The sequence below is a fragment of the Pseudocitrobacter sp. RIT415 genome, assembly GCF_003057695.2.
Taxonomy (GTDB): domain Bacteria; phylum Pseudomonadota; class Gammaproteobacteria; order Enterobacterales; family Enterobacteriaceae; genus Pseudocitrobacter; species Pseudocitrobacter faecalis.
Window position 1 is genome coordinate 1 of the sequence record NZ_QBJC02000010.1, and the last position, 115,343, is coordinate 115,343.

Below are 115,343 nucleotides of genomic sequence, written 5' to 3' on the forward strand. Positions count from 1 at the left end.
AAGAATCCGTATCATTGAGTGCCCACACAGATTGTCTGATAAATTGTTAAAGAGCAGTGCAACGCGGCGTGAAGCTCACCGTTGCGAGGTGCGCATAATACGCTTTCCTCCTTCAGAGTCAAGCGCTTATTTTCGCTTTTCTCTGGCGGCGTTCCCGGAGGAAGCCTGCTAACCCGGTGGCCTGGAAGCCGTTATTCCGTGTCAGTGGAGGCGCATTATAGGGAGTTATTTCTGACAGACAAGAGGTTATTTAAAAAAAATGACAGTTCGTACTTTTTTTCACCATTACGCATGGTAATACGCCATAAAATGCACTCTTTGCCGTTTTTGCAGCCGATTTTTATCCGTGAATGGCATACTAGAAACAATAACAAGATACAGGACACCTTTTATGTCTTTAAGCGCACAGCAATTAGCAGCTCAAAAAAACATCTCGTGGGTATTAGCGGAGAAGTTAGCTCAGAAAATCCTCAAAGGTGAATATCCTCCGGAAAGTATTCTGCCGGGTGAAATGGAATTGGGTGAGATCTTTGGCGTCAGCCGTACCGCCGTACGTGAAGCGGTTAAAACCCTTTCCGCGAAAGGGATGCTTTTGCCGCGCCCGCGCATAGGCACTCGTGTCATGCCACAATCGCACTGGAACTTTCTCGATACTGAGCTGCTTGCCTGGTGGCTGACGGAAGATAATTTTCAGGAAGTGATGAAACACTTTCTGGTACTCCGTCACAGCCTTGAGCCACAGGCATGCTCACTGGCCGCCGTATTAGGCACCGCAGAGCAAAAAGCGGAGCTCAATACATTAATGAAGGAGATGGCGATTCTGAAAAAGAACTTCGATCGCCAACGCTGGGTTGATGTAGATACCGCCTGGCACGAACATATCTACGAAATGACGGCGAACCCGTTCCTGATCTCTTTCGCTAAACTCTTCCATTCGGTGTATCACACCTACTTTACGTCAATTACGCAGGATGAAGTGATTGAACTGGAAAAGCATCAGGCAATTGTTAACGCCATTCAGGAAAGTGATAGCCAAAAAGCGTTTATTGCCTGCCAGGCGCTCTTAAGCGCGCCACATATTCGACCAGGAGTATAAGAGCATCGCATGATTAAGAAAAAAGCGCGGAGTATGGCCGGGCTGCCGTGGATAGCTGCCATGGCATTTTTTATGCAGGCCCTGGATGCGACGATCCTTAATACCGCACTCCCCGCCATCGCGCACAGCCTAAACCGTTCACCGCTCGCCATGCAGTCTGCCATTATCAGTTACACTCTGACAGTCGCCATGCTGATCCCGGTAAGTGGCTGGTTGGCCGACCGCTTCGGTACTCGTCGCATCTTTATGATTGCCGTAACGCTTTTCACGCTAGGTTCGTTAGCCTGCGCCCTCTCAACATCATTACTTGAGCTGGTTATCTTCCGCGTTATTCAGGGTATCGGCGGGGCGATGATGATGCCCGTCGCACGCCTGGCACTACTGCGCGCATATCCACGTAGCGAACTCCTGCCGGTGCTTAACTTCGTCACCATGCCGGGTTTGGTGGGGCCAATTCTAGGCCCGGTACTCGGCGGCGTGCTGGTCACGTGGGCCAGCTGGCACTGGATTTTCCTGATTAATATTCCAATTGGGATTACCGGCCTTATCTATGCCCGCAAATACATGCCCAACTTCACCACGCCGAAGCGAAGCTTTGATATGTCCGGATTTCTGCTGTTTGGCCTGAGCCTCGTGCTGTTCTCCAGCGGGATGGAGCTGTTCGGCGAACGCATTGTGGCAAGCTGGATAGCTTTCGCGATTATCGGCATCAGTATTCTGCTGTTGCTGGCTTATATTCGCCACGCCCGTCGTCATCCCTCACCGCTTATCTCGCTGTCGCTCTTTAAGACGCGCACTTTTTCCGTCGGGATTGCCGGAAACCTGGCCACGCGTTTGGGCACCGGCTGCGTGCCGTTCCTGATGCCGCTGATGTTGCAGGTCGGTTTTGGCTACCCCGCGTTAATCGCGGGTTGCATGATGGCCCCGACCGCGCTCGGGTCTATTCTGGCAAAATCAACGGTGACGCAGGTGCTGCGCTGGCTGGGCTACAGGAAAACGCTGGTGGGGATTACACTGTTTATTGGCGTGATGATTGCGCAATTCTCGCTGCAATCGCCCTCAATGCCGATATGGATGTTGATCCTGCCGCTGTTTGTGCTCGGGATGGCAATGTCGACGCAGTTTACGTCGATGAACACCATTACGCTCGCTGATCTGACGGATGAGAACGCCAGTAGCGGCAACAGTATGCTGGCCGTCACGCAGCAGCTTTCGATCAGTTTAGGGGTGGCGATCAGCGCCGCCGTGCTAAGGGTGTATCAGGGAATGGAAGGCTCAAACACCATCGAGCAATTCCACTACACCTTTATTACGATGGGTGGGATAACGGTAGTGTCAGCATTAATGTTTATGCTGCTGAAACCGAAAGATGGCCGCAACCTGATCAAGGAGCGGCACAAAGCTTAAACAGAGCCGCGAACCACCAGCTCGGGCGTCAGCTGCACGCGCTGCTGTTTCTGTCCGGGCTGGGCCATACGGTGGATCAATACATCAATCGCCAGTTCGCCCAGTTCATCTTTGGGCTGATGAATGGTCGTGAGCGGTGGCGTCATGTAGCGCGCCAGTTCAATATCGTCATAACCAATCACCGCCATATCCTGTGGAATGCGCAACCCGGCCTGATAAAGCGCCTGATACGCCCCTACCGCCATCGCGTCATTTCCGACAAATACCGCCTGCGGTAACTCAGGCAATGCCAGAAGTTGCTGCATAGCGTCAAAACCACCGCCGAATTCAAAGTTACTGGTTATCACATATCCGTCAGGAACGGGAAGCCCCGCATGCTGCATAGCTGAGCGATATCCTTCCAGACGCAGACGCGCCGGCGTTTTATCCAGCGGCCCGGCGATACAGGCGATGCGAGTGTGGCCCTGTTCGATGAGATAACGTGTTGCCATGTCACCGCCCAGCAAAGAGTTATCCTGAATCAGATCGCTGTCACCATCGAACGGCGCCCAGTCCATCATCACCGTCGGAATGGACGGATAACGCTGCATAATCTCCTGCGATGGCTGATGCGTTTCGGTGCATAACAGCAATAACCCATCAACGCGTTTTTGCATTAGCGTCTCCAGGTTGCGGTTCATTCGCTGCTCGTCGCCTTCGGTATTACACAGTACCAGGCTGTAACCGCGCTCAAAACAACTGCGCTCTACGCCCCGCACCAGCTCAGAATAGAATGGATTGGTACTGGCCGTGATCAGCATGCCGATAGTGCGGGTTTGATTCAGTTTGAGGCTACGCGCTATCGCGGATGGCGCGTAGTTCAGGCTTTTGATGGCCGCATCAACTTTTTCAGTGATCGCTTCACTGACGTAGCGGTCTTTATTAATGACGTGAGAAACGGTAGAGGTTGAAACGCCCGCAACGCGAGCGACATCTTTCATGGTAGCCAAACATTACCTCTGCTGATTCAGAAATTCGTCGATCTCTTCACGCCAGGGAACGGAAGGCTGCGCGCCTTTACGAGTGACGGCAATGGCCGCCGCCGCGTGTGCAAACCGAATCGCCTCGTTCAGTGGTTTATCTTCCAGCAGTGCGGTGATCAGCGCACCGTTAAAGGTATCTCCGGCGGCGATGGTATCAATAGCCTGCACTTTAAAGCCCGGCACGCGTTGACCTTCACCCTTGACGCTTGCCCACACGCCACGGCTGCCCAGGGTGATGATAACGGTATCAATGCCTTTGCTGTGCAACGCCTGTGCCGCTTTCGCCGCATCGTCATCGTTTTCCACGCGGATGCCGGTTAACTTTTCAGCTTCCGTTTCATTCGGCGTGATAATGTCCACCAGCGCCAGCAGTTCATCAGACAGCTCACGCGCCGGGGCGGGATTTAAAATCACCTGCGTCTGGTGCTGATGGGCAATTTTAGCTGCCAGCATGACGCTTTCCAGCGGTGATTCCAGCTGCATCAGCAGTGCATCCGCCTGTGCAATACGCGCTTTCTGTGCTTCAACCAATGCAGGCGACAGTGCCGCATTTGCGCCCGCATGAATACCAATGACGTTTTCGCCTTCGCCGTTAACGAAAATCAGCGCCACGCCGGTCGATTCCCCCGCAACAACGCTTACCGGTGCCACGTCGATGCGATCGTTGGCCAGCTGTTGACGCACGCGTTCGCCAATATCATCTTCACCTGTACAGGCAATAAACGCGATGTTCGCGCCGCTGCGCCCGGCAGCCACCGCCTGGTTGGCACCTTTGCCGCCAAAAGCGACCTGATACTGGTTGCCGGTGACGGTTTCACCCGGCGTCGGGAAAGAGTCAAGATTAAGGATGTGATCGGCATTGATGCTGCCAAGAACGACGAGTTTGCCTGCGGTTTTCATTTCAGCGTGTCCGATAAGTGCGCCACCCGTTGCCGGGTGGCGCGTGCCCTGCTTTTCTTTATAGTTTGTCCCTCAAGCCTTTTGTGGCCCGATGGTGACTTATTGCTTAATGACCAGTTTCAGGTCAACCGGATATTTAGCCTGAACTTTCTCACCTTTCAGGACCTTATCCGCAGTTTCAACGCCTTTTGCGCCGATCTGCTCTGGCAACTGAGCAATAGTCGCTGCCAGTTTGCCATCATTTACTGCTTTTTCGCCATCTGGCGTGCCGTCAAACCCGACAACCATCACATCGGATTTACCTGCAGTTTGCAGCGCACGCAGTGCACCCAGCGCCATTTCGTCGTTCTGAGCAAATACGGCCTGTACATCCGGATGCGCCGTCAGCAGGTTCTGCATGACGTTCAGCCCCTTAGTGCGGTCGAAATCAGCCGGTTGGCTCGCCAGCACGTTAAACTTGTGCGCGGCCACGGCCTGCTGGAAACCTTCACCACGCTCGCGCGCGGCAGAGGTTCCGGCGATACCCTGTAATTCAATCACTTTGGCGCCTTCACCGGCTTTCTTCGCAATGTAATCACCGGCGATTTTTCCGCCCAGCACGTTATCAGACGCGATATGGCTGACCACTTCACCTTTGGATGCTACGCGGTCGAGGGTGATTACCGGAATTTTAGATTGGTTAGCCATTTTGATGGCGTTACCCACGGCGTCGGAATCCGTCGGGTTGACCAGCAGAATTTTCGCACCGCGCACGGTGAGATCCTGCACGTTCGCCAGCTCTTTCGCCGGGTTGTTCTGCGAATCCAGCACGACCAGGTTGTAGCCCAGTTTGTCGGCTTCTTTCTGCGCGCCATCCTTCAGCGATACGAAGAACGGGTTATTCAGGGTAGAGATGACCAGCGCGATGGTGTCTTTCGCCATCGCGTTTGCGCTGACGGTGGCGCTCAGCGCAACAGCAGAAACCAGGGTAGCCAGTTTTTTCATATTCATAGTTAAGATGTCCTGTAGAGTCGTGAGTTACTGCTTTTTGTTGTCTACCAGCACCGCCAGCAAAATCACCACTGCTTTAACGATCATCTGGTAATAGGAAGAAACGCCGAGCAAATTCAAACCATTATTCAGGAAACCGAGAATCAGTGCGCCGATCAGCGTCCCAACAATGCGACCTTTACCGCCCGCAAGGCTGGTGCCGCCCAATACAACCGCTGCGATAGCATCCAGCTCGTAGCCCGTGCCTGCTGTCGGCTGTGCAGAAGAGAGACGCGCCACTTCGATAACGCCCGCCAGCGACGCCAGCAAACCGCACAACGCGTAGACGATGATTTTGATTTTATTGACGCTGATCCCGGAAAGACGCGTTGCTGCTTCGTTACCGCCCAGCGCATAGATATAGCGACCAAGACGCGTATGGTGCAGCATGTACCAGGCCGCCAGGAAGACAATCGCCATGATCCACACCGGCGTCGGGATGCCCAGCGGGCGGCCAATCCCGAACCAGCCGAACAGATCGGCGTTATCCGTAAAGCCGGTATTCACCGGACTGCCGTTGGTGTACACCATGGTCACCCCGCGCAGCAGCAGCATCATCACCAGCGTGGCGATAAATGCCTGAACGCGGCCTTTCGCGACAATCACCCCGGTCACCGCGCCGATTGCGCCGCCGAGCGCCAGCGCGGCAGCTACCGCCACCAGCGCATTGACTTCAAGGCCGACAATCGAGGCTGCGACAGCGCCGGTTAACGCCAGCAGGGAGCCGACGGACAGATCGATCCCGGAGGTTAAAATCACCAGCGTCATCCCCACCGCCATAATGGCGTTGACGGATGTCTGTTGCAGGATGTTGAACAGGTTATTGACGGTAAAAAAGTTGGGGCTCATGGTCGAGACGATGGCAATCAGCACCAGCAGCGCGATCAGCGATTTTTGCTCCATCAGCCATGCTTTGGTGAAATAACGGCGACCAGCGACAGCCTGGTTTGTCATCTTCTTTACTCCTGATTCACACGGTTAAGCTTGCCCACAGCGGCAGCCATTAATACTTCCTGGGTGGCCTGCTCGCGTGTAAATTCACCGCCGAGATGCCCTTCATGCATCACAATAATGCGATCGCTCATCCCCAGAACTTCCGGCATCTCGGAGGAGACCAGAATAATGCTCAGACCATCGGCCTTGAACTGGTTGATAAGCTGATAAATCTCTTTCTTCGCGCCAACATCTACGCCACGCGTAGGTTCGTCGAGGATCAGCACTTTTGGGCGCGTCATCAGGCCACGCGCGATAGCCACTTTCTGCTGATTACCGCCCGAGAGCAGGCCGATGGCCTGTTCCATTGATGGCGTTTTGACGTTAAACAGACGGATAAAATCGCTCACCGCCTGCTGTTCATCTTTATGCTTCAGGCTGCCGCCCGCGTGGCTGAAGTAGCGCAGCGCCGTCAGCGACATATTCTCTTTTACCGACATGCCGAGTACTAAGCCATCACGCTTGCGGTCTTCAGAGATATAGACGATGCCGTTCGCCAGACCATCCTGCGGTGAACGCGCCACCACTTCGTGGCCGTCGAGCGTGACATATCCACTGCTGCGCGGCAGTGCGCCGTACAGCACTTTCATCAACTCCGTGCGTCCGGCCCCCATCAGGCCCGCAACGCCAAGAATTTCACCTTTGCGTAGCGTGAAGGAGACATTTTCAACGCCCGAGCCACACAGGTTATCGACCTTCAGGCGGATCTCACCCGGCGCTTTATCAAGGCGCGGATATTGATCTTCGAGCTTACGGCCTACCATCATTTCGATCAGCGAATCTTCTGTTAGCGAGGAAACTTCCCGCTCGGCGATAAACTGCCCATCGCGGAATACGGTAACGTCATCGCAAATCTCGAAGATCTCTTTCATGCGGTGGGAGATATAGACAATGCCGCGCCCCTGCGATTTCAGCTCGCGAATGACGCGGAACAGGGATTCGGTTTCGGTATCAGTCAGCGCATCGGTCGGTTCATCCATCACGATGACTTTCGACTCAAAGCTCAGTACCTTGGCAATTTCCACCATCTGCTGGTCGCCGATGGAGAGCTCGCCCACCAGCCGGTCACTTTTAAAGCGCAGGTTGAGTTTTGCCAGCAGCACGTCTGCTTCGGCATACATCTTCTTCCAGTCGATTTTGCCAAAGCGATTCACAAACTCGCGGCCCAGGAAAATGTTTTCCGCAATGGTGAGCTGCGGGATCAGGTTCAGCTCCTGGTGGATAATGCCAATCCCGGCCTCCTGCGACGCCTTTGGCCCGCTGAAGGTCGTTTCTTTGCCCAACCATAACAACGAACCGGCATCGCGAGAGTAGATACCGGTCAGCACTTTCATCATCGTGGATTTACCGGCGCCGTTTTCGCCCACCAGCGCCATCACGCGGCCCGCATAAACATTTAACGCCGCGCCAGAGAGGGCTTTCACGCCCGGGAAGGATTTATCGATACCTTTTAATTGCAGTAATGCGTCCATGTTGGCCTCAGAAGGTGACGCCAGCACAGAGAATAATGTTCGCATACGGGGAACACTCCCCGCTGCGAATCACCGCCTGACTGTCTGCGGTTTGTTTTTTAAACTGCTCATGGGTGGTGTAACGAATTTCTATGGTATTTCCCTGGTGTTGTTGCAGTTGCCCGATGAATTTGAGCAACGTTTCGTGGAGTTGCGGATTATGTTGTTTAATCTCCGAGGCGAGAATGGCGGCCTCAACCTGCATTTCACGGGTCACCACGTCCAGCACCTGCATAAAGGTGGGAACGCCCTGGGTTAATGCCATATCGATACGCGTTGTACTACGTGGGATGGGTAAACCTGCATCACACACCACCAGCGTATCGGTATGCCCCAGGCGGGAGATAACCGATGAGATCTCAGAATTAAGTACCGTGCCTTTCTTCATTTTCTTGCTCCACTAGCGAAACGTTTCGCTGTTGTAAGTTTAATCTTAAGAGTGAGCAGAAAACCAACATGGCGTAACAGAATTGTGATCGTCGTCGAAACGTTTCGCTCGCGATGTAAAAAGTGAAGAGTAGTAAGAGAAACGCCGGGAGGTGATAAACCTTCCCGGCGTTTTGACTGGCGTTAAATCTCGACCTGGGTCCCCAGTTCGATTACCCGGTTCGGTGGGATTTCAAACTGATCCGGCGCGCGAAGGGCGTTTCGCTGCAGCAGCAGATAAAGCTTACCGCGCAGGCGCAAATACCACGGGCGTTTACCGACAATCAGCGATTCATGCGACATAAAGAACGAGGTTTCCATCATTCGACAGCTTAACCCTTCAAGGCCGCAACGGTGGAAGACCTCTTCCACATTCGGCGTTTCGCGCCAGCCATAGCTGGCCACCACCCGCCAGAAGGTCGGCGAAAGCTGTTCAATCTGCACACGACGCACGTTGTGGACGTAAGGCGCATCTTCCGTGCGCAGCGTCAGTAAGATCACACGCTCATGCAGCACCTTGTTGTGCTTGAGGTTGTGCATCATGGCAAATGGAATCACGTTCAGCGCGCGCGACATATATACCGCGGTGCCCGGAACGCGAACCGGCGGTGATTTCTCCAGCGAGGCGATCATCGCTTCCAGAGAGTTGCCGTGCTCATGCATACGACGCAGCAGACGGAAGCGCTCGCTTTTCCAGGTCGTCATCACGATAAACATCACCGTACCGAGGCTCAGCGGCAGCCAGCCGCCGGAGACGATTTTATCGAGGTTCGCCGAGAACAGCGGAATATCGATACACAGGAAGGCGACCAGAATGAACGCCACAAGGAACTTATTCCAGTGCCAGTTTTTACGCGCCACGGTGGTCGACAGAATCGAGGTCAGCACCATAGTGCCGGTCACCGCAATACCGTATGCCGCCGCCAGATTACTGGAGTGCTCGAAGTTGATAATCACAATCACCACGGAGAAATAGAGCAGCCAGTTGATGAACGGGATGTAAATCTGCCCGGACTCCATCTCAGAGGTGTGGATAATGCGCATCGGTGAGAGATACCCCAGACGCACCGCCTGGCGAGTCAGGGAGAAGACACCGGAAATAACCGCCTGCGAGGCGATAACCGTCGCCAGCGCCGCCAGAATCAGCAGCGGGATCAACGCCCATTCTGGCGCGAGCAGGAAGAACGGGTTCTTAATCGCTTCCGGATGCTTCAAAAGCAGCGCACCCTGACCAAAGTAGTTCAGCGTCAAAGACGGCAGCACCACAGAGAACCAGGCTAAACGAATCGGGAATTTACCGAAGTGGCCCATATCCGCATACAGCGCTTCTACCCCGGTAATGGAGAGGACAACCGCCCCCAGCGCCACAAACGACACCATCTTATATTCAAGGAAGAAGTGTACCGCCCAAACTGGATTGAGCGCCTGAAGGACTTCCGGGTTTCCGATAATGCTACGCACGCCCAGCACCGCCAGAATCAGGAACCACGCCAGCATAATCGGGGCGAAGAGTTTGCCCACCATGCCGGTACCGTGCTTCTGAATCATAAACAGCAGCGTCAGCACCAGGATTGAGAGCGGCACTATCCAGCTATCAAGCTGCGGCGCGACAATTTCCAGGCCTTCAATGGCCGACATCACCGAAATCGCAGGCGTAATGACCACTTCCCCATAGAAGAAGCTGCCGCCAATCAATCCTATTATCACCAGGAACGAGGTGGTTTTAGCCGACGTGTTGCGTCCCGCCAGAGACATTAGCGTCAGGATCCCCCCCTCACCGGCGTTATCCGCGCGCATGACGAAGGTCAGGTACTTAATGGATACAACAAAGATCAGCAGCCAGAAGATTAATGACAGAAAGCCAAAAACCGCGTCACGTTCAACGCCAAAACCAAACTGCCCGGACAAACATTCTCGAAGAGTATAAAGAGGGCTGGTGCCGATATCGCCGTATACCACCCCAATGGCAGCGAGGGTTATCGCCGACAAAGATTGCTTCTTATCAGTGCTCATAGACTAGTCTTTCGTTTGTAAAACAAATGAGTGCCTGGTCCCTTGGCCCACGAAAAGCGCACAGTATGCACGATTAATCGCAAAATCGTACCCTTATGTGAATTCATATTAACCTGGCGCAAAGAAAATGAAGCGCTTCTTCAGCCTATTATCCTCGTCCATGAAACGTCTATACTCGCTCAGTTAGCCGTATGTTCGGCGAAAGGATGCAACTCAATTATGGCCCAATCACATTTATTAGCAGAAAGAATTTCGCGCCTGAGTAGCGCGCTTGAGAAAGGGCTGTATGAACGCAGTCACGCTATCCGCCTGTGCCTGCTGGCAGCGCTCAGCGGCGAGAGCGTGTTTTTGCTTGGCCCGCCAGGTATCGCCAAGAGCCTGATTGCGCGACGCATTAAGTTCGCGTTTCAACACGCGCGCGCCTTTGAATATCTGATGACCCGCTTCTCCACGCCGGAAGAAGTATTTGGCCCCCTTTCCATCCAGGCGTTAAAAGATGAAGGGCGCTATGAGCGTCTGACCGCAGGCTATTTACCGGAAGCGGAAATTGTCTTTCTTGATGAGATCTGGAAAGCTGGCCCGGCGATACTGAACACCCTGCTGACCGCAATCAACGAACGCCATTTCCGCAACGGCGCGACGGTCGAGAAAATCCCGATGCGCCTGCTGGTGGCCGCATCGAACGAACTCCCTGAAGCAGAAAGCAGCCTTGAAGCGCTGTATGACCGCATGCTCATTCGCCTGTGGCTCGACAAAGTGCAGGAAAAAGGCAACTTCCGTTTCATGCTCGTAAACCAGCAGGATGAGAATGAAAACCCGGTAGCACCAGGCCTTCAGGTTACCGATGAAGAGTTCTTCCAGTGGCAAAAAGACATAGGCCAGGTCAAACTAACGGATGCCGTTTTTGAACTGATCTTCACCCTGCGCCAGCAGCTTGATACGCTGCCAAATGCGCCCTATGTCTCCGACCGTCGCTGGAAGAAAGCGATTCGCCTGTTGCAGGCCTGCGCATTCTTCAGTGGGCGCGACGCCATTGCGCCTATCGATCTTATTTTGCTTAAAGAGTGCCTGTGGCATGACGCGCAAAGCCGCAATTTAATGCAACAGCAGCTTGAAATATTGATGACCGGACACGCCTGGCAACAGCAATCCATGCTGAATCGCCTGAGCGCCATTACTCAGCATCGTTTGCAGCTTCAGCAGCAGGAAAGTGACAAAACCGCGCTCAAAGTGAACCGACTGGGCGGTATGTTCAGCCGTAAACCGCACTATGAGCTTCCACCTGAAGTACAAAGCCCGACGGTCACGTTACTGCTGCAAAAACCGCTGAAATTGCACGATATCGACGTTATTCACATCACCTTCGAGCGTCAGGTGCTGGCGCACTGGCTGGAGAAAGGCGGCGAAATCCGCGGTAAACTCAATGGCATAGGTTTTGCGCAGACGCTGAATATGGAAGTGGATAACGCGCAGCATCTGGTCGTGCGTGATATCAGTTTGCAGGGCTCACGCCTGGCGTTGCCGGGAACAGAAAGCCAACAGAACATGCCTGCCGAAATCAAACAGCAGCTCGACGAACAGGCGGAAGAGTGGCATCGACAGCATCTCAGTTTTAACGATCAGCAAAAATGCCTGTTCATTCATAGCGACTGGCTGGCACAGATCGAAGCCAGCCTGCAGGATGTCGCGGCGCAGATCAAACAGGCCCAGCAATGCTGACAATCGATACGCTCAACGTGATGCTGGCGGTCAGCGAAGAGGGGTTGATCGAAGAGACGATCATCGCCCTGCTGGCGTCACCACAGCTATCGGCATTCTTTAAGAAATTCCCGCGCCTGAAAAGCGCCATTACGGAAGACCTGCCCCGATGGCGTGAAAACCTGAAAAGCACGCTTAAAGGCACGCATGTGCCGCCAGAGCTGGAAGAAGAAGTGCTCTGTTATCAGCAGTGTCAGACCTTCTCCACACAGCAAATCAATGCGCAGCTGCCGCAGATCCTGGCGTTGCTGAAAAAGGTGCGCTCACCCTACGCCGAGCAGGCGCAGCAACTGGCGACGCATAATCCCACCTTTACCCCGGCGCTGCATACGCTATTTCTGCAACGCTGGCGGCTGAGCCTGGTGGTACAGGCGACATCACTTAACCAGCAGTTACTGGAAGGCGAACGGGAACAGTTGCTGAGCGAAGTTCAGGAGCGCATGACCTTAAGCGGCCAGCTGGAGCCAGTGCTGGTGGAGAACGAAAACGCCGCCGGTCGCCTGTGGGATATGAGCGCCGGGCAGCTTAAGCGCGGTGATTATCAGTTGATCGTGAAATATGGCGATTTCCTCAGTCAGCAGCCGGAACTGATGCAACTGGCCGATCAACTGGGGCGATCGCGCGAAGCAAAATCGGTGCCCAAAAAAGATGCGCCGATGGAAACCTTCCGCACGCTGGTGCGCGAACCGTCGACGGTGCCAGAGCAGGTCGACGGCATTCAACAGAGCGATGACATTCTGCGTCTGTTGCCGCCGGAACTCGCTACGCTCGGCATTACCGAGCTGGAGTATGAGTTTTACCGGCGGCTGGTGGAGAAACAGCTTCTCACCTACCGACTGCACGGCGACGCGTGGCATGAGAAAATCACCGAACGCCCGGTGGTACATCAGGATGTAGACGAACAACCACGCGGGCCGTTTATCGTCTGCGTAGATACCTCAGGCTCAATGGGCGGCTTTAACGAGCAGTGCGCGAAAGCCTTTTGTCTTGCGATGATGCGTGTGGCGCTGGCGGATAACCGCCGCTGCTTCATTATGTTGTTTTCCAGCGAAGTGGTGCGCTACGAACTGACCGGCCCGCAGGGGATCGAACAGGCAATCCGTTTCCTGAGCCAGCGTTTTCGCGGCGGCACTGATATGGCGAGTTGTTTTCGCGCCATCGTCGAACGACTGGAAAATCCGGCCTGGCAGGATGCCGATGCGGTGGTGATTTCAGACTTTATTGCCCAGCGGCTGCCGGATGAGGTGGTGAATAAGGTAGGGGAGTTACAGCGAAAACATCAGCACCGTTTTCACGCGGTGGCGATGTCTGCGCATGGCAAACCCGGCATCATGCGCATCTTTGACCACATCTGGCGCTTTGATACCGGGTTGCGTAGCCGCCTGCTCAGACGCTGGCGGCGGTAAATCTTACAGCAGGGAAGAGACGCCTTCACGAACCTGCGCTGGCCATACGCCGCACTGAACCTGCCCAATGTGGGAGAGTTGCAGCAGCAGCATGGTCAGGCGTGACTGACCAATCCCGCCACCGATGGTCTGCGGCATTTCACCGCGCAGCAGCGCCTGGTGCCACTCCAGTTGCAGGCGCTCTTCGTCGCCGGTCAACTGTAACTGGTGTTGCAGCGCTTTTGCATCAACGCGGATCCCCATAGAAGAGAGCTCGAACGCATCTTCCAGAATGGGGTTCCACACCAGGATATCGCCGTTCAGGCCCGCCAGACCGGATTCCGCCTGCGTGCTCCAGTCATCATAATCCGGCGCACGAACGTCGTGGCGCTGCCCATCAGAGAGCTTACCACCGATCCCAATCAGGAAGACGGCACCCAGTTCTTTGGCAATCGCACGTTCACGACCTTTCGCGTCGAGATCCGGATAACGGCTTAACAGTGTCTGGCTGTGCACAAAGTGGATCTGTTCTGGCAGGAACGGCGCCAGGCCAAACTCTTTGCTTACTGCCGCTTCTGTTTCTTTAATTCCAGCCCAAATCGCCTTCACGGTACTTTCCAGGGTACCGAGATGGCGCTCGCCATCTCCCATCACACGTTCCCAGTCCCACTGGTCAACGTAAACGGAGTGGATTGGCGAAAGGCGGTCTTCATCGGGGCGAAGGGCTTTCATGTGCGTGTAGAGCCCTTCGCCCGCGCTGAAGTCGTGCTGCCCCAGGGTTTGACGTTTCCACTTAGCCAGAGAGTGCACCACTTCAAACTGGGCCTCTGGCAGCGCTTTCACTTTTACCTGTACCGCTTTTTCGCAACCAGAAAGGTTGTCCTGCGTCCCGTCCCCTACGCGGCTCAGCAGCGGTGCCTGGACTTCAATCAGGCCCAACTTTTCTTCTAGCTGACGTGAGAAAAAGGATTTTACGAAACTAATCTGGCGTTGCTTTGCGATGTAAGCGGTTTTCATTTTTTATTACTCCTGCGTCCTGTTGGTTATGATTAAGCAACAGAATGAGGGTCATATTCAATAATCAACAGATAAAAAGGCGAGTTCACTTTTGATTCGTTAAAAACAGGCGCTAAAATAGAAAGAATCATCATTCTTCATAAGAAAAAGCTATGGAAAATTATCAGATCGACAATCTGGACCGCGGCATCCTCGACGCCTTAATGGCAAATGCGCGTACCGCCTATGCGGAATTAGCCAAACAGTTCGGCGTCAGCCCTGGCACCATTCACGTTCGCGTCGAAAAAATGAAGCAAGCGGGCATAATCACCGGCGCACGGGTTGACGTCAGCCCAAAACAGCTTGGATACGACGTCGGGTGCTTTATCGGCATTATATTGAAGAGCGCGAAAGACTATCCGTCCGCACTGGCGCGGCTGGAAAGCCTGGATGAAGTCACCGAGGCGTACTACACCACCGGGCATTACAGCATCTTTATTAAAGTGATGTGCCGTTCGATCGACGCGTTGCAGCACGTACTTATCAACAAGATCCAAACAATTGATGAAATTCAGTCCACCGAAACACTGATCGTCCTGCAGAACCCGATCATGCGTACCATCAAGCCGTGATCGGCTTTTTTAATCCCGCACTTTTCCACAGGTAGATCCCAGACGGTTCACAGCGTACAATACGCCACTCTTAATAAAGGTGGCGGTTATGGCAGATATCACACTCATCAGCGGAAGCACACTTGGCAGCGCCGAGTATGTGGCGGAACATCTGGCTGAAAAGCTGGAAGACGCAGGTTTTTCGACCGAAACGCTGCATGGTCCTTTATTAGAGGATCTCTCTGCGTCGGGTATCTGGCTGATTATCAGCTCTACGCACGGTGCCGGTGACATTCCCGACAACCTGCAGCCCTTTTATAACGATCTTCGCGAACAGAAACCCGACCTTTCACAGGTACGCTTCGGTTCAATCGGCATTGGCAGCCGTGAATACGACACCTTCTGCGGTGCTATCGATAAATTAGACACCGAATTGACCGCCTGCGGTGCGAAACAGGTCGGTGAAACGCTCAAGATTAATGTCCTTGAACATGACATTCCTGAAGATCCCGCGGAAATTTGGGTCGGATCCTGGGCAGATCGGCTCAGAGATTTGTAAAGATCCAACTTTATTCTGTGGATAAACCTGGTTAAAACCTTGGATCAACCGGTAGTTATCCAAAGAACAACGGCTGGTTAGTTTTTGAGTTGTGTATAACTCCCCGTTTTGATCCCAGCTTATACGGAACAGGATCACCGATCATTCACAGATAGTGATCCTTCTTAAGTTTCTGATCTTAAATACAGGATCGCACTTATCCACAGAGGCTGGCGATCCTAATAAGAGATCACAATAGAACAGATCTCTAAATAAAAAGATCTTCTTTTAAATAGCAAAGATCCAGACGCTTTCTCGATCGACTAAAGTTGAGTAGAATCCACGCCCGGACTTCAATCCATCATCAAACCGCGTAATGCGAGGCAGACCACCATGTTTTATCAGGATCCTTTTGACGTCATCATCATTGGCGGGGGTCATGCAGGCACTGAGGCCGCGATGGCCGCAGCGCGAATGGGTCAGCAGACCCTGCTTTTGACACACAATATCGACACTCTGGGGCAAATGAGCTGCAACCCGGCGATTGGCGGCATTGGGAAAGGACACCTGGTAAAAGAAGTGGATGCACTGGGCGGCCTGATGGCCACCGCGATCGACCATGCAGGCATTCAGTTTAGGATACTAAACGCGAGCAAAGGGCCGGCGGTACGCGCTACCCGAGCTCAGGCAGACCGCGTGCTCTATCGCCAGGCCGTACGTACCGCGCTGGAGAACCAACCGAACCTGATGATCTTCCAGCAGGCGGTTGAAGATCTGATTGTGGAAAACGATCGCGTGGTCGGCGCAGTTACCCAGATGGGGCTGAAATTCCGTGCCAAAGCGGTTGTGCTGACTGTCGGGACTTTCCTCGACGGCAAAATTCATATCGGGCTGGATAACTACAGCGGTGGCCGTGCCGGCGATCCGCCATCCATTCCGCTCTCGCGTCGCCTGCGTGAACTGCCGCTGCGCGTGAGCCGTCTGAAAACGGGCACCCCGCCGCGTATCGACGCGCGCACTATCGACTTCAGCGTGCTGGCACAACAGCATGGCGACAATCCAATGCCGGTCTTCTCGTTCCTCGGCGATGCGTCCCAGCATCCACGCCAGGTGCCGTGCTATGTCACGCACACTAACGAGAAAACCCACGACGTGATCCGCAATAACCTCGACCGCAGCCCAATGTATGCGGGCGTGATTGAAGGTATTGGTCCACGTTACTGCCCGTCTATCGAAGACAAAGTCATGCGCTTCGCCGACCGAAATCAGCACCAGATCTTCCTGGAGCCGGAAGGGCTGACCTCCAACGAAATTTACCCGAACGGTATCTCCACCAGCCTGCCGTTTGATGTGCAGATGCAAATCGTCCGCTCAATGCAGGGGATGGAAAATGCGAAGATCGTTCGTCCGGGTTATGCCATTGAGTATGACTTCTTCGATCCGCGTGACCTGAAACCGACGCTGGAAAGCAAATTTATCCACGGTCTGTTCTTTGCCGGTCAGATCAACGGCACCACCGGTTACGAAGAAGCCGCCGCACAGGGTCTGCTTGCCGGTCTGAACGCTGCCCGTTTTTCTGCGGAGAAAGAGGGCTGGGCGCCGCGTCGCGATCAAGCCTACCTTGGCGTACTGGTTGACGATCTCTGCACGCTGGGTACCAAAGAACCGTACCGTATGTTCACCTCTCGCGCGGAATATCGCCTGATGCTTCGCGAAGACAATGCCGATCTGCGTCTGACCGAAGCTGGCCGTGAACTGGGTCTGGTGGATGACGTGCGTTGGGCGCGCTTCAACGAGAAGCTGGAGAACATTGAGCGTGAACGGCAGCGTCTGAAAACGACCTGGGTTGCACCATCCTCTGAGTCTGCAGGCGAAGTGAATACTCACCTGAGTGCGCCTCTGTCACGTGAAGCCAGCGGCGAAGATCTCCTCCGGCGCCCGGAAATGACCTACGAACAGTTAACTGCATTGACACCATTCGCGCCAGCGCTGGACGATGCTCAGGCCGCTGAACAGGTTGAGATTCAGGTGAAATACGAAGGTTACATCGCGCGTCAGCAGGATGAGATTGAAAAACAGCAGCGTAACGAAAATACGCTGTTGCCTGCGACGCTCGATTACCGTCAGGTTAACGGTCTTTCCAACGAAGTGATCGCCAAACTGAACGACCATAAACCGGTTTCAATTGGTCAGGCGTCACGAATTTCCGGGATTACCCCTGCCGCCATCTCAATTTTGCTGGTTTGGCTGAAAAAACAAGGTATGCTGCGCCGCAGCGCGTAATAACGGTTTTGGGCGACGGCGTTTGGCTTGCCGCCCTACAAATTCGTCAGCCGGATAAGGTTAAGCCAACATCCGGCAAATTATCCCCAACAGGTATCTTTCGTGATTAACAAACTCTCTCGTCTGCTGGATGAAGCAGGTATTTCGCTCACCGATCACCAGAAAAGTCAGCTGGTGGCCTATGTCGATATGCTGAACAAATGGAACAAAGCGTACAACCTGACGTCCGTACGCGATCCTAACGAGATGTTAATTCGACATATTCTGGACAGCATCGTGGTTGCGCCGCATTTGCATGGTCAACGTTTTATCGATGTCGGAACGGGCCCGGGGTTGCCAGGCGTCCCACTCTCTATCGTTCGCCCTGAATCGCATTTCACATTGCTCGACAGCCTGGGTAAGCGCATACGTTTCCTGCGCCAGGTGCAGCATGAGCTGAAGCTTGAGAACATCACGCCGGTGCAAAGCCGTGTGGAAGAATTCCCTGCGGAGCCCCCGTTTGATGGCGTCATCAGCCGTGCGTTTGCGTCACTGACAGACATGGTGAGCTGGTGTAAGCACTTACCAGCGGAGAATGGCCGCTTCTACGCCCTGAAAGGGCAGAGGCCAGATGATGAGATCAGTCAGTTACCGACTGAATTTTCCGTAGAAAACATTGTTGAACTGCGCGTTCCACACCTCGAAGGCGAACGCCATCTGGTGACAATTAGAGCAAACAAAAGTTAACTTTTATCAAAAAATGTCGGAAAAAACTGACCCTGATTTTGTTAAAAAGAAGCGACAAAAGCGGTGGAACATTCAGTTACATTTAACGACATTTTAACTGCGGGATATCTGAAATTTAACGTGGCTCTTTTTGTTAACCAATAAAATAGTCAACGTGGAAAATATCAGGGTCCTAGCAGTCGATTTGCTGAATGAAACGTTGATGTTAATTTATTATTATAAATGTCAATAAGCTGTTTTTAAGGTGTGTGTGTCATTTTTGAAAAGAGTTGTCTCTAATTGCCTTTAAGATCAAAACGCTGGCAAGTTATGAATTGAGGCTAATCTTATGAGTGCATCATCAAAAATGTTTATTATGTGATCTAGTGCACGCTTTATAGTCAGTGTTTTCGCGGTATTTGCACTTTTGTTCGATCGTTCACACTTTCACAAAAATCGCGAAAATAGAGGTGAGGAAAAATATTTAAACATTTATTCACCTTTTTGCTACTTATTGTTTGAAATCACGAGGCGTCACCGTATAATTTGACCGCTTTTTGATGCTTGACTCTGAGCCTTAAAGAACGTTTTATACGACACGCGGCATACCTCAAAGGGAGCAGGAGTAATAACGTGATGTCATTGTCGCTCGTGAGTCGTAACGTTGCTCGTAAGCTTCTGTTCATTCAGCTCCTGGCAGTAATAGCAAGTGGACTGCTGTTCAGCCTCAAAGACCCCTTCTGGGGCATTTCCTCCGCGTGCGGAGGTATGGCAGTATTCCTGCCTAACATGTTGTTTATGATTTTTGCCTGGCGCCACCAGGTACATACACCGGCTAAGGGCCGAGTTGCCTGGACGTTCGCGTTTGGCGAAGCGTTCAAGGTGTTGGCGATGCTGGTGTTACTGATCGTGGCGTTGGCGGTTTTGAAGGCGGTGTTCTTACCGCTAATCGTGACATGGATTTTGGTGCTGGTGGTTCAGATACTGGCACCCGCTGTAATTAACAACAAAGGGTAAAAGGCATCATGGCTTCTGAAAATATGACGCCGCAGGATTACATAGGTCACCACCTGAATAACCTTCAGCTGGACCTGCGTACATTCTCGCTGGTAGATCCGCATAACCCCCCAGCCACCTTCTGGACGCTCAATATTGACTCCATGTTCTTCTCGGTGGTGCTGGGTCTGTTGTTCCTGCTTATGTTCCGTAGCGTTGCTAAACGAGCAACCAGCGGCGTACCAGGCAAATTTCAGACCGCGATTGAGCTGGTAATCGGCTTCGTTCATGGCAGTGTCAAAGACATGTACCATGGCAAAAGCAAGCTCATCGCTCCTCTGGCTCTGACGATTTTCGTCTGGGTCTTCCTGATGAACCTGATGGACCTTCTGCCTATCGACCTGCTGCCGTATATTGCTGAGCATATACTGGGCCTGCCGGCGCTGCGCGTGGTGCCGTCTGCGGATGTGAACATTACCCTGTCTATGGCACTGGGCGTGTTCATCCTGATTCTGTTCTACAGCATCAAAATGAAAGGCATCGGCGGCTTCACGAAAGAGTTGACGCTGCAGCCGTTCAATCACTGGGCTTTCATTCCTGTCAACTTAATCCTTGAAGGGGTCAGCCTGCTGTCCAAACCGGTTTCTCTCGGTCTGCGACTGTTCGGTAACATGTATGCCGGTGAGCTGATTTTCATTCTGATTGCTGGTCTGTTGCCGTGGTGGTCACAGTGGATTCTGAATGTGCCGTGGGCCATTTTCCACATCCTGATCATTACGCTGCAAGCCTTCATCTTCATGGTTCTGACGATCGTCTATCTGTCGATGGCGTCTGAAGAGCATTAATTTACCAACACTACTACGTTTTAACTGAAACAAACTGGAGACTGTCATGGAAAACCTGAATATGGATCTGCTGTACATGGCTGCCGCTGTGATGATGGGTCTGGCGGCAATCGGTGCTGCGATCGGTATCGGCATCCTCGGGGGCAAATTCCTGGAAGGCGCAGCGCGTCAACCGGATCTGATTCCACTGCTGCGTACTCAGTTCTTTATCGTTATGGGTCTGGTGGATGCTATCCCAATGATCGCTGTAGGTCTGGGTCTGTACGTGATGTTTGCTGTCGCGTAGTAAGCGTTGCTTGAATTAGAAAGCAATATCAGAACGTTAACTAGATAAGAGGCATTGTGCTGTGAATCTTAACGCAACAATCCTCGGCCAGGCCATCGCGTTTGTCCTGTTTGTTCTGTTCTGCATGAAGTACGTATGGCCGCCGTTAATGGCTGCCATCGAAAAACGTCAAAAAGAGATTGCTGACGGTCTTGCTTCTGCTGAACGAGCTAAAAAGGATTTGGACCTTGCACAGGCCAACGCGACCGACCAGCTGAAAAAAGCGAAAGCGGAAGCCCAGGTTATCATCGAGCAGGCGAACAAACGTCGCGCCCAGATCCTGGACGAAGTGAAAGCTGAAGCAGAACAGGAACGTACTAAAATCGTGGCGCAGGCTCAGGCGGAAATCGACGCTGAGCGTAAACGTGCTCGCGAAGAACTGCGTAAGCAAGTTGCTATCCTGGCTGTTGCTGGCGCCGAGAAGATCATCGAACGTTCCGTGGATGAAGCTGCTAACAGCGACATCGTGGACAAACTTGTCGCTGAACTGTAAGGAGGGAGGGGCTGATGTCTGAATTTGTTACTGTAGCTCGCCCCTACGCCAAAGCAGCTTTTGACTTTGCCGTCGAACACAACAGTGTAGAGCGCTGGCAGGACATGCTGGCGTTTACCGCTGAAGTGACGAAAAACGAACAAATGGCAGAGCTTCTGTCTGGCGCGATGGCGCCGGAAACGCTCGCTAAGTCGTTTATCGCCGTCTGTGGTGAGCAACTGGACGAAAACGGCCAGAACCTGATTAAGGTTATGGCTGAAAATGGTCGTCTGCGTGTGCTCCCGGATGTTCTTGAGCAGTTTATTCATTTACGTGCCGCCAGCGAGGCGGTTGCCGAAGTCGAAGTGACTTCAGCGACAGCACTGAGTGAAGAACAGCTTGCGAAAATCAGCACAGCGATGGAAAAACGTCTGTCACGCAAAGTGAAGCTGAATTGCAATATCGATAAGTCTGTAATGGCAGGCATTATCATCCGCTCGGGTGATATGGTCATTGATGGTAGCGTACGCGGCCGTCTTGAACGCCTTGCAGACGTCTTGCAGTCTTAAGGGGACTGGAGCATGCAACTGAATTCCACCGAAATCAGCGAACTGATCAAGCAGCGCATTGCTCAGTTCAGTGTTGTGAGTGAAGCTCACAACGAAGGTACTATTGTTTCTGTAAGCGACGGTGTTATCCGCATCCACGGCCTGGCCGATTGTATGCAGGGTGAAATGATTTCCCTGCCGGGTAACCGTTACGCTATCGCACTGAACCTGGAGCGCGACTCCGTTGGTGCAGTGGTTATGGGTCCGTATGCTGACCTTGCCGAAGGCATGAAAGTTAAGTGTACTGGTCGTATCCTGGAAGTTCCGGTTGGCCGTGGCCTGCTGGGTCGTGTGGTTAACACCCTGGGTGCGCCAATCGACGGTAAAGGTGCGCTGGATAACGACGGCTTCTCCGCTGTTGAAGCTATCGCGCCGGGCGTTATCGAACGTCAGTCCGTTGATCAGCCAGTACAGACTGGTTATAAGTCCGTTGATGCCATGATCCCAATCGGTCGTGGTCAGCGTGAACTGATCATCGGTGACCGTCAGACCGGTAAAACTGCGCTGGCAATCGATGCCATCATTAACCAGCGTGATTCCGGTATCAAATGTGTCTACGTGGCTATCGGCCAGAAAGCGTCCACCATTTCTAACGTGGTACGTAAACTGGAAGAACACGGCGCGCTGGCTAACACCATCGTTGTTGTGGCAACCGCGTCTGAATCCGCTGCACTGCAATACCTGGCGCCGTATGCCGGTTGCGCAATGGGCGAATACTTCCGTGACCGTGGTGAAGATGCGCTGATCATTTATGATGACCTGTCTAAACAGGCTGTCGCATACCGTCAGATCTCCCTGCTGCTCCGTCGTCCGCCAGGACGTGAAGCATTCCCGGGCGACGTATTCTATCTCCACTCCCGTCTGCTGGAGCGTGCTGCGCGTGTTAACGCCGAATACGTTGAAGCCTTCACCAAAGGTGAAGTGAAAGGGAAAACCGGTTCTCTGACCGCTCTGCCGATTATCGAAACCCAGGCGGGTGACGTTTCTGCGTTCGTTCCGACTAACGTAATTTCTATTACCGATGGTCAGATCTTCCTGGAAACCAACCTGTTTAACGCCGGTATTCGTCCTGCGGTTAACCCGGGTATCTCCGTATCCCGTGTAGGTGGTGCAGCGCAGACCAAGATCATGAAAAAACTGTCCGGTGGTATTCGTACCGCGCTGGCGCAGTATCGTGAACTGGCGGCGTTCTCCCAGTTTGCATCCGACCTTGACGATGCAACCCGTAAGCAGCTTGACCACGGTCAGAAAGTGACCGAACTGCTGAAACAGAAACAGTATGCGCCGATGTCCGTTGCGCAGCAGTCTCTGGTTCTGTTCGCAGCAGAACGTGGTTACCTGGCAGATGTTGAATTGTCGAAAATCGGTAGCTTCGAAGCCGCTCTGCTGGCTTACGTCGACCGTGATCACGCTCCACTGATGCAAGAGATCAACCAGTCCGGTGGCTATAACGACGAAATCGAAGGCAAGCTGAAAGGCATCCTCGATTCCTTCAAAGCAACCCAATCCTGGTAACGTCTGGTGGCCTGCCCTAAGGCAGGCCGCAAGGCATTGAGGAGAAGCTCATGGCCGGCGCAAAAGAGATACGTAGTAAGATCGCAAGCGTCCAGAACACGCAGAAGATCACTAAAGCGATGGAAATGGTCGCCGCTTCCAAAATGCGTAAATCGCAGGAACGTATGGCGGCCAGCCGTCCTTATGCAGAAACCATGCGCAAAGTGATTGGTCACCTTGCAAACGGTAATCTGGAATATAAGCACCCGTACCTGGAAGAACGCGACGTTAAACGCGTGGGCTACCTGGTGGTGTCGACAGACCGTGGTCTGTGTGGTGGCTTGAACATTAACCTGTTCAAAAAAATTCTGGCGGAAATGAAAGGTTGGTCTGATAAAGGCGTTCAGTGCGATATCGCAATGATCGGCTCTAAAGGCGTCTCTTTCTTCAATTCCGTTGGCGGCAACATCGTCGCGCAGGTCACTGGCATGGGGGATAACCCTTCCCTGTCCGAACTGATCGGCCCGGTAAAAGTGATGTTGCAGGCTTACGATGAAGGCCGTCTGGACAAGCTTTATATTGTAAACAACAAATTTATCAACACCATGTCTCAGGTTCCTACCATCACTCAGCTGCTGCCGCTGCCTGCGTCAGAAGATGAGGATCTGAAGCGTAAATCCTGGGATTACCTGTATGAACCCGATCCGAAAGCGCTGCTGGATACTCTCCTGCGCCGCTACGTAGAGTCTCAGGTTTATCAAGGTGTTGTAGAAAACCTGGCCAGCGAGCAGGCCGCACGTATGGTGGCGATGAAAGCCGCGACCGATAATGGCGGCAGCCTGATCAAAGAGCTGCAGTTGGTATACAACAAAGCTCGTCAGGCCAGCATTACTCAGGAACTCACCGAGATTGTCGGTGGTGCATCCGCGGTATAACCAGGTTAATTCGTAGAGGATTCAAGATGGCTACTGGAAAAATTGTCCAGGTAATCGGCGCCGTAGTTGACGTCGAATTCCCTCAGGATGCCGTACCGCGCGTGTACGAAGCTCTTGAGGTACAGAATGGTAATGAAGTGCTGGTGCTGGAAGTTCAGCAGCAGCTCGGCGGCGGTATCGTACGTACCATCGCAATGGGTTCTTCTGACGGCCTGCGCCGTGGTCTGGATGTAAAAGACCTCGAGCACCCGATCGAAGTCCCGGTAGGTAAAGCAACACTGGGTCGTATCATGAACGTACTGGGTCAACCGGTCGACATGAAAGGCGACATCGGTGAAGAAGAGCGTTGGGCTATCCACCGCGCAGCACCGTCCTATGAAGAGCTGTCAAACTCTCAGGAACTGCTGGAAACCGGTATCAAAGTAATCGACCTGATGTGCCCGTTCGCTAAGGGCGGTAAAGTTGGTCTGTTCGGTGGTGCGGGTGTAGGTAAAACCGTAAACATGATGGAGCTCATTCGTAACATCGCGATCGAGCACTCCGGTTACTCTGTGTTTGCGGGCGTAGGTGAACGTACTCGTGAGGGTAACGACTTCTACCACGAAATGACCGAATCCAACGTTATCGATAAAGTATCCCTGGTGTATGGCCAGATGAACGAGCCGCCGGGAAACCGTCTGCGCGTTGCACTGACCGGCCTGACCATGGCTGAGAAATTCCGTGACGAAGGCCGTGACGTACTGCTGTTCGTCGATAACATCTATCGTTATACCCTGGCCGGTACGGAAGTATCCGCACTGCTGGGTCGTATGCCTTCAGCGGTAGGTTATCAGCCGACCCTGGCGGAAGAGATGGGTGTTCTTCAGGAACGTATCACCTCTACCAAAACCGGTTCTATCACCTCCGTACAGGCGGTATACGTACCTGCGGATGACTTGACTGACCCATCCCCAGCAACCACCTTTGCGCACTTAGACGCAACCGTGGTACTGAGCCGTCAAATCGCGTCTCTGGGTATCTACCCGGCCGTTGACCCGCTGGACTCCACCAGCCGTCAGCTGGATCCGCTGGTTGTTGGTCAGGAACACTATGACACTGCGCGTGGCGTTCAGTCCATCCTGCAGCGTTATCAGGAACTGAAAGACATCATCGCCATCCTGGGTATGGATGAACTGTCTGAAGAAGATAAACTGGTGGTAGCACGCGCACGTAAAATTCAGCGCTTCCTGTCCCAGCCGTTCTTCGTAGCGGAAGTATTCACCGGTTCTCCGGGTAAATACGTTTCCCTGAAAGACACCATCCGTGGCTTTAAAGGCATCATGGACGGCGAATACGATCACCTGCCAGAGCAGGCGTTCTACATGGTCGGTTCCATCGACGAAGCCGTGGAAAAAGCCAAAAAACTTTAACGCCTTAATCGGAGGGTGATATGGCAATGACTTACCACCTGGACGTCGTCAGCGCAGAGCAACAAATGTTCTCTGGTCTGGTCGAGAAAATCCAGGTAACGGGTAGCGAAGGTGAACTGGGTATTTACCCGGGTCACGCCCCGCTGCTCACCGCCATTAAGCCTGGTATGATCCGCATCGTGAAACAGCACGGTCATGAAGAGTTTATCTACCTGTCTGGCGGCATTCTTGAAGTGCAGCCAGGTAGTACGACCGTTCTGGCTGATACCGCCATTCGTGGCCAGGATCTCGACGAAGCGCGAGCCCTGGAAGCGAAACGCAAAGCGGAAGAGCACATCAAGAGCTCTCACGGCGACGTGGATTACGCTCAGGCGTCTGCGGAACTGGCCAAAGCGATCGCGCAGCTGCGCGTTATCGAGCTGACCAAAAAAGCGATGTAACACCGGCTTGAAAAGTCAAAAAGCCAGTCTGGTTTCCAGGCTGGCTTTTTTTATGATTTGTATCTGTCACATACAAAATATTTATTAATATTCAAAAAGTTAGCCAATACCCTTCACGCAGATTGTCTCTCAGTTGACGCAGTGCTATTTTGTCTCGCATGTAACTATTACATATGTAACTATATGGGGGATCATTAGCATGTCATTTAAACCTTTATTTGAAGGCCCGCAATCTGCTCACCAAGCCGATCGCGCCACGTTTATACGCCAAACCTATATTCACCTTGCCGTTTCAGTGCTGGGCTTTATTTTGCTGAGCGCGGTATTTATGAACCAGGGCGTGGGCGAGATGATGCTGGCAAAACTGGCGGCGGGCGGTCGCTACGGTTGGCTGGTTGTACTGGGCGCTTTTATGCTGGTGGGCATGCTGGCGACACGTCTCGCCGATAATGTAGAATCCGAAAATACCCAGCAGATTGGCCTTGGAATTTACGTACTCGCCGAAGCGTTAATCTTCGCGCCGTTGCTCACTGTTGCAAGATTCGTTAACCCGGACATCATCCCTGCCGCGGCGATTACCACAGTGCTGCTGGTATGCGGCCTGACGTTTACGGCGTTCACCACGCGTAAAGACTTTTCGTTTTTGCGTTCATTTTTAAATATGGCTGGCTTTATCGCCCTCGGCGCTATTGTAGCGAGCGTGATGCTCGGTTTTTCGCTCGGGATTTGGTTCAGTGCCGGGATGGTACTGTTATGTGCAGGGTTTATTCTCTATAACACTTCTAACATTATTCATCACTATCCAACCAACCGTCCTGCAGGCGCGGCGCTACACCTGTTTGCGTCCATCGCCACAATGTTCTGGTATGTGCTGCGTCTGTTTATGTCGCGTAACTGAGTTTGTGCGGTGAATCTTGCTTATGCAGGTTTTACCGCGCTGTTTTAATTTGCCTGAAACTGAAAAGCGGTTTTGATATTTTGTGATGAGCATCACAAAAATGTTGATCGATTAAAAAATGAAGCGTAGACTTATTTTTGTGAGTTGAGTCACAAAAAATATCTTCCTACAAAGGTGCTATCATGAAACTGATCAACAAAATCATCGCTCTTTTCAGCTCTATGAATGTCTCTTTCGGTACTATCAACCACTAAGGTTGGAAGTTTGAAAAACGTGTTTGCTGTGTTTCGTTTCGCGCTGTACCGCTAACTAAAACCACAACACATGCGGTGTGAACGAGAACCAAACGAAAAAGGTCGCCCGATGGCGACCTTTTTGTTTATGCACTGCCTTAGTTTTTAGTCAGGAAATCCCCGGTCTTAAAGCTGCCGTCCGCGTTGCGCTCCAGCGGCTGCGGCAGATCCAGCGAGAGATACTCGTTGCTGTTGACGCTTTTCCCATCAGTGATAAAGATGTTACTGGCATCAATATTCCCCACCACCGCATCATCATATTTTCCGGGCGTCGTACGCAGCGAAAGGTTGTCAGTGAAGACACCCTGCGTTGACGCATCGCCGTAGGGGCTCGGGCGGAAGATGAAGTTGAAACGCTGGTTGTCGACGGCAACGTTGTTCACCACCACCAGCTTGCCCGGGTTAAAGTTATCGGTGAAACCATCAAGGTGGTTGCCAATCGCAATGCTGTTGCGGATCTCATGTGCAACCGGCTGCCCTTCACCACCCAGTTTAAAGCCGTTACTGGTGTTATTACGGGCGATGGAATTTTCAATCACCACTACCCCGTTGGCACCATCTTCGATTTTGTTGAACAGATCGTAGCCGTCATCAATGTTGTCGTGTGAATAGCATCCCTCCAGCCGGTTGCCTTCCCCCACGCGCATCTTCACCGCAAAACCATCTGCATTGATCTTGCCAGGATCTTCATTGCTGAATGATTCCGAATTCACCACCCGGTTGTAGCTGGCCCACAGTGGGCGACCCAGTTTATCCGGCGAGGAGATCTGAATCCCGGTATCGTCGTTGTGATAGGCCACTACGTTCTCAATCAGATTATGGCTACCCTGAATACGCAAACTCTTATCGGTAATATGGATACCGTTGAGATGCCAGTAGTTCGCGTCCAGCAGCATACCGTGGATCACCGCTTTACCGCTGGTTGTCAGCATTTTCGGCTTATCTTTCAGGCCGCTGGCGCTGAGCGGAATATCCGTTTTCGGATAGCTTCCTGCCGCGAGTATCATTTTTCCGCCAGGCGGCAGCAGACTAATGGCCGTATTGAGATCCAACGGCGAGGCTTGCGTACCTTTCCCCTCTGCTTTTCCGTCTGGCGCGACATACAACGTGTTGCCCGTGATTGTCGTGATGAGTTGTACGTCCATGCTCTGGGTTACCGGCTTGCCGTTTGTGGGCGTCCAGCTAATCTGAAAATTGTTGTTCTCCTGAAGGTGAACAGGCAGGGTAAACATCTCGCCGGCCTTCACCGCTTTATCAAGCCCGATCACCACTTCGTTATGGCGCACGGTAAAGTTTCCGTCACCGTTGGCGCGCGCCTGTAGGGTGTAATCTTTGCTCAGACTTTTATCAGCGGAAGCAATCTGCATCACCGGCGGCCAGTTTTTCGCCACAAAAGGTGCCGATGCTACGGTTTGCGCGGGAGAGGTGACAAGAGAAGCATCGCTGATGGTGATTTTCGCATTGCGTGAGGCAAAGAAGCCGACGTAATAATGTTGCTTATCCTGTACCGAAATAAGATCGGCGCGCGGTAGTTTTTCGCTGACCCATTCTTCGCTACCCGCAGGCGCCCAGGCGGTAATGAAACCGTCGTTGGTACGCTCAAGCTTGAGGCGGAAGGTCGGCGTCTTTTGCAGGTCAACTTCTTCTTTATAGCTCACCTTATTTATCGCTGATCCGGCATTTCCCCAGGGTTGGGTGATGCCTTCGCGTGCGATAGCTTGTAGTTTCACGCGGTGAGCATCTTTTTTGTCCTGCGTCATGATGGCATTCATCACCATGTTGGCCGCAGCCGGGAACTCCTCGTAGCCCTCTTTCAGCGGCTCCTGGCGCGGAGTACCAATCACATCGCGCACGAGTAACCCCGCGCCCTCCTGCGCCGCCGGTTTGGCACCGTTTTCCGGGCCAAACTGATCGACGGTCACCGTGGCTTTCAGCACAAAGTTTTCATCTGTGGGAAGTTGGGTGTAGAAGAAAGTCAGACCATCATGAGAGTTAGCAATCTTGCCGCCACGGCTTTCGATTGTTATCGGTTTGCTCAAATCCGCCGTGCTGTCAGGACTGAGCGTTTTCCCCGCGATGGTGACGTTGTTTACGCCAACCTTTTCCGGCAGAACGTTAGAAGAGAAATTAACATCGGTCGATTGCCCAAAGGCAATCGCTTTCCAGATTGGTGCATCTGCGGCCAGTGCCGGTAGGGTGATAACGGCGCTGCACAGGGTTAAAGCCAGAGGTAATTTGTTTTTCATATTATGTTCCTGAATGGTTTCCCGCTGCGATTATCATAAAAATGAAATGATGTTTCTTTTTTATGTGTCACAAAATCGCTCAAATAAAACACTGTTTTATTTCTAATCGATCTTTATTCAGGCGGCAAAAGAAGAGACTAAGCAGGGGCATAGCGCGTAATTCGGCGTTCTGGCTAAACTTTTACAAGACAAAACGTTTTATGATGGTCGAAAATGGGCCTGGAAAGGCGCGTAACAACAGACGGTTGACCGTTTTAACAGCAGACCATTTCATGATGAAAAATATGTAGAAATTTCAAGGTGAAATGGGGTTTACTTCCTACTTAATTTACAGACAGGATGCATATGTCTAACAGTACAATGAGCGTCGTGATCCTTGCCGCTGGCAAAGGCACCCGCATGTATTCCGAACTTCCAAAAGTGCTGCACACCCTGGCAGGAAAGCCAATGGTGCAACACGTCATTGATGCTGCCAATAAATTAGGCGCAGCGCAGGTTCATCTGGTGTATGGCCACGGCGGCGAACTGCTCAAAAAGACGCTCACCGACGGCAATCTGAACTGGGTACTTCAGGCTGAGCAACTGGGTACGGGTCATGCCATGCAGCAGGCCGCGCCGTTCTTTGCTGATGATGAAGACATCATGATGCTGTATGGCGATGTGCCGCTGATCTCCGTCGAGACGCTGCAACGCCTGCGTGATGCGAAACCGCAGGGCGGCATTGGCCTGCTGACCGTCAAGCTCGACGATCCTACCGGCTATGGCCGCATCACCCGCGAAAACGGCAAAGTGACCGGCATTGTTGAGCATAAAGATGCCAGCGATGAACAGCGTCAGATTCAGGAAATTAACACCGGCATTCTGATTGCCAGCGGTGCGGATATGAAGTGCTGGTTGTCGAAGCTGAACAACAACAATGCGCAGGGTGAGTTCTATATCACTGACATTATCGCGATGGCGTACCAGGAAGGGCGTGAAATTGCCGCTGTGCATCCTGACCGCCTGAGCGAAGTAGAAGGCGTCAACAACCGCCTGCAACTCTCGCGCCTTGAACGCGTTTACCAGTCTGAGCAGGCTGAAAAACTGCTGCTGGCGGGCGTAATGCTGCGCGATCCGGCGCGTTTTGATCTCCGTGGCTCCCTGTCTCATGGGCGCGATGTGGAAATTGACGCTAACGTTATTCTGGAAGGCGACGTTACGCTGGGCAACCGCGTGAAAATTGGCGCGGGCTGCGTAATTAAAAACGCGGTGATTGGCGATGATTGTGAAATCAGCCCGTACAGCGTGGTGGAAGATGCGCGTCTTGACGCTGCCTGCACTATCGGCCCGTTCGCCCGTCTGCGTCCTGGCGCGGAACTGCTGGAAGGCGCGCACGTCGGTAACTTCGTTGAAATGAAAAAAGCGCGTCTGGGTAAAGGCTCGAAAGCCGGTCATCTGACCTACCTGGGCGATGCGGAAATTGGCGACAACGTGAATATCGGCGCAGGTACCATCACTTGTAACTACGATGGTGCGAACAAATTCAAAACTATCATCGGGAATGATGTGTTTGTGGGTTCCGACACACAGCTGGTGGCGCCGGTTACTGTGGGTAATGGTGTCACTATCGCCGCCGGTACCACTGTCACGCGCAATGTTGCTGATAACGAACTGGTTTTAAGCCGTGTACCGCAAGTCCATAAACAGGGCTGGCAGCGTCCGGTGAAGAAGAAGTAAATTTCGTGGCGGGCTTGCCCGCCCAACAAATTTGTAGGCCTGATAAGGCGAAGCCGCCATCAGGCAGACAGGAGATGAGGGGATAAAATAATCCTCCGCTCAAATTGCTGTATCTATAAAAATAACCCCACTCTCTACAAAGGCTCGGGGCGCCCGAAAATACGGGCATACAGGTTGACCGACAACGACTGGCATATCGCCAAAATCGGAATTAAAAAACTATGTGTGGAATTGTAGGCGCAGTCGCGCAACGTGATGTAGCTGAGATCCTTCTCGAAGGTTTACGTCGTCTGGAATACCGTGGTTATGACTCCGCGGGTCTGGCGGTCGTTGATGAAAAGGGCAACATGACCCGTCTGCGTCGTCTGGGTAAAGTCCAGATGCTCTCTCAGGCGGCGGAAGAACACCCGCTTCACGGCGGCACCGGTATTGCTCACACCCGTTGGGCAACGCACGGCGAACCCTCAGAAACCAACGCGCATCCGCATGTTTCTGAACACATTGTGGTGGTGCATAACGGCATCATCGAAAACCACGAACCGCTGCGCGAAATGTTGCAGGGCCGTGGCTATACCTTCGTGTCCGAAACGGATACCGAAGTGATCGCCCACCTGGTGCACTGGGAAATGGAACAGGGCGGCACACTGCGTGAAGCTGTGCTGCGCGCGATCCCACAACTGCGTGGCGCGTATGGCACCGTCATTATGGATACCCGCAATCCGGAAACCCTGCTGGCCGCACGTTCGGGTAGCCCGCTGGTTATCGGCCTTGGCATGGGTGAAAACTTTATCGCCTCTGACCAGCTGGCGCTGCTGCCGGTTACTCGTCGCTTTATCTTCCTCGAAGAGGGCGATATCGCGGAAGTGACCCGCCGCGCGGTAACCGTGTTTGATAAATCTGGCGCAGAAGTAAAACGTCAGGATATTGAATCCAATCTCCAGTATGACGCAGGCGATAAAGGTATTTACCGCCACTACATGCAGAAAGAGATTTACGAGCAGCCGAACGCCATCAAAAACACTCTGACCGGTCGTATCAGCCATGGCCAGGTGGATTTAAGCGAACTGGGCCCGAACGCCGACGAACTGCTGTCGAAAGTCGAGCATATCCAGATCATCGCCTGCGGGACGTCCTACAACTCCGGTATGGTTTCTCGCTACTGGTTTGAATCGCTGGCGGGCGTACCGTGTGACGTGGAAATCGCCTCTGAATTCCGCTATCGCAAATCCGCGGTGCGTCGTAACAGCCTGATGATCACCCTGTCTCAGTCTGGCGAAACGGCAGATACCCTCGCGGGCCTGCGTCTGTCGAAAGAGCTGGGTTACCTCGGTTCTCTGGCAATCTGTAACGTACCGGGCTCTTCGCTGGTACGTGAATCCGATCTGTCGATGATGACCAATGCGGGGACTGAAATCGGTGTAGCGTCCACCAAAGCGTTCACGACGCAGTTGACCGTTCTGCTGATGCTGGTGGCGAAACTGGCAAACCTGAAAGGTCTGGATGCCTCTATCGAGCACGACATCGTTCATGGCCTGCAGGCGCTGCCGAGCCGTATCGAGCAGATGCTGTCGCAGGATAAACGCATTGAAGCGCTGGCAGAAGATTTCTCTGACAAGCATCACGCATTGTTCCTCGGTCGTGGCGATCAGTACCCGATCGCGCTGGAAGGCGCGCTGAAGCTGAAAGAGATCTCCTACATTCACGCAGAAGCTTACGCTGCAGGCGAGCTGAAACACGGCCCGCTGGCGCTGATTGACGCGGATATGCCGGTTATCGTGGTTGCACCGAACAACGAACTGCTGGAAAAACTGAAATCCAACATTGAAGAAGTTCGCGCGCGCGGCGGCCAGCTGTATGTCTTCGCCGACCAGGATGCCGCCTTCACCAACAGCGACAACATGCACATCATCGAGATGCCGCACGTTGAAGAGGTGATTGCGCCAATCTTCTACACCGTGCCGCTGCAGTTGCTGGCGTACCACGTCGCGCTGATCAAAGGCACCGACGTTGACCAGCCGCGTAACCTGGCAAAATCGGTCACTGTAGAGTAATCGCACCAGACTCCACCTTCGGGTGGAGTTTTTTTTTTACGCCAATCCCCGCCTGAGATTTATGACAATCTGTCATTTTCAGCTATGGTTTCTGATGTCATAAAAAGAAAATATTGCTGAAATCTGAAATTCGTAACAACTAACAAGTTATTGAAATTTATAGTTTTTATATCTATATTTTCGATAAGCACCTCCTTGTCATAAAACTGTCATATTCCATACATATAACTGTCACCTGTTTGTCCTATTTTGCTCATCGTAGCCATTAAACAATGCTTTATGAATCCTTCCAGGAGACATTATGAAAGTTATGCGTACCACCGTCGCCACTGTTGTCGCCGCGACCTTATCGATGAGTGCTTTCTCTGTATTCGCAGCAGCAAGCCTGACAGGCGCTGGTGCAACATTCCCGGCGCCGGTGTATGCCAAATGGGCTGACACCTACCAGAAAGAGACCGGTAATAAGGTGAACTACCAGGGCATCGGTTCTTCTGGCGGCGTAAAACAAATTACCGCTAACACCGTGGATTTCGGCGCATCGGATGCTCCGCTGTCTGACGAAAAACTGGCGCAGGAAGGCCTGTTCCAGTTCCCGACCGTTATCGGCGGTGTGGTTCTGGCTGTAAACATTCCGGGTCTGAAATCTGGCGAACTGGTGCTGGACGGTAAAACCCTGGGTGACATCTATCTGGGTAAAATCAAGAAGTGGGATGACGAAGCCATCACCAAACTGAACCCGGGCGTGAAACTGCCATCGCAGAATATCGCTGTGGTACGCCGTGCGGATGGTTCAGGTACCTCCTTCGTCTTTACCAGCTACCTGGCGAAAGTAAACGAAGAGTGGAAATCCAAAGTGGGTGCAGGCTCTACCGTAAACTGGCCGACTGGCCTCGGCGGTAAAGGCAACGACGGAATTGCAGCGTTTGTGCAGCGTCTGCCGGGGGCGATTGGTTATGTTGAATACGCTTACGCGAAACAGAATAACCTGGCCTACACCAAAATTGTTTCCGCTGACGGTAAACCGGTAAGCCCGACCGAAGAGAGTTTCTCTAATGCTGCCAAAGGCGTCGACTGGAGCAAATCCTTCGCGCAGGATCTGACGAACCAGAAAGGTGACGATGTGTGGCCGATTACCTCCACCACCTTCATCCTGGTGCACAAAGAGCAGAAAAAACCTGAGCAGGGCGTCGAAGTGCTGAAGTTCTTCGACTGGGCTTACAAAAACGGCGCGAAACAGGCTAACGACCTGGATTACGCTTCACTGCCGGATAGCGTGGTTGAGCAGGTTCGTGCCGCATGGAAGACCAGCGTGAAAGACAGCAGCGGTAAAGCGCTGTACTAACGGGAAATATTGACGAAAATGGCGGGTGGCGCTGCGCTTACCCGCCCTACGGTTCACACTGTAGGCCCGATAAGCGTTTACGCTATCGGGCAACTTCGTAAAACGCGTTTAACGGAAAGAGTGATTTATGGCTGCAACCAAGCCTGCTTTTAACCCACCGGGTAAAAAGGGTGACATGATCTTCAGCGCGCTGGTAAAACTGGCAGCGCTGATTGTGCTATTGATGTTGGGCGGCATTATCGTGTCCCTGATCATCTCCTCCTGGCCGAGTATCGAAAAATTCGGCTTCTCATTCCTGTGGACCAAAGAGTGGGATGCGCCGAACGATATTTACGGTGCGCTGGTTCCCATTTACGGAACCCTTGTAACCTCCATTATCGCGCTGCTGATCGCCGTTCCGGTGAGTTTCGGCATCGCCCTGTTCCTGACGGAACTGGCCCCCAACTGGCTGCGTCGCCCGTTAGGTATCGCCATTGAACTGCTGGCGGCTATCCCGAGTATCGTTTACGGCATGTGGGGCCTGTTTATCTTCGCCCCGCTGTTCGCGACGTACTTCCAGGAGCCGGTTGGCAACGTTCTCTCCAACATCCCGTTTGTGGGTGCACTGTTCTCCGGCCCGGCCTTTGGTATCGGGATTCTGGCGGCAGGCGTGATCCTCGCCATCATGATCATCCCGTACATCGCGGCGGTCATGCGCGATGTGTTCGAACAAACGCCGGTAATGATGAAAGAATCCGCTTACGGCATCGGCTGCACCACCTGGGAAGTTATCTGGCGCATTGTGCTTCCGTTCACCAAAAATGGCGTCATCGGCGGCATCATGCTGGGCCTTGGCCGCGCGCTGGGTGAAACCATGGCGGTGACCTTTATCATCGGTAACACTTACCAGCTCGACAGCGCCTCGCTGTATATGCCGGGCAACAGTATCACCTCGGCGCTGGCAAACGAATTCGCGGAAGCGGAATCCGGGCTGCATGTTGCGGCGCTGATGGAACTGGGTCTGATCCTGTTTGTGATTACCTTTATCGTGCTGGCGGCGTCTAAATTCATGGTGATGCGTCTGGCGAAAAACGAGGGGGCGCGTTAATGGCTACGCTCGATATGCAAAACACCGCGGCCCTGGCGGAATCTCGCCGCAAAATGCAGGCGCGTCGCCGCCTGAAGAACCGCATCGCACTCACGCTTTCCATGGCGACGATGGCGTTCGGTCTGTTCTGGTTGGTGTGGATCCTGATGTCCACCATTACTCGCGGTATCGACGGAATGTCGCTGGCGCTGTTCACCGAAATGACACCGCCGCCGAACACGGCGGGTGGTGGTCTGGCGAACGCCCTGGCAGGCAGTGGTTTGCTGATCCTGTGGGCGACGGTATTTGGTACGCCGCTCGGCATCATGGCGGGGATTTATCTCGCGGAATATGGCCGTAAATCGTGGCTCGCAGAAGTGATTCGTTTTATTAACGATATCCTGCTTTCCGCACCGTCGATTGTCGTGGGTCTGTTCGTCTACACCATCGTGGTGGCGCAAATGCAGCATTTCTCCGGCTGGGCCGGGGTGATTGCGCTGGCGCTGTTGCAGGTGCCAATCGTTATTCGTACCACCGAAAACATGCTCAAACTGGTGCCCGATAGCCTGCGCGAAGCGGCTTACGCGCTGGGTACGCCGAAATGGAAGATGATCTCGGCGATTACGCTGAAGGCGTCCGTTTCGGGGATCATGACCGGTATCCTGCTGGCGATTGCCCGTATCGCGGGCGAAACCGCACCGCTGCTGTTTACCGCGCTCTCGAATCAGTTCTGGAGCACCGACATGATGCAGCCGATCGCCAACCTTCCGGTCACCATATTTAAATTTGCGATGAGCCCGTTTGCCGAGTGGCAGCAACTGGCCTGGGCCGGGGTACTGATTATTACCCTGTGCGTACTGCTACTGAATATTCTGGCGCGCGTGATTTTCGCGAAGAAGAAACACGGTTAATTTTTGCGGCGTGGCGGATGCCGCGTCGGATGAGGAAAAGAGTGAGATGAGTATGGTCAATACTGCCCCGGGTAAAATTCAGGTTCGTGATTTGAACTTCTACTACGGTAAATTCCATGCCCTGAAGAACATTAACCTGGATATCGCCAAAAACCAGGTAACGGCATTTATCGGGCCGTCCGGCTGCGGGAAATCCACGCTGCTGCGTACCTTCAACAAAATGTTCGCGCTCTACCCTGAGCAGCGTGCGGAAGGGGAAATTCTGCTCGATGGTGACAACATCCTGACCAATACCCAGGATATCGCGCTGTTGCGTGCAAAAGTGGGCATGGTGTTTCAGAAACCGACGCCGTTCCCGATGTCAATTTATGACAACATCGCCTTTGGTGTGCGTCTGTTTGAAAAGCTCTCGCGCACCGACATGGACGAGCGCGTGCAGTGGGCGTTGACCAAGGCCGCATTATGGAACGAAACCAAAGATAAACTGCATCAGAGCGGGTACTCTCTCTCCGGTGGTCAGCAGCAGCGTCTGTGCATCGCGCGCGGCATCGCGATTCGCCCGGAAGTGCTGTTGCTTGATGAACCGTGCTCCGCGCTTGACCCCATCTCCACCGGGCGTATTGAAGAGCTGATCACCGAACTGAAACAGGATTACACCGTCGTTATCGTGACCCACAACATGCAGCAGGCTGCGCGTTGCTCGGATCACACGGCGTTTATGTACCTGGGCGAGCTGATTGAGTTCAGCGACACGGATGCACTGTTCACCCGCCCGGCGAAGAAACAGACTGAAGATTACATTACTGGCCGCTACGGTTGATTTGGAGTTAACCATGGACAACCTCAATCTTAATAAACACATTTCCGGCCAGTTCAACGCTGAACTGGAAAGTATCCGCACCCAGGTGATGACCATGGGCGGCATGGTCGAGCAGCAGCTCTCCGACGCGATTACCGCGATGCACAATCAGGACAGCGATCTGGCCAAACGCGTGGTGGAAGGCGACAAACAGGTCAATATGATGGAAGTCGCTATCGATGAAGCGTGCGTGCGCATTATCGCCAAACGCCAGCCGACGGCGAGCGACCTGCGCCTGGTGATGGCGATTATCAAAACCATCGCCGAGCTGGAGCGTATTGGTGACGTTGCGGATAAAATCTGCCGCACGGCGCTGGAGAAGTTCTCTTCTCAGCACCAGCCGCTGCTGGTGAGCCTGGAATCGCTGGGCCGCCACACGGTACAGATGCTGCATGATGTGCTGGATGCCTTCGCACGTATGGATCTCGACGAAGCGGTGCGTATCTACCGCGAAGATAAGAAAGTCGATCAGGAATATGAAGGCATCGTGCGTCAACTGATGACGTATATGATGGAAGATCCGCGCACTATCCCGAGCGTATTAACGGCGCTGTTCTGCGCGCGCTCTATCGAGCGTATCGGTGACCGCTGCCAGAATATCTGCGAATACATCTTCTACTTCGTGAAAGGGCAGGATTTCCGTCACGTGGGCGGCGATGAGCTGGATAAGCTGCTGGCAGGGAAGGATCCGAAAGAGTAACCAGCAAAGCGCGCGATCGGTTCCCTCTCCCTGCGGGAGAGGGTTAGGGTGAGGGGAAACATCACCTCACGATATCCCACCCGCGCGCCTTCCACAGCGCTGGCAACTGTGCCAGATCGGTAAACGTCGTCACTTTCGGATGATCAATTGGCTTGTTATGCGGGTCGGCGCAGAAGTAGAACACCTCCATTCCCGCATCAATTCCCGACTGCGCGCCAGCGGAAGAGTCATCCACCAGAATGCAGTTCTCCACGTTGACGTTCATCGCCTTCGCCGCGTGGAACATCAGCGCCGGGTCCGGCTTCCAGCGCTGGATGTCGTAGCCGCTGAACAGTTTTTCCGGGAAATGGTGCAACATCTGAAGTTTGCCCAATGAGTGCTGCATTTTGCTGACCGGCCCGTTAGAAACCACGCACATCGGCACTTTCATGGCATTCAGCAGCGTATCTGCCCCGGCGATTATCTCAAGTTCCGAGTCGAACAGGCGTGCGACCTCTGCGCGATAAACCGGTTCCAGATCTGCGCGGGCGAGATTCACCCCGTGCTCTGCGTTAATGATGTCGATGATCTCGTAGAGTTTCACGCCTTTAAAACGTTTAAAGATCTCTTCGAGATCAAGCGTAATGCCAAACACTTTGAACATATGGACATACGCGCGAGAACAAATCACTTCGCTGTCGACCAGCGTGCCGTCACAGTCGAAAAATACTGCTTCAATCCCGGACATATCATTCCCTTAATAACAAGTTTAACGTTTTCGTACTGCTGAATTGAGAGACGCAATCGTTGCCGTATAAGCAAAACAGATGAAAAAAAGTATCTCGCAACCGCGCCTATTGTCGCATTTTGGTATAGGATAGCGACGAATTTTCCTTCCTTTCTGCGGAAATAGATGATGAGCCAACAACAAACTACCCCGGCTTCCGGTCAGGGTATGCTGGAACGCGTGTTCAAACTGCGCGAACACGGCACAACGGCACGTACTGAAGTGATTGCCGGTTTCACCACTTTCCTGACGATGGTCTACATCGTTTTTGTAAACCCACAAATTCTCGGCGTGGCGGGCATGGACACCAGCGCGGTGTTTGTCACCACCTGCCTGATTGCTGCGCTGGGCAGCATCCTGATGGGCGTTTTCGCGAACCTGCCGGTGGCGCTGGCGCCCGCGATGGGCCTCAACGCCTTCTTCGCCTTTGTCGTGGTACAGGCAATGGGCCTGCCGTGGCAGGTGGGCATGGGCGCAATCTTCTGGGGCGCAATCGGCCTTCTGTTGCTGACTATCTTCCGCGTGCGTTACTGGATGATTGCCAATATCCCGGTTAGCCTGCGCGTGGGTATCACCAGCGGTATCGGTCTGTTCATCGGTATGATGGGCCTGAAAAACGCGGGCGTCATCGTAGCGAACTCCGAAACGCTGGTGGCGATTGGCAACCTGACCTCTCACAGCGTACTGCTGGGTGTGCTGGGCTTCTTCATTATCGCCATCCTGGCATCGCGCAACATTCATGCTGCCGTACTGGTCTCCATCGTCGTAACCACGCTGCTGGGCTGGATGCTGGGCGACGTGCATTACAACGGTATCGTTTCTGCGCCGCCGAGCGTCATGACGGTTGTCGGTCACGTTGACCTGGCGGGTTCGTTTAACCTGGGCCTGGCGGGCGTGATTTTCTCCTTCATGCTGGTGAACCTGTTCGACTCCTCCGGTACGCTGATTGGCGTGACCGATAAAGCAGGGCTGACCGACGAAAAAGGTAAATTCCCGCGAATGAAACAAGCGCTGTATGTGGACAGCATCTCGTCCGTCGCCGGTTCCTTTATTGGCACCTCGTCCGTCACCGCGTATATCGAATCCTCTTCCGGTGTTTCCGTCGGTGGCCGTACCGGCCTGACGGCGGTCGTTGTGGGTCTGCTGTTCCTGTTGGTTATTTTCTTGTCTCCGCTGGCCGGAATGGTACCGGGCTATGCGGCTGCAGGTGCGCTGATTTACGTTGGCGTGCTGATGACCTCAAGCCTGGCGCGCGTGAAGTGGGAAGACCTGACCGAATCTGTACCGGCGTTCATCACCGCCGTGATGATGCCGTTCAGCTTCTCCATTACCGAAGGTATTGCGCTGGGCTTTATTTCCTACTGCGTGATGAAAATCGGTACCGGCCGTTTCCGCGATCTCAGCCCGTGCGTGATTATCGTTGCGCTGCTGTTCGTGCTGAAGATTGTGTTTATTGACGGGCATTAATGCCCTCACCCTAACCCTCTCCCAGTGGGAGAGGGCCGGGGTGAGGGGAAATGTTCTACGCCTTAACCCGCAAAATATACTCGCCAAATGCGGTCAACTGACCGGTCAGATGATCCAGCGTGCCTTGCTCAATCACTTCACCCAACTGTGGGTCGACTTTGTTCTGAATCACGCCGCCCATAAACTCCGGCTTGTTCATCACCATTGCATCAAGGAAGACCAGAATCTGACGCAGGTGATACTGGCAGCGTGCGCCGCCAATCGCGCCCATAGAGCTGGTCTGAATCAGCACTGGCTTACCGGCCAGCGGCTGTTCTGGCAGGCGTGACAGCCAGTCGATAGCATTTTTCAGTCCACCCGGTACGGAGTAGTTATATTCCGGCGTCACAATCACCACGCCATCCGCCTGACGAATCTGCTCCGCCAGCGCTAATACGCTTTGCGGAAAACCCTCTTCCTGCTGAACGTCGGCGTCATACAGCGGGATATCGCCAATCGACGGCAGCGGAGCAACGTCCATACCCGCGGGCGCAATTTTCGGCAGGGTGCGCGCAACCATACCGTTAAATGAACCTTTGCGCAGGCTTCCCAGTAACGTAACAACTTTCAACGCTTCGGACATGATTACTCCTGTTTATCTACTGGCCAACGACGGCCAGGTTAATTGAGTATAAGAGCCTTATCAGCCGACAGGCTGGTGAATCGCATCAGACGAGCGTCTTCGGCATTTGCGCGCGTTTGTGCGTCAGGCAGGCTCTGCCAGCCGTGCTTACCGTCATATTGCCAGATTTTGAGCTTCTCAATGGCGGGCGTCGCGGCGAGTGACCAGACCAGCACATCTTCCGCATCGCTCAGCGCTTCCAGCTGTGCCAGACGGGCCGATCGTAAACGTCCCGAACCCGGTAACAACTGGAGCAGTTCAGGCTTATCGTGATGAATTTCACCGGTGAGTTTAAGAATGCTATGGCGGAGAGTCAGCAACTGAACCTGTGCTTCATTGGCGTCATTTTGATTTTTAATCCACAGCTTCTCATTACTGGTGAAGCCGTCACTTTCTGGATTCTGTGCCCGGGAAAGTGAGTAGGCAGAACGCTGTAGTTCAATATCGAGCCCGCATTTTCCTTCGGTGGTCAGCGCGACGCCGACAATATTTCCGGTGTAGGCCAGCGAAAAATCGGGAAGGTTGGGGTCACGAAAAACCGGCCTGCCATCAGGCTGATTGATGATTTCTGGCAATTCGCTAATGCCGTAGAGCATGAACACCAGCTCAGCGAGCAAGGCGCGTGATGCCAGAAAGCGTGTTCGTCGATGTGATGGTAACTCGCGGGCCGCATTATGGCAGGCTGTCGACAGCCTGACCGAGAGCATATGCCCGTCGTTCAGTATCCCTCTTGCAAAATGTATCGCCATTTTTCGCTCCGTGATTAATGGTCCGTTAATAAATTCCACCCTTATATTATCGGTGAAACGTATACGTTTTAATGCGGAAGCGCAGACATTGAAAGGGTCAGGAGAGGACTTTTACAATTTCTTAGTCGTAACAGTTAAATATGTCGCAAAAATGACATAAACAAGCAGGATCATTTAATATCCTGATATAGCGATGTGATGGTCTCCTTCAGCCAGATGAGTTTGGGGTTGTGGCTATTACGCTTGTGCCACAGAAGCGTAAAAGGCACCCTCATCTTCTCGCGCAGGCTCTCATCAAAGGGCAGCGGACGGGCAACCAGCGGTAGATGATGCTGCTGATTGTAGTGCTGACAGTAGAGCGGTGCGGTAGCGATCAGTGAATGATCCGGTTGGGCAGCCATAAACAGCGATTGCTCAAATCCCGGTAGGCTAAGGGCGATAGTGCGTTCGCGCCCCAGCTCTTGCAACACGTTATCCAGTGCCCAGGTGTCACTCTGTTCCCAGCAGATACTGATGTGCGGATAACGCAGGAAAGTCTCCAGATTCCACTCTTCGCGCAGCGCCGGATGATCCTCGCGTAGCCAGACCCAGGGAAGATCGGTAAACAGCACCTCGAAGTCGATCGACAGCGGCAGGGCGCTAAGTAATTCCCGTGAACGGGGATGCGTCTCGCGGCCTGTAAAACCAATATCCACCTCACCGCGCGTAATGGCATCCAGCGAGTCGTAATCCCAGTTACGCACTTTTATTGACGCCTGCGGGTAGCGCTGATAAATCTGCTGCGACAGCGAATTAAATTTCAGCATCATCAGCGGCGACTCGGCCGCCAGCTCAAATTTCAGCCCGCCCGGCGTCTCATTATGCGGCTTATCAAGAATTTGCTTCCCCATCTGCATCCAGTCCGCCAGATCCTGCTCAATGCTTACCATCAGCGGCGTCGGCGTCAGCCCTAATGGCGTATTGATAAACAGCGGGTCGTCAAACCAGGTGCGCAGCTTCGCCAAAGACTTACTGACCGCCGATGGCGTCACACTCATTCGCTTCGCTGCTTTGGTTACGCTACGCTCCTGCGCCAGCAGTTGCAGGCATAACAGCAGGTTAAGATCGAGGCTGGTGATGGATTTCTTCATGGCGATGCGCGGTCCTGTTGGGCGTGACGGCGAGAATCAGCAATAGACTCAATATGCTACAGGCAATCAGAATCCCGATCAGCATATTCAGCGCATTGAGGCCGAGCACCGCCGCCAGCCAAATCCACAGCGAAGATCCACAGACCTGAGCAATGCCCAGTACCGAACTGGCGACGCCCGCGCGCAGGGCGAACGGGCCGAGTGCCTGGCTCATTGCCACGCCAAAGCCGACCGAGAACCCTGCGCAAATCAGCGTAATGCCAAACAGCGTAACAGCATGGGTTGACGCAAGAATGAGCACCACGCCTGCCGCCAGAAACAAACACTGCGAGGTCATCATCAGCGTGCGCGGCTTAAAGAGACTCAACGCAAACGGCGTTGAGAACGAGACGGCCATGCTTACGCCCGCCGTTAACGCCATAGTGGTGGCATACTCGCCGCGCGCAAAGCCCATCATCTCCATCAACAGCACCGGTGACGTATTCACAAAGGTGAGGATCACCGAGACGCTAAGCGTAGTGATGGCAAGGCGGCTGAGGAAGAATCGGTCGAGTAGCGATTCGGGTGAGGGCGCAGAGTGTGTGGTGGCATTTTGTTGTTTATCGGGCCGCGTCTCTTTCAGTACCAGCAGTGAGAGCAGGAACACCAGTACGCCCATGGTCAACATCGTCCAGAACAGGCTCTGCCAGGGATAGCTGAGCATGATCAGATGTCCCATCACGGGTGCCAGTACGGGCACAATGCAGGTGATACCGTTCAGCAACGACAGCACTTTGGCACGCCGCTGTTCATCCAGCGTATCGCGCAGAATCGCGAAGGCGACAACATAGCAGTTCCCCGCTCCAAACCCTTGTATAAAACGGCCAATCAGAAACAACGAACTCTCCTGTGCCAGCGCGCATAGCGCAGAGGCCAGAATAAACGTCACCGCGCCAAACAGTGCTACAGGCCGGCGCCCTGAGCGATCGGCGGCGCGTCCGGCAAACAGCATCGCGGTCGCCATACCGGCCAGATAAACCGAGAAGGCAATATGCAGCTGCGCCTCGCTGGCGTTGAGATCGGCGGCAATGCGCGGTAAACCCACCAGATACATATCGATTCCGGCAGGGTAAAGCAAAACAAGGGCGAAACTACACAGAAGATAGCGGGCCATAGCGTCCTCACAATAAGCGTGGCGCTCAGGATACGGGGAGGGCGAATGGCTGGCGAGTTGCCATTTGGACAAGTGTGATTTCCTGTGAGGAAATCACACTTCAGGGGGCAGTGAAACCAAACGCCCGGTGGCGCTGCGCTTACCGGGCTTACGGGATTTCCCCGTAGGCTGGATAAGGCATTTACGCCGCCATCCGGCGATGGGCACCAAAGCCTGCCGAAAACAATACAGAAGCTGGAAAATCGAGCTAACGCGTTAATCCATCAGCGATACCTTTCTTTAAACATGGCTATAGGCACATCCAAGGAACAAAAGCCAAATAGCTGATGGAACCACGCTTAAAACCATCACATTATGAGGATTTAGAGGAATTCAGCTTTTATTGCAGATGTTCCTGCAATGGCAATAGTTTTTGCCAATGAATCGTGGCTCCTGAATTACTGTGTGGACGATTTTATGCAGTCGCCTACCCGGGCAGGGATATACCCACACGTATAATGACCTGTCCTCCGGTATCGGTTCGGTAGTGCTGGTTTCTCCTCCTGGTAAGTGAATTTCTGACATCTGTTTGAGTGTCAGCCTGTTTGTTGCAGTGGATTTGCAGGCAGTAGCTGGGTTGAAGCTGATCTGCGCGCTGGCGTCACTTTCACTCGCTTACGCTCTTAAAAGTGACGCCGCGTTTTGCACATTCAGCAGGAAGTACGGACGCAAAGCCTTCGGCAATGCCGTCCGACTTCTCTACAGCGTTATGTCTGTCGCTACGCTTGCAACAGGGTAGCGATATAGGGTGTGGTCACCTGTATCAAGACAGGAGGTCAGTTTCAGACCACGCTTCGTTCCCTGGTTGACCGGGGGGCTGACCGCCAAAGGCGCTTCTTACAGGTCGCAGTTCGTCTTAGAACAGGAAGCTTTTAGGGGTACTGCTATGAGTTGGGGATAGGGTAAATCTGGGGGAGGGGGAAAGCTGCGGGAAATTGTTTGTGGGAATTAAAGATTTAAGTCGTGAGCAATATTTGATGGCAATGATGTGGTGAATGAAATGTGGTGTTGTAATTTCCATGGTCTATGTTATTAATGGGTTACCATTAGGGGGGTATTACTATTTTCCTCTAAAGAAGGAATTTATACTAAATCTCATTTATAATCTTTTTGCTGATTTTTCTTTTTAGAAAAGGACATGTTTCATGTATAACAATCTCCCTGTGCTAATGGAAAACATTCTTTATACAGATTCTTTAATGAATAGCTATTATTCCAATCTTGAGGAAAACACTATCAATGAAGCATTAAATGAATATAGATTGAGAATAGATGATCTTATAATAAATGGTTTAAATGAAGATGAACAGTCACCTTTAAATATTTATCTGTCAGGTGGGGAGGAAATCTATTCTTATAAGCATGGTTTGCTGTCAATGGATAAGGTAATATTGGATGATGTTCTCTATGAAATTTCTTTGCGAAATAATAATTCAACGTCTGATGCTATGCTTAGTCCATTTATTCAAGAAGATAAACAAGAAAAGATAGATTTAACGAAAAAGGCTATTGCTAACTTCATCTCTTTTATTAAAAGTAATTTTGAATTAATTCGTGCTGGTTTCATTTCATTTTGCAGAAGCAATAGTATGCTTGAAGAAGTTGAACGGAAAGATAAGATTTTTGAAGATAATGCAGATCGAAACTTTATCTATAGCTTTCTTCCTCGTGAAGTTGCTACCATGTATGAAAGAAAGTTAAAAGTCCAGCCTATAAGAAGGTTAGCAAATACCAATAAAATTAAATTTGTTTCTGAAAAAACATTGCCTCCAGAGATAATGCTAGAAATAACTGATTGTGAAAGTTCCTATGTTAATGGGTATATGTATCAGAGTATAGTAGACAGTAAACTAAACGATGACAGAACATTTGATTTTAGACTGGTATTGGGAAAGCATGAGAATAAACGAAGTTATGATAGTTGGGTCCAGGGAGCTGTGAATAGAACGATATTTTTTCATTATAATACCTTGATGTTAAACTTAAAGCAATCTTATGCATATGGAGCATCATTAGGTACTAGTTGCCCTTTTTATGCTAATGTTCTTAAGAAAATAGATGCACAAAATAACGTATCAAGAAGAATGATTGACGTAAATATCCCTTTCCTTGACGGATTAACTCCAACTGAAATTTTTCGCATAAGAACAGATTATGAAGATAGTTTTCATTCCTTTCGTAAGGTTCTCAGGGAAACATCATATGAGATTGAACGCTCTCAATCCAAAAAAGATATTGATTTGATAAATAAACAATTAAATGAGCGAATAATGGATGAAGGATTATCCGATGTTAAAGAAAGGCTTAAGGAATATAAACGTAAGAGTATTAAGGATTTTGCTCTTGAAACAACGCCTTTAATTATTGGTTATTTAGCGGCACCATCGGCTACAACATTAACAGTTGGAGCCTTTGGATTATTGAAAAACATATACGATGTTTGGAATGGTTCAGGTGAGGTAAAACGACATCCATCATATTTCATTCTAAAATCTCTAAAAAAATAAGTAATAATAATACTCTATTTCTGATCAGGAATAGAGTATTAGCCATTTATCTCATAAGCCTTCCCAAACTTCCCGATAACCACCTTCCGCCCCTCCTCAATCTGCGCATCAACAAAGTCTGCCCAGGACTGAAGCATCTCCCGGCGCTGATTCAGGTACTCCGCACGGTTGTAGACACCGCGAACGTCACCGATCTTATGCGCCAGGCATTTCTCTACCAAGTCGGAGTTGTAGCTTTGCTCATGTAACAATGTGCTGGCAGTACGCCGGAAGTCATGAATAACAAAATCCCTGACGTTGAGATCCAACGTACGTACCGCGCAGTTAAGCGTTGTTTTGGAGATCGGGCGTCGGTGGTCGTTTCGGCTAGGGAAGACGTATGGAGAATCTCCGGTCAGAAATTTTAGCTCTTCGAACATCGCCAGCGCCTGCTTTGACAGCGGAACAATATGCGGGTTATCCATCTTCATTCTTTCGCCGGGGATACGCCATTCCAACGCGTTGAAGTTAACTTCACTCCATGTCGCTTCAATCATCTCCGATTTACGCACCATGCAGATGATCAGCAGGTGCAGGGCCAGCTTGTGGCGTCGGTTCATGTTAGAGGTGTAGAGCCCCCGTAGCAGGATGCCGATCTCTTCTGCTGTTAGCGCCACGTCGCGGCTTGTTGCTAGTGCGATATAACGGGCCTCGATAGCGGCTGCCGGGTTGTTGAAGATGATTCCCCTGGAAATCGCATAGGCCAGCATGCGTTTAAGCACGTTTCGCGTCAGCAGCGCGACGTGATCCGGACCTCGTTGCTTGATGCGGTCGAGCACGACATGAATGTGGGCTGTTGTGAGTTCTTCGAGTTCCAGCTTCCCGATGATGGGAATGATGTCCTTCTCGATCACGCGAGTGATGTTGCGCGGATCGCGGTTACTTTTTTCAACGATATCGGTCAGCCAGCGTTTGGCGAATGTTTTGACTGTCGTTGGGTCTTTCTGTTTAAGCTTTTCTTCCTGCTTTTTCTGCGCGGGATTGATGCCATGGGCAACCATTGAGCGGCACTTTTCACGCCAAAGCCGCGCTTCTGCAAGTGAGAAAGCCGGGTATTCGCCCAGCGTGATCTTTTGCGATTTGTTGTCAAAGCGGTAGCGGAAATGCCAGATTTTTCGTCCGGTGGGAAGAACTTCAATCACCAGTCCGTCATGATCGGCAAGTTGCCAGGGGCGGTTTCTGGGAGCAAGTGTGCGCAGTTTGTATCTGAAAGTGCCATATCTCACCTCCACAATGTGTCCATGAGAAGGCAGAGTTGAGCGTTTTTTGTGTCCATTTGATGTGATTTTTAGCTCAAAAAACAAATAATGACACACGGGGAATTTAAAGATGGGCACAATTCAGGACACAAAAATCGCGGGTGAATCCGCACGACTATGGACGAGTACGGAAAGTAAAAACCCGCATTAACAGGCGGTTAATGCGGGTTAGTGAACGTTCATGGACGAAGATGGACTAAAACTTACTTACCAATACAGAAACTCGAGAAAATCCGCCCCAGCAAATCATCGGAGGTGAATTCCCCGGTAATCTCGCTCAGGGCCTGCTGTGCGAGGCGTAGTTCTTCTGCCAGCAGTTCACCCGCCCATGCACCCAACAGTTGCGCCTTGCCCTGCTGAAGGTGCTCTGCGGCCTGTTCCAGCGCCTGCAGGTGGCGACGACGCGCCAGGAAACCGCCTTCCATATTGGTTTCAAAGCCCATACTCTCTTTGAGATGATTGCGCAGCACTTCCACGCCATCGCCGGTACGTGCGGAAAGACGAACCAGTGAGTGACCATTCACCTCGCTCAGTCCCTGCGGTTCGCCGGTAATGTCGGCTTTGTTTCGTACTACGGTAATCGGTAGATTCGCTGGCAGACGGGCGATAAAGTCTGGCCAGATTGCTGCCGGGTCAACGGCGTCGGTGGTGGTGCCATCGACCATGAACAGCACGCGGTCGGCCTGTTCGATTTCCTGCCAGGCGCGCTCAATACCGATGCGCTCCACTTCATCACTGGCTTCTCGCAGGCCCGCAGTATCAATGATATGCAATGGCATGCCATCGATATGAATATGTTCGCGCAGTACGTCACGCGTAGTGCCCGCGATATCGGTGACGATAGCGGCTTCACGCCCTGCCAGCGCGTTCAGCAGGCTCGATTTCCCGGCATTGGGACGTCCGGCAATCACCACTTTCATCCCTTCACGCAGCAGGCTGCCCTGACGCGCTTCGGCACGCACGGCGTCGAGATCGGTCATCACATTGTTCAGTTGCGCTTCGATTTTACCGTCGGAGAGAAAATCAATTTCTTCATCCGGGAAGTCGATGGCGGCTTCGACGTAGATGCGCAGGTGAGTGAGCGCTTCCACTAAGTGATTTACGCGAGCGGAAAACGCTCCCTGCAACGAGTTCAGCGCGGAACGCGCCGCCTGTTCTGAGCTGGCGTCGATCAGATCGGCAATCGCTTCTGCCTGCGCTAAATCAAGCTTGTCGTTAAGGAACGCACGCTCCGAGAATTCCCCCGGCTTCGCGATACGTACGCCCGGAAGGGTCAGAATTCGCTTGAGCAGCAGATCCAGAATCACCGGGCCGCCGTGGCCTTGCAGTTCAAGCACGTCTTCACCGGTAAAAGAGTTCGGGCCAGGGAACCACAGGGCGATGCCCTGATCGAGCGCGGTACCGTCGACATCGTTGAATGGCAGATAGTCGGCGTAGCGAGGTTTTGGCAGTTTGCCCAGCACGGCTTCAGCCACCTCACGCGCCTTCAGGCCAGAGATGCGCAGAATGCCCACCCCACCGCGTCCCGGTGGGGTAGCCTGGGCGATGATCGTGTCGTTTTGGCTCATGATATGTCTCGTCCAATACAAATAAAAAAAGGCGGTCATGAGACCGCCCTATCATTATTGTTCCGATTGCCGGGTGGCGCTACGCTTACCCGGCCTACACCGAATCAGGAGCTTTTCTTCTCGCGGCTATGCAGGCCACGTTTCTCCAGACCACGGTAAATCAGTTGCTGCTGAATAATGGTCACCAGGTTGCTGACGATATAGTACAGCACCAGACCTGACGGGAACCACAGGAAGAACACCGTGAAGATGACCGGCATAAAGGTCATGATCTTCTGCTGCATCGGGTCGGTTACGGTGGTCGGCGACATCTTCTGAATGAAGAACATCGTTACGCCCATCAGAATCGGCAGGATGTAGTACGGGTCCTGTGCGGACAAGTCGTGGATCCAGAGTGCAAACGGCGCATGACGCAGTTCAACGGAGCCCATCAGCATGTAGTACAGCGCAAGGAAGATTGGCATCTGGATCAGCAGCGGGAAGCAGCCGCCCAGCGGGTTAACCTTCTCGGCTTTGTACAGAGCCATCATCTCCTGGCTCTGACGCTGTTTGTCATCACCCAGACGCTCACGCATCGCCTGAATCTTCGGCTGCAGCATACGCATCTTCGCCATGGAGGTGTACTGCGCTTTAGTCAGCGGGTACATGATGCCACGAACGATGAAGGTGATAACGATGATGGAGAAGCCCCAGTTACCCAGGAAGCTGTGGATCCATTTCAGCAGTTTGAACAGCGGCTGAGAGATGAACCACAACCAACCATAATCAACGGTCAGATCCAGGTGCGGCGCAACGGCTGCCATTTTATCCTGAATTTCCGGGCCAACCCACAGGGTGCTGCCCAGCGTACCGGTTTGACCCGGCTGAATCAGCACTGGCTGAGATTTGTAGCCGATTGCTGCAACGCCGTTACCGAGGTTAGCGGTATAGAAGTTGTTGGAGCCATCGTTACGCGGAACCCATGCTGTTGCAAAGTACTGTTGCAGCATCGCCACCCAACCGCCTTTGGAGCTGACGTTCAGGTTTTCGTTATCTGCAATGGTATCGAATTTGTATTTTTCATACTTCGCGTCAGGCGTGGAGTACGCGGCACCGCGGAAGGTGTGCAGCGCAAAGTTGCTGCTGCCCGTATCGCGGTGAGAGGGCAGATTGATGGACTGCTTAAGCTGACCAAAGGTGGACAACTCTAACGGTTTCTCGCTGCTGTTCTGCACGCTGTAGCCCACATTCACCGCATACTCGCCCTTTTTCAGGGTGAAGGTTTTGGTGAAGGTGTTACCCGCTTTATCGGTATAGGTCATCGGGATAACCAGTTCGTTCTGACCATCGGCCATTACGAAGGTATCGCTGGTGACGTTATACAGCGGACGATCGCCATTTGCCGGGTTATCCGGGCCATCACGACCGGTCAGGCCGCTCTGTGCCTGATAGATAAACTGCGGCGTCGTTTCCAGTAACTGGAACGGCTCAGAAGATTTGAGTTCTTTCGGGTAAGCCAACAGGAGTGCCTGCTCAACATCACCACCACGGGTGTTGATGGTCAGCTCGAGCACATCGGTTTTCACCGTAATCAGTTTCCCCTGGCCACTGGCCGGTACGCCCTGGTCGGCGGCGCTACCCGCTGCGGTGGTCGTAGTCTGCGTGGTCTGCTGCTGAGGTTGAGGATTTTTATCCTGCTCCCAAGCCTGCCAGATCATGAAAGACACGAACAACAAAGCGATGATGAGAAGATTGCGTTGCGAATCCATCGTTAGTGTTCTCTGGTATTAAAAGGTCCGGGGGGGACGGGGTCGTCTCCACCTGGGTGTAAAGGGTGGCATTTTAATACGCGTTTCACTGTCAACCAACTGCCTTTTATCACTCCAAACCTGCGCAATGCCTCAATTCCGTATTGTGAACAGGTAGGAGTGAAACGGCAATGCGGCCCGAGTAGCGGACTAATCAGGCGTTGATAGACCCGAATGAGGGCTATCAGGAGCCGTGAGCCAGGCGACAATGGCGGCGCCATAATTTTTCCAACGCTTCCGAAAGAGCACGGTTATCGAGGTCTGCAACCCCCTTCTTCGCCACCACCACGAAATCCATAGACGGGAGTTCATGTTGACGTAAACGGAAGCTTTCACGCGTCAGACGTTTAATCCGATTGCGTTCATGCGCACGTTTAACATTTTTCTTGGCGACTGTAAGACCGATACGGGGATGCCCCAGCGAATTTTGGCGGCCGAGGATGGTGATTTGCGGCGTGCCAGCCCGTTGTGGCTGCTGGAAGACGAATGTGAAATGAGTGGGAGTTAACAAACGTAACTCCCTGGGAAATGCTAGCTTAACCACTCAGGGGTTAGCTTTATTACTTGGAAACGGTCAGACGAGCGCGGCCTTTAGCACGACGACGTGCCAGAACCTGACGACCATTTTTAGTAGCCATACGAGCACGGAAGCCGTGAGAACGGTTGCGCTTCAGTACAGACGGTTGAAAAGTGCGTTTCATGGCGATTTCTACCTAAACTTGAATAAATTCAATGGCTTTATTGGATATCCGCCCGAAAATCGAACGATGGACACCGAAGCCATGGGTGATTAAAGAGGCCGGATTGTAATAATTGTACACTCCGGAGTCAATTCTCTTTCCTTATTTACCGCGCAATTTACCACGTTTTTTTGTAGCGTTTAGCACGGAAAATGAGCAACATCTGACGCCTGTTGGCACGTAGCATGCGCTGGGTCGGGGATTATACGGCCTGACCATTAAAGCGCAAGGATCATCCAGGATCTTTGTTAGATCATTTAAGCAAAAAATTGTCGTTACTCATTAATTTTTCCAATATGCGGCGTAAATCCCCCCTCCTTCTCTTGCGGATCGTTTACACTTAGCCGGTCTCGATCCTTCCTGTGGATAAATCGGGAAGAATCTGTGAGAAACAGAAGATCTCTGGCTCAGTTTAGGCTATGATCCGCGGTCCTGATCGGATCCACGGATCCTGAACCGGGAAAACACACTGAACGCTTCCGGTGTTTCTGGTTGCGGTACTGCCCACGGGCAGCCCGAGGTGTTTTGTGGAAAACCGCAAAGAGCGGTTCGCACGTCACCCTTGTGCATTGGGTCTTTTCGACGTGTGCCAATAATCACGAACTTTTTAATCTTATACACAGCACTATTCAGGCTGCATCTGCGGCTACTGAGTGAGTCCCCGACAGTTTATGTCAGGCAGGTTCATCAACAGCACCCTGACAGGGTCGCCTGAACGATGATGTGTATCGACTTTTTTCGAGTGGAGTCCGCCGTGTCACTTTCGCTTTGGCAGCAGTGTCTTGCCCGATTGCAGGATGAGTTACCAGCCACAGAATTCAGCATGTGGATCCGCCCGTTGCAGGCGGAACTGAGCGATAACACGCTGGCCCTGTACGCGCCAAATCGTTTTGTGCTTGATTGGGTAAGAGATAAATACCTGAATAATATCAACGGGCTGCTTAATGATTTTTGCGGTTCAGATGCGCCACAACTGCGTTTTGAAGTGGGTACCAAACCGGTCACCCATACCCTTAGAGAAACCGCGAACGTGGCGATCCCTGCCCAGGCGGCGCAGGTTCATACGCCACGCGCGGCACCCGCTCCTCGTCAGGGATGGGATAACGTCCCGGCACCGGCAGAACACGCTTACCGTTCCAACGTCAATGTGAAGCATACCTTCGATAACTTCGTTGAAGGTAAGTCGAACCAACTGGCGCGTGCGGCGGCACGTCAGGTAGCGGACAACCCTGGCGGCGCGTATAACCCCCTGTTTCTATACGGCGGCACGGGGCTCGGTAAAACGCACTTATTGCATGCGGTTGGTAACGGCATAATCGCCCGTAAACCGAACGCCAAAGTGGTGTACATGCACTCTGAGCGTTTTGTGCAGGACATGGTAAAAGCTCTGCAAAACAACGCCATTGAAGAGTTCAAACGCTACTATCGTTCCGTCGATGCCCTTCTTATCGATGACATTCAGTTCTTTGCCAATAAAGAACGATCCCAGGAAGAGTTTTTCCACACCTTTAACGCCCTGTTGGAAGGTAATCAACAGATCATCCTGACGTCGGATCGCTATCCAAAAGAGATCAACGGTGTGGAAGATCGTCTGAAATCCCGCTTCGGCTGGGGCCTGACGGTGGCGATTGAGCCGCCGGAACTGGAAACCCGCGTGGCCATTCTGATGAAAAAGGCCGACGAGAACGACATTCGTCTGCCGGGTGAGGTGGCGTTCTTTATTGCCAAGCGTCTACGCTCTAACGTGCGTGAGCTGGAAGGGGCACTGAACCGTGTGATTGCCAACGCCAACTTTACGGGCCGGGCGATCACTATCGACTTCGTTCGCGAAGCGCTGCGCGATTTGCTCGCGTTGCAGGAAAAACTGGTCACTATCGACAATATTCAGAAGACGGTGGCCGAGTACTACAAAATTAAGGTGGCGGATCTGCTCTCCAAACGGCGTTCCCGTTCGGTGGCGCGTCCGCGTCAAATGGCGATGGCGCTGGCTAAAGAGCTGACCAACCACAGTCTGCCGGAAATTGGCGACGCATTTGGTGGTCGTGACCATACTACCGTGCTTCATGCCTGCCGCAAGATTGAGCAGTTGCGTGAAGAGAGCCACGATATCAAAGAAGATTTTTCAAATTTAATCAGAACATTATCGTCGTGACGCTATGAAATTTACCGTAGAACGTGAACATTTATTAAAACCGTTACAACAGGTGAGTGGCCCGTTAGGTGGCCGCCCGACGCTGCCTATTCTCGGAAACCTGTTGTTGCAGGTGGCTGACGGTACGCTGTCATTGACCGGTACCGATTTAGAAATGGAGATGGTCGCTCGCGTGGCGCTGGTGCAGACGCACGAGCCCGGCGCAACCACCGTCCCGGCGCGTAAATTCTTCGATATTTGCCGTGGTCTGCCGGAAGGCGCAGAGATAGCCGTACAACTGGAAGGCGACCGTATGCTGGTGCGTTCTGGCCGTAGCCGCTTCTCGCTTTCCACGCTGCCTGCTGCCGATTTCCCGAATCTGGACGACTGGCAGAGCGAGGTGGAATTCACCCTGCCGCAGGCGACCATGAAGCGTCTGATTGAAGCAACCCAGTTCTCGATGGCGCATCAGGATGTCCGCTATTACTTAAACGGCATGCTGTTCGAAACCGAAGGTGAAGAGCTGCGCACCGTAGCGACCGACGGTCACCGTCTGGCGGTGTGCTCTATGCCGGTCGGCGAATCGCTGCCAAACCATTCGGTGATCGTGCCGCGTAAAGGCGTGATTGAACTGATGCGTATGCTCGATGGTGGTGATAACCCGCTGCGCGTGCAGATTGGCAGTAATAATATCCGCGCGCATGTCGGCGATTTTATCTTCACGTCCAAGCTGGTTGATGGTCGTTTCCCGGATTATCGCCGCGTATTGCCGAAGAATCCGGACAAACATCTGGATGCCGGTTGCGACATTCTCAAGCAAGCGTTCGCGCGTGCGGCCATTCTTTCCAACGAAAAATTCCGCGGCGTGCGTCTGTTTGTCAGCGAAAATCAGCTGAAAATCACCGCCAACAACCCGGAACAGGAAGAAGCGGAAGAGATTCTGGACGTCAACTATTCCGGTACCGAGATGGAAATTGGCTTTAACGTCAGTTACGTCCTCGATGTGCTCAATGCGCTGAAATGTGAAAACGTGCGAATTTTGCTGACGGACTCCGTTTCCAGCGTTCAGATTGAAGATGCTGCCAGCCAAAGTGCGGCCTACGTTGTCATGCCAATGAGACTGTAATGTCGCTCACCCGCTTGTTGATCCGCGACTTTCGCAACATCGAAAGCGCGGATCTCGCCTTATCCCCTGGCTTTAATTTCCTGGTTGGCGCAAACGGCAGTGGCAAAACCAGCGTGCTGGAAGCCATCTATACGCTCGGCCATGGCCGGGCGTTTCGCAGTTTGCAGATTGGCCGCGTGATCCGCCATGAGCAGGACGCGTTCGTGCTGCACGGGCGTTTGCAGGGCGAAGAGCGCGAAATCGCGATTGGCCTGACGAAAGACAAACTTGGCGACAGCAAAGTGCGCATCGACGGCACCGACGGTCACAAGGTGGCGGAGCTGGCGCTGCTGATGCCCATGCAACTCATCACGCCCGAGGGGTTTACTTTACTCAACGGCGGCCCCAAATACAGAAGAGCATTCCTTGACTGGGGATGCTTCCACAACGAAGCCGGGTTCTTTTCCGCCTGGAGCAACCTCAAGCGCCTGCTGAAGCAGCGCAACGCCGCGCTACGCCAGGTCAGCCGCTATGAGCAGCTACGGCCCTGGGATAAAGAATTGATTCCCCTGGCGGAACAAATCAGCCGCTGGCGTGCCGAATACAGCACCGGTATCGCCGAGGATATGGCGGATACCTGCAAACAGTTTTTACCGGAGTTCTCCCTCACCTTCTCTTTCCAGCGCGGCTGGGAAAAAGAGACGGATTATGCCGAGGTGCTGGAGCGGAACTTCGAGCGTGACAGAATGCTGACTTACACCGCGCACGGCCCGCATAAAGCCGATTTTCGCATACGCGCCGACGGCGCGCCGGTGGAAGACACCCTGTCGCGCGGGCAGCTTAAGCTGCTGATGTGCGCACTGCGCCTGGCACAAGGCGAGTTTCTGACCCGCGAAAGCGGTCGGCGCTGCCTGTACCTGATAGATGATTTTGCCTCGGAACTTGATGACGCGCGTCGCGGGCTATTAGCCAGCCGCTTAAAAGCCACGCAATCACAGGTTTTCGTCAGCGCGATTAGCGCTGAACACGTTATGGACATGTCGGATGAAAATTCGAAGATGTTTACCGTGGAAAAGGGTAAAATAACGGATTAACCCAAGTTTAAATGAGCGAGAAACGTTGATGTCGAATTCTTATGACTCCTCCAGTATCAAAGTCCTGAAAGGGCTGGATGCGGTGCGTAAGCGCCCGGGTATGTATATCGGCGACACGGATGACGGCACCGGTCTGCACCACATGGTATTCGAGGTTGTGGATAACGCTATCGACGAAGCGCTCGCAGGGTACTGTAAAGACATCGTTGTCACCATCCATAGCGATAACTCCGTATCCGTACAGGATGATGGCCGTGGTATCCCAACCGGTATTCACCCGGAAGAGGGCGTGTCTGCCGCCGAAGTTATCATGACCGTTCTGCACGCAGGCGGTAAATTCGATGATAACTCCTATAAAGTCTCCGGCGGCCTGCACGGCGTAGGCGTTTCCGTGGTTAACGCCCTGTCGCAGAAACTGGAACTGGTTATCCAGCGCGATAACAAAGTTCACCGTCAGATTTACGCGCACGGCGTACCAGAAGCTCCCCTTGCCGTCACCGGCGAAACCGAAAAAACCGGTACCATGGTTCGCTTCTGGCCGAGCCTTGAAACCTTTACTAACGTCACCGAATTTGAGTATGACATCCTGGCGAAACGCCTGCGCGAACTGTCATTCCTCAACTCCGGCGTTTCTATTCGCCTGAAAGACAAGCGTGACGGCAAAGAAGACCACTTCCACTACGAAGGCGGCATCAAGGCGTTTGTTGAGTACCTCAACAAAAACAAAACGCCTATTCACCCGAATATCTTCTATTTCTCCACTGAAAAAGACGGTATCGGTGTTGAAGTTGCGCTGCAGTGGAACGATGGCTTCCAGGAAAACATCTACTGCTTTACCAACAACATTCCGCAGCGTGACGGCGGTACGCACCTGGCAGGTTTCCGTGCGGCGATGACTCGTACCCTGAACGCCTACATGGACAAAGAAGGCTACAGCAAAAAAGCCAAAGTCAGCGCGACCGGCGACGATGCGCGCGAAGGCCTGATTGCGGTGGTTTCCGTAAAAGTACCGGATCCGAAATTCTCCTCTCAGACCAAAGACAAACTGGTTTCTTCTGAGGTGAAATCGGCGGTTGAACAGCAGATGAACGAACTGCTGAGCGAATACCTGCTGGAAAACCCGTCTGACGCGAAAATCGTGGTTGGCAAAATTATCGATGCCGCGCGTGCGCGTGAAGCGGCGCGTCGTGCCCGTGAAATGACGCGTCGTAAAGGTGCGCTTGATTTAGCTGGTCTGCCGGGCAAACTGGCCGACTGCCAGGAGCGCGACCCGGCGCACTCCGAACTGTACCTTGTGGAAGGGGACTCCGCGGGCGGCTCTGCAAAACAGGGGCGTAACCGTAAGAATCAGGCGATCCTGCCGCTGAAAGGTAAAATCCTCAACGTTGAGAAGGCGCGCTTCGATAAAATGCTCTCTTCTCAGGAAGTTGCCACGCTTATCACCGCGCTCGGCTGCGGCATTGGTCGTGACGAATACAACCCGGATAAACTGCGCTATCACAGCATCATCATCATGACCGATGCGGATGTCGATGGTTCGCACATCCGTACGCTGCTACTGACCTTCTTCTACCGTCAGATGCCAGAAATTGTTGAACGTGGCCACGTCTATATCGCGCAGCCGCCGCTCTACAAAGTGAAGAAAGGCAAGCAGGAACAGTACATCAAAGACGATGAAGCGATGGATCAGTATCAGATCTCCATCGCCCTGGACGGCGCGACGCTGCACACCAACGCGCACGCACCGGCACTGGCTGGCGAAGCGCTGGAAAAACTGGTTTCTGAATACAACGCCACGCAGAAAATGATTGGCCGCATGGAGCGTCGTTTCCCGAAAGCGATGTTAAAAGAGCTGGTTTATCAACCGACGCTGAACGAAGGCGATCTCTCTAACGAACAGACTGTGACCCGTTGGGTGAATGCGCTGATTACCGAGCTGAACGAAAACGAACAGCACGGCAGCCTGTGGAAGTTTGATGTGCGCCATAACAGCGAACTGAACCACTTTGAGCCGATTGTCCGCGTTCGCACGCACGGCGTTGATACCGATTATCCGCTGGATCACGAGTTCGTGGTTGGGCCGGAATACCGCCGTATCTGCACGCTGGGTGAGAAACTGCGCGGTCTGGTGGAAGAAGATGCGTTTATTGAACGTGGCGAACGCCGTCAGCCGGTTGCCAGCTTCGAGCAGGCGCTGGAATGGCTGGTGAAAGAGTCTCGTCGAGGACTTGCGATTCAGCGCTATAAAGGTCTGGGCGAGATGAACCCGGAACAGCTGTGGGAAACCACCATGGATCCGGAAAGCCGTCGCATGCTGCGTGTCACCGTGAAAGATGCGATCGCCGCTGACCAGCTGTTCACCACCCTGATGGGTGATGCCGTAGAACCGCGTCGCGCGTTTATCGAAGAGAACGCCCTGAAAGCAGCAAATATTGATATCTGATAACGACGCTTTCAGAAAACGGGCGAGGGTAAATCCTCGCCCGTTTTTTTTGCCCCGCATTCACCTATACTTCACTACGTCCTCAATTAATGGCTTTAAGGAGTAACAAAATGGGACTTTTTGATGAAGTCGTCGGCTCGTTTCTTAACGGCGATGCCGGGAAGTATCAGGTTATCCTGAACTGGGTGAACGAGCAGGGCGGGATTCAGGCACTGCTGCAAAAACTGCAAAACGGCGGGTTGGGCGATATCCTCTCGACGTGGATTAGCAGTCAGCAGGGTAATCAGCCTGTGAGTGGCGACCAGCTTGAATCGGCGCTGGGCACGCCGGCGGTTTCCGATCTCGGCCAAAAACTGGGCATCGATACCGGTTCCGCGTCGACTATGCTGGCAGAATATCTGCCGAAAATCATTGATGCGCTCTCGCCGCAGGGGGAAGTTGACCCGAAGGCGCATAACGATTTACTCAGCGCAGGAATGGATCTGCTGAAAAGTGGCAAACTTTTCGGCTAATCCCGCAACAAAAGGGGAGCTCGCCGGGTGCGTTGCATCCCCGTTTTAACCCGTCACGGCTGCTGTTTTTTGAGCGGAATCGCGTTAGCATGAGGAAGGACTCATCTAACCTGGGGTATTCATGGCTATCAAACTTATTGCAATCGACATGGACGGAACCTTGCTGTTGCCGGACCATACCATCTCTCCAGCGGTCAAAAAAGCGATCGCCGACGCACGTGCGCGTGGCGTTAATGTGGTGCTGACTACGGGCCGCCCATACGCAGGCGTGCACAGCTACCTGAAAGAGCTGCACATGGAACAGCCGGGCGATTACTGCATCACCTACAACGGTGCGCTGGTGCAAAAAGCGGGCGATGGCAGTACTGTCGCGCAAACCGCGCTGGGCTATGATGACTACCGCTACCTGGAGCAACTCGCGCGTGACGTGGGCTCGCATTTCCACGCCCTCGATCGCAATACGCTTTATACTGCCAACCGCGACATCAGCTATTACACGGTGCATGAATCCTACGTTGCCACTATTCCGCTGGTCTTCTGTGAAGCCGAAAAAATGGATCCGGCAACGCAGTTCCTGAAAGTGATGATGATTGATGAGCCTGCCATCCTGGATAAAGCCATTGCCAAAATTCCGGCGGAAGTGAAAGAGAAGTACACCGTGCTGAAAAGTGCGCCGTACTTTCTCGAAATCCTCGATAAACGCGTCAATAAAGGCACTGGCGTGAAATCGCTGGCCGACGCGCTGGGTATCAAACCCGAAGAGATCATGGCGATTGGCGATCAGGAAAACGACATCGCAATGATTGAATTCGCAGGCGTTGGCGTGGCGATGGATAACGCCATTCCGTCAGTGAAGGAAGCAGCGAATTTTGTCACCAAATCCAACCTTGACGATGGCGTGGCGTACGCCATTGAGAAGTTTGCGCTGAATTAATTTCGTACGCGAATATCGCTGATACGGCTGCGCATAATGGCTTTTCGCAAGCGCGGCTGTGTCAGTATTCTGGCTTTAATGATTTTTCCCAGCAGTTTCAGGCGCAGACTGAACGTCGAGCGCGTATAGGCGCGGTTGGCGTCTTCACGTTGCCCCTGTAGAACCTGACTGAGCAACTCCGCACTATCCAGCGCATAACTGATCCCCTCCAGCGAACTGGCGCTGATAAATCCCGCCGCTTCGCCAATCAGAAATGCATTCTCTTTGCCGCACACAAAATCTCCCCAGCGCGAGGGAAACAGCACCGTACATTTCTCGCTTTTCACGGGTTCGCCGAAATGAAAGGCAAAATCTGTCATCTTCGCTTTCAGCGCCTCAAAGCGTGCCTGACCGTCTTTCATCGGATAAGCACCGCCAAAGATAAAATAGCCGTCTTTACTGATGCTCCACGAATAGCAATCCGTCACCGTGTTATCAAAAATGCAGGCGTAAAACGGCACGGCGTGCGCTTCAACGAACCACTGCTGGATGGCCACGTATTTGCGGATCTGATGTTCGGGGTAAAGATGGCGGCGCACCAGAGAATTGGCCCCATCAGCACCGACCAGATAGCGGGCGGTAATGTGCTGTTCCTTGCCGTCAGCCTGAAACGAAATGTGCCACTCGTCATCTTCGCGCCATACCTTTCGGCACAGTGTGTCGTGATGAACGGTCACCACGTCGGGAATTAACGATTTCATCCATAAATCAAACGAATGGCGATTAATATTGATATAGCTGCGCGGGTAATTGCGGGTGAGTCCGGCGGCCACATCGACGGTTTTAACGCTGAAAATCTGTGGGTTGGCGATCACCTTAACGGGAAGGGTAATACCGTCGCGAATAAACGCCCGTTGTGCATCCGGTGCCAGCAGGCCGCCGCAAGGTTTGGTGAAACCTTCGCTGCCGCACTGACGTTTTTTATCCAGCGCAATCACGCGCATTTTGCCTGCTAACTGGCGCGCCAGCGCCGAACCTGCGGGGCCTAAGCCGATAATCGCCACGTCGAAATGTGCCATTTTGCTGCTCGCCGTTGTTGAGATGGCGTTACGCTAAAGCCTGAAAGTGAAGTCCTTGTGAAGTATGATGACGCAAATTGTCTCGTATCAGGACTGCGTAATGAAACAGGTCACCTTTGCCCCGCGACATCATCAACTTACCAACATCAATACCTGGACCCCGGACAGCCAGTGGCTGGTCTTTGATGTTCGCCCTTCCGGCGCGTCGTTTACCGGCGAGACGATTGAGCGCGTAAACATCCATACCGGCGAGCTCGACGTGATTTACCGCGCCACGCAGGGCGCGCACGTTGGCGTGGTGACTGTTCATCCTCAGCGCGAGAAATATGTGTTTATCCATGGCCCGGAGAACCCGGATGCCGGCTGGCAGTACGATTTTCACCATCGCCGTGGTGTGATCGCTGAAAACGGTACGACCACCAATCTGGATGCAATGGATATCACCGCGCCTTATACGCCTGGCGCGCTGCGTGGCGGGAGTCACGTGCATGTGTTTAGCCCTAACGGTGAGAATGTCAGCTTTACCTATAACGACCACGTGATGCACGAATACAACCCGGCGCATGACCTGCGCAACGTTGGCGTTGCCGTACCATTTGGCCCGGTCAACGTTACTGCTCAGCATCCGCGTGAATACAGCGGTAGCCACTGGTGCGTGCTGGTGAGTAAAACCACGCCTGCGCCAAAGCCGGGGAGTGACGAGATCAATCGCGCCTATGAAGAGGGCTGGGTGGGGAATGAGACGCTGGCGTTTATTGGCGATACGCTGTCGGTGAAGGGCGAGAAAGTGCCTGAGCTGTTTATTGTCGCGCTGCCTAAAACCGCGCAGGGCTGGAAGCTGGCGGGTGATGCGCCGCTGGCTGGAACGGAAACCACGCTACCCGCACCGCCCGCAGGCGTGGTGCAGCGTCGTTTAACCTTCACGCATCAACGGGCGTACCCGGGGCTTGTGAATGTGCCGCGTCACTGGGTGCGCTGCAACCCACAGGGCACGGAAATCGCGGTGCTGATGCGCGATGCAAACGGTGTGGTTCAGCTGTGGCTGGTATCGCCAGAAGGCGGAGAGCCGCGCCAGCTTACCCATGTAGAAAGTGACATTCAGTCGGCGTTTAACTGGCATCCGTCGGGAAATGCGCTGGGCTTTGTGCTGGAAAATAGAATCGCGATAGCCGATGCGGCGAGCGGGAGCGTGCGCTTTTTGACAACCGATCACGGTAACCCGCCGTCTGCCGATGCCGTCGTTTTCTCACCCGATGGCCATTACATAGCCTGGATGGAAGAGACGGCGGGCTTCCGTCAGCTGTGGATAACCGAAACCGGCCTCTGAATTACGGCGAAGGCATCGGCGCTGGCGGAATAACCGAGTTCGTCGCCAGCGTCTCCTGCTCGCTCTTTTCGACACGCGAACGCACAGAGTTATCGGTGCGGAACATGTCCCACGGCAGCAGCAGGGTATCCATCACCGCTGTGAATGGCATATCGAGCGCCACCAGCGATTTGGTTCCCCAGTTGTTGTCCTCATCGCCGAGCATGGTCGCGCTTGCTCGCGTGCCCGGATACGTACCCTCTTTGCCACCCGTATGCGACATCACGCTTGAGCAGCCGCCTACTAACATCATCCCACTGAACAGAGCCAGCTTAAGCAGATTATTTTTTATCATGATTTAATCATCGTATCGGAGCCGGGAGGGCTCATCTGTACGGGTTATAGCCACCCGTCGCGAAAATGGATAGTCCTGGCTTCCCGCTCTGTGGCGGCTGTCGCACTTTAACCAATAGTGCTCTACCCCAGTCTATGCCTTCAGCACGAAAGTGCAAAAAAAGTAAGACCCGCGCCCTTGAAAATCGTTCCTCAGAACACATTTTAAGAGTGTAGCCCAATGAGGAGCACGCCTGATGGGTGCTTCGGGTATCACCGCCTGTCCATGATGGAAGGCCGTAAAATTCTCGCTGATTTCAGGAGCTATTGATTATGCGTAACTTTGATTTATCCCCGCTATACCGTTCTGCTATTGGTTTTGACCGCCTGTTCAATCTGTTAGAAAACAATCAAACCCAGAGTAACGGCGGCTACCCTCCGTACAACGTTGAGCTGGTAGACGAAAACCATTACCGCATTGCCATTGCCGTTGCCGGTTTTGCTGAAAGTGAACTGGAAATTACCGCCCAGGACAACATGCTGGTGGTGAAAGGCGCTCATGCGGCCGAGCAGAAAGAGCGTACCTACCTCTATCAGGGGATCGCCGAGCGCAACTTTGAACGCAAGTTCCAGTTAGCGGAAAACATCCACGTGCGTGGCGCAAACCTGGTGAATGGCCTGCTCTATATCGAGCTGGAGCGCGTAATTCCTGAAGCGAATAAACCGCGCCGCATCGAAATCAACTAATTCCATGAGCCGCTACGGCGGCTCTGATTACCCAGGCTTGCCGTCAGGGAGCCTTATGCGAATCTTCATGATCCGCAGGACTTCACTCGCTTCTTAGAAGGAGAATGTATTATGCGTAACTACGATTTATCCCCACTGCTGCGTCAATGGATCGGTTTTGACAAAATGGCTAACGCGTTGCAAAACGCCGGCGAAAGCCAGAGCTTCCCGCCCTATAACATCGAAAAAAGCGACGATAACCACTATCGCATTACCCTTGCGCTGGCCGGTTTCCGTCAGGAAGATCTGGATATTCAACTGGAAGGCACGCGCCTGACCGTGAAAGGTACACCGCAGCCGCAGGAAAAAGAGACCAAATGGCTACACCAGGGGCTGGTCACCCAGGCGTTCAGCCTGAGTTTCACGCTGGCTGAAAATATGGAAGTGGCTGGCGCAACCTTCACTAACGGCTTGTTGCATATCGATTTGACCCGCAACGTGCCGGAAGAAGTTGCCCCGCAGCGGATCGCCATCAGCGAGCGCCCGGCGTTGAATAGCTAGCAATGGATTGAATAGGCGTGATTTTGTAGGCCGGATCAGGCGTTCACGCCGCATCCGGCAACCACAATGCGCACGTTGCCCGCAATCTAAAGCCTCGTCTACATGACGGGGCTTTTTTACGTCTGCTAAAAATCCAAAGTAATTGTGCGCAAATCCCCATACAACCCTCTGCATTTCTGCGAGAATCCCCACTACAGGTAATGTTATTCACAGGGAAAATTGTATGAGTGATATAGCAATGACCGTCAGTGTGCTTGCTCTGGTTGCCGTCGTCGGCCTCTGGATAGGCAACGTCAAGATCCGCGGGATTGGCCTCGGTATTGGTGGCGTGCTGTTTGGCGGGATAATCGTAGGACACTTTGTCGAAATGGCAGGCGTCGAGCTTAGCGGCCCGATGCTGCATTTTATTCAGGAATTCGGCCTGATCCTCTTTGTCTACACCATCGGGATTCAGGTGGGGCCGGGCTTCTTTGCTTCATTACGCGTCTCCGGGCTTCGACTTAATCTCTTCGCCATTTTGATTGTGCTGCTGGGCGGCGTGGTCACCACGCTGTTGCATAAAATCTTCGCTATCCCGCTGCCTGTCGTATTGGGGATATTCTCCGGCGCGGTCACCAACACGCCAGCCCTGGGCGCAGGTCAGCAAATTCTTCGCGATCTTGGCGTACCCTTTGATGTGGTCGATCAAATGGGTATGAGCTACGCGATGGCTTATCCTTTCGGCATCTGCGGTATTCTCCTCACCATGTGGCTGCTGCGTCTGTTCTTCCGCATTAACGTTGAGAAAGAAGCCCGACGCTTTGATAAACAAGCGGGGAACAGTCACGAAAATCTGCAAACCATCAACATCTGCGTCGAAAACCCAAACCTGCACAGCATGGCGATTCAGGATGTCCCCATTCTCAACAGCGATAAAATTATCTGTTCGCGTCTGAAACGGGGCGACGTCCTGATGGTGCCGTCGCCCGCCACGCTCATTGAGCAGGGTGATTTGCTCCATCTGGTGGGCCGACGTGCCGATCTGCACGATGCACAACTGGTGATCGGTAAAGAGGTTGAAACCTCACTCTCCACGCGCGGCACAGACATGAAAGTCGAGCGCATCGTGGTCACCAACGAGAAGGTGCTCGGCAAGCGAATCCGCGATTTGCACTACAAACAGCGCTATGACGTGGTTATCTCGCGCCTCAATCGCGCGGGCGTGGAACTGGTCGCCAGCAGCCACGCGACGCTGCAATTTGGTGACATCCTCAATCTGGTGGGGCGTCCGGCGGCGATTGACGCCGTGGCGGCTGAGCTGGGCAACGCGCAGCAAAAACTGCAACAGGTACAGATGCTACCGGTCTTTATCGGTATCGGCCTGGGTGTGTTGTTGGGCTCCGTGCCGCTGTTCATCCCCGGTTTCCCGGTGGCGTTAAAACTGGGCCTGGCCGGCGGGCCGCTGATTATGGCGCTGATCCTCGGACGTATCGGCAGCATCGGGAAGCTCTACTGGTTTATGCCGCCGAGCGCCAACCTGGCGCTGCGAGAACTGGGGATCGTGCTGTTTTTATCGGTGGTTGGCCTGAAATCGGGGGGTGATTTTGTCGATACGCTGGTACACGGCGACGGGCTGAGCTGGATTGGCTACGGCATTTTCATTACCGCGATACCGCTTATTACCGTGGGTATTCTGGCGCGTATCTTTGCGCGCATGAACTACCTGACCCTGTGCGGCATGCTGGCTGGCTCGATGACCGATCCACCCGCGCTGGCTTTCGCCAACAACCTGCACGCCACCAGCGGCGCGGCTGCACTCTCTTACGCTACCGTGTATCCGCTGGTCATGTTCCTGCGCATCATCACCCCGCAGCTACTGGCGGTACTATTCTGGGGAATGGGTTAACGGGCTATTATCGGTGTGGACGCGCCGCAAATGGTAGTCCACCTGATATTCACTGGCATTACGGAACATCACGGAATAATTGAGAAACTCGCCGCTGTCGCTGTAGGAAAGAGAAGTAATACGCAGCAGCGGCGTCTGTTCCGGCACATTCATCGACTGCGCCAGTTGCCTGTCTGCCAGCACGGGTGACAGGCTTTCATAATTCCCACTGATGGTGATGCCGCACTCCTTCTCGATGTAATCAAACTTTGACCCCTCCAGGTGCCCCAGCGAAAGCGTACGAAACAATTTTACCGGCATATAGCTGTCTTCCAGCATTAACGGTTTTCCATCTACATACCGCACGCGGCGTGAAAAGTAGATCCGCTCATTAATCTGGATGCGCAGCTGGCTGGCGATGGCAGGTGGGGCTGGCATTACTTCAAATACCAGTACCTTGCTTATCACCTCTTTCCCCTGCTGGCGCAGCACTTCCGCCAGCCCGGTGAGGTTGGTGGTCTCATGATGAACATCTTTGCGCGCCACATAGGTTCCGCTGCCGTGGCGGCGGATAACCAATCCCCATGCAATCAACATATCCACCGCTTTGCGAATGGTCATTCGCGCAACGCCAAATTCCTGGGCGAGAATCTTCTCAGCCGGAAGCGGGCTTCCCACGTTGTAATCGGAAGAGTTAAGCCGTAAACGCAGTTTGTCAGCGATAGATTTGTAGATCACCAGTAGACCTCTGTTTTAGGGTAAGCGGTTAGAATCGAACCTCTGTTTCTAATTATTAATTCATATATATCAATAATATAAAGCGTATTCTCTCCGTGAATCTCAGCATGAAAATTCATGTTGTCTATTTTTCTACGAAAAAGTAGACAACATCGGCGCAATTAAAACCATGAAAGGGATCACGAATCGAACCGGCGCGGCATGTTGTCTGTCCGGCAAATTCCTATTCTCGAAGCAGGCTGATAGAGAAGATAAATAAAGCCACTCACCCTACAAGTTGTTAAATGAGGATTACCAAATGCTCAGTCAAATACAACGCTTTGGCGGCGCCATGTTTACCCCGGTATTGCTGTTTCCTTTTGCCGGGATCGTGGTGGGTATCGCCATTATGTTGCGTAACCCGATGTTTGTCGGCGAAGCACTCACGGCTCCCGATAATTTATTTGCTCAGATTGTTCATATTATTGAAGAAGGCGGCTGGACCGTATTTCGTAACATGCCGCTTATTTTCGCCGTTGGCTTACCGATTGGCCTGGCAAAACAGGCGCAGGGCCGAGCCTGTCTGGCGGTGCTGGTGAGTTTCCTCACCTGGAACTACTTTATTAACGCGATGGGAATGACCTGGGGCCACTTTTTTGGCGTCGATTTTTCCGTCGATCCTACCGCCGGTAGTGGCCTGACGATGATCGCCGGAATAAAAACGCTCGACACCAGTATTATTGGCGCGATCGTTATTTCCGGTATCGTTACTGCGCTGCATAACCGTTATTTTGATAAACCGCTGCCAGTATTTCTCGGTATTTTCCAGGGATCATCATTTGTTGTCATTGTCGCTTTCCTGGCGATGATCCCCTGCGCCTGGTTAACGCTACTTGGCTGGCCCAAAGTGCAATTAGGCATTGAATCACTGCAGGCATTTTTACGCTCTGCCGGGGCGCTGGGGGTATGGGTTTATATTTTCCTGGAACGTATTTTGATTCCGACCGGTTTACATCACTTCGTTTATGGCCCGTTCATCTTTGGCCCGGCGGTGGTTGAAAGCGGCATTCAGGTTTACTGGGCGCAGCATTTACAGGAGTTCAGCCAAAGCACTGAACCGCTGAAAGCGCTGTTCCCGGAAGGGGGATTCGCCCTGCACGGTAACTCGAAAGTCTTTGGCTCCGTGGGCATTGCGCTGGCCCTCTACTTCACCGCCGCGCCGGAAAACCGCGTCAAAGTCGCCGGTTTGCTGATTCCCGCCACGCTAACGGCGATGCTGGTGGGTATCACTGAACCGCTGGAGTTCACCTTCCTGTTTATCTCGCCGCTGCTGTTCGCCGTACACGCCGTGCTGGCCGCGACGATGGCAACGGTGATGTATATGTGCGGTGTCGTCGGCAACTTCGGCGGTGGCCTTTTGGATCAGTTCCTGCCGCAAAACTGGATACCCATGTTTCACAACCATGCGTCGATGATGTTTATCCAGATTGGCGTTGGTGTGTGCTTTACCGCGCTCTACTTCGTCATCTTCCGCACTCTGATCCTGCGTTTTAACCTGAAAACGCCGGGTCGTGAAGAAAGCGAAATCAAACTCTACAGCAAAGCTGATTACCAGGCCGCACGCGGCAAAACCAGCGCCGCTGGCGCACCGGATACCAAACTGGGCCAGGCTGCCGGATTCCTGCAAGCATTGGGCGGCGCGGCAAACATTGAAAGTATCAATAACTGCGCCACCCGACTGCGCATAGCCCTGAAAGACATGGCGCATACGCAGAGTGACGAGATCTTTAAAGCGCTGGGCGCTCACGGCGTCGTGCGCCGTGGCAACGGAATTCAGGTGATTGTTGGCCTGCATGTTCCTCAGGTTCGCGACCAGCTTGAAACCCTAATGAAAGAATCTTTCCCGACCGAACAATCCACCATGACGGAGGCAGTATCATGAAGAAATTCTCAGTTGTTATCGCAGGCGGCGGCAGCACATTTACTCCCGGTATCGTCCTGATGTTGCTGGCAAACCAGGATCGTTTCCCACTGCGTTCACTGAAATTTTACGACAACGACGGGGCGCGTCAGGAAGTGATCGCTGAGGCCTGCAAAATCGTCCTCAAAGAGCAGGCACCGGATATCGAGTTCAGCTACACCACCGATCCGGAAACGGCTTTTACCGATGTCGATTTTGTGATGGCGCACATCCGTGTCGGTAAATACCCAATGCGTGAAAAAGATGAAAAAATTCCGCTACGCCACGGTGTGCTCGGCCAGGAAACCTGCGGGCCCGGTGGGATTGCCTACGGCATGCGCTCCATCGGCGGTGTGCTGGAGCTGGTGGATTACATGGAGAAATACTCGCCGAACGCCTGGATGCTGAACTACTCCAACCCGGCGGCAATTGTGGCGGAAGCGACCCGCCGTTTGCGCCCAAATGCCAAAATCCTCAACATTTGCGATATGCCGATCGGTATTGAAGGGCGCATGGCGCAAATTGTGGGTCTGCAGGATCGCAAACAGATGCGCGTACGTTATTACGGCCTGAACCACTTCGGTTGGTGGACTTCTATCGAGGATCTGCAAGGTAACGATCTGATGCCGAAATTACGCGAATATGTGGCAAAACACGGCTATGTACCGCCTTCTAACGATCCGCATACGGAAGCCAGCTGGAACGACACCTTTGCCAAAGCGAAAGATGTGCAGGCCCTCGACCCGCAAACCTTGCCCAACACGTACCTGAAGTATTACCTGTTCCCGGACTACGTGGTGGCCCACTCCAACCCGGAACGCACGCGCGCCAATGAGGTGATGGATCACCGCGAGAAACACGTCTTCAGCGCCTGCCGGGCAATTATTGAGGCGGGTAACGCCTCTGCGGGCGAACTGGAAATTGATGAACATGCCTCTTACATCGTCGATCTGGCGGCGGCGATTGCCTTCAATACCCAGGAGCGCATGCTATTGATTGTGCCGAACAATGGTGCCATTCCTAACTTTGATGCCGACGCGATGGTCGAAATTCCGTGCCTGGTGGGCCACAACGGGCCAGAGCCGCTGACCGTAGGTGAAATCCCGCACTTCCAGAAAGGGATGATGGGCCAGCAGGTGATGGTCGAAAAACTGGTGGTAGACGCCTGGGAAGAGCGTTCATATCAGAAACTGTGGCAGGCGATTACGCTGTCGAAAACCGTGCCGAGCGCGTCGGTGGCGAAGGCGATTCTCGATGATTTGGTAGAAGCGAATAAAGAGTACTGGCCGGAACTGAATTAACCGTCAGGGTCGGCGTCCTGTGGGCGCTGACCCTGATGTTTTAACACCGCCGATGGCGCGTAGCCAAACTTCTGTTTAAATGCCTTGCTGAAATGAAAGGCATCAAAAAAATTCAGCATATCTGCCACATTGCCCACCGAATTTCCCTCCTGCTTTAACAATGACAGCGCGAGATCTAACCGGGCGTCCAGATAATATTCATTGGGCGTTTTACCGGTGTAACGAAGGAAAAGACGGCGTAGCCAGGCCTCGCTGCAGGGGATAAATTGTGCCATTTCGTAAACTGACCAGCGCTTTTGTGGGCTGGCATGCAAAGCCGTAATTAACTTTTCCACCTGATTTCTCTGCGGATCCTTTTTCTCATTTTGGGAAATAAGATAAATCCATTGATATATGATTTTTGTGAGATACGCAACGGCGAGATTATGTTGCATTACATTATTACTGGTAATTAAATCTGACACCTCATTTAATTCAGCGTTAAAGATTTCTCCGTTATAAATAATACCTTTTTGTAATATCGGAATTTCCATTACGCTGGTGGGGATAAACTCCATCCAGTACTGTTCCCAGAGTAAGCCGTCGCAATGGTAAGACTGGATGTCGGTTGGCTTTAAAAAGATAATGCAGTTACCATTAAGTGTGATCAGGTTATTGTTTTTGAGGACTATTTTACCGCACCCCTGCACCGTGTAGACGGCTACCCATGAGTTCGCGATGAGCGGTTTTTTCTTATCCCGAGGCCAGAATACCTGATAACGCTCATCGGCAAAGGTATGCCAAAGAGAGAGTAACGAAATTCCGCTGGAGATCACATTTTCGTTAATCAGTAGCGGGATATTAAAAGGGGTTTCGTTTTTTACATGCGCAACGCTCTTTTTTCCATTCATTTTAATCACTCGCCGGGGAATTATGCTCACAACCTGGTGTGAACGTTATCAGAAAACGTTAAGGCCAGGGAAGCGATGTATTTATTTTTAAAAATCTATGCCTGTAGACCAGCGATATTTCGTCACTAATCCGCTGGGGTTAGATTATCATTCAGGGCAAAAAAATGAATATTCAGCAAATTGTGAGTTTTATCGGATTTACACTGCTGGTGGCCGTGATCACATGGTGGAAAGTCCGCAAGACGGACACGGGCTCTCAGCAGGGTTATTTTTTGGCTGGTCGCTCGCTCAAAGCACCGGTGATTGCAGCGTCGCTGATGCTCACCAATCTGTCGACTGAGCAACTGGTTGGGCTTTCCGGCCAGGCCTACAAAAGTGGAATGTCGGTGATGGGGTGGGAAGTCACCTCGGCGGTGACATTAATCTTCCTCGCGCTTATTTTCCTGCCGCGTTATCTGCAACGCGGCATTGCGACGATCCCGGATTTTCTTGAAGAACGTTACGACAAAACGACCCGTATTATTATCGATTTTTGTTTTCTCATTGCGACAGGGATCTGCTTCTTACCCATCATTCTGTACTCGGGAGCATTAGCGTTTAATAGCATGTTCCATGTCAGCGAAACGTTCGGTATTTCACATAGCGCCGCCATCTGGATATTGGTTACGGTACTGGGATTATCCGGCATTTTGTATGCGGTTGTGGGGGGAATGCGCGCGATCGCCGTCGCAGATGTGATTAACGGCATCGGTTTGGTTATCGGCGGCCTGCTGGTTCCCTTTTTTGGTCTGATGGTGATGGGGGAGGGGAGCTTTACTGCGGGTCTTAGTAAACTGACGACCGATCATAGCGAAATGCTTAACTCTGTCGGCAGTAACACGGATCCTCTCCCTATTGGCGCGGCATTCACTGGCCTTATTCTGGTGAATACCTTCTACTGGTGCACGAATCAGGGCATCGTTCAACGCACGCTGGCGTCCAAAAGTTTGGCGGAAGGGCAAAAGGGCGCGCTCCTGACGGCGGTACTGAAAATGCTTGATCCATTGATTCTGGTGCTGCCTGGCGTGATTGCATTTCACCTCTTCCAGGATTTGCCAAAAGCCGATATGGCTTATCCGGCTCTGGTTAACAGGGTTATGCCGCTACCGCTGATTGGCTTCTTTAGTGCGGTGTTATTTGGCGCCATTATCAGCGCGTTTTGTGGCTTTCTGAATAGCGCTTCAACGCTCTTTAGTATGGGGATCTATCGTCGAATTATTAATGAGCACGCGACGCCAGACAGGCTTGTCGTGGTTGGGCGTCGTTTCGGTTTTATTGTGGCCGTGGTCTCTATTTTGGTTGCGCCGTGGATAGCGAATGCACCGCAGGGTCTATACAGCTGGATGAAGCAGCTCAACGGAATTTATAACGTTCCATTAGTCACCATCATCATCATGGGTTTTTTCTTCCCCCGCATTCCTGCGCTGGCAGCGAAGGTCGCGATGGGATTAGGCATCGTCAGCTATATCACCATCAATTACCTGGTGAAATTCGATTTCCACTTTCTCTATGTGCTGGCCTGCACCTTCTGTATCAACGTTGTCGTCATGCTGATTATTGGCGCCATTAAGCCTCGGGCAACACCGTTTAAGTTTCACGACGCTTTTGCGGTGGACATGAAACCGTGGAAAAACGCGAAGATTGCCTCCGTGGGGGTTTTGTTCGCGATGATAGGTGTCTATACCGGCCTCGCTCAATTTGGCGGATACCCTACTCGCTGGATTGCCATCATGAGCTATTGCATCACTGCACTGGTCGTTATCTACCTGATTTTTGACAGCTTACGCAGCCGTAAAACGTCCACTTACGCAAAGGACTCCCTATGAAACGCCCCAATTTTCTCTTCATCATGACGGATACCCAGGCCACCAACATGGTGGGCTGCTATAGCGGAAAGGCGCTCAACACCCAGCATATCGACCAGCTTGCCAGCGAAGGGCTACGTTTCAACTCAGCCTATACCTGCTCGCCCGTATGTACGCCGGCGCGTGCCGGGCTGTTTACCGGAATTTATGCGAATCAGTCTGGCCCGTGGACGAACAACGTCGCGCCGGGGAAAAATATCTCCACCATGGGGCGTTATTTTCAGGATGCCGGCTATCACACCTGCTATATCGGCAAGTGGCATCTTGATGGACACGACTATTTCGGTACCGGCGTATGCCCGCCAGAGTGGGATCCGCAATACTGGTATGACGGCGCTAACTACCTTGCGGAACTGACCGATGAGGAAATTGGTCTGTGGCGAAATGGCCTGAATAGCGTTGAAGATTTACAGAATCACCAGATTGACGAAACCTTCACCTGGGCCCATCGCATCAGCAACCGGGCGGTGGATTTTCTGCAACAACCGCAACGGGACGATGAACCGTTTCTGATGGTGGTCTCCTATGATGAACCGCATCACCCTTTCACCTGCCCCGTTGAGTATCTGGAGAAGTATCAGGATTTTTATTACGACCTTGGGCTGAAAGCGCATGATGATCTCGCCAATAAACCTGAACACCATCGCCTGTGGGCGCAGGCCATGCCTTCTCCGGTAGATAACAGCGGGTTGTACCATCATCCGATGTACTTTGCCTGCAATGATTTTGTCGATGATCAGATTGGGCGCGTTATTAACGCATTAACCCCTGAGCAGCGTGAAAATACGTGGATTATCTACACTTCCGATCACGGTGAAATGATGGGCGCGCATAAACTGATCAGTAAAGGGGCGGCGATGTACGATGATATCACGCGCATTCCGCTGATTATTCGTGCCCCTCAGGGCCGCGCTGCGCAAGTCGATATGCCGGTCAGCCATATTGACCTGTTGCCCACGATGATGGCGTTGGCAGGCATCGAGAAGCCCGATATTTTGCCGGGAGAAAATATACTTAAGGTCACATCGCCACGCGGCGTGATGGTCGAATTCAACCGCTACGAAATTGAACACGACAGTTTCGGCGGATTTATTCCGGTACGCTGCTGGGTGACAGAGCGCTTTAAACTGGTGCTTAATCTCTTTACCAGCGACGAATTGTACGATCGCGTGAACGATCCGGATGAGCTTAACAACTTGATCAATCGCGCGGAATTTGCCGATATAAGAGATAAACTTCACGACGACTTGCTGGATTATATGGATAAAATCCGCGATCCGTTCCGTACTTATCAGTGGAGCCTGCGCCCCTGGCGCAACGATGCGACGCCGCGCTGGATGGGGGCATTCCGCCCGCGCCCCGAAGACGGCTATTCACCGGTAGTACGAGATTACGACACCGGGTTGCCTACTCAGGGCGTTAAAGTGGAAGAGAAAAAGCAGAAGTTTTGATGACCGATTAAGCCCAACGACAAGGAGCCGCAATGAAAATTTCCCGCCTCGGAGAAGCCCCGGACTACCGTTTCTCGCTGGCGAATGAACGTACTTTTCTGGCGTGGATTCGTACATCGCTGGGCTTTCTGGCGGCAGGCGTCGGCCTTGATCAGTTGGCGCCTGATTTCGCGACGCCTATCATCCGCGAGCTGTTGGCTCTACTGTTATGTCTTTTCGCCGGTGGGTTGGCGATTTATGGCTACCTGCGTTGGCTGCGTAACGAAAAAGCGATGCGGCTGAAAGAGGATCTGCCTTATACCCACAGCCTGTTGATCATCAGCGTCATTTTACTCATTGTCGCCGTCATTGTGATGGGGCTGGTTCTGTATGCCGGCTAATCGAAAAGCACGCCGGGAACGTGACCCCGGCCTGCAGCCTGAACGTACCTCGCTCGCCTGGTTCCGCACCCTGTTAGGCTATGCCGCGCTGATGCTGCTGGCGATTAAGCATAACTGGCATCAGGCCGGGAGTATGTTCTGGATCTCACTTGGCATACTGGCAATAGCGGCGTTAGTTCTTTGGCGATATACTCGAAACCGCATTTTAATGGACGTTGCGCAAAATGATTTTGCGCAACCCCGCGTGGTGCGCGACAAATTTTTCATCGCGCTTGCGGTTCTCTCACTGGCGTTGCTGTTTGCTGCCACGCATCTGCGTCAGGTGGGGTTATTGATAAAGGATTATCTATGACAGGCTGCCAGGTCATGGTCAAACCGGCCAGTTCTCGCTGTAATCTGCGCTGCAGATACTGCTTCTATATTGAAAAACCGCAACAGAGCGTAATGGATGACGAAACGCTTGAGGCGTTTATTCGTCAACATATCGACGCGCAACCGGGTGATGAGGTGCTGTTTGCCTGGCAGGGCGGCGAACCTACGCTCTGTGGTCTTGATTACTTTGAACGCGTTGTCGCGCTGCAGCAGCGCTATGGGAATGGCAAGCGAATCGCTAACGCCTTCCAGACCAACGGGATTCTCCTTAACGATGCGTGGTGCCAGTTTTTCCGCGAACATAACTGGCTGGTAGGCATCTCTATCGATGGCCCCGCACCGTTGCATGATGCCTTCCGCGTGAGCAATAGCGGCAAGCCGACCCATCATAAAGTTGTCGATGCTATCCAGCTTTTAACCGCCCATCGCGTTGAGTTCAACCTGCTGGTGGTCGTCAACAGTCTCAACAGCCAGCATCCGCAGGCGCTTTATCGCTACTTACGTACACTCGGCACGCCGTTTATCCAGTTCATCCCTCTGGTTGAGCAGGATGAAAACGGTGATTTAAGCGCAGAATCGGTGAGCGCAGAACGCTGGGGCGAGTTTCTGACGCGCGTCTTTTCCGTCTGGGTAAGAGAAGATATTGGCCGCGTTTACGTACAACTCTTTGATTCCACGCTGGGTGTCTGGTGTGGCTATCCCGCACAGATGTGCGCGCAAAGTGAGCGGTGTGGTCACGCCTTCGCGCTGGAGTCTAATGGCGATCTATATCAGTGCGATCACTATGTTTATCCGGCGTATCGGCTGGGAAATATTCACGAGCAACCGCTTAAGGTACTTAACGCGCAGCCAGAGGTCGCCGCTTTTGGCGCGAACAAACAGCGTGCGCTTAACGATGCTTGCCGACAATGCCCGGTGCTGCGCCTGTGTCAGGGCGATTGCCCAAAACATCGTCTGCATGCAGGCAAAAGCGCGTTATGCGCAGGCTATCGCCATTTCTTCACGCATACCGCGCCACACATGAAAATTATGCGCGATCTGCTGAAGCACCACCGCTCGCCCGTTGAACTGATGGTGATGCTTCAACATAGCTAAGGTTTAACGCCCTTTCGCCAGATACTGCGCCATCTCTGCTTCCGGCACCATGCCGCCGCCCGTCGCCCATACCAGATGGGTGGCGTGCTTCAGTTGTTCGGCGCTGAAACCGTGCATTTGCTGATACGCGGTGGACGCGCAAACGCGCTGCGGCCCGGCCATGCCCGCCAGCGCCGAGGGCTCCAGGCGGATATTCTCTTCCTGCGCCAGCCAGCCCAGCATGTCGTACATCGTTTGATCGTCGAGCGTATAAAGCCCGTCGAGCAAGCGTTCCATCGCGCGGCCTACGAAACCGGATGCGCGGCCTACCGCCAGCCCGTCAGCCGCCGTCAGGTTATCAATGCCAATGTCCTGAACGGAAATTGCATCGTGCAGGCCGGTGTACACACCCAGCAGCATGCACGGCGAGTGCGTGGGCTCAGCAAAGAAGCAGTGCACGTTATCGCCAAAAGCCAGCTTCAGGCCAAAGGCCACGCCGCCAGGGCCGCCGCCCACGCCGCAAGGCAGATAGACAAACAGCGGATGATCGGCATCGACAACGCGCCCCTGCTGAGCAAACTGCGCTTTCAGGCGCTGCCCGGCGACGGCATAGCCGAGGAACAGCGTGCGTGAGTTTTCATCGTCGATAAAGAAGCAGTTTGGGTCTGACTCCGCCGCTTTGCGCCCCTGTTCAACCGCCACGCCATAATCTTCTTCGTACTCGACCACCGTTACGCCATGGCTACGCAGCTTCGCTTTTTTCCAGGCACGGGCGTCGGCGGACATATGCACGGTAACCTTAAAACCGATGCAGGCGCTCATGATACCGATCGACAAACCCAGATTGCCGGTTGAGCCCACCGCAATGCTGTACTGGCTGAAGAACTGTTTGAACTCCGGTGAGAGTAAAACGCTGTAGTCATCTTCGGTGCTCAGCAGGCCGGCTTCCAGCGCCAGTTTTTCCGCATGCGTCAGCACTTCATAGATGCCACCACGGGCTTTAATCGAACCAGAAATCGGCAAATGGCTGTCTTTTTTGAGCAGGAGTTCACCGCTCATTTTCTGGCCAGATTGCTGTTCCAGGCGCTGCTGCATCGCCGGAATTGCCACCACGTCAGATTCAATAATCCCGCCGGTTGCGGCCGTTTCCGGAAACGCTTTTGCCAGATAGGGTGCGAAACGTGTCAGACGGTCGTGAGCGGCCTTAACGTCTTGTTCCGTCAGGCCAACATAGGGTAAACCTTCCGCAAGAGACGTGGTGCCGGGGTTAAACCAGGTAGTCTCTTTGAGCGCGACCAGGTCGTCCACTAAAGGATATTGAGCGATGAGTTTTTGAATGTTTTCCATAGTACGTCTCTTTGCGCTTAGATGATAAAGGAAAGCAGGAATGTGCATGCAAGTGCAACGACGGAGGCAATAAATGTCGCCGTTGTATAGATTTGAACGTTTCGTTAAGGGTCGCGCCGCAATACTGTTTCACCAGCCAGAAGAGGGAATCGGTGACGATCGTGCAGCCAATTGCGCCAGAACCAATAGCAATGGCGATGATCTCCGGGCTCACGTTCGGGTAAAGCGGCAGCATCGGGGCGACAATCGCCGTTGCGCCCATCATCGCCACCGTGGCGGAACCGACCGCCGCATGCAGAATCAACGCCACCAGCCACGCCAGCAGAATCGGGTGCATATGCATGTTGGAGAGGATAAGCGCCAGCGTATCGGCCAGGCCGCTGCTTTTGAGGATAGCGTTGAACGCCCCGCCCGCACCGATAATCAGCAGAATGTTGGCGATAGAACCGAAACCGTTCTCCGTGTGGGTCAGCAGGGTGCTCATGCCGATATGTTGACGCAGGCCAAGGATGTAATAGGCTACAAACACGGCGATGAACATGGCGGTAATCGGGTTGCCGATAAATTCCAGCAGCGTGTAAAGCGTACTGCCTTTTTCCATGTTTAACTCAGCGACGGTTTTTACCAGCATCAGGCCAATTGGCAGCAGAACGGTAAACAGCGTTGCGCCAAGTGACGGCAGTGTTTTTTCGTCGCGGACTTCAAGGTCGGAAAACTCGGCCGGTACCGCCTTGAAGGGCAGACGATTACCGAGGAATTTCAGGTACAGCGGGCCGCCGATAAGCGAGGCCATCAGCCCAACCAGCAGGCCGTAGACGATAACTGTACCCAGATCCGCGCCCAATTTATTCGCCACAAACAGCGCAGCCGGGTGCGGCGGCACTACGCAGTGAACGGCCATCAATGCGGTACACAGCGGGATCGCCAGCTTTAACAGCGACGTATTGGTTTTTTTGGCGATGGAAAACGCCAGTGGGATCAGCAGCACGACACCCACTTCCACGAACAGCGTAATCCCGCAAATCAGCCCCACCAGTACCATAATGACGTCAGCAGAGAGCCAGCGGCAGCGCTGAAGCGTCAGCCCAATGCGTTCTGCCGCACCAGAGACTTCCATCATTTTGCCCAGAATGGTGCCCAGGCCGATAACGGCGGCCAGGAAGCCCAGCGTGCCGCCAATCCCGCTTTCCACGGCATTCACCATATCCAGCGGGCCCATGCCCATCATCGCGCCCACGAAGAAGCTGGCTAACAGCAGCGCCAGAAACGGGTGGAATTTAAACTTCACGATGGTCAAAACGATCAACACGATGCTTATCAGCAGCGTGCTCACAACCCATATTTGAGAGTGCATATCTCACCTTGCCCTGTGATTAACCTGCCCCTATTGGACAGAAAATGGACATGGCCTGACAAACGATGTATTTGGCCTTTCACATGAGCCAGATTGAATCAAGGTGGTGATTTATGTCGAATAATGAGGCTAAATTGCGAGATGGTTCACTTTGGTTCACCCTTGCGCTGATTTTTGCAGCCTGTTTTTTTACACTGATAAGCATTATTTGGGTTTAATGAGGTGGTTATGGATCCCTTGCGCGATGTGCGAAACCGGCTGCTGAACGGCTGGCAGTTATCGAAGCTTTACACTTTTGAGGTTGCGGCGAGGCATCAGTCTTTTGCGCTGGCGGCAGATGAGCTGTCGCTGAGTCCCAGTGCTGTCAGCCATCGTATTAATCAGCTGGAAGAGGAGCTGGGCATCCAGTTGTTTGTCCGTTCGCACCGTAAGGTTGAACTGACGCATGAAGGTAAACGGGTGTTCTGGGCGCTGAAATCGTCGCTGGATACGCTGAATCAGGAGATTCTGGACATCAAAAACCAGGAACTCTCCGGCACGCTTACGGTTTATTCACGCCCCTCTATCGCGCAATGCTGGCTGGTTCCTGCGTTGGGGGATTTCACTCGTCGTTATCCATCAATTTCGCTGACTATGCTCACCGGGAATGACAACGTTAATTTACAGCGGGCGGGCATCGACCTGGCGATTTACTTCGACGATGCGCCATCGACGCAGCTCACGCATCATTTTTTGATGGATGAAGAAATTTTGCCGGTGTGCAGCCCCGACTACGCGAGGCGTTTTGATCTGAACGGACGGCTGGTAAATCTGCCGCACTGTACATTGCTGCATGATCGACAGGCGTGGAGTAACGATTCCGGCACCGATGAATGGCACAGCTGGGCGCAACACTTTGCGGTAAATTTGCCGACATCATCGGGCATTGGCTTCGATCGTTCCGATTTAGCGGTGATTGCTGCCATGAATCATATTGGCGTGGCGATGGGGCGCAAAAGGCTGGTACAAAAACGCCTCGACGGCGGGGAGCTGGTGGCTCCCTTCGGCGACATGACGCTGAAATGTCATCAGCACTATTATGTCACCACGCTGCCTGGCCGTCAGTGGCCGAAAATCGAGGCGTTTATTGGCTGGTTGCAGGAGCAGGCGGCCTACACCGGCTGCTGATGTTGATGAAAGCGTGAAGCCAGCGGTAGCCAACAGAGGAAAATCAGCAGGCCCATCAGCGTCATTAACAGACCGAGGCTGGCCTGACCGGTTTGCGGCATCATCGCGGAAAGCCACGCTAACACGCCGGAACCAATGTTCTGCAAGCCGCCGACCAGCGCACCCGCAGTACCGGCGAGGAACGGGAAGGGCTCCATTGCACCGCTGGTCGCCAGCGGGAAAAGCATCCCTGCGCCGAAGAAGAACAGCGCGGCAGGCACCAGCAGCGTCCAGACGGTCATCACGCCGAACAGGCCCGGTATCCACATCATCAGCCCCGCGACCAGGCAACTCATCACCGACTGCCACATCAGCGTTGAAAAACGTTTATTCGGACGCCCGGCAAACCAGGCGCCAAAGAATGCCGCCGGGATCGGCAGAATAAACAGAATACTCACCACCATGCTGTTCAGGCCAAGCACCGCGCCCATCAGCACGCCAGAGCAGGCTTCAAACACCGCAATGCCCGCCAGCCCGCCAATCAGCATCAGCAGATAGCAGTTGAACGCGCCGCTGCCAAAAAGCGTTTTATAGTTGCTGATAAGCCGCGTTTTCGGTGCACCAGCAGGGCGCGTTTCCGGCATCCAGCGCGCCATGCTGAAGGTGACAATCACACACAGGGTCAGCAGGAAGCCGTAGCACGCACGCCAGTTCCAGGCCGTATCAAGCAGCCCGCCAATCAGTGGCGCGAGCAGAGGGCTCACCAGAATCCCCATATTCAACAGGCTGTTAGCGTGGCGAAGCTGGCTGCCTTCGTACAGGTCACGCGGCAGGGTGCGCGCCATTACGCCGCCCACGCCGGTGCCCATTCCCTGTAACGCGCTGGCGGCAATCAGCACCGTCAGATCGCTGGTGGACATGGCGACAACCGTCGCCAGCATAAAAATCGACATCCCAACCAGGATCACCGGACGACGCCCGACGCGGTCAGATAGTGGGCCATAGAAGAGCTGCGAAACGCCATAGGTCAGCAGATAGGCTGCCATGACGCTTTGCACCGCGCCCTCGCGAACGTTGAGATCGCGTGCCATATCAGCAATTGCAGGAATATATATGGTTTGAGCCATCTGTCCGACGGCAACCAGCAACACCAGCATCAGTAAGATAGTGACGTTTCTTTGGCTTTTCATTTCTCTGATATTTTATAAAAAAAGAAAATATAAGAATAAGCTGCTGCTTATTACCCTAAATGCGGGTGGAATCTACCATATCAAGATGACAATTTAACCATCATATATGTGAATGATTTGTAGCGACCAGGCAGGATTTATAGACGCTGACGGCAACTAATCTTGCCAGTCTCTACATGGCTCTGGAGTGTGATCGCGCAGACATTTTTACGCAGATGAATTTTTTTCCGTTGCCAGCATCCAAAACCTGTGTTTGTATAAATTCACTTGATGAATTGATAAACAGGCCCCTAATGACTCCTTCCATGATGACGTCGACCCTACTAAAAACCGCGCTACCAGCCGCGGTGGTCGTCGTGCGTGTGGTGGTGGTCGTCGGCAATGCGCCGTAGGGTCAGGAACAACACACGATTCCAAAACCCCGCCGGCGCAAACCGGGCGGGGTTTTTCGTTTAATGACCCTCCCCGGAAAGTCGGCTCAGAATAAAAGGACTGGAGCATGGCAAGTTCGGGCACAACATCACAGACCAGACGCTTTACCGGCGCAGAACTGATCGTCCATCTGCTGGAACGTCAGGGGATCACCATGGTGACCGGCATTCCCGGCGGCACCGTGCTGCCGCTGTATGATGCATTAAGCCAAAGTAAGCAGATACGCCATATACTCGCGCGTCACGAGCAGGGCGCGGGATTTATTGCGCAGGGCATGGCGCGCACGGCGGGGAAACCGGCGGTGTGCATGGCCTGTAGCGGGCCCGGCGCGACCAACCTGGTGACCGCCATCGCCGACGCGCGTCTCGACTCGATTCCGTTAGTGTGTATCACAGGCCAGGTGGCCTCCTCATTAATCGGCACCGATGCGTTCCAGGAAGTCGATACCTACGGCATTTCTATCCCCATCACCAAACACAACTATTTAGTTCGCAACATCACGGAATTACCGCAGGTTATCGCGGATGCCTTCCGCATTGCCCAGTCTGGCCGCCCAGGCCCGGTGTGGATAGACATTCCTAAGGATGTGCAGACCGCTGAAATCGAACTGAGCGAACTGCCTGAACCGGGAGGTCGCGCGGCAACCCCTGAATTCAGCGCCGAGAGCGTGCGTGAAGCCGCCGCAATGATCAATGCCGCGCAGCGTCCGGTACTGTATCTGGGGGGCGGGGTAATTAACGCGCCGGAGCGCGTGCGCGAGCTGGCTGAGAAAGCGAATTTGCCGACCACCATGACCCTGATGGCGTTGGGTATGTTGCCGAAAGCGCACCCGCTGTCATTAGGCATGCTGGGAATGCACGGCGCACGCAGCACCAACTTTATTCTGCAACAGTCTGATTTATTGATTGTTTTAGGTGCACGTTTTGATGACCGGGCAACGGGGAAAGTGGCTGAGTTCTGCCCGAACGCGAAGATCATTCATGTTGATATCGACCGCGCCGAGCTGGGGAAAATCAAGCAAGCCCACGTAGCCATTCAGGCCGATGTTGATGATGTTCTGGCGCAACTGTTACCGCAGATTGACGCACAGCCGCGTAACGAATGGCGCGGGAAAGTCGCTGAACTGCAACAGGAATTCCCGTGTGCCATCCCACAAGCGACCGATCCGTTAAGCCATTATGGCCTGATCAACGCCGTTGCCGCCTGCGTGAACGACGACGCGATTATCGCCACCGACGTAGGCCAGCACCAGATGTGGACTGCCCAGGCGTACCCGCTCAATCGCCCGCGTCAGTGGCTGACCTCCGGCGGCCTGGGCACAATGGGCTTCGGCTTGCCTGCGGCGGTTGGTGCAGCGCTGGCGAATCCGGATCGCAAAGTACTGTGCTTTTCTGGCGATGGCAGTTTGATGATGAACATTCAGGAGATGGCGACGGCGGCGGAAAATCAGCTGGATGTGAAAATCATTCTGATGAATAACGAAGCGCTGGGCCTTGTTCATCAACAGCAGAGCCTGTTCTACAAACAGGGCGTGTTCGCGGCGACCTATCCGGGGATGATCAACTTTATGCAAATTGCCGCCGGTTTCGGCCTGGCAACCTGCGATTTAAACGGCGAAACCGATCCGCAGGGCGCGCTGCAGGCAATTATCAACCGACCGGGCCCGGCGCTGATCCACGTGCGTATCGACCCGCAGGAAAAAGTGTATCCAATGGTACCGCCGGGCGCGGCGAATACTGAAATGGTGGGGGAATAAGCCATGCAAAACACAGCACACGATAACGTCATTCTTGAACTCACCGTTCGCAACCACCCGGGCGTCATGACCCACGTTTGCGGCCTGTTTGCCCGTCGCGCGTTTAACGTCGAAGGCATCCTTTGCCTACCGATTCAGGACAGCGATCAAAGCCATATCTGGCTACTGGTCAACGATGACCAGCGGCTTGAGCAGATGATGAGTCAGATAGACAAGCTGGAGGACGTGGTGAAAGTGCAGCGTAACCAGTCTGACCCGACGATGTTTAATAAGATTGCGGTGTTTTTTCAGTAAAAATAAGCCCCGTACTTAATGCGTTCGGGGCTCCAACATCAACGTTTTTGGCAGGCATCCCATGCCTGCTTAAATGCTCGAGCCTGATTAGCTGTCTGTTCAGGGGATTGCCCGGCGCGATATAAATCACCGCCCAAACCTGCGCCCACACAGCCTGCGCGGAGATACTCAGCCAGGTTCGCTGGGGTAATTCCTCCTACGGCGTAAAGTGGTATATGTTTGGGTAATACGGCTTTTAAGGCGCGAATATATCCAGAGCCCAACTCACCGGCAGGGAAAATTTTAAGTGCATTAGCACCATGTTGAATGGCGACGAAGGCTTCACTTGCGGTATGACAGCCAATACATGTTTGCATCCCTGCTTCTCGCGCAGCTTTAATAACGGCTGGGTCGGTATTAGGCGTCAAAATAAATGAACATTTCATTTGGGAGAGAATTGCAACATCGTTGGCAGAAGTAACGGTCCCCGCGCCAATTTGGATTCTGTCCCCAAAACGCGCGATGGCCATTGCGATGCTGGTTTGCCAATCTGGCGAATTCAAGGGAATTTCTACAGTCGTGAATCCTGCTGCAATCAAAACCTCAATATGTGCCAACACGTCCTGAGGTAACACTCCGCGAAGAATAGCGACTAATGGAACGGTGTTAGTGTTGTTCATGTAAAAGTCTCCTGATGCCGTTTATAAATGTGGTTTCACCATTAATCGCCCGATAACATTGCCCGAAAAGATCGCAAACGGTCTGATAGCGTGCGATGAGCCCCTCACTTCCTGTTAAAACAATCTCTTCATGTGGTGATATGGCGTAGTGTTGAAGCATTTGTGCGACTTCATGGCCAATTAATAACCCCGACAAAGCCTCGAACAGTGACTCTGGCGGTAGGGAATGGCTAAGTGTTCTGGCGCGTAGGGCAAAAACGCCACGAGAAAGACATGTTTCGTGTCTGCCCATTTCAGCACCGAAAAGAAAAGCAGAGGGTGATGAGCGTTGCTCTACCGCATGTTTACCAAGCACGGAGTGTTGACTAAAAAGCGAGTAAAGTTCACCCGTCATCACGGTCTGAAAGTCCTGAATGACACCGTTTTCCATATGCACCCATTTACTGTGAGTACCAGGAAGTGCATACCAGGTATTGTCCGCCATTGCGCCCAACAGTTGAGTCTCTTCTCCACGCATAACGTTGTAACAATCGGGCCCAGCGAGTTGTATTCCGGGAACAATAAAGATGGGATAGGGGCCAGGATCGGGAACGGGCATGAGATGCTTCGCAAGATCATTGATAAGTGTTGGACACGATAAATAGGGCGCATTGACCCATCCCACGTTGCTGCCAATCATGCCGCTCATAATAACTGTGGTATCGAGCGCTATATCCTGAGGGCAAAGCTCAACAAGCGTGAGCCAGATATCTTTGAATTCACTTGGGTGATGGCGCGTAATACCTTCGGCGCAGGCATGTTCCCAGATGCATTCTCCCTTTTGAAATACCCATAGACGAAGATTGCTGGTACCCCAGTCGACGGCAATAAAATTTTCAGAATTGAACATACTTCGTTCCTGCTGATAAAGCTGGCCCGTTATCGGGCCAGAGTAATGATGACTATTCATCAACTTCCATTTTCTTATCGAAGTTGATGCACAAGGAGCAAATGAGATAACCCACAGCGGCGAGTGCGAAGAACATCATGGCCGCATAGTAATTGCCGGTTGATTGCACCAGGAAACCAATGAATATGGGCAAAATGGCAGCAAAGAGATTGCTGGTGAAATTCATGGTGCCGCAGATTGTGCCGGCAACAGATTGTGCTCCCAGCAAACCGGGAATAGACCAATAGACGCTGGCCCAGCGCAGAGGGAAAAGCGCAATGGTGAGTAACGTAATGGCGACGGCAGGTGTTGAACTCTGTGCACACAGGAAAATACCTACCCCCGCAGTAGTGGCAGAAATAGCCAGCATCGTGTGCATAACCCGGCTGGTTTTGGCGCCTTTACTGCGCCACTTATCCATAATATAGCCGCCGGTTAATTGACCAACGAAGCAGAGCAGGAAGATAAGCGCCATAGCCCCACCCATTGACTTAATGTCAAAGCCATACGTTGCCTGGAAATACAGGGGTAACCATGTCATTAGCCCATAAAATACGAAGCTATAACAAACCCAGCCACCAATTAGCGCAATAACGTTACGCTGCTTGAGATAAGGTTTGATATCTGCAAGGCGATATTTTTTACCACTGGTTGCTGTGCCATTTTCCGCTTGAATATGATCCAGCTCAGCCTGGTTAATGCCCGGATGTTCTGAGGGGTAGGTTCGGATATACCACCATGCCAGCAAACCGACGAGCATAGTACCGACACCTGCGACGATGAACGCCATACGCCAGGAGTCGAATAAGGCAATAAGCCCGGCAATAATCACTGCACCCAGCGCAGTACCTAATGGCGCGCCACCATCGAGGAGCATTGAGCCACGTCCGCGTTCAGTGGGAGTGAGCCAGGTACCCATCAGCTTTGCTCCCGCAGGCATAATAGGTGATTCGGTTATCCCTAAGCCAAGACGCGAAATTGAGAGCGTAAAAATAGAGTGGCAAAGAGCGGCGACTGCCTGGAACGCCCCCCACAGGATAGTTGCCAATGCAATAATGTTTCGCGCTTTGAATTTGTCAGCAATAACCCCGCTGGGTATTTGCATCAACGCATAGGCCCAGAAAAATGCGCTGTGAATAACTCCAACCACGCGAGTGTCGGTAATGCCAAATTCATCCGTGATGTAAGGCATAGCAATAGATAACGATGTGCGGTCAATATAGTTAATCGCGCCAAGGATCAGCATGATGATGAATATTCGCCATCTTACAGTCGTGGCTTTTAATTTTTCTTCTTCAGTATTTACATTAACAATAGACATAGGGGCTCCTTGCCATGCTCGTTAAGAGCATGGCGGTACGAGGTATAATTATCTTGTTAATTACATTATTGAACCAATTGTCCAGGGTACAAATTCCTGGCTTCCATAACCAAATTCTTCGCTTTTTGTTTTTTTACCAGAGGCCATTTCAAGAATGAGTTGATAAATACGCTCACCCACTTCAGCAATGGTTTCGTCCCCCTCAACAATGGTGCCGCAATTGATATCCATATCTTCTTGCTGACGTTGCCAGAGCGCATTATTTGTTGCCAGCTTTAAACTCGGCGTCGGTTTGGAACCAAATGCAGAACCGCGTCCGGTGGTAAAGCAGAGTAAATTAGCGCCGCCGGCAATTTGCCCGGTGACTGCAATCGGATCGTATCCCGGAGTATCCATGAAAACGAAACCCTTAGCAGTGACTGGCTCAGCGTATTCATAAACTTCCGTTAAATTTGTGGTTCCTGCTTTGGCAATGCCGCCCAGAGACTTTTCAAGGATAGTGGTTAACCCACCAACTTTATTTCCGGCTGAAGGATTATTGTTCATTTCACTTCCGCTGCGGCGGCAATAATCTTCCCACCAGTGAATACGAGCGATTAATTTTTCGCCTACTTCACGAGACACGGCCCGGCGAGTAAGTAAATGCTCAGCGCCATAAATTTCTGACGTCTCAGACAGAATGGCTGTACCGCCTTGCTGTACTAATTTATCGACGGCATAACCCAACGCAGGATTGGCTGAAATACCTGAATAGCTGTCAGACCCTCCACACTCCAGTGCCAGAATAATTTCAGAAGCAGGAATAGGCTCACGAACAACCTCGTTAGCTATTGGCAGCATCTGATTAACCAGCTCAATTCCCTTCTCAATGGCATGGCGCGTGCCGCCAATTTCCTGAATGGTGAAACTGTGCATCATAGGGCCATCAGCCAGCCCGTGTGCATTCATCATGTCTTTAATCTGACTTGATTCACAGCCCAGGCCTATGATGATGACGCCCGCAAAATTGGCATGAGTCGCATAACCAGCCATCGTACGGCGCATAACCGCCATTGATTCACTTTTTGAACCGATGGCGCAGCCGAAACTTTGCGGTAATGATACGACGCCATCAACGTTCGGATAATCTTTTAGTCCATGTAAACGGAAGTGATCTTCTATGGCTCTGACCACGGTCGCGCTGCAGTTAACCGAACTTAGAATTCCGATATAATTTCGCGTAGCCGCTCTGCCGTCAGCGCGGCGAATACCCTCAAAGGTATCCAGGCGATCTGCTGGCGCGAGTGTGTGGCAGTCTTTTCCCCAGGCATAATCACGTTCAAAGTCACCCATACCCAGATTGTGCATGTGAACATGTTCACCAGGATGAATGTCCTGAGTCGCAAAACCAATTATTTGACCGTAACGTTTTACTGCGTCACCCACCGAAAGGGAATGAATAGCAATTTTATGTCCAGCTGGAATATCACTAAGTACGCGAACTTGCTCAGTCTCAAGCCACGTACCTTCTGAAACGCTCTGTCTGGCGATAACGACATCGTCTTTTGGATTAAGTTTAAGTACAGGGTTGATGTTCATTATTATTGCTCTCTTGCTAAGTTAAAGGTTTATATACCCGTCATACTTTCAAGTTGCCTGTGCGTTGGCCGCACTCGCTCACCCCAATTACATACCTATGTACGCTCGTGGGGATTCACTCGTTTGCCGCCTTCATGCAACTCGAATTATTTTGGGTACAGCCTTCAGAATTTCTTTTACTTTCTCAATTTTCTCATCACTAAGAGGAAGTGATGGCGGAACAACAGCAGTTGAAATATTTACTCCAGTCAGGGAAATGGCATTTTTTATCACGCTAAAGAAAGGTTGTTCCAGTGCGTAAAGAGGTGATAGTTTTGCAAGGGATTGCTGAAGTTTTTGCGCCGTTGCCAGATCGTTTTGTTTAAATGCCTGGTAGATGCCTTTAGTTATTTCGGGCGCAAAGTTGAAGGTCGCAGGAATCCCACCATGGCCGCCCAATAACAATGTATCAAGAAGATACTCATCATAACCGCTGAAAATGATGAAATCGGGGCGGAATGGGTGTACCCGATTAATGATTTCCCTGGTATGGCTAATATTGTCAATGGTGTCTTTGATCCCAACGATATTCGGCACTTCTTGTGCTAATCTGACAATCACATCCATTCCGATATCCTGACCCGTAAGATCAGGGAAGTTATACAAGAATACCGGTATACTTAATGCCTCTGCGATGCGCTTATAGTGTGTAAATCGCGCTTCGTCACTCAATTTCGCATAATAGGGATTTACGACTAAAACACCGGCAGCACCATTTTGCTCGGCGTGTAATCCTAACTCAATCGTCTCTGCTGTGCTGGGGCAGGCGATACCGATAAGTACAGGAACTCTACCCGCGACTTTTTTTAGGCTAAGTTCAGCTATTTTTTTGCGTTGAGGCGTTGAGAAATGACAGAACTCGCCGCCGCTCCCCAGAATGAGCATGCCATCAGCGTCGTGATGAATAACATGTTCAATCATGGTTGCCATCCCATTGGCATCCATTTCGCCGTTACTATCGACGATAGTCGGGACGGGGGGGAAAATACCTTTAAATACGTTTGACATTGCAACCTCTTTGTTCTGTATATGGAACTAATGTTCTGTATGTTGAATTGAGTACAGCAAATAACCCGATCCTTCGTCAACGGATTTCGAAGAACAAATGAACAATTGTGATGCCGATCAGATTCAGCATGTTGAAAGCTCGGGTAACGGCAGCGTTTTGCCTTTGCGCAAAAAAGCCGCATTCCTGAAGAAAGTGATTGGGGTATACTGACGGGAGTCTATGAATGAAAAAGATTAATTACGCATGAATCAGGACATCACAACCACCGTCCCTGCCCTGGATAAGACGGTTAAAATCTGTAATTACCTCTTCACGACCCCTGGTGCAACGTTCAGTCAAATTCAGCAGGATTTGGCTCTTCCCAAAAGCAGCACCTCATCGTTGCTTAATGCATTAGTGGAGCACCACCTGTTACGGCTTGAGAAAGGGCGTTTCTTTCTGGGGTTAAAGCTTTATGAGTGGGGCAACCGCTCACTCGAACAGTTTGATATCCGCAATGTTGCTTTGCCTATACTGGAGCAGTTGCGCGAAAAAACCGATTTGACCTGCCACCTTGGCATCCTGGATGAAGTGGCGCCTATATACATCCTGAAGCTCGAAAATACCTTGCCAATAGGCATTCGCACTTGGGTGGGTAAAAAGCTACCAATGCATAGCTCTGGAGTGGGTAAGGCGCTATGTGCGTGGCTTCCGCAACAAAAGATTGATGAGCTGCTACCGGAAGAAATATTGCCTAAGTACACCGAAACCACCATTACCAGCAAAAAGGCATTACTGGAGGAGTTTTCACGGATACGTAAACAAGGTTGGGTCTTTGATAATGCAGAAGATTCCCCTGGGATTTACTGTATCGCTGCCCCCGTCTTTAACCGTAACCACGATGTAGTGGCAGCAATAAGCATTAGCGGTGTCGAGCTGCAAATGCCTAAAGACCGTATTCCCCAATATTCCGCGTGGGTGCTTGAAGCCTGCCAGGCTCTATCGGCAAAACTGGTTTAAACGTGGCAGGTAAATTGAACGCATGATCTGGATAATGCTGGCGACGCTGGTGGTGGTTTTTGTTGTGGGTTTTCGGGTGATGACATCCGGCCCGCGCCGGGCGATTCGTCGTTTGAGTGAACGCATGGGCATTACGCCGATGCCGATAGAATCGATGATCGATCAATTGGGGAAGGTGCCCGGTAACGAGTACCTTCACTATCTTGAGCGCCCGAACGAAGCGCATTTGCAGAATGCCGCGCAGATGCTGCTGATTTGGCAGGTGTTTATTGTCGACAGCAGTGACGAGAGCATGCATCGCTGGCATCGCCTGCTGCAAAAATCGCGTCTGGCGGCGCCGATTACCGATGCGCAGGTTCGGCTGGCGTTAGGGTTTATGCGTGAGCTGGAACCCAATGCCGGGGAACTGAACGCGTTTCAGATTCGTTACAACGCGTTATTCCACGATGAAGATGGGGTTCGGTGGTTGCATTGATGTGAGCGGGCTTTCCCCCTCACCCTAACCCTCTCCCACAGGGAGAGGGGACCGAGAGTGCCAGAGGTGAAGTTCGTGCGGTTTTCTCCCTCTCCCTGTGGGAGAGGGCCGGGGTGAGGGCATCAGCGCGCACGATCCCCTCTCTCCCCCCAAATAGTTGTCAAAACGTTAAATACGTCACACTCAGGATGTTACACTGCGCAACTTTCCCGCACGATAACCAATGCCTGGTGACTTAATGACTGAACCGTACACTTCCTCACAACCGAAAGACGCTGTCGTGCGACCGAACTGGTCGGCGGTTTTTGCCGTGGCTTTTTGCGTGGCCTGCCTGATAACCGTTGAGTTTTTGCCCGTCAGCCTGCTGACGCCCATGGCGCAGGATCTGGGCATCTCTGAGGGCCTGGCGGGGCAGTCGGTCACCATGACCGCGTTTGTGGCGATGTTCTCCAGCCTGTTTATCACTCACATCATTGGCCGCACCGATCGCCGCTACGTGGTGATGATGTTTGCGGTACTGCTGACACTCTCCTGCCTGCTGGTGTCGTTTGCCAATAGCTTTGCGCTGTTGCTGCTGGGGCGCGCCTGCCTGGGTCTGGCGCTGGGCGGTTTCTGGGCGATGTCGGCGTCATTGACGATTCGCCTGGTGCCAATGCGCGTGGTGCCAAAAGCGCTGTCGGTGATTTTTGGCGCAGTGTCGATAGCCCTGGTGATCGCCGCTCCGCTCGGCAGTTTCCTCGGCGGAATAATTGGCTGGCGAAATGTGTTTAACGGCGCGGCGCTGATGGGCGCGCTGTGCATTGTGTGGGTGATTAAAGCGCTGCCCTCGCTGCCTGGCGAAGCGGCGCATCAGCAGCAAAACATGTTCAGCCTGATGAAGCGCCCCGGCGTGCTGGCGGGCATGAGCGCCATTTTTTTGGTGTTCGTCGCCCAGTTCTCTTTCTTCACCTATATACGCCCGGTCTATACCACGCTGGCAGGCTTTAGCGTGGATGGCCTGACGCTGGTGCTGTTGAGCTTTGGCATTGCCAGCTTTGTCGGTACCTCGCTCTCTTCTGCCGTTCTGAAACGCTCGGTAAAAGGCACGCTGGCCTGCGCGCCCTTTGTCCTGATGCTCAGCGCGCTGACGCTGATTTTCTGGGGGAATTCGCCGGTTGTCGCGTCTGCGGTAGCGATCATCTGGGGCTTCGCGTTTGCGATGGTGCCGGTCGGTTGGTCAACGTGGATCACCCGCTCGCTCTCCGATCAGGCAGAAAAAGCGGGATCTATTCAGGTGGCGGTGATCCAGTTCGCTAACACCTGCGGGGCGGCGCTGGGCGGCGTCGCGCTGGACCATTTCGGCGTGCTGTCACCGCTGGCGATTTCCGCCTGCCTGATGCTGCTGACGGCCACGCTGGTGGCGACGAAGGTGAAAGTGAATTAAGGAGAATGGCCGGAGGATGGTGCGCGTATCCGGCCTTCATTATCGGGAAATCACTCCGCTTTTGGACACTGTACCTGCTTCACGGCGGCGGCGTAGCGCTCGGCATCATTACGTTCCAGCGCCAGCGTCGCTTCCCGCACGCGCAGACGATTCTCTTCCGTCGCCAGCACCAGATTCGCAAATTGATCGTCCGACACCGCGCCCGCCGGGGCACAGTTCTTCTTCACGTCCTCAATCACTTGCCGCTTTTGCTGCTCAAACTTAAGCCCTTCCATCGGCGAGTCGGCATATGCCGCGCCGGAGGCAGCCAGACAGGCCGCCAGAGAAAATAGCACCGGTATCATTTTCATGCTCATATCCTTATCGGGAATTCATTCCCCTTAACTATATGTGTTGCTGGCGAATAGGGACAATTTAGTGACGCTCAACCGGCGTACTGCGACGGCGGGAATCCAGCGAAATCAGGATAACCGAGGAGAGGATCAGCAACGTGCCCAGCCAGTCCGGCAGGGTGAAGGTGATGCCCAGCAGAAGCAGCGACAGGAATGCGCTACTCAGTGGTTCGGCACAACTCAGAATGCTGGCTCGCGGGCCGCCAATCATCTGCGCGCCTTTCAGGTACAGGCTGAAGGTCAGCGAGGTGCCAATCACCACCAGATAAAAGAACGCCAGCACCACGTTGCCGGAAAGCGTGAAGCTCTCGCCCTGGCCTGCGTAGAACGGCAGCAGCACCGCGCCGCCGATGAGCATGCTCCAGCCGACAATCGGCAGCGTGCCATAGCGAGCAATCAGCTGTGAAGGATACGTGGTGTAGAACGCCGCCGTAAAGGCAGAGACAATCCCCCAGAACAGCGCGCCGCCGGAGATAGACAGTGATGTCGGGTTTCCGTGGGTGACCAGCAAAAACGTACCGATTAATGAGGTGCCGATAGCAGCAAACACCAGCATGCCAGGGCGGGATTTACGTACCAGCGAGAACCACGCCACGATGATCGTCGGGGCCAGGAATTGCAGCACTGTCGCGGTGGCGGCGTTGGATTTTTCGATGGTCATCAGAAATGACAGTTGCACCGTCAGGGCGCCTACCAGGGTGAAGAACAGCAGGCTAAGCGCGTCTTTACGATTTTTCATAATGCGGAAGATGCGGTCGCCATGTACGAAAGAGAGTGTCAGCAGAATCAGCCCCGCGAACAGCAGACGCGTCATAGTTAAAAACTGCGAGGACATCTGGCTTTGTTCCATGATGTACTGCGCGCATACCCCTGAACTTCCCCACAGCACGGCGGCGATAAGGACGTTCATCATCCCTCTTCTGGTGGATCCCATGTTGTTGTTCTCGTCTTTATTTTTATCAGACGAGAATCATAGCATGCGGAAATAGAAGCCCCCAGCGCTGGCCGGGGGCGGGAGGATTAACTGAGGTCGACGTTTTTACTGCCGAACAGCCAGGTGAGCAGGAAGCCGAAGAAGTACGCCACGGCAAGACCCGCCGCATACACCGCCATTCCGGCGTAGATACCGCTGTTGGAGGTCATCAGCGGCAACGCTACCAGCCCCGACGGGCCAAATACGGTGTTCAAACCGACGGGCAGGCCCATCCACGCCACCAGGCCGATGAAGAAGCCGCCGCACGCGCCGCCAAAACAGGCGGTGATGAAGGGCTTCATGCGTGGCAGCGTGACGCCGTAGATCAACGGTTCGCCGACACCCAGCAGACCGGGAATTATCGCCCCTTTAATCTGGGTACGCAGCAGCGCGCCCTGCTTCGCGCGGAAGTAAAGCGCCAGCGCCGCGCCGACCTGACCTGCGCCCGCCATCGACAAAATGGTGAACAACGAGTTGAAGCCCTGTGCATCCATCAGCGCGAAGTACACCGGCACGAAACCCTGATGCACGCCAAACATGACCGCCAGCAGGAACAGCCCGGCCAGCACCGCAGAGCCGAACGGGTTGCCGTTGAGATGCAGGAACAGCCAGGACATGCCGGTGAACAGGTAACCGCCGAGCGGCATAATCACCACAAAGGTGACCGCGCCCATAATCAGCAGCGTAATCGCGGAGGTGAGGATCATATCAAGGTTGGCGGGCATGATGCTGCGTACCCGCCGTTCCACCCATGCGCCCAGAATCGCCGCGATCAGAACGCCAATAATGTTGCCGCGCGGGTCGATATCGTGACCGAAGAACTGCGTGATGCCGGAATAAAACCCAACCGTCGCTTCCGGGTTATAGCCCAGCACAAACAGCGAGGCGATAATCGCGCCGTTTACGCCCGAACCGCCGAACGCTTTTTGCGTGTTGTAGCCAATGAGGATACTCAGGAAGGTGAACATTCCCTTGCTGAAAATCTTCATATAGCCGATCACTTCCACCAGCGTGGCGTTCGGATGGGCGCTTTTCAACACGAACATCTGTTCCGCCAGCGTGGCAAAGCCAAGCAGCAGGCCCACGGCAATAAACCCAGGGATTAACGGGGTGAAAATGGTGGCGAACTTCGCCAAAAACTTCTGAATTCCGCTGGTTTGCTTCTCTTTTAGCGCTTTTTTCTTTTCGCTGGCAACGTCAGCCAATGACGGTTCCGCCGTGGGCGAATCCTCCAGCAGCGCATTCATCATCTCGGCAGCGGTTTGTGCTTTGCCGGGGCCGAGGATTATCTGGAACTGCTCTTCGCTGACCACTACGCCCAGCACACCGTCCACCAGACGAATGTTGCCAATATCAGCCAGTTCTTCATTGCGTAGCGTTAAGCGCAGTCGGGTCATACAGTTCCCGGCCTGAACGACGTTTCCGGCTCCCCCCACCAGGGAGAGGAGACGGGCTATCATCTCTTTATTTATTTTCGCCATTCAATCTGTTCTCCAGGCCGTTTAGCCTTGCTGTAACGCCTTGCGGATATAGCCGTTGTTATCGGCCAGCAGCGTAGTGGCCTCGTCAGCGCTGAGGTTTGCCAGCACCATCACGATGGCGGTTTTGCAGTGGCGATGGCAGGCGTTTAACGCATTGACGGCGGTTTCGCGGTCACACTCGGTTGCTTCCATCACGATGGACACCTGGCGCTCAATCAGCTTGGCGTTAGTGGCTTCCACATCGACCATCAGGTTGCTGTAGACCTTGCCGCTGCGAATCATCGCGCCGGTGGTAATCATGTTCAGCACCAGTTTCTGCGCGGTACCTGCTTTCAGGCGGGTTGAGCCGGTCACCACTTCCGGGCCGACAACCGGGGTAATGGCGATATCGGCCAGCTGCGCCATGTCACCGTGCGGGTTGCAGGTAATGGTTGCGACCAGAGCGCCCACGCTTTTGGCGTAGTTCATCGCGCCAATGACGTACGGCGTGCGGCCGCTGGCGGCAATACCGACCAGCACATCATTGGCCGTAAAGTTCAGCGCTTTCAGGTCTTCCGCGCCCTGAGCGACGTTATCTTCTGAGTTTTCCACTGCGCTCAGAATGGCTTTATGGCCGCCAGCAATCAGGCCAACGACCTGCTCCGGGCGGGTGCCGAACGTCGGTGGGCATTCGCTGGCATCAAGAATACCGAGGCGACCAGAGGTGCCTGCACCGCTGTAAATCAGGCGACCACCTTTCTGGAAGGCCGCCGCGACGGCGTCAACCAGTTGGGCAATCTGCGGCAGATAAGGTGTGATTGCGTGAGCAACCAGCTGATCTTCGCGGTTGATTACCGCCAGCATCTCTTCGGTGGAGAGGGTGTCAATATTGGTACTGTTGGCGTTGCGGCGCTCGGTCAGCAGTTTGCTCAGGTCGATACTCATAGTGGCCTCGTCTTCGTCAGTGGCGGTCAGTATAAGGAATTTTTTATTCCTTTCGTGTGAGGGGTATCACGATTAAAGCCTGGCGAATAAGAGGGGATGCAGATGGGTAGTGACTTACTGCGGTAATAAATTTGGAATATTTTATTACCGCAGTGAATTTTACCGGACTTTGCAGAGAGAAAAGAAGAGCGCGATGGCGTAGGAAATTGCCATGGCGAGACTCATTTTGAGCATGGTTTCGCCACCCAGACCGGCAAGCGGAGCAGCAATGCCGCCGCAGACAAACATCAGCGTGCCCATCAACGCCGAGGCTGTGCCCGATTGTTCGCTGCTGACCGCGCTCATCGCTTCAGAACCGGATACCGTACTGATCCCACTCATAAACGAGACGGTAAAGAACAGGCCAACCAGCGCAGGAATAGCAAGATGCAGCCAGGCCAGTAGCAGCGTAATGCCTGCGCAGGCGACCGCCAGCAGCAATCCACGACGTAACAGCACTTCGGCAGCCACGCGGTGAGAAAGCTTCGAGAAAATCAGCGCGGCGATAATCAGGCCAATGCCGTTCAGGCCGAACAGCAGGCTAAACTGCATGGCGCTCATGCTGTACTCGCTCTGAATCACGAACGATGAGGAGCCGATGTATGAAAACAGCCCGGCCATCATAAAGGCCTGAATCAGGCAGTAGCGCAGGAAGCGGCGGTTTTTCAGCAGCGGCGTGTTGCGCGTTTCCTGGCTGACGGTGGTACTTTTGGCCGGTAACGTTTCGTGCAGTACCCACTGGCTTAACAGCAGCAGAACAACGCCGATGCCCGCCATACACCAGAAGAGAATACGCCAGTCAAATGCGGTGATGACGTAGCCGCCGATCACAGGCGAAATCACCGGTGCAATACCGTTGACGGTCATCAGCAGGGCGAAAAATTGCGTCAGCATCGCGCCCTGATAACGGTCACGGGCGATGGAGCGCGACAGTACAGAACCGCCCGCTCCGGCGAAGCCTTGCAAGAAGCGCCAGCCAATCAGCAGGTGAATATCCTGGGTCATCGCACACATCGCGGAAGAGAAGATAAACAGCAGCAGTGAGAGTGCCAGTGGCTTTTTGCGGCCAATACGGTCGCTTAACGGGCCGAAGAACAACTGGCCGAGACCGAGACCGATTAGCGCAGCAGTCAGTGAAAGCTGCGTTTGTGTGCCGGTTGCGCGCAGCTGGTCGGTGATTTCCGGCAATGCGGGCAGGTAAAAGTCAGTACAGAGTGGGCCGATGGCGGTCAGCAGGCCCAGCGTCAGCACCCATGAGGGGGCTATGCGCGACATAGAAGCTCCTTTTTATAATTGTGGGGGGCTGTTTACCCCCTCACCCTAACCCTCTCCCTCAGGGAGAGGGGACCGATTGTGCACGGTATTGCTTTTCTCCCTCTCCCTCAGGCTGCAGGGGAAATGTGTGCACGGTATTGCTTTTCGCCCTCTCCCTCAGGGAGAGGGCGGGGTGAGGGTGGCCCCACCCCCCAGCGACTGCCACAACGTAATGCGGTTATCCAGCTCGGTTTGTTGCAGCGCAATCAACGACTGCTGCGCCGACCACAATGTACGTTGGGCGGTCAGCACCGTCAGGTAATCGCTGCTTCCCGCCTGATAACGTTTCATCGCGATATCCAGCGTCTGCTGTTCGGCGGCAACATACTGGCGCTGGGCGTCCAGCTCTTCACTCAACGTCTGGCGACGCGCAAGCGCATCGGCGACATCTTTAAACGCGCTCTGAATCGTTTTCTCATAGGTCGCAATTAACCCTTTTTTCTCCGCTTCCGCATAGCGAAGCTGCGCCATGTTGCTGCCGCCGGTAAACAGTGGCAGGGTGATGGACGGCGCAAACGACCACACTTTCATGCCATGACTGAACAGTGAAGAGAGCGAATCGCTGCCTACGCCCGCGCTCGCCGTCAGTGAAATTGTCGGGAAGAAATTCGCCCGCGCCGCACCGATATTGGCATTAGCGCTCAGCAGGTTATGTTCAGCTTCCTGAATATCCGGGCGGTTGAGTAGCACGGAGGAGGAAACGCCCGCAGGCACCAACGTAATCGTGTTATCGCCTAAACTTTCCAGCGTGCCCGGCAGCAGGGCATCCGGCACCGTTTGCCCGGCCAGCAGGTTGATGGCATTTTTATCCTGCATCACCAGCGTCTGATAACTGGCAACGCTGGCGCGCGCCTGCTGATACACGCTCATCGCGGAACTGACATCCGTCGCGGCGGCAGTGCCGACGTCCATCTGGCGTTTCACTATCTTCAGCGAATCTGCCGCGCTGTTCATCGTCTGCTGCGCCAGCGCCAGATTACTGTTATCGGCGGCCAGCGTTACCCACGCGGTGGTGAGTTCGGAAATCATGGTAAGACGCGTGTTCTGTGCGGTGTATTCGCTGGCAAGCCAGGTTTCCCGCGCGGCGCGGGAAAGACTCTGGTTGCGACCAAAAAGATCCAGCTCAAAGCTGGATACCGCGCCATCGGCCTGTGTCGAGGTCGCCACGCCGTTCGCCAGCGTACGGCTACGGCTGCCGTTTAATTCCGCATCCACCGTCGGGAACAGCGAGGCGCGGGTTTCGCCATACTGAGCCCGCGCGGCGTCGATATCGGCAATCGCTTTTTGTACATCGCGGTTGCTGTTCAGTGCCATGCTCACCACTTTATTCAGGCGGGCATCTTTCACTACCTGCTGCCAGTTACCTATCACCGCCGTCGCCTGCCCTTGTGTGCCTGGCAGGGTTGCCGGGACGGGCGCGTCGGGGCGTTGATAGTTTGGATCGAGTGACACACAGCCGACGCTCAGGAAGGCAATAAATAAAACAGAGAGACGAAACATAACTTACCCCTGACGGCGTTTACCGGCGAACAGGCGTTTCACCAGCACAAAGAATAATGGAACAAAGAAAATCGCCAGCAGCGTTGCGGTCAACGTACCGCCGATAATCCCGGTGCCGATGGCAATACGGCTGTTCGCGCCAGCCCCGGTGGCAATGGCCAGCGGCGTTACCCCGGCGACGAACGCCAGCGAGGTCATGATGATCGGGCGCAAACGCGTTTGTGCCGCTCGCAGCGCGGCACGCGAAAGGGAATAGCCCTCGTTGACCGCCGCTTCGGCAAACTCGACAATCAAAATGGCGTTCTTCGACGACAGCCCGATAGTGGTCAGCAGCGCCACCTGGAAGTAAACGTCGTTACTTAAGCCGCGCATCCATGCCGCCAGCGCTGCACCCAGCAGGCCGAGTGGGATAACCATGATGACCGAAATCGGCACCGACCAGCTCTCATACAATGCAGCCAGGCACAGGAATACCACCAGAATGGAGATGGCATACAGACTCAGCGCCTGACCACTCGCCAGTTTTTCCTGCAATGACAACCCGCTCCAGGCCCAGGTGGAACCCGCAGGCAGATTGTTGGCCAGCGTTTCCATGGTGGTCATCGCCGTACCGGAACTGGAACCGGTGGCATTTTCGCCCTGAATTTCATAGGCGGCTGCACCGTTGTAACGCACCAGGCTTTCCGGGCCGTATTCCCAGCGTGTGGTGGCGAAAGCGGAGAACGGCGTCATGCTGTCATCACTGCTGCGCACGAACCATTTACCCAGATCGGATGGCGCCGAGCGGGAATCGCTATCGCCCTGGATATAGACTTTTTTCACGCGACCGCGGTCGATAAAGTCATTCACATACGTGCCGCCCCAGGCGCTTGAAAGCGTCGAGGTGACATCGCTTAAAGACAGGCCCAGCGACACCGCTTTGTTGTTGTCGATATCAACCTGCAACTGTGGCGTTTGTGGCATATCGTTAGCGCGAACGGCGTGCAGCGTAGCGTCCTGATTGGCTTTGCCGATCAGTTCCTCACGCATCTTCAGCAGTTCCGCGCGATCGGTGCCGCCGCTCGCCATCAGTTCGAAGGTAAAACCGTTACTCTGGCCCAGACCATCCACCGATGGCGGTGTCATGGCGAAAAGCGTTGCATCACGTATCGTCCCCAGTTGCTGAGTGGCGCGCAGAGCAATGGCCTGGGCGGTGTTTTCCGCACCCTTACGTTCGGACCAGTTTTTCAGCGAGACGAAGGCCATCCCGGCGTTCTGCCCGCTGCCGCTGAAGCTGAAACCATTAATGGTGAAGATAACGTTGGTGTTGTCTTTCTCGTTATTGAGGAACCAGTCGGAGACCTGCTTACTCACTTCAGCGGTGCGTGAATTGGTTGCGCCCGCAGGCAGCGTGTACTGCACCATGACTTCGCCCTGATCCTCGGTAGGCAGGAAGCTGCCAGGCAGTTTCCACATCGCCAGCGCCATGCCGCCACAAATCACCAGGTACACCACCATCACCCGCCCGGAGCGGCCTAGCGTGTTGAGCACTTTGTGTTTGTATTTGCGTTCGGTCGAACCATAGAAGCGGTTAAATGCCCCGAAGAAGCCTTTTTTATGTGGCGGAGTGTGACGCAAAATCGAGCCGCAAAGCGCAGGCGTTAGGGTCAACGCCACCACCACCGAGAGCATCATCGCCGAAATAATGGTGACCGAGAACTGACGATAAATTACCCCGGTTGAACCGCCAAAGAAGGCCATTGGCAGGAATACCGCCGAGAGCACCAGCGCGATGGCAACCAGCGCCCCGGAGATTTCACCCATCGATTTTTCCGTGGCTTCGCGGGCGGGGAGCCCTTCGTCGCGCATTATTCGCTCGACGTTTTCCACCACCACGATGGCGTCATCCACCAGAAGCCCGATGGCGAGCACCATCGCAAACAGCGTCAGGGTGTTGATGGAGTAACCGAACAGCGCCAGCACGCCAAAGGTACCGAGCAGAACGACGGGCACTGCCAGCGCCGGAATCAGCGTCGCGCGGATGTTTTGCAGGAACAGATACATCACGCAGACCACGAGGATAATGGCTTCGAACAGCGTTTGTACCACGTCCTCGACGGAGATTTTAATAAACTCGGTGCTGTCTTTCGGGTACGCAACGTCATAGCCCTGCGGCATATTGCGCTTGTACTCGTTGATTTTCTCTTTCACCAGCGTGGCGGTACTCAGGGCGTTTGCGCCCGGCGCCAGCATCACCGCCATCCCGGCTGCCGGGTGACCGTTCAGTTTGGCAACGGCGGTGTAGTCCTCACTGCCCATTTCCACGCGCGCCACGTCGCCGATGCGCACCACTGCGCCGTTAGACTGGCTTTTGACGATGATATCTTTGAACTGATCGACCGTTTGCAGGCGCGACTGCGCGCGCACGGTGGCGGTCAGTTGCTGCGTATCCGGTGACGGTAATGCACCGATTTTACCGGCGGAAACCTGCACGTTCTGCGCTTCAATCGCCGTCTGCACATCCGATGGCATCAGGGAGTAGGACGCCAGTTTCGCCGGGTCCATCCAGATGCGCATCGCGTATTCCGCACCGAACACCTGCAGGCTACCCACGCCGTTGAGACGGGCCATCGGGTCCTGCATATTGCTCACCAGCCAGTCGGCGATATCCGAGCTGCTGGCTTTATCGGTTTTATCGTAAACACCCATAATGAGCAGGAAGTTGCTCTGGGATTTCACCACCGTTACGCCCGCCTGCTGAACCTCGCTTGGCAGGCGTGATTCCGCCTGCTGCACTTTGTTCTGTACCTGAACTTGTGCGGTATCCGGGTCGGTTCCCTGCTCGAAAGTCACGTTAATGCTTACCGAGCCATCGGAACTGCTGGTGGAGGTGAAATAAAGCAGGTTATCCAGCCCGGTAAGTTGCTGTTCGATAACCTGGGTCACGCTGTTCTCCAGCGTTTGTGCCGATGCACCGGTATAGGTGGCAGAGATTTTAATCGACGGCGGCGCAACGTCCGGGTACTGCGCGATCGGCAGCGTTTTGATAGCCAGCATCCCCGCCAGCATAATCAGAATAGCGATAACCCAGGCAAAGACCGGGCGACGCACGAAGAAGCTGGAAAACATCAGGCGTTTCCTCCGTTAGTTTTCACTTCAACGGGTTTTACCTGCTGTCCGGACGTCACTTTTGCGGAGCCTTCGACAATCAATTTATCGCCCGCTTTCAGGCCGTCTAACACCAGCCATTTATCGCCATAGGTGTCGCCGGTTTCCAGCTCACGTTGTTCCACTTTGTTATCCGCGCTGACCACAAGAGCTGTGGCTACGCCCTTCGCATCGCGGGTAACGCCCTGCTGCGGAGCGAGGATCGCATCGTTCATGATGCCTTCATCCACTTTGGCGCGGACAAACATCCCGGGCAGAAGCTGCTGTTTCGGGTTCGGGAATACAGCGCGCAGAGTGACAGAACCGGTCGACTCATCGACTGCCACTTCGGTCAGCGCCAGACGGCCTTTCTCACTGTAGGTTGAGCCATCTTCCAGAATCAGCGCCACATTCATGGTGTCGCTGTTGGTGGCAAGTGATTGTTTGCGCAGGCGCAGAAGATCGACGCTTGAGCGGGTGAGGTCAACGTACATGGTGTCGAGGCCGCGAATGGTCGCCAGTGCGGTGGTTTGCTCGGCAGAGACCAGCGCGCCCGGCGTCACGGAAGAAATACCAATACGCCCGGCAATCGGCGCGGTAATGGTGGTCCAGTTCAGATTGATACGTGCGCTCTCCAGCGCCGCTTTTTTCGACTCAACGCTGGCTTTGTCCTGCGCGCAGGTTGATCCCGAGTCGTCCGCATCCTGGCGCGACACACCGTTCTCTTTCACCAGTTGCGCATAACGTTGCGCTTTTGAGCAATCCGCGGTCACCAGCGCCTGCGCCTGTTTCAGCGCGGCGGCGGCTTCGTTGTACGCGGCGCGGAAACTGTCGGGCTCAATCTGATATAGCGCCTGCCCGGCTTTAACGTTATCGCCTTCATTAAAAAGCCGTTTCTGGATGATGCCGGTGACCTGCGGACGCACTTCGGCGCTCATTGCAGCGGCAGTACGCCCGGTCAGCTCGCTGACCACCGAAACGGGTTGGCTTTTTAATGTGACGACACCGACTTCCTGCTCCGGAAGCTGAGGCGCTGATGTTTGCGCATTATCGCATCCGCTCAGGAGAAATAATGCGGCAAGTGTGGTTGTGATGTATTTCATCTTTTTTCTCAAGGTGAATGACGTCCTCCTCGCAAATAGATTGCGAGGATTTAAGGGTGAACGAATCCGCATCGCCGGTTACCCGGAAATGATAAAAAAGGGGAAGTTAATTTCCCCGCTAATTACAGGATTAAATTACTTAGCAGTGATAAGCATATTTATAATTTCCTGATAGATTTTTTCTAACGGTTTCGGGTCAACTTTTTGTGGTGTTAACCGACGATAAATTGAGCCTTCCATCATCACGGCAATCAATTCAACACAGCAGCGCACACGCTCGGCACTGAGATGAGGATGCTGTTTTTGCAGATTGGCGCAGGCATTGTTGAACATGCGTTCGTCCGCTTCGGCAAGCCAGACGGCGACCTGCGGATTGCGCGTGGCTTCAGCAGACATTTCCAGCATTAACGCATCGTCATCTTCGCTCAGCGTGACGCGGTAGGCGAGCAGATGCGGGATCAGGGTGGTGTGCGTTTTCCCTTCCATCTCGGCAATGCGGTAGTCGATGATGCGGCGGATAAGTTCTTCAATAATGGCGTCTTTATTGGCGAAGTAGCGGTAGATTTGCCCGACACTGAGCTTCGCTTCCGTGGCGATTTGCGACATGCTGGCCGCGTGGAAACCACTGTTGCGAAAGCAGCGGCGTGCGGCGGCAATGATGTCGTCTTGCCGTGCTTTCTGTCGGGCTTCCAGTTTGCTGGTCATGCATTTCTCCACGTTTTGAAACAATGAGAACGATCGTTCTCATTTTGGCTCATTATACGTCGATAATGACCAATGGAAAGTATTTTCTGGCACTGTTTTTTTTCTGTCTGTTTCGTACAAAAAATAATGGAGGAAAAAAGGAGATTTTGTGAATTTAACGGGGGTAAGAATAAAAATAATGGAGGAAATAGGGTTTATGTAATTAAAAAAGTTATTACATAGATAGGGCATCATAAGAATATTAATTGGGTGCGGGAGTTGCCCTCACCCTAACCCTCTCCCACAGGAGAGGGAACCGAACGCATGCGTGTTAATGTTCTGTGCTGGTTTTCTCCCTCTCCCTGTGGGAGAGGGCCGGGATGAGGGCGCACACTACTCATGCCGTGTTTTCAACGGCGCTTCCTTCAGTAACCACGACAGCACAAACGCCAGCACCATAATGCACGCTGCCATAATAAATGCCGCGTGGATGGCCGAGCCGAAGGCATCCAGATAATCCGTGCGCACCGCATCGGGAAGATGATGGATGGTGGCCGGGTTCATATTGCGCGGCACTTCCGCACCTTCCGGCAGCAGACGCGTCAGGTTTGACTGCAATACGGAGGTAAACACCGCGCCAAACAGCGCCACGCCAATGGAGCCGCCAATCGAGCGGAACAGCGTCACGCCGGAAGTGGCTACGCCGTACAGATTCGGCGCGACGGTGTTCTGTACCGCCAGCACCAGCACCTGCATCACCAGCCCTAACCCCATCCCCAGCACGCCGGTAAAAAGATAAAGATGCCAGGTCGGGGAGGTAATGGTAATGCGCGTCAGCAATACCATGCCCAACGTGCCCAGCAGCGTGCCGAGGATCGGGAACAGGCGATACTTCCCGGTGCGGCTGATAATGCGCCCGCTAATGATGGAGGTCAGCAGCAGCCCGCCCATCAGCGGAATCAACTGCAAGCCCGCCTGCGTCGGCGTCGCCTCTTTGACCACCTGCAAATAGAGCGGCAGGAACGTCACCGAGCCAAACAGCGACATGCCGATGATAAAGCCAATCAAGCTGCACAGCAGGAAGCTGCGGTTGCGGAATAGCGAAAGGGGAATAATTGGCTCCCACGCCAGCCGCTCTTCATAGATAAACCCGGCAATGCCCACCAGACCAAAGGCGAGAATGCACCATAGCTGCGGGTCGCTCCACGGGCGAACCGTGCCGCCTTCGGTGGTGAATAAAATGATGCATACCAACGCCATGGTCAGATAAATCGCGCCCAGCCAGTCAATCTCATGCTGGTTGCGTTTGGTGTTGGCGTGGAATACCGCGCCGATCACCAATAGGGCGAACAGCCCCAACGGGATGTTGATGTAGAAAATCCAGCGCCATGACGCGTGCTGAACGATAAAACCGCCAATCAGTGGGCCAATCACCGTCGCCAGGCCGAACACGCCGCCAAATAAACCCTGATAACGTCCGCGTTCGGCGGGGGGAATGACATCCGCTACCGCTGCCATGCTGATCACCATCAGCCCGCCGCCGCCAAGCCCCTGAAGGGCGCGCATCAGAACCAGTTGCGTCATATTCTGCGCTAAACCACACAGTGCGGAACCGACCAGAAACAGCACGATAGCAATCTGGAGAACCCGCTTACGGCCAAACAGATCGCCAAATTTTCCGTACAATGGCACCACTATTGTGGAGGTCAGAATGTACGCCGTGACGACCCAGGAGAGTTTATCCAGCCCGCCCAGCTCGCCAACAATGGTTGGCAGCGCGGTCGAAACAATCGTCTGATCGAGCGCGGAGAGCAGCATCACCAGCAGCAATGCGCTGAACAGCAGGCGGATAGAAGGCGCGCCCGCTTGTGATGATGACGTTTGTTGAGTCACGGTATCGGACTCCATAGTGTGCTCACTTGAAATTAATTAACTGTATAATTAATATTTATGGAAGATGCTCCACCGGTCAAGAGATCACCTATTTATGACGGCACAAAAAGACAACGGAAAAAGCCTAAAAGTACGTAAGCCGGGCCGCCCACGTGGCAGTAAACCGAGCGGCGATAACCGCGAGCATCTGCTTGATATTGCGCTGCGGCTCTTTTCGCAGCAGGGCATCGGCCATACATCATTGAATGCGATCGCCCGCGAGGCTGGCGTGACGCCCGCCATGCTGCATTACTATTTCAATTCGCGAGAACAATTGCTGGATGTGGTGATTGAAGAGCGTTTCTTGCCGCTGCGTAGTGAGATCACGGCGATTTTTGCCGCGCATCCTGATGATCCGGTTACCGCATTGACTGAAATGGTTAAGACCCTCGCGGAGCTTGCCGCACGCTACGAATGGTTTGCGCCATTGTGGATGCAGGAGGTGATTGGTGAAATGCCGGTGCTGCGCCAGCATCTTAACGCGCGTTTTGGCGAGGATCGTTATCAGCAGACGCTGGCCTCCGTGAAACGCTGGCAGCAGGAAGGGAAAATAAACCCACATCTGACAGCGGAATTACTGTTTACGTCTTTATTAAGTTTGGTGTTAGTGCCTTTTTCGCGCATGCGTAACGATGAACGCCTGGCTCTGCTGACGACGGACATCATCGTGAATAATGCCCTGGCCGTGATGCAGCAAGGGATTGGCCCGGACCGCAAGGGCTGATGTTGCCGCGAATTTTTGTTCTCTATGGGGCAATTTCTGGCGTTTATGAACAAAAACGCAATAGTCATTTGCCCTAATCACCGTTTATCCCGCTTTCACACCGCCGTATTCTTGTCGCCATCGAGTTGCCGAACGCAACGTTATATGCCGAACACAGGATACCTATTATGAAAACCCTCACTCAGATTGCAGCTGCTTCTCTCCTCTCCGTTATTGCCTTTGGCGCATCCGCACAAAGCGTCACGGCAACCGCTACGACCCTCGACTCTGCGGAAGCGGCGATTGCGCAGAAAGCGAAAGAGATGAATGCCTCTCAGTACAAAATCACCAGCGCCCACATGGGCAACCGCGTCACCATGAGCGCTGAACTCTACAAATAAGCGTGCGGCAAGACGGTTTTCCAAAAAAACATGAGAACCGCCTGTTTATTACCCTCACCAGGAGATGATGATGTTATTTGAAAGCTATGCACTGAATGCCGTCGCGCTGAAAAACCGAATTGTTATGCCACCGATGACCCGCTCACGTGCCGGGGCGGGCGATGTCGCCACTGATATGATGGCGGAGTATTACGCTCAGCGCGCCAGCGCCGGGCTGATCATTAGCGAAGGCACGCAGATAAGCCAGCAGGGCCAGGGTTATGCCTGGACGCCGGGAATGTACACTGAATCACAGATTGCAGGCTGGAAAAAAGTCACTGATGCCGTACATCAGGCAGGCGGCAAAATTTTCGCGCAGCTGTGGCACGTTGGCCGTGTGTCGCATACCACGCTTCAGCCGGGCCACGGCGCACCGGTTTCCTCTTCAGCTATTCAGGCGGAAGGCGTGAAGGTGTTTGTGGATGTGAAAGGCGGCGGCCCGGAGAGTGGCGTAGGCGAGATGCTGCAACATACGATGCCGCGTGCTCTGACTCTTGAAGAGATCCCCGCTATCGTCAATGACTATGCACAGGCCGCGCGTAACGCGATTGCCGCAGGTTTTGACGGTATCGAACTGCATGGCGCGAACGGTTATCTTATTAACCAGTTTATTGATTCGCAGGCTAACCTGCGCGATGACGAATACGGCGGTACGCTGCAAAATCGTCTGCGCTTTATGAAAGAGGTGGTCACCGCCGTGTCGAACGCGATTGGTAAAGAGCGCGTCGGTATTCGTCTGGCGCCATTGACCACCCTGATGGGTTCTCGCGATGATACGCCGGAAGCGACCTATCTGGCTGCCGCCAGCGTGCTGAACGATCTCGGCATTGCCTATATTCATATTGCCGAAGCAGACTGGGAAGATGCGCCGGTGATGCCAGCGGCTTTTAAAGAAGCGCTGCGTCTGATATTCCGTGGTACGCTGATTTACTCCGGTAAATACACCAAAGCGCGTGCGGAAGAGGCGCTGCAAAACGGCTGGGCGGATTTGATCGGCTTTGGTCGTCCGTTTATCGCTAATCCAGACTTGCCGTATCGTTTACAGAACGATCTGCCCCTGAACCAGCCAGTGAAAGAGCAGTTCTTTGGCGGCGGAAAAGCGGGATATATCGATTATCCGCAAGCGAAGTAAAACAGGCTGCCGGGTCTCGCATCATGCAGGCCCGGCACTGCGCGTTACCAGAACTTAACGGCCAGGCTTAGAATAAAGACAAAGCCGACAATGGCAACCGTCCAGCAAAATGCCAACATATGGGCTTCATGTTTTTGTTGTTTTAATACTGCTTCGTTTTCCATTTTCTTTTCCTTGCTCACATCGTGTAGGGGCAGAGGCGCCCCATATTACCGTGGGACGTTCATTCCTCCCGGTACTCCGTGCGTCAGAACCACCTGCCAGAGCTGAATATTTCTGGCCCTGAAAGCACCGGCGCAGGCTTTCAGATAGTAGGTGAACATCCGTTTAAAACGTGCTGAATAGACATCGTCTAATTGGCCCCATGAATCCTGGAATCGCTGTTCCCAGGCCATCAGGGTTTTATCGTAGTCAGAGCCAAAATTATGCAGGTCTTCAATCACAAAGAAGGGCTCACAGGCGGAAGAAAGTTGTGAAACCGACGGCAGGCAACCGTTCGGGAAGATGTATTTATCGATCCACGGGTCGACGTTCAGGTCGCTTTGATTGGAACCGATGGTGTGGAGCAGGAAGATGCCGTCTTCCGCCAGATTTTTATTGGCCACGGTGAAGTAGGTTTTATAGTTTTTCGGCCCGACGTGCTCAAACATCCCCACCGAGACAATGCGGTCAAATTTGCTGTCGAGGTCGCGATAGTCCTGCAACAGGATCTCCACGTCCAGTCCTTCACAGCGCTGCTGGGCAAGTTTCTGTTGCTCAGCAGAGATGGTGACGCCTGTGACTTTCACGCCGTAGTTTTCCGCCGCATAAGCCGCCAGCCCGCCCCAGCCGCAGCCGATATCCAGCAGGGTCATGCCTTTTTGCAGATTGAGTTTGCGGCAGATAAGCTCCAGCTTGTTTTGCTGTGCTTCAAGCAGATTGCTGGCGTCACGCCAGTAGCCGCAGGAGTACTGCATGTACGGGTCGAGCATCAGGGTGAAGAGGTCGTTGCCGAGGTCGTAATGTTCTTTCCCGACAATCCACGCCCGTTTTTTCGATTGCAGGTTGATGATCTTCGCGCTCACCACGTGCATCAAATCTTTCAGGTTGTGTTTAATCTGCGACTCAATATCAATTTTCAGCAGGCGGGAGATAAACTCATCGAGCTGTTCACACTCCCACCAGCCGTCCATATAGCTCTCGCCCAGGCCGAGAGAGCCCTGTTGAAGAACGCGTTTGTAGAAGTGTTTGTTTTTGACCTGAATGTCGAAAGGACGTTTGCCGTTGATTTCAATATCTGCGCGTTGCAGTAAGTCACGGCAGATGCGATACCACTGATTGCCGCCATCGGGCATGATTAGTTTTTTGTTCATCGTTTGTGCGCCTGAGCGAGAATCTATTTGTCATACAAATGTGCTAAGGGCAGGTTATACCCTTGATGAATATTCGTAAAGTGAATCTCGTCAATGGAAGGGATGCGAAAAAGGAATGGGAGGGAGGTGCGCACTGATGCCCTCACCCCGGCCCTCTCCCACAGGGAGAGGGAGAAAACCGCAGACACCTAACCTTTGGCACCATCGGTTCCCTCTCCCTTGAGGGAGAGGGTTAGGGTGAGGGGGGAAAGTCGGGTAGGCCGGATAAGCGAAGCGCATCCGGCGTAATATCAGAAGTCGTACTGCAACGTCAGACGGTTCTGCCAGAAGTCTTTCTCATACAGCGGAGAAGTCTGCACGCCGACAAAATCGCTCAGGCTGAGGCCTTTCAGCGCACCCTGGAAGTTCCAGATGAAGTAAACCAGATACTCGGACTGGCGCAGGCTGCCGGTATTCACCGTCGGCGTCAAATCCATCCACGAATAGCGTGCGCCCAGCGTCAGGTTCTCGTTCGCATTCCAGTTTACGTTCGTGGCATACGCATCGCCGCTGCCCAGATCCTGGGTACTGGTGAAGTACGGTTGCGCGAAATACGGGCCCGATGAACTGTTATGCGCATACGGCGTTACCAGTGAACCATAGCCGTAGCTGTTGCCGCTGGAGGCGATATGGTCGTAACCTGCCGCCCATGAGAGCGCTGGCGTGAAGTTCAGCGACAGTTGCGCGCCGTAAGAGCGGTTATCCACCTCGCCCGCCAGCGCTTTGCCTTCGCTGGTGCCACGAATGTATTGCAGCGCCACATCCGGCGTGAACAGCGCCTGCCGCCACTGGAGATGACCTTCGGTGTAGAAGATGTTGGAGAAATCGGCGTAGCTTTCGTACCACATCTGGCCGGTCAGCTTTTTGTCATCCCACATCATGTGGCGACCCGCGCCAACAGCCCACATGCCATCGGTCTCTTCGGTGACTTCGGTGTACGCGGTGGTGCGTTTGACCTGATCGCTGCCCCAGCCCTTATAACGCCAGATTTTGGTCGCGCGCAGGAAATCGTCGCCGCTGCCGTACTGCATATCCAGCGCCTGATAAAGAATCGGGGTAATACGCCAGTCATAGTCGCCGACAAACGGCAGATCCAGACGCTGGTTGCCGCCGGTGATGCGGAAATCGCCATAGCGCCAGTTGAGATACGCTTCGCCAATATTGGTCTGGTTTTCACCGATGTCGCTAATCACGCGTTCTTCCGGCGGATGGTTAATCCCGCGCAGGAACAGACCGCTGACCCCCACGTTGAAGCCGTACATTGGCGCGGTTTCGTACTTCAGGAAGCCGCCGTAGCTGATGGTGTCCTGGTTAAAACCTTTGGCGAAGTAGGCGTTGTGGGTGGTGTAGTAAAGAGACCGTACGCTGCCGCTAACTTTGCCGCAACTGAATACATCGCTCAGACTACTGACGTTACCGTCGGCGTCGAAACACTCGCTGTCGGACTTAAAGGAGAGAGCCGCTTCCGCGCTGGCGGGAAGCGCCAGGGCTGCAAGCGTGACCAGGGCGGTGAGACCACCGGTTAATCGTGATGGTTTAACTGCACCTGCTGCCCGACACATCTTCATGCTAATACCTTGTAAACAGAGATAAAAAAAGAAAAGTGTGCGAGTATCGCCCCCCGTAGTTCGCCACACTCGCGGGTGGAGAGACCCCGGATAGACGTACTAAACGTATGGGCGGTTTCGCACAGGGCTGCGATTATCATCATCGGAAGGGGTGTGATCCAGATCTAAACGCAAACGTTTGCTTTCTTTTTGTGGGCATTTATGCTGAACCAGTGATTCAAGTTGAATTATTTATGATGCTAATTATTAAAGTGCAGGTATTTCATCTATATATTGATTGGGTGAATGGAAGATAGTACTTATTTTACCGTTTGGCTTAAACCGCACCGATTGGATAGTTTTCAGGCGCTTCCCGCGCGTAAACGCGCGGGAAGTCGGTCATCAAAAATAATAGCCGATGTTGACGTTGGTGCGGAAATACCATTTTCCGCTGCCTTCCGACTGCGTGCTGGTCCAGCCCGTGGCGTTAAGCGCGCCGCCCCACGGGTTAACATTTTTCGCCCAGCTCAGATCGACCCAGAACATCACCGGTAGCGCGAAGACCTGGACCCCGACGGTGTTCATCTGGGAATCGCTCCAGTCGCTTTTGTCTTTCCATAACACACTGTAATCGTTATAGAACCGTAGTTTTGATACCGCACCCCATTTGACATCCACATCACGGGCCACGTTGAGCGACGCGGTGGTGGCTTTTGCCGGGATTAAATACGACGGCGTCAGGCCGTTGCCGCCCATCAAAATAGTATCATCGCTTACGCCCGCCGGGTTTTTCGGATCGTATTGGTAACGGATCACCTGCGAGGAGAGCTGCCACGGCCCGTTCTGCACAGTTCCGTGCAGGCCTGCCGCCCAGAAAGTGCCATCATCATCGGTCTCGCGATTGTGTAATCGCGCCAGCGCCAGCGAACCCCCCAGCTCATTGTTCCAGTCGCCGCCGTGAAATGTTCGCGCCAGCCGCACGTTCACCTGATCGCGTTTTTCATTGCGCTGCTGATGCTGGCTGGGATAATTAGTATTTTTTAAGCGATCATAATCCCCGACATCTGGCGCATAGCGCAGGTTCTCAGGCTCCATCCACGGGAAATAAGCCACATCCAGCGACCAGTTATTATCGTGATATTGGTAATTAACCCCGCTACCCGCATTGACTCCAAAACCTAAATAAAAGGGAATGCCGTATGACCAGCCAAATTGTGGATAGGGCTCCAGGCCAAAAGGCTTGCCGGGAATGCCAAGCTGTACGCTATTATTCTGATCAAATCGATACCCCACATAGGCGCGGTCAACCGCATATTTATGGTGATCCTGGAACCAGAATCCGGCATCAAAGAAATAGTTATTATAAAAACCGCTGCTGTCGATACGGAATGTATCAAAACGCAGATGCGGCGGGTCACGATAATTACTGCCTTTCCAGTCTTCATAGCGATAATTAGCCCGCAACGCCCCGCCAATATCCAGCCCGGCGCTGCTGTCCGCGCTGCGCCAGCCCATATGCGGGAAGGGCTTACCGCCTTCCGCCAGTGCGGACGCGGTGGTACATGCGCCCAGCAGCATCGCGAAAAATTGTTTACGCATAGCTCACCTCTCATGTCATATTCAATAAGCAATAGATCGCCGCCGCGGATAAAAATCAGCGAAAATTAATTGATGGCGTTTCGCCAGTGAAACGGAAAATTAATATTTATGGTTTTGTTTCAAATATGAAACTCAGTTTATTATTTGATATAAGGAAAATCGCACGCGAAGGGGGGATCGTCAAGGTATAAAACTTGAGCTATAACGCAATATTATTAAATCGTTCGATGAGTATTGAAGTTAGTTAGTATTAATAGGGCGTTTATCTCATATATGAGACAGAATGAGTTATGCAACGAGGTTTTTGTTTTTGGAAATAATAAAGGGGAAATATATCCCCTTTATTTTGTATGAATTATTTACTCGATATCCAGCGGATCTTCAGAAAGGATAATGCCGGTGTTATCAGCATAGAGATGGTCGCCGGAGAAGAACGTCACGCCGCCGAAATTGACGCGCACATCGCTTTCGCCAATGCCTTCGCCAGCGGCGCCAACCGGAATGGCGGCAATGGCCTGAATGCCGATATCCAGCTCTTCAAGGTCATCGACCTGACGCACGGCTCCATAAACCACAATGCCTTCCCATTCGTTCTGGGTGGCGATACGCGCCAGTTCCGCATCGATCAGCGCGCGACGTACAGAGCCGCCGCCGTCAATCAGCAGAATGCGGCCACGGCCATTCTGTTCGAGCAGATCATACAGCAACCCGTTATCCTCGAAACATTTCACGGTGGTGATTTGCCCACCAAACGACAACCGCCCGCCAAAGTTGGAGAACAGGGGTTCCACGACGTTGACATCTTCCTGATAGATGTCGCAAAGCTCGGAAGTATCGTATTTCATAGGATTAACACTCAGTTGCTGCGAGTGTTTTCAGTATATCGCGCTCTGTGCACTGTTGGCAAAATCATCAATTGTTAATTGATATTTGTCAGTTAAGCCAGCGCCTTACTCAGGATAATCCCAACGATAAACAGGACGTTAGTGAGCAGCGCGCCTTTGACCGTACGTTCAAGCATCGGCCGCATCGCGACAGGTTCACGCTGCGTCATCACGTAGCGCGCCTGTTTGAACAGCAACGGCGTGGCGAGAATAAACAGCCAGCCCCACACGCTTTGCAGCGAAATCAGGTTAAACAGCGCCAGGCACACCAGCGTGCCGCCAAGCAGGCAGGCGTGATAGCGACGCGCGCCAACCGGGCCTAAACGTACCGCAAGGGTGTTTTTGCCGTTTTCACGATCGCTGTCGATATCGCGCAGATTATTGATATTCAATACTGCCGTTGCCAGCAGCCCGCACGCCGTAGCAGGAAGGATGAGCGTGATGCTCAGCATATGCGCCTGTAAATACCAACTGCCGATAACGCTCAGCCAGCCGAAGAAAATAAGAACAGAAATATCACCCAAACCGATATATCCGTACGGACGAGTGCCTACGGTATAGGTGATTGCGGCGACAATGGAGAGCAACCCCAGCACCAGAAAACCGATAAAGTCGCCGATGTTTTGGTACGCCGCAAACAGCAGCCCCAGACCAGAAAGACAAATGAGCGCGACGGTAATCATCAGCGCGCGTTTCATTTGCGGCTGGGTGATGGCACCTTTTTGCATGCCGCGCAGCGGCCCAATGCGATCGGGTTTATCGCTGCCCTTCACCGCATCGCCATAGTCGTTCGCGAGGTTGGAGAGGATTTGCAGCAGGCCCGCAGTAACCAGCGACAGCACCGCCACAGTTGCATCGAAGTGCCCTTGCCACCAGGCGAGCGTAATGCCCACAAGAATAGAGGCGAAGGCCAGAGGTAACGTTTTAGGGCGCAGGCTTTCAAGCCAGGCCTGGGTGCGGCTGATTTCAGTCATAGTGATTTTTTGCCAATAAAAATGGGGCTTTTCAGCCCCATCAACAGTGATGAAAATGCATTGAACGCGATTATAGGATAAAACGGCTCAGATCTTCATCTGCAACCAGCGCATCCAGGTGTTTGCTCACGTATTCCGCATCAATTGTGATGCTTTGACCATTTAAATCACTGGCGTCATAGGAAATATCTTCCATTAAACGCTCCAGAACCGTGTGCAGACGACGCGCACCGATGTTCTCGGTGGTTTCGTTGACCTGCCACGCGGCTTCGGCAATTCGCTTAATACCGGATTCGGTAAACTCAATGTTCACGCCTTCGGTCGCCATCAGCGCTTTATACTGAACGGTAACGGACGCATTCGGTTCGGTCAGGATGCGTTCGAAGTCGCTGGTGGTCAGCGCCTGCAGCTCAACGCGAATCGGCAGACGACCCTGCAGTTCCGGGATCAGGTCAGACGGTTTTGCCACCTGGAATGCACCAGAGGCGATAAACAGAATGTGATCGGTTTTCACCATACCGTGCTTGGTGGACACGGTGCAGCCTTCAACCAGCGGCAGCAGGTCACGCTGTACGCCTTCACGGGAAACGTCCGGGCCGGAGGATTCGCCGCGTTTACAGATTTTGTCGATTTCGTCGATGAACACGATACCGTGCTGTTCAACCGCGTCGATGGCGTCCTGTTTCAGCTCTTCCGGGTTCACCAGTTTCGCCGCTTCTTCTTCAATCAACAGCTTCATCGCATCTTTGATTTTCAGCTTACGCGGTTTCTGTTTCTGCCCGCCCAGATTCTGGAACATGGACTGCAACTGGCTGGTCATCTCTTCCATTCCCGGAGGCGCCATGATTTCAACGCCCATCGGTGCGGCAGCAAGATCGATCTCAATCTCTTTGTCGTCCAGTTGGCCTTCACGCAGTTTCTTGCGGAATGCCTGACGCGCGGCAGACGGTTCAGCCTGCTGCTCCGCCTGGCCCCAGTTATTTTTGGCCGGTGGG

At 53.3% G+C, this 115,343-nt stretch carries 100 protein-coding genes, 2 pseudogenes and 1 other annotated feature (1 of these 103 running past the window's edge); of the genes and pseudogenes, 54 read left to right on the top strand and 48 right to left on the bottom strand.

Going from position 1 to position 115,343, the window contains the following annotated elements; translation table 11 throughout:
- Positions 1 to 391 precede the first annotated feature (391 nt).
- Positions 392 to 1,096, top strand: coding sequence for a FadR/GntR family transcriptional regulator (locus DBY68_RS11750; RefSeq protein ID WP_108476229.1), 705 nt, complete (start codon positions 392 to 394; stop codon positions 1,094 to 1,096).
- Positions 1,097 to 1,105: 9 nt separating this feature from the next.
- On the top strand, positions 1,106 to 2,503 hold the full coding sequence (mdtD, locus tag DBY68_RS11755) for a multidrug transporter subunit MdtD (RefSeq protein ID WP_108476230.1): 1,398 nt from the start codon (positions 1,106 to 1,108) through the stop codon (positions 2,501 to 2,503).
- Here mdtD and rbsR read toward each other — a convergent pair.
- The 7 genes from rbsR to kup form a co-directional block, all read right to left on the bottom strand.
- Positions 2,500 to 3,492 (bottom strand): ribose operon transcriptional repressor RbsR, encoded by a 993-nt coding sequence (gene rbsR / locus DBY68_RS11760; RefSeq protein WP_108476231.1) that lies wholly within the window; start codon positions 3,490 to 3,492, stop codon positions 2,500 to 2,502. The two genes, mdtD and rbsR, sit on opposite strands and share 4 nt — an antisense overlap.
- A gap of 3 nt (positions 3,493 to 3,495) precedes the next feature.
- Entirely contained in the window at positions 3,496 to 4,425 is a 930-nt protein-coding gene (gene rbsK / locus DBY68_RS11765) for a ribokinase (protein ID WP_108476232.1), read from the bottom strand.
- 99 nt (positions 4,426 to 4,524) lie between these two features.
- Entirely contained in the window at positions 4,525 to 5,415 is an 891-nt protein-coding gene (gene rbsB / locus DBY68_RS11770) for a ribose ABC transporter substrate-binding protein RbsB (protein WP_108476233.1), read from the bottom strand.
- 27 nt (positions 5,416 to 5,442) lie between these two features.
- Positions 5,443 to 6,408 (bottom strand): ribose ABC transporter permease, encoded by a 966-nt coding sequence (gene rbsC / locus DBY68_RS11775; protein ID WP_015966579.1) that lies wholly within the window; start codon positions 6,406 to 6,408, stop codon positions 5,443 to 5,445.
- Positions 6,409 to 6,413: 5 nt separating this feature from the next.
- On the bottom strand, positions 6,414 to 7,919 hold the full coding sequence (gene rbsA / locus DBY68_RS11780) for a ribose ABC transporter ATP-binding protein RbsA (protein ID WP_108476234.1): 1,506 nt from the start codon (positions 7,917 to 7,919) through the stop codon (positions 6,414 to 6,416).
- Positions 7,920 to 7,926: 7 nt separating this feature from the next.
- Positions 7,927 to 8,346, bottom strand: coding sequence for a D-ribose pyranase (rbsD, locus tag DBY68_RS11785; protein ID WP_108476235.1), 420 nt, complete (start codon positions 8,344 to 8,346; stop codon positions 7,927 to 7,929).
- 182 nt (positions 8,347 to 8,528) lie between these two features.
- The gene (gene kup / locus DBY68_RS11790; RefSeq protein WP_108476236.1) at positions 8,529 to 10,397 is read right to left on the bottom strand and encodes a low affinity potassium transporter Kup; all 1,869 of its coding nucleotides are present in this window, start codon (positions 10,395 to 10,397) and stop codon (positions 8,529 to 8,531) included.
- Positions 10,398 to 10,616: 219 nt separating this feature from the next.
- Here kup and ravA point away from each other — a divergent pair, with 219 nt between their 5' ends.
- Both ravA and viaA read left to right on the top strand, forming a co-directional pair.
- Positions 10,617 to 12,116, top strand: a complete 1,500-nt coding sequence (ravA, locus tag DBY68_RS11795) for an ATPase RavA (RefSeq protein WP_108476237.1) — start codon at positions 10,617 to 10,619, stop codon at positions 12,114 to 12,116.
- Positions 12,110 to 13,561 (top strand): ATPase RavA stimulator ViaA, encoded by a 1,452-nt coding sequence (gene viaA, locus DBY68_RS11800; protein ID WP_108476238.1) that lies wholly within the window; start codon positions 12,110 to 12,112, stop codon positions 13,559 to 13,561. Before ravA ends, viaA begins: the two co-directional genes overlap by 7 nt.
- 3 nt (positions 13,562 to 13,564) lie before the next feature.
- Here viaA and asnA read toward each other — a convergent pair whose 3' ends face one another.
- Positions 13,565 to 14,557, bottom strand: a complete 993-nt coding sequence (asnA, locus tag DBY68_RS11805; protein WP_108476239.1) for an aspartate--ammonia ligase — start codon at positions 14,555 to 14,557, stop codon at positions 13,565 to 13,567.
- Positions 14,558 to 14,709: 152 nt separating this feature from the next.
- Between asnA and asnC the strand changes: the two genes are divergently transcribed.
- From asnC to DBY68_RS11880, 14 genes are all read left to right on the top strand, one after another.
- A complete protein-coding gene (gene asnC, locus DBY68_RS11810; protein WP_015966586.1) occupies positions 14,710 to 15,168 on the top strand; it encodes a transcriptional regulator AsnC in 459 nt (152 codons plus the stop codon).
- 88 nt (positions 15,169 to 15,256) lie between these two features.
- Positions 15,257 to 15,706, top strand: a complete 450-nt coding sequence (mioC, locus tag DBY68_RS11815) for an FMN-binding protein MioC (RefSeq protein ID WP_108476240.1) — start codon at positions 15,257 to 15,259, stop codon at positions 15,704 to 15,706.
- Positions 15,707 to 16,078: 372 nt separating this feature from the next.
- Positions 16,079 to 17,968, top strand: coding sequence for a tRNA uridine-5-carboxymethylaminomethyl(34) synthesis enzyme MnmG (gene mnmG / locus DBY68_RS11825; RefSeq protein ID WP_108476241.1), 1,890 nt, complete (start codon positions 16,079 to 16,081; stop codon positions 17,966 to 17,968).
- Positions 17,969 to 18,070: 102 nt separating this feature from the next.
- A complete protein-coding gene (rsmG, locus tag DBY68_RS11830) occupies positions 18,071 to 18,694 on the top strand; it encodes a 16S rRNA (guanine(527)-N(7))-methyltransferase RsmG (RefSeq protein WP_108476242.1) in 624 nt (207 codons plus the stop codon).
- 615 nt (positions 18,695 to 19,309) lie between these two features.
- Positions 19,310 to 19,690 (top strand): F0F1 ATP synthase subunit I, encoded by a 381-nt coding sequence (gene atpI, locus DBY68_RS11835; RefSeq protein ID WP_015966590.1) that lies wholly within the window; start codon positions 19,310 to 19,312, stop codon positions 19,688 to 19,690.
- 8 nt (positions 19,691 to 19,698) lie between these two features.
- Entirely contained in the window at positions 19,699 to 20,514 is an 816-nt protein-coding gene (atpB, locus tag DBY68_RS11840) for a F0F1 ATP synthase subunit A (protein ID WP_015966591.1), read from the top strand.
- A gap of 46 nt (positions 20,515 to 20,560) precedes the next feature.
- Positions 20,561 to 20,800 (top strand): F0F1 ATP synthase subunit C, encoded by a 240-nt coding sequence (gene atpE / locus DBY68_RS11845; protein ID WP_000429386.1) that lies wholly within the window; start codon positions 20,561 to 20,563, stop codon positions 20,798 to 20,800.
- Positions 20,801 to 20,861: 61 nt separating this feature from the next.
- Positions 20,862 to 21,332: a F0F1 ATP synthase subunit B gene (atpF, locus tag DBY68_RS11850; RefSeq protein ID WP_015966592.1), complete on the top strand. Its 471-nt coding sequence runs from the start codon at positions 20,862 to 20,864 to the stop codon at positions 21,330 to 21,332.
- Positions 21,333 to 21,346: 14 nt separating this feature from the next.
- Positions 21,347 to 21,880 carry a F0F1 ATP synthase subunit delta gene (atpH, locus tag DBY68_RS11855; protein WP_108476243.1) on the top strand — a complete coding sequence of 178 codons (534 nt, stop codon included), beginning with the start codon at positions 21,347 to 21,349 and terminating at the stop codon, positions 21,878 to 21,880.
- Between the two features lie 12 nt (positions 21,881 to 21,892).
- A complete protein-coding gene (gene atpA / locus DBY68_RS11860; protein ID WP_015966594.1) occupies positions 21,893 to 23,434 on the top strand; it encodes a F0F1 ATP synthase subunit alpha in 1,542 nt (513 codons plus the stop codon).
- A 50-nt stretch (positions 23,435 to 23,484) separates the two neighbouring features.
- Positions 23,485 to 24,348 carry a F0F1 ATP synthase subunit gamma gene (gene atpG, locus DBY68_RS11865; protein ID WP_015966595.1) on the top strand — a complete coding sequence of 288 codons (864 nt, stop codon included), beginning with the start codon at positions 23,485 to 23,487 and terminating at the stop codon, positions 24,346 to 24,348.
- 26 nt (positions 24,349 to 24,374) lie between these two features.
- Complete coding sequence (gene atpD / locus DBY68_RS11870; RefSeq protein WP_015966596.1) at positions 24,375 to 25,757, top strand: F0F1 ATP synthase subunit beta; 1,383 nt, start codon at positions 24,375 to 24,377, stop codon at positions 25,755 to 25,757.
- A 20-nt stretch (positions 25,758 to 25,777) separates the two neighbouring features.
- Positions 25,778 to 26,197, top strand: a complete 420-nt coding sequence (locus DBY68_RS11875; RefSeq protein ID WP_015966597.1) for a F0F1 ATP synthase subunit epsilon — start codon at positions 25,778 to 25,780, stop codon at positions 26,195 to 26,197.
- 199 nt (positions 26,198 to 26,396) lie between these two features.
- Positions 26,397 to 27,095 carry a Bax inhibitor-1 family protein gene (locus tag DBY68_RS11880; protein ID WP_108476244.1) on the top strand — a complete coding sequence of 233 codons (699 nt, stop codon included), beginning with the start codon at positions 26,397 to 26,399 and terminating at the stop codon, positions 27,093 to 27,095.
- 391 nt (positions 27,096 to 27,486) lie between these two features.
- Here the strand turns inward: DBY68_RS11880 and DBY68_RS11885 are convergent, their stop codons facing one another.
- Entirely contained in the window at positions 27,487 to 29,634 is a 2,148-nt protein-coding gene (locus DBY68_RS11885; protein WP_108476245.1) for a right-handed parallel beta-helix repeat-containing protein, read from the bottom strand.
- 345 nt (positions 29,635 to 29,979) lie between these two features.
- On the opposite strand from DBY68_RS11885, the gene glmU reads away from it, so the two are divergent.
- The 7 genes from glmU to phoU all read left to right on the top strand — a co-directional run bounded on the left by glmU (position 29,980) and on the right by phoU (position 38,279).
- The gene (gene glmU / locus DBY68_RS11890; protein ID WP_108476246.1) at positions 29,980 to 31,350 is read left to right on the top strand and encodes a bifunctional UDP-N-acetylglucosamine diphosphorylase/glucosamine-1-phosphate N-acetyltransferase GlmU; all 1,371 of its coding nucleotides are present in this window, start codon (positions 29,980 to 29,982) and stop codon (positions 31,348 to 31,350) included.
- Between the two features lie 221 nt (positions 31,351 to 31,571).
- Positions 31,572 to 33,401, top strand: coding sequence for a glutamine--fructose-6-phosphate transaminase (isomerizing) (gene glmS / locus DBY68_RS11895; protein ID WP_108476247.1), 1,830 nt, complete (start codon positions 31,572 to 31,574; stop codon positions 33,399 to 33,401).
- Between the two features lie 301 nt (positions 33,402 to 33,702).
- Positions 33,703 to 34,743: a phosphate ABC transporter substrate-binding protein PstS gene (gene pstS, locus DBY68_RS11900; RefSeq protein ID WP_108476248.1), complete on the top strand. Its 1,041-nt coding sequence runs from the start codon at positions 33,703 to 33,705 to the stop codon at positions 34,741 to 34,743.
- Positions 34,744 to 34,870: 127 nt separating this feature from the next.
- On the top strand, positions 34,871 to 35,830 hold the full coding sequence (pstC, locus tag DBY68_RS11905) for a phosphate ABC transporter permease PstC (protein WP_108476249.1): 960 nt from the start codon (positions 34,871 to 34,873) through the stop codon (positions 35,828 to 35,830).
- Entirely contained in the window at positions 35,830 to 36,720 is an 891-nt protein-coding gene (pstA, locus tag DBY68_RS11910; RefSeq protein WP_108476250.1) for a phosphate ABC transporter permease PstA, read from the top strand. The genes pstC and pstA overlap by 1 nt, the downstream gene beginning before the upstream one ends.
- Before the next feature lie 46 nt (positions 36,721 to 36,766).
- Entirely contained in the window at positions 36,767 to 37,540 is a 774-nt protein-coding gene (gene pstB / locus DBY68_RS11915; RefSeq protein WP_015966605.1) for a phosphate ABC transporter ATP-binding protein PstB, read from the top strand.
- 13 nt (positions 37,541 to 37,553) lie between these two features.
- Positions 37,554 to 38,279, top strand: coding sequence for a phosphate signaling complex protein PhoU (phoU, locus tag DBY68_RS11920; RefSeq protein ID WP_015966606.1), 726 nt, complete (start codon positions 37,554 to 37,556; stop codon positions 38,277 to 38,279).
- A 61-nt stretch (positions 38,280 to 38,340) separates the two neighbouring features.
- Here phoU and yieH read toward each other — a convergent pair whose 3' ends face one another.
- Positions 38,341 to 39,006 carry a 6-phosphogluconate phosphatase gene (gene yieH / locus DBY68_RS11925; RefSeq protein ID WP_108476252.1) on the bottom strand — a complete coding sequence of 222 codons (666 nt, stop codon included), beginning with the start codon at positions 39,004 to 39,006 and terminating at the stop codon, positions 38,341 to 38,343.
- 168 nt (positions 39,007 to 39,174) lie between these two features.
- Here yieH and adeP point away from each other — a divergent pair, with 168 nt between their 5' ends.
- Positions 39,175 to 40,512, top strand: a complete 1,338-nt coding sequence (gene adeP, locus DBY68_RS11930; RefSeq protein WP_108476253.1) for an adenine permease AdeP — start codon at positions 39,175 to 39,177, stop codon at positions 40,510 to 40,512.
- Between the two features lie 55 nt (positions 40,513 to 40,567).
- Here the strand turns inward: adeP and DBY68_RS11935 are convergent, their stop codons facing one another.
- The 4 genes from DBY68_RS11935 to DBY68_RS11950 all read right to left on the bottom strand — a co-directional run bounded on the left by DBY68_RS11935 (position 40,568) and on the right by DBY68_RS11950 (position 44,205).
- Positions 40,568 to 41,134, bottom strand: coding sequence for an NADPH-dependent FMN reductase (locus DBY68_RS11935; protein WP_108476254.1), 567 nt, complete (start codon positions 41,132 to 41,134; stop codon positions 40,568 to 40,570).
- Positions 41,135 to 41,172: 38 nt separating this feature from the next.
- Complete coding sequence (locus DBY68_RS11940) at positions 41,173 to 41,922, bottom strand: hypothetical protein (RefSeq protein WP_108476255.1); 750 nt, start codon at positions 41,920 to 41,922, stop codon at positions 41,173 to 41,175.
- A 170-nt stretch (positions 41,923 to 42,092) separates the two neighbouring features.
- Entirely contained in the window at positions 42,093 to 43,052 is a 960-nt protein-coding gene (gene yidZ / locus DBY68_RS11945; protein WP_108476256.1) for an HTH-type transcriptional regulator YidZ, read from the bottom strand.
- On the bottom strand, positions 43,021 to 44,205 hold the full coding sequence (locus tag DBY68_RS11950; protein WP_108476257.1) for an MFS transporter: 1,185 nt from the start codon (positions 44,203 to 44,205) through the stop codon (positions 43,021 to 43,023). Before DBY68_RS11950 ends, yidZ begins: the two co-directional genes overlap by 32 nt.
- Positions 44,206 to 45,389: 1,184 nt before the next feature.
- On the opposite strand from DBY68_RS11950, the gene DBY68_RS11960 reads away from it, so the two are divergent.
- Positions 45,390 to 46,751 carry a hypothetical protein gene (locus DBY68_RS11960; protein ID WP_108476258.1) on the top strand — a complete coding sequence of 454 codons (1,362 nt, stop codon included), beginning with the start codon at positions 45,390 to 45,392 and terminating at the stop codon, positions 46,749 to 46,751.
- Positions 46,752 to 46,789: 38 nt separating this feature from the next.
- Here the strand turns inward: DBY68_RS11960 and DBY68_RS11965 are convergent.
- From DBY68_RS11965 to rpmH, 6 genes and pseudogenes are all read right to left on the bottom strand, one after another.
- A pseudogene (locus tag DBY68_RS11965) lies at positions 46,790 to 48,009 on the bottom strand (integrase arm-type DNA-binding domain-containing protein).
- A gap of 243 nt (positions 48,010 to 48,252) precedes the next feature.
- Positions 48,253 to 49,617, bottom strand: coding sequence for a tRNA uridine-5-carboxymethylaminomethyl(34) synthesis GTPase MnmE (mnmE, locus tag DBY68_RS11970; protein WP_108476259.1), 1,365 nt, complete (start codon positions 49,615 to 49,617; stop codon positions 48,253 to 48,255).
- A 104-nt stretch (positions 49,618 to 49,721) separates the two neighbouring features.
- On the bottom strand, positions 49,722 to 51,365 hold the full coding sequence (yidC, locus tag DBY68_RS11975) for a membrane protein insertase YidC (RefSeq protein WP_015966613.1): 1,644 nt from the start codon (positions 51,363 to 51,365) through the stop codon (positions 49,722 to 49,724).
- Positions 51,366 to 51,367: 2 nt separating this feature from the next.
- On the bottom strand, positions 51,368 to 51,625 hold the full coding sequence (gene yidD, locus DBY68_RS11980) for a membrane protein insertion efficiency factor YidD (protein ID WP_015966614.1): 258 nt from the start codon (positions 51,623 to 51,625) through the stop codon (positions 51,368 to 51,370).
- Positions 51,589 to 51,948: a ribonuclease P protein component gene (rnpA, locus tag DBY68_RS11985; protein WP_014072458.1), complete on the bottom strand. Its 360-nt coding sequence runs from the start codon at positions 51,946 to 51,948 to the stop codon at positions 51,589 to 51,591. The genes yidD and rnpA overlap by 37 nt, the downstream gene beginning before the upstream one ends.
- Before the next feature lie 16 nt (positions 51,949 to 51,964).
- Positions 51,965 to 52,105 carry a 50S ribosomal protein L34 gene (gene rpmH / locus DBY68_RS11990; RefSeq protein WP_000831330.1) on the bottom strand — a complete coding sequence of 47 codons (141 nt, stop codon included), beginning with the start codon at positions 52,103 to 52,105 and terminating at the stop codon, positions 51,965 to 51,967.
- 793 nt (positions 52,106 to 52,898) lie between these two features.
- Here rpmH and dnaA point away from each other — a divergent pair.
- From dnaA to yidA, 6 genes are all read left to right on the top strand, one after another.
- Positions 52,899 to 54,296 carry a chromosomal replication initiator protein DnaA gene (gene dnaA / locus DBY68_RS12000; RefSeq protein WP_108476260.1) on the top strand — a complete coding sequence of 466 codons (1,398 nt, stop codon included), beginning with the start codon at positions 52,899 to 52,901 and terminating at the stop codon, positions 54,294 to 54,296.
- A 4-nt stretch (positions 54,297 to 54,300) separates the two neighbouring features.
- Positions 54,301 to 55,401: a DNA polymerase III subunit beta gene (gene dnaN, locus DBY68_RS12005; protein WP_108476261.1), complete on the top strand. Its 1,101-nt coding sequence runs from the start codon at positions 54,301 to 54,303 to the stop codon at positions 55,399 to 55,401.
- Positions 55,401 to 56,474, top strand: coding sequence for a DNA replication/repair protein RecF (gene recF, locus DBY68_RS12010; protein ID WP_108476262.1), 1,074 nt, complete (start codon positions 55,401 to 55,403; stop codon positions 56,472 to 56,474). Before dnaN ends, recF begins: the two co-directional genes overlap by 1 nt.
- 28 nt (positions 56,475 to 56,502) lie before the next feature.
- Positions 56,503 to 58,917, top strand: a complete 2,415-nt coding sequence (gyrB, locus tag DBY68_RS12015) for a DNA topoisomerase (ATP-hydrolyzing) subunit B (protein WP_108476263.1) — start codon at positions 56,503 to 56,505, stop codon at positions 58,915 to 58,917.
- A gap of 110 nt (positions 58,918 to 59,027) precedes the next feature.
- Positions 59,028 to 59,429, top strand: a complete 402-nt coding sequence (locus tag DBY68_RS12020; RefSeq protein ID WP_108476264.1) for a YidB family protein — start codon at positions 59,028 to 59,030, stop codon at positions 59,427 to 59,429.
- A gap of 121 nt (positions 59,430 to 59,550) precedes the next feature.
- Positions 59,551 to 60,363 (top strand): sugar-phosphatase, encoded by an 813-nt coding sequence (gene yidA, locus DBY68_RS12025; RefSeq protein ID WP_108476265.1) that lies wholly within the window; start codon positions 59,551 to 59,553, stop codon positions 60,361 to 60,363.
- Here the strand turns inward: yidA and DBY68_RS12030 are convergent.
- Positions 60,360 to 61,421 carry an FAD-binding protein gene (locus tag DBY68_RS12030; RefSeq protein WP_108476266.1) on the bottom strand — a complete coding sequence of 354 codons (1,062 nt, stop codon included), beginning with the start codon at positions 61,419 to 61,421 and terminating at the stop codon, positions 60,360 to 60,362. The genes yidA and DBY68_RS12030 overlap by 4 nt on opposite strands.
- Positions 61,422 to 61,521: 100 nt before the next feature.
- On the opposite strand from DBY68_RS12030, the gene DBY68_RS12035 reads away from it, so the two are divergent.
- Positions 61,522 to 62,748 carry a DUF3748 domain-containing protein gene (locus tag DBY68_RS12035; protein WP_199538665.1) on the top strand — a complete coding sequence of 409 codons (1,227 nt, stop codon included), beginning with the start codon at positions 61,522 to 61,524 and terminating at the stop codon, positions 62,746 to 62,748.
- 1 nt (position 62,749) lies between these two features.
- Here DBY68_RS12035 and DBY68_RS12040 read toward each other — a convergent pair whose 3' ends face one another.
- On the bottom strand, positions 62,750 to 63,082 hold the full coding sequence (locus DBY68_RS12040) for a YceK/YidQ family lipoprotein (RefSeq protein ID WP_108476268.1): 333 nt from the start codon (positions 63,080 to 63,082) through the stop codon (positions 62,750 to 62,752).
- 244 nt (positions 63,083 to 63,326) lie between these two features.
- Positions 63,327 to 63,400, top strand: a sequence feature (ROSE (Repression Of Heat Shock gene Expression) occurs in the 5'-region of heat shock genes and acts as an RNA thermometer to modulate expression.).
- On the opposite strand from DBY68_RS12040, the gene ibpA reads away from it, so the two are divergent.
- From ibpA to DBY68_RS12055, 3 genes are all read left to right on the top strand, one after another.
- A complete protein-coding gene (gene ibpA, locus DBY68_RS12045; RefSeq protein WP_015343937.1) occupies positions 63,394 to 63,807 on the top strand; it encodes a small heat shock chaperone IbpA in 414 nt (137 codons plus the stop codon). (Overlaps the previous feature by 7 nt.)
- Before the next feature lie 111 nt (positions 63,808 to 63,918).
- Positions 63,919 to 64,347 carry a small heat shock chaperone IbpB gene (ibpB, locus tag DBY68_RS12050; protein ID WP_108476269.1) on the top strand — a complete coding sequence of 143 codons (429 nt, stop codon included), beginning with the start codon at positions 63,919 to 63,921 and terminating at the stop codon, positions 64,345 to 64,347.
- Between the two features lie 223 nt (positions 64,348 to 64,570).
- A complete protein-coding gene (locus tag DBY68_RS12055; RefSeq protein WP_108476270.1) occupies positions 64,571 to 66,232 on the top strand; it encodes a putative transporter in 1,662 nt (553 codons plus the stop codon).
- Here DBY68_RS12055 and DBY68_RS12060 read toward each other — a convergent pair.
- Complete coding sequence (locus tag DBY68_RS12060; RefSeq protein ID WP_108476271.1) at positions 66,212 to 66,949, bottom strand: GntR family transcriptional regulator; 738 nt, start codon at positions 66,947 to 66,949, stop codon at positions 66,212 to 66,214. The two genes, DBY68_RS12055 and DBY68_RS12060, sit on opposite strands and share 21 nt — an antisense overlap.
- A gap of 298 nt (positions 66,950 to 67,247) precedes the next feature.
- On the opposite strand from DBY68_RS12060, the gene DBY68_RS12065 reads away from it, so the two are divergent.
- Both DBY68_RS12065 and DBY68_RS12070 read left to right on the top strand, forming a co-directional pair.
- Positions 67,248 to 68,870: an alpha-glucoside-specific PTS transporter subunit IIBC gene (locus DBY68_RS12065; RefSeq protein WP_108476272.1), complete on the top strand. Its 1,623-nt coding sequence runs from the start codon at positions 67,248 to 67,250 to the stop codon at positions 68,868 to 68,870.
- Entirely contained in the window at positions 68,867 to 70,189 is a 1,323-nt protein-coding gene (locus tag DBY68_RS12070; protein ID WP_108476273.1) for a 6-phospho-alpha-glucosidase, read from the top strand. Before DBY68_RS12065 ends, DBY68_RS12070 begins: the two co-directional genes overlap by 4 nt.
- Here DBY68_RS12070 and DBY68_RS12075 read toward each other — a convergent pair.
- Positions 70,186 to 71,079, bottom strand: a complete 894-nt coding sequence (locus tag DBY68_RS12075) for a helix-turn-helix transcriptional regulator (RefSeq protein WP_108476274.1) — start codon at positions 71,077 to 71,079, stop codon at positions 70,186 to 70,188. The two genes, DBY68_RS12070 and DBY68_RS12075, sit on opposite strands and share 4 nt — an antisense overlap.
- Before the next feature lie 164 nt (positions 71,080 to 71,243).
- Between DBY68_RS12075 and DBY68_RS12080 the strand changes: the two genes are divergently transcribed.
- From DBY68_RS12080 to DBY68_RS12100, 5 genes are read left to right on the top strand one after another with little or no spacing between them, the layout of a single operon-like run.
- Positions 71,244 to 72,944, top strand: a complete 1,701-nt coding sequence (locus tag DBY68_RS12080) for a solute:sodium symporter family transporter (protein WP_108476275.1) — start codon at positions 71,244 to 71,246, stop codon at positions 72,942 to 72,944.
- A complete protein-coding gene (locus tag DBY68_RS12085; protein ID WP_108476276.1) occupies positions 72,941 to 74,434 on the top strand; it encodes a sulfatase-like hydrolase/transferase in 1,494 nt (497 codons plus the stop codon). The genes DBY68_RS12080 and DBY68_RS12085 overlap by 4 nt, the downstream gene beginning before the upstream one ends.
- Before the next feature lie 32 nt (positions 74,435 to 74,466).
- Positions 74,467 to 74,814, top strand: a complete 348-nt coding sequence (locus tag DBY68_RS12090) for a DUF202 domain-containing protein (protein ID WP_108476277.1) — start codon at positions 74,467 to 74,469, stop codon at positions 74,812 to 74,814.
- Positions 74,804 to 75,166, top strand: coding sequence for a DUF202 domain-containing protein (locus tag DBY68_RS12095; RefSeq protein ID WP_108476278.1), 363 nt, complete (start codon positions 74,804 to 74,806; stop codon positions 75,164 to 75,166). The genes DBY68_RS12090 and DBY68_RS12095 overlap by 11 nt, the downstream gene beginning before the upstream one ends.
- Positions 75,163 to 76,281, top strand: coding sequence for an anaerobic sulfatase maturase (locus DBY68_RS12100; protein ID WP_158529115.1), 1,119 nt, complete (start codon positions 75,163 to 75,165; stop codon positions 76,279 to 76,281). Before DBY68_RS12095 ends, DBY68_RS12100 begins: the two co-directional genes overlap by 4 nt.
- 3 nt (positions 76,282 to 76,284) lie before the next feature.
- On the opposite strand, the gene dsdA is transcribed toward DBY68_RS12100, so the two are convergent.
- The gene (gene dsdA, locus DBY68_RS12105) at positions 76,285 to 77,607 is read right to left on the bottom strand and encodes a D-serine ammonia-lyase (protein ID WP_108476279.1); all 1,323 of its coding nucleotides are present in this window, start codon (positions 77,605 to 77,607) and stop codon (positions 76,285 to 76,287) included.
- A gap of 17 nt (positions 77,608 to 77,624) precedes the next feature.
- Positions 77,625 to 78,961: pseudogene (gene dsdX / locus DBY68_RS12110) on the bottom strand (D-serine transporter DsdX).
- Positions 78,962 to 79,189: 228 nt separating this feature from the next.
- On the opposite strand from dsdX, the gene dsdC reads away from it, so the two are divergent.
- The gene (gene dsdC, locus DBY68_RS12115; protein WP_108476280.1) at positions 79,190 to 80,128 is read left to right on the top strand and encodes a DNA-binding transcriptional regulator DsdC; all 939 of its coding nucleotides are present in this window, start codon (positions 79,190 to 79,192) and stop codon (positions 80,126 to 80,128) included.
- Here the strand turns inward: dsdC and emrD are convergent.
- Positions 80,113 to 81,297 (bottom strand): multidrug efflux MFS transporter EmrD, encoded by a 1,185-nt coding sequence (gene emrD / locus DBY68_RS12120; RefSeq protein ID WP_108476281.1) that lies wholly within the window; start codon positions 81,295 to 81,297, stop codon positions 80,113 to 80,115. The genes dsdC and emrD overlap by 16 nt on opposite strands.
- 293 nt (positions 81,298 to 81,590) lie before the next feature.
- On the opposite strand from emrD, the gene ivbL reads away from it, so the two are divergent.
- From ivbL to ilvN, 3 genes are all read left to right on the top strand, one after another.
- Positions 81,591 to 81,689, top strand: a complete 99-nt coding sequence (ivbL, locus tag DBY68_RS12125; RefSeq protein WP_072277096.1) for an ilvB operon leader peptide IvbL — start codon at positions 81,591 to 81,593, stop codon at positions 81,687 to 81,689.
- A 107-nt stretch (positions 81,690 to 81,796) separates the two neighbouring features.
- The gene (gene ilvB, locus DBY68_RS12130; protein WP_108476282.1) at positions 81,797 to 83,485 is read left to right on the top strand and encodes an acetolactate synthase large subunit; all 1,689 of its coding nucleotides are present in this window, start codon (positions 81,797 to 81,799) and stop codon (positions 83,483 to 83,485) included.
- A gap of 3 nt (positions 83,486 to 83,488) precedes the next feature.
- A complete protein-coding gene (gene ilvN / locus DBY68_RS12135; RefSeq protein ID WP_015343952.1) occupies positions 83,489 to 83,779 on the top strand; it encodes an acetolactate synthase small subunit in 291 nt (96 codons plus the stop codon).
- A 38-nt stretch (positions 83,780 to 83,817) separates the two neighbouring features.
- Here ilvN and DBY68_RS12140 read toward each other — a convergent pair whose 3' ends face one another.
- The 5 genes from DBY68_RS12140 to DBY68_RS12160 all read right to left on the bottom strand — a co-directional run bounded on the left by DBY68_RS12140 (position 83,818) and on the right by DBY68_RS12160 (position 89,312).
- A complete protein-coding gene (locus DBY68_RS12140) occupies positions 83,818 to 84,438 on the bottom strand; it encodes a 2-dehydro-3-deoxy-6-phosphogalactonate aldolase (protein ID WP_108476283.1) in 621 nt (206 codons plus the stop codon).
- Entirely contained in the window at positions 84,425 to 85,327 is a 903-nt protein-coding gene (locus tag DBY68_RS12145; RefSeq protein WP_108476284.1) for a 2-dehydro-3-deoxygalactonokinase, read from the bottom strand. The genes DBY68_RS12140 and DBY68_RS12145 overlap by 14 nt, the downstream gene beginning before the upstream one ends.
- A gap of 52 nt (positions 85,328 to 85,379) precedes the next feature.
- Positions 85,380 to 86,687 carry an MFS transporter gene (locus DBY68_RS12150; protein WP_108476285.1) on the bottom strand — a complete coding sequence of 436 codons (1,308 nt, stop codon included), beginning with the start codon at positions 86,685 to 86,687 and terminating at the stop codon, positions 85,380 to 85,382.
- A gap of 60 nt (positions 86,688 to 86,747) precedes the next feature.
- Complete coding sequence (locus DBY68_RS12155; protein WP_189624442.1) at positions 86,748 to 88,265, bottom strand: altronate dehydratase family protein; 1,518 nt, start codon at positions 88,263 to 88,265, stop codon at positions 86,748 to 86,750.
- Between the two features lie 132 nt (positions 88,266 to 88,397).
- Positions 88,398 to 89,312, bottom strand: a complete 915-nt coding sequence (locus DBY68_RS12160; protein WP_108476287.1) for a dihydrodipicolinate synthase family protein — start codon at positions 89,310 to 89,312, stop codon at positions 88,398 to 88,400.
- A 244-nt stretch (positions 89,313 to 89,556) separates the two neighbouring features.
- Here DBY68_RS12160 and DBY68_RS12165 point away from each other — a divergent pair, with 244 nt between their 5' ends.
- The 3 genes from DBY68_RS12165 (at position 89,557) to nepI (ending at position 92,210) form a co-directional block, all read left to right on the top strand.
- The gene (locus DBY68_RS12165; RefSeq protein ID WP_015343958.1) at positions 89,557 to 90,312 is read left to right on the top strand and encodes an IclR family transcriptional regulator; all 756 of its coding nucleotides are present in this window, start codon (positions 89,557 to 89,559) and stop codon (positions 90,310 to 90,312) included.
- A 22-nt stretch (positions 90,313 to 90,334) separates the two neighbouring features.
- Entirely contained in the window at positions 90,335 to 90,787 is a 453-nt protein-coding gene (locus DBY68_RS12170; RefSeq protein ID WP_108476288.1) for a DUF1198 family protein, read from the top strand.
- Positions 90,788 to 91,025: 238 nt separating this feature from the next.
- On the top strand, positions 91,026 to 92,210 hold the full coding sequence (gene nepI / locus DBY68_RS12175) for a purine ribonucleoside efflux pump NepI (protein ID WP_108476289.1): 1,185 nt from the start codon (positions 91,026 to 91,028) through the stop codon (positions 92,208 to 92,210).
- 50 nt (positions 92,211 to 92,260) lie between these two features.
- Here the strand turns inward: nepI and DBY68_RS12180 are convergent, their stop codons facing one another.
- From DBY68_RS12180 to DBY68_RS12225, 10 genes are all read right to left on the bottom strand, one after another.
- Positions 92,261 to 92,560 (bottom strand): YicS family protein, encoded by a 300-nt coding sequence (locus DBY68_RS12180; RefSeq protein ID WP_108476290.1) that lies wholly within the window; start codon positions 92,558 to 92,560, stop codon positions 92,261 to 92,263.
- Positions 92,561 to 92,624: 64 nt separating this feature from the next.
- A complete protein-coding gene (locus DBY68_RS12185) occupies positions 92,625 to 93,536 on the bottom strand; it encodes a carboxylate/amino acid/amine transporter (protein WP_041686136.1) in 912 nt (303 codons plus the stop codon).
- An 86-nt stretch (positions 93,537 to 93,622) separates the two neighbouring features.
- Positions 93,623 to 95,056 (bottom strand): PTS N-acetylmuramic acid transporter subunit IIBC, encoded by a 1,434-nt coding sequence (gene murP / locus DBY68_RS12190; protein ID WP_108476291.1) that lies wholly within the window; start codon positions 95,054 to 95,056, stop codon positions 93,623 to 93,625.
- 21 nt (positions 95,057 to 95,077) lie between these two features.
- A complete protein-coding gene (murQ, locus tag DBY68_RS12195) occupies positions 95,078 to 95,980 on the bottom strand; it encodes an N-acetylmuramic acid 6-phosphate etherase (protein WP_108476292.1) in 903 nt (300 codons plus the stop codon).
- A 159-nt stretch (positions 95,981 to 96,139) separates the two neighbouring features.
- Positions 96,140 to 97,294, bottom strand: a complete 1,155-nt coding sequence (locus tag DBY68_RS12200) for a multidrug effflux MFS transporter (protein WP_108476293.1) — start codon at positions 97,292 to 97,294, stop codon at positions 96,140 to 96,142.
- Between the two features lie 156 nt (positions 97,295 to 97,450).
- Positions 97,451 to 98,833 (bottom strand): TolC family protein, encoded by a 1,383-nt coding sequence (locus DBY68_RS12205; protein WP_108476294.1) that lies wholly within the window; start codon positions 98,831 to 98,833, stop codon positions 97,451 to 97,453.
- Between the two features lie 3 nt (positions 98,834 to 98,836).
- Complete coding sequence (locus tag DBY68_RS12210; protein WP_108476295.1) at positions 98,837 to 101,941, bottom strand: efflux RND transporter permease subunit; 3,105 nt, start codon at positions 101,939 to 101,941, stop codon at positions 98,837 to 98,839.
- The gene (locus tag DBY68_RS12215) at positions 101,941 to 103,062 is read right to left on the bottom strand and encodes an efflux RND transporter periplasmic adaptor subunit (protein ID WP_108476296.1); all 1,122 of its coding nucleotides are present in this window, start codon (positions 103,060 to 103,062) and stop codon (positions 101,941 to 101,943) included. Before DBY68_RS12215 ends, DBY68_RS12210 begins: the two co-directional genes overlap by 1 nt.
- A gap of 135 nt (positions 103,063 to 103,197) precedes the next feature.
- Positions 103,198 to 103,767 (bottom strand): helix-turn-helix domain-containing protein, encoded by a 570-nt coding sequence (locus DBY68_RS12220; RefSeq protein WP_108476297.1) that lies wholly within the window; start codon positions 103,765 to 103,767, stop codon positions 103,198 to 103,200.
- A 372-nt stretch (positions 103,768 to 104,139) separates the two neighbouring features.
- Positions 104,140 to 105,654, bottom strand: coding sequence for an MDR family MFS transporter (locus DBY68_RS12225; RefSeq protein WP_108476298.1), 1,515 nt, complete (start codon positions 105,652 to 105,654; stop codon positions 104,140 to 104,142).
- 79 nt (positions 105,655 to 105,733) lie between these two features.
- Between DBY68_RS12225 and DBY68_RS12230 the strand changes: the two genes are divergently transcribed.
- From DBY68_RS12230 to DBY68_RS12240, 3 genes are all read left to right on the top strand, one after another.
- A complete protein-coding gene (locus DBY68_RS12230) occupies positions 105,734 to 106,402 on the top strand; it encodes a TetR/AcrR family transcriptional regulator (protein WP_108476299.1) in 669 nt (222 codons plus the stop codon).
- Between the two features lie 167 nt (positions 106,403 to 106,569).
- Positions 106,570 to 106,782 (top strand): DUF1471 domain-containing protein, encoded by a 213-nt coding sequence (locus DBY68_RS12235; protein ID WP_108476300.1) that lies wholly within the window; start codon positions 106,570 to 106,572, stop codon positions 106,780 to 106,782.
- Between the two features lie 70 nt (positions 106,783 to 106,852).
- Entirely contained in the window at positions 106,853 to 107,953 is a 1,101-nt protein-coding gene (locus DBY68_RS12240) for an alkene reductase (RefSeq protein ID WP_108476301.1), read from the top strand.
- A gap of 209 nt (positions 107,954 to 108,162) precedes the next feature.
- Here DBY68_RS12240 and cfa read toward each other — a convergent pair whose 3' ends face one another.
- The 6 genes from cfa to hslU form a co-directional block, all read right to left on the bottom strand.
- The gene (gene cfa / locus DBY68_RS12245) at positions 108,163 to 109,305 is read right to left on the bottom strand and encodes a cyclopropane fatty acyl phospholipid synthase (RefSeq protein WP_108476302.1); all 1,143 of its coding nucleotides are present in this window, start codon (positions 109,303 to 109,305) and stop codon (positions 108,163 to 108,165) included.
- Between the two features lie 290 nt (positions 109,306 to 109,595).
- A complete protein-coding gene (locus DBY68_RS12250; RefSeq protein ID WP_108476303.1) occupies positions 109,596 to 110,912 on the bottom strand; it encodes an OprD family outer membrane porin in 1,317 nt (438 codons plus the stop codon).
- A gap of 381 nt (positions 110,913 to 111,293) precedes the next feature.
- Positions 111,294 to 112,490 (bottom strand): hypothetical protein, encoded by a 1,197-nt coding sequence (locus tag DBY68_RS12255; RefSeq protein ID WP_108476304.1) that lies wholly within the window; start codon positions 112,488 to 112,490, stop codon positions 111,294 to 111,296.
- A 359-nt stretch (positions 112,491 to 112,849) separates the two neighbouring features.
- Positions 112,850 to 113,335, bottom strand: a complete 486-nt coding sequence (gene rraA, locus DBY68_RS12260; RefSeq protein ID WP_108476305.1) for a ribonuclease E activity regulator RraA — start codon at positions 113,333 to 113,335, stop codon at positions 112,850 to 112,852.
- Positions 113,336 to 113,427: 92 nt separating this feature from the next.
- Positions 113,428 to 114,348, bottom strand: a complete 921-nt coding sequence (menA, locus tag DBY68_RS12265; RefSeq protein ID WP_108476306.1) for a 1,4-dihydroxy-2-naphthoate polyprenyltransferase — start codon at positions 114,346 to 114,348, stop codon at positions 113,428 to 113,430.
- Positions 114,349 to 114,418: 70 nt separating this feature from the next.
- On the bottom strand, positions 114,419 to 115,343 hold the 3' portion of the coding sequence (gene hslU, locus DBY68_RS12270; protein WP_108476307.1) for an HslU--HslV peptidase ATPase subunit. The gene runs 407 nt beyond the window's last position; the window shows 925 of its 1,332 coding nt (coding positions 408–1,332); the start codon falls outside the window, past its right edge — the gene reads right to left on this strand; its stop codon occupies positions 114,419 to 114,421.

Coding starts and splice junctions, on each gene's coding strand:
- DBY68_RS12240 (WP_108476301.1), top strand. CDS start 106,853: ATGTTATTTGAAAGCTATGCACTGAATGCCGTCGCGCTGAAAAACCGA.
- DBY68_RS12230 (WP_108476299.1), top strand. CDS start 105,734: ATGACGGCACAAAAAGACAACGGAAAAAGCCTAAAAGTACGTAAGCCG.
- DBY68_RS12075 (WP_108476274.1), bottom strand. CDS start 71,079: ATGAATGGAAAAAAGAGCGTTGCGCATGTAAAAAACGAAACCCCTTTT.
- nepI (WP_108476289.1), top strand. CDS start 91,026: ATGACTGAACCGTACACTTCCTCACAACCGAAAGACGCTGTCGTGCGA.
- DBY68_RS11940 (WP_108476255.1), bottom strand. CDS start 41,922: ATGGCGATACATTTTGCAAGAGGGATACTGAACGACGGGCATATGCTC.
- atpI (WP_015966590.1), top strand. CDS start 19,310: ATGTCATTGTCGCTCGTGAGTCGTAACGTTGCTCGTAAGCTTCTGTTC.
- ivbL (WP_072277096.1), top strand. CDS start 81,591: ATGACTCCTTCCATGATGACGTCGACCCTACTAAAAACCGCGCTACCA.
- DBY68_RS12140 (WP_108476283.1), bottom strand. CDS start 84,438: ATGAACAACACTAACACCGTTCCATTAGTCGCTATTCTTCGCGGAGTG.
- murQ (WP_108476292.1), bottom strand. CDS start 95,980: ATGAGTATCGACCTGAGCAAACTGCTGACCGAGCGCCGCAACGCCAAC.
- rbsK (WP_108476232.1), bottom strand. CDS start 4,425: ATGAAAACCGCAGGCAAACTCGTCGTTCTTGGCAGCATCAATGCCGAT.
- adeP (WP_108476253.1), top strand. CDS start 39,175: ATGAGCCAACAACAAACTACCCCGGCTTCCGGTCAGGGTATGCTGGAA.
- mioC (WP_108476240.1), top strand. CDS start 15,257: ATGGCAGATATCACACTCATCAGCGGAAGCACACTTGGCAGCGCCGAG.
- DBY68_RS12030 (WP_108476266.1), bottom strand. CDS start 61,421: ATGGCACATTTCGACGTGGCGATTATCGGCTTAGGCCCCGCAGGTTCG.
- cfa (WP_108476302.1), bottom strand. CDS start 109,305: ATGAACAAAAAACTAATCATGCCCGATGGCGGCAATCAGTGGTATCGC.
- DBY68_RS12225 (WP_108476298.1), bottom strand. CDS start 105,654: ATGGAGTCCGATACCGTGACTCAACAAACGTCATCATCACAAGCGGGC.
- murP (WP_108476291.1), bottom strand. CDS start 95,056: ATGGCGAAAATAAATAAAGAGATGATAGCCCGTCTCCTCTCCCTGGTG.
- DBY68_RS12145 (WP_108476284.1), bottom strand. CDS start 85,327: ATGTTCAATTCTGAAAATTTTATTGCCGTCGACTGGGGTACCAGCAAT.
- atpH (WP_108476243.1), top strand. CDS start 21,347: ATGTCTGAATTTGTTACTGTAGCTCGCCCCTACGCCAAAGCAGCTTTT.
- rbsD (WP_108476235.1), bottom strand. CDS start 8,346: ATGAAGAAAGGCACGGTACTTAATTCTGAGATCTCATCGGTTATCTCC.
- atpD (WP_015966596.1), top strand. CDS start 24,375: ATGGCTACTGGAAAAATTGTCCAGGTAATCGGCGCCGTAGTTGACGTC.
- atpA (WP_015966594.1), top strand. CDS start 21,893: ATGCAACTGAATTCCACCGAAATCAGCGAACTGATCAAGCAGCGCATT.
- pstA (WP_108476250.1), top strand. CDS start 35,830: ATGGCTACGCTCGATATGCAAAACACCGCGGCCCTGGCGGAATCTCGC.
- rbsB (WP_108476233.1), bottom strand. CDS start 5,415: ATGAATATGAAAAAACTGGCTACCCTGGTTTCTGCTGTTGCGCTGAGC.
- DBY68_RS11750 (WP_108476229.1), top strand. CDS start 392: ATGTCTTTAAGCGCACAGCAATTAGCAGCTCAAAAAAACATCTCGTGG.
- DBY68_RS12215 (WP_108476296.1), bottom strand. CDS start 103,062: ATGAAATACATCACAACCACACTTGCCGCATTATTTCTCCTGAGCGGA.
- yidD (WP_015966614.1), bottom strand. CDS start 51,625: ATGGCGCCGCCATTGTCGCCTGGCTCACGGCTCCTGATAGCCCTCATT.
- rbsC (WP_015966579.1), bottom strand. CDS start 6,408: ATGACAAACCAGGCTGTCGCTGGTCGCCGTTATTTCACCAAAGCATGG.
- mdtD (WP_108476230.1), top strand. CDS start 1,106: ATGATTAAGAAAAAAGCGCGGAGTATGGCCGGGCTGCCGTGGATAGCT.
- ilvB (WP_108476282.1), top strand. CDS start 81,797: ATGGCAAGTTCGGGCACAACATCACAGACCAGACGCTTTACCGGCGCA.
- phoU (WP_015966606.1), top strand. CDS start 37,554: ATGGACAACCTCAATCTTAATAAACACATTTCCGGCCAGTTCAACGCT.
- DBY68_RS12070 (WP_108476273.1), top strand. CDS start 68,867: ATGAAGAAATTCTCAGTTGTTATCGCAGGCGGCGGCAGCACATTTACT.
- mnmG (WP_108476241.1), top strand. CDS start 16,079: ATGTTTTATCAGGATCCTTTTGACGTCATCATCATTGGCGGGGGTCAT.
- yidZ (WP_108476256.1), bottom strand. CDS start 43,052: ATGAAGAAATCCATCACCAGCCTCGATCTTAACCTGCTGTTATGCCTG.
- DBY68_RS11880 (WP_108476244.1), top strand. CDS start 26,397: ATGTCATTTAAACCTTTATTTGAAGGCCCGCAATCTGCTCACCAAGCC.
- atpE (WP_000429386.1), top strand. CDS start 20,561: ATGGAAAACCTGAATATGGATCTGCTGTACATGGCTGCCGCTGTGATG.
- rbsA (WP_108476234.1), bottom strand. CDS start 7,919: ATGGACGCATTACTGCAATTAAAAGGTATCGATAAATCCTTCCCGGGC.
- DBY68_RS12160 (WP_108476287.1), bottom strand. CDS start 89,312: ATGTCAAACGTATTTAAAGGTATTTTCCCCCCCGTCCCGACTATCGTC.
- dnaN (WP_108476261.1), top strand. CDS start 54,301: ATGAAATTTACCGTAGAACGTGAACATTTATTAAAACCGTTACAACAG.
- mnmE (WP_108476259.1), bottom strand. CDS start 49,617: ATGAGCCAAAACGACACGATCATCGCCCAGGCTACCCCACCGGGACGC.
- DBY68_RS12040 (WP_108476268.1), bottom strand. CDS start 63,082: ATGATAAAAAATAATCTGCTTAAGCTGGCTCTGTTCAGTGGGATGATG.
- pstS (WP_108476248.1), top strand. CDS start 33,703: ATGAAAGTTATGCGTACCACCGTCGCCACTGTTGTCGCCGCGACCTTA.
- recF (WP_108476262.1), top strand. CDS start 55,401: ATGTCGCTCACCCGCTTGTTGATCCGCGACTTTCGCAACATCGAAAGC.
- DBY68_RS12170 (WP_108476288.1), top strand. CDS start 90,335: ATGATCTGGATAATGCTGGCGACGCTGGTGGTGGTTTTTGTTGTGGGT.
- DBY68_RS11960 (WP_108476258.1), top strand. CDS start 45,390: ATGTATAACAATCTCCCTGTGCTAATGGAAAACATTCTTTATACAGAT.
- DBY68_RS12065 (WP_108476272.1), top strand. CDS start 67,248: ATGCTCAGTCAAATACAACGCTTTGGCGGCGCCATGTTTACCCCGGTA.
- DBY68_RS11875 (WP_015966597.1), top strand. CDS start 25,778: ATGGCAATGACTTACCACCTGGACGTCGTCAGCGCAGAGCAACAAATG.
- yidC (WP_015966613.1), bottom strand. CDS start 51,365: ATGGATTCGCAACGCAATCTTCTCATCATCGCTTTGTTGTTCGTGTCT.
- DBY68_RS12155 (WP_189624442.1), bottom strand. CDS start 88,265: ATGAACATCAACCCTGTACTTAAACTTAATCCAAAAGACGATGTCGTT.
- viaA (WP_108476238.1), top strand. CDS start 12,110: ATGCTGACAATCGATACGCTCAACGTGATGCTGGCGGTCAGCGAAGAG.
- ilvN (WP_015343952.1), top strand. CDS start 83,489: ATGCAAAACACAGCACACGATAACGTCATTCTTGAACTCACCGTTCGC.
- pstC (WP_108476249.1), top strand. CDS start 34,871: ATGGCTGCAACCAAGCCTGCTTTTAACCCACCGGGTAAAAAGGGTGAC.
- DBY68_RS12090 (WP_108476277.1), top strand. CDS start 74,467: ATGAAAATTTCCCGCCTCGGAGAAGCCCCGGACTACCGTTTCTCGCTG.
- dsdA (WP_108476279.1), bottom strand. CDS start 77,607: ATGGAAAACATTCAAAAACTCATCGCTCAATATCCTTTAGTGGACGAC.
- gyrB (WP_108476263.1), top strand. CDS start 56,503: ATGTCGAATTCTTATGACTCCTCCAGTATCAAAGTCCTGAAAGGGCTG.
- glmS (WP_108476247.1), top strand. CDS start 31,572: ATGTGTGGAATTGTAGGCGCAGTCGCGCAACGTGATGTAGCTGAGATC.
- DBY68_RS12180 (WP_108476290.1), bottom strand. CDS start 92,560: ATGAAAATGATACCGGTGCTATTTTCTCTGGCGGCCTGTCTGGCTGCC.
- DBY68_RS12210 (WP_108476295.1), bottom strand. CDS start 101,941: ATGTTTTCCAGCTTCTTCGTGCGTCGCCCGGTCTTTGCCTGGGTTATC.
- kup (WP_108476236.1), bottom strand. CDS start 10,397: ATGAGCACTGATAAGAAGCAATCTTTGTCGGCGATAACCCTCGCTGCC.
- DBY68_RS12235 (WP_108476300.1), top strand. CDS start 106,570: ATGAAAACCCTCACTCAGATTGCAGCTGCTTCTCTCCTCTCCGTTATT.
- ibpB (WP_108476269.1), top strand. CDS start 63,919: ATGCGTAACTACGATTTATCCCCACTGCTGCGTCAATGGATCGGTTTT.
- DBY68_RS12220 (WP_108476297.1), bottom strand. CDS start 103,767: ATGACCAGCAAACTGGAAGCCCGACAGAAAGCACGGCAAGACGACATC.
- atpB (WP_015966591.1), top strand. CDS start 19,699: ATGGCTTCTGAAAATATGACGCCGCAGGATTACATAGGTCACCACCTG.
- dsdC (WP_108476280.1), top strand. CDS start 79,190: ATGGATCCCTTGCGCGATGTGCGAAACCGGCTGCTGAACGGCTGGCAG.
- menA (WP_108476306.1), bottom strand. CDS start 114,348: ATGACTGAAATCAGCCGCACCCAGGCCTGGCTTGAAAGCCTGCGCCCT.
- DBY68_RS11885 (WP_108476245.1), bottom strand. CDS start 29,634: ATGAAAAACAAATTACCTCTGGCTTTAACCCTGTGCAGCGCCGTTATC.
- DBY68_RS11950 (WP_108476257.1), bottom strand. CDS start 44,205: ATGGCCCGCTATCTTCTGTGTAGTTTCGCCCTTGTTTTGCTTTACCCT.
- DBY68_RS12020 (WP_108476264.1), top strand. CDS start 59,028: ATGGGACTTTTTGATGAAGTCGTCGGCTCGTTTCTTAACGGCGATGCC.
- DBY68_RS12250 (WP_108476303.1), bottom strand. CDS start 110,912: ATGAAGATGTGTCGGGCAGCAGGTGCAGTTAAACCATCACGATTAACC.
- yidA (WP_108476265.1), top strand. CDS start 59,551: ATGGCTATCAAACTTATTGCAATCGACATGGACGGAACCTTGCTGTTG.
- DBY68_RS11935 (WP_108476254.1), bottom strand. CDS start 41,134: ATGTCCGAAGCGTTGAAAGTTGTTACGTTACTGGGAAGCCTGCGCAAA.
- DBY68_RS12095 (WP_108476278.1), top strand. CDS start 74,804: ATGCCGGCTAATCGAAAAGCACGCCGGGAACGTGACCCCGGCCTGCAG.
- asnC (WP_015966586.1), top strand. CDS start 14,710: ATGGAAAATTATCAGATCGACAATCTGGACCGCGGCATCCTCGACGCC.
- DBY68_RS12055 (WP_108476270.1), top strand. CDS start 64,571: ATGAGTGATATAGCAATGACCGTCAGTGTGCTTGCTCTGGTTGCCGTC.
- DBY68_RS12100 (WP_158529115.1), top strand. CDS start 75,163: ATGACAGGCTGCCAGGTCATGGTCAAACCGGCCAGTTCTCGCTGTAAT.
- DBY68_RS12085 (WP_108476276.1), top strand. CDS start 72,941: ATGAAACGCCCCAATTTTCTCTTCATCATGACGGATACCCAGGCCACC.
- DBY68_RS12035 (WP_199538665.1), top strand. CDS start 61,522: ATGAAACAGGTCACCTTTGCCCCGCGACATCATCAACTTACCAACATC.
- DBY68_RS12150 (WP_108476285.1), bottom strand. CDS start 86,687: ATGTCTATTGTTAATGTAAATACTGAAGAAGAAAAATTAAAAGCCACG.
- DBY68_RS12080 (WP_108476275.1), top strand. CDS start 71,244: ATGAATATTCAGCAAATTGTGAGTTTTATCGGATTTACACTGCTGGTG.
- asnA (WP_108476239.1), bottom strand. CDS start 14,557: ATGAAAACCGCTTACATCGCAAAGCAACGCCAGATTAGTTTCGTAAAA.
- rpmH (WP_000831330.1), bottom strand. CDS start 52,105: ATGAAACGCACTTTTCAACCGTCTGTACTGAAGCGCAACCGTTCTCAC.
- DBY68_RS12205 (WP_108476294.1), bottom strand. CDS start 98,833: ATGTTTCGTCTCTCTGTTTTATTTATTGCCTTCCTGAGCGTCGGCTGT.
- DBY68_RS12185 (WP_041686136.1), bottom strand. CDS start 93,536: ATGGGATCCACCAGAAGAGGGATGATGAACGTCCTTATCGCCGCCGTG.
- emrD (WP_108476281.1), bottom strand. CDS start 81,297: ATGAAAAGCCAAAGAAACGTCACTATCTTACTGATGCTGGTGTTGCTG.
- ibpA (WP_015343937.1), top strand. CDS start 63,394: ATGCGTAACTTTGATTTATCCCCGCTATACCGTTCTGCTATTGGTTTT.
- DBY68_RS12165 (WP_015343958.1), top strand. CDS start 89,557: ATGAATCAGGACATCACAACCACCGTCCCTGCCCTGGATAAGACGGTT.
- DBY68_RS12200 (WP_108476293.1), bottom strand. CDS start 97,294: ATGTCGCGCATAGCCCCCTCATGGGTGCTGACGCTGGGCCTGCTGACC.
- yieH (WP_108476252.1), bottom strand. CDS start 39,006: ATGTCCGGGATTGAAGCAGTATTTTTCGACTGTGACGGCACGCTGGTC.
- pstB (WP_015966605.1), top strand. CDS start 36,767: ATGAGTATGGTCAATACTGCCCCGGGTAAAATTCAGGTTCGTGATTTG.
- ravA (WP_108476237.1), top strand. CDS start 10,617: ATGGCCCAATCACATTTATTAGCAGAAAGAATTTCGCGCCTGAGTAGC.
- DBY68_RS12255 (WP_108476304.1), bottom strand. CDS start 112,490: ATGCGTAAACAATTTTTCGCGATGCTGCTGGGCGCATGTACCACCGCG.
- glmU (WP_108476246.1), top strand. CDS start 29,980: ATGTCTAACAGTACAATGAGCGTCGTGATCCTTGCCGCTGGCAAAGGC.
- atpG (WP_015966595.1), top strand. CDS start 23,485: ATGGCCGGCGCAAAAGAGATACGTAGTAAGATCGCAAGCGTCCAGAAC.
- rraA (WP_108476305.1), bottom strand. CDS start 113,335: ATGAAATACGATACTTCCGAGCTTTGCGACATCTATCAGGAAGATGTC.